The 115343-nt window shown below is 58.5% G+C and carries 97 protein-coding genes and 1 pseudogene (2 of these 98 cut by a window edge); 56 read left to right on the plus strand and 42 right to left on the minus strand.

Annotated elements, in window-relative coordinates; genetic code table 11:
- The 3 genes from O9Z63_RS08775 to O9Z63_RS08785 all read left to right on the plus strand — a co-directional run.
- Window positions 1-950 carry the 3' portion of a M28 family metallopeptidase gene (locus tag O9Z63_RS08775; protein ID WP_270128928.1) on the plus strand. Its footprint begins 745 nt before the window's first position, so the window shows 950 of its 1695 coding nt (coding positions 746-1695); its start codon lies beyond the left edge, outside the window; it ends in the stop codon at window positions 948-950.
- Between the two features lie 233 nt (window positions 951-1183).
- Window positions 1184-2014, plus strand: a complete 831-nt coding sequence (locus O9Z63_RS08780) for a helix-turn-helix transcriptional regulator (protein WP_270128929.1) — start codon at window positions 1184-1186, stop codon at window positions 2012-2014.
- A gap of 61 nt (window positions 2015-2075) precedes the next feature.
- Complete coding sequence (locus tag O9Z63_RS08785; RefSeq protein ID WP_270128931.1) at window positions 2076-3785, plus strand: serine hydrolase domain-containing protein; 1710 nt, start codon at window positions 2076-2078, stop codon at window positions 3783-3785.
- Window positions 3786-3913: 128 nt separating this feature from the next.
- On the opposite strand, the gene O9Z63_RS08790 is transcribed toward O9Z63_RS08785, so the two are convergent.
- Together O9Z63_RS08790 and O9Z63_RS08795 are read right to left on the minus strand one after the other, a co-directional pair.
- On the minus strand, window positions 3914-6703 hold the full coding sequence (locus tag O9Z63_RS08790; RefSeq protein ID WP_270128932.1) for a polynucleotide kinase-phosphatase: 2790 nt from the start codon (window positions 6701-6703) through the stop codon (window positions 3914-3916).
- A 53-nt stretch (window positions 6704-6756) separates the two neighbouring features.
- The gene (locus tag O9Z63_RS08795) at window positions 6757-8160 is read right to left on the minus strand and encodes a 3' terminal RNA ribose 2'-O-methyltransferase Hen1 (RefSeq protein ID WP_270128933.1); all 1404 of its coding nucleotides are present in this window, start codon (window positions 8158-8160) and stop codon (window positions 6757-6759) included.
- 231 nt (window positions 8161-8391) lie between these two features.
- On the opposite strand from O9Z63_RS08795, the gene O9Z63_RS08800 reads away from it, so the two are divergent.
- On the plus strand, window positions 8392-9873 hold the full coding sequence (locus O9Z63_RS08800) for a PhoX family protein (RefSeq protein ID WP_270128934.1): 1482 nt from the start codon (window positions 8392-8394) through the stop codon (window positions 9871-9873).
- 198 nt (window positions 9874-10071) lie between these two features.
- On the plus strand, window positions 10072-11991 hold the full coding sequence (locus tag O9Z63_RS08805; RefSeq protein WP_270128936.1) for a cytochrome-c peroxidase: 1920 nt from the start codon (window positions 10072-10074) through the stop codon (window positions 11989-11991).
- A gap of 370 nt (window positions 11992-12361) precedes the next feature.
- Here the strand turns inward: O9Z63_RS08805 and O9Z63_RS08810 are convergent, their stop codons facing one another.
- The 5 genes from O9Z63_RS08810 to O9Z63_RS08830 form a co-directional block, all read right to left on the minus strand.
- Entirely contained in the window at window positions 12362-14608 is a 2247-nt protein-coding gene (locus O9Z63_RS08810; protein ID WP_270128937.1) for a choice-of-anchor I family protein, read from the minus strand.
- Window positions 14609-14666: 58 nt separating this feature from the next.
- Window positions 14667-16130: a GH1 family beta-glucosidase gene (locus O9Z63_RS08815; protein WP_333490338.1), complete on the minus strand. Its 1464-nt coding sequence runs from the start codon at window positions 16128-16130 to the stop codon at window positions 14667-14669.
- 110 nt (window positions 16131-16240) lie between these two features.
- Window positions 16241-17263 carry a glycosyltransferase family protein gene (locus O9Z63_RS08820; RefSeq protein WP_270128938.1) on the minus strand — a complete coding sequence of 341 codons (1023 nt, stop codon included), beginning with the start codon at window positions 17261-17263 and terminating at the stop codon, window positions 16241-16243.
- Window positions 17264-17347: 84 nt separating this feature from the next.
- Complete coding sequence (locus O9Z63_RS08825) at window positions 17348-18241, minus strand: UDP-2,3-diacylglucosamine diphosphatase (RefSeq protein WP_270128939.1); 894 nt, start codon at window positions 18239-18241, stop codon at window positions 17348-17350.
- The gene (locus O9Z63_RS08830; RefSeq protein WP_156109353.1) at window positions 18238-18468 is read right to left on the minus strand and encodes a hypothetical protein; all 231 of its coding nucleotides are present in this window, start codon (window positions 18466-18468) and stop codon (window positions 18238-18240) included. The genes O9Z63_RS08825 and O9Z63_RS08830 overlap by 4 nt, the downstream gene beginning before the upstream one ends.
- A 274-nt stretch (window positions 18469-18742) precedes the next feature.
- On the opposite strand from O9Z63_RS08830, the gene O9Z63_RS08835 reads away from it, so the two are divergent.
- Entirely contained in the window at window positions 18743-19303 is a 561-nt protein-coding gene (locus tag O9Z63_RS08835) for a hypothetical protein (RefSeq protein WP_044017468.1), read from the plus strand.
- 112 nt (window positions 19304-19415) lie between these two features.
- Here O9Z63_RS08835 and O9Z63_RS08840 read toward each other — a convergent pair whose 3' ends face one another.
- Complete coding sequence (locus O9Z63_RS08840; protein WP_270128940.1) at window positions 19416-19928, minus strand: NUDIX domain-containing protein; 513 nt, start codon at window positions 19926-19928, stop codon at window positions 19416-19418.
- Window positions 19929-20313: 385 nt separating this feature from the next.
- Here O9Z63_RS08840 and O9Z63_RS08845 point away from each other — a divergent pair, with 385 nt between their 5' ends.
- Together O9Z63_RS08845 and O9Z63_RS08850 are read left to right on the plus strand one after the other, a co-directional pair.
- Window positions 20314-21765 carry a DEAD/DEAH box helicase gene (locus tag O9Z63_RS08845; RefSeq protein WP_270129250.1) on the plus strand — a complete coding sequence of 484 codons (1452 nt, stop codon included), beginning with the start codon at window positions 20314-20316 and terminating at the stop codon, window positions 21763-21765.
- A 185-nt stretch (window positions 21766-21950) separates the two neighbouring features.
- A complete protein-coding gene (locus tag O9Z63_RS08850; protein ID WP_270128941.1) occupies window positions 21951-22451 on the plus strand; it encodes a hypothetical protein in 501 nt (166 codons plus the stop codon).
- A gap of 162 nt (window positions 22452-22613) precedes the next feature.
- Here O9Z63_RS08850 and O9Z63_RS08855 read toward each other — a convergent pair whose 3' ends face one another.
- From O9Z63_RS08855 to O9Z63_RS08865, 3 genes are all read right to left on the minus strand, one after another.
- Window positions 22614-22784 carry a hypothetical protein gene (locus tag O9Z63_RS08855; RefSeq protein WP_156109352.1) on the minus strand — a complete coding sequence of 57 codons (171 nt, stop codon included), beginning with the start codon at window positions 22782-22784 and terminating at the stop codon, window positions 22614-22616.
- 766 nt (window positions 22785-23550) lie between these two features.
- Window positions 23551-24297, minus strand: a complete 747-nt coding sequence (locus tag O9Z63_RS08860) for a helix-turn-helix domain-containing protein (RefSeq protein ID WP_270128942.1) — start codon at window positions 24295-24297, stop codon at window positions 23551-23553.
- A gap of 333 nt (window positions 24298-24630) precedes the next feature.
- Window positions 24631-26418, minus strand: a complete 1788-nt coding sequence (locus tag O9Z63_RS08865) for a L,D-transpeptidase family protein (protein WP_270128943.1) — start codon at window positions 26416-26418, stop codon at window positions 24631-24633.
- Between the two features lie 335 nt (window positions 26419-26753).
- Between O9Z63_RS08865 and O9Z63_RS08870 the strand changes: the two genes are divergently transcribed.
- Window positions 26754-28547 carry a M1 family metallopeptidase gene (locus O9Z63_RS08870; protein WP_270128944.1) on the plus strand — a complete coding sequence of 598 codons (1794 nt, stop codon included), beginning with the start codon at window positions 26754-26756 and terminating at the stop codon, window positions 28545-28547.
- A 114-nt stretch (window positions 28548-28661) separates the two neighbouring features.
- Window positions 28662-29606, plus strand: coding sequence for a cyanophycinase (locus O9Z63_RS08875; protein ID WP_270128945.1), 945 nt, complete (start codon window positions 28662-28664; stop codon window positions 29604-29606).
- A gap of 118 nt (window positions 29607-29724) precedes the next feature.
- Here the strand turns inward: O9Z63_RS08875 and O9Z63_RS08880 are convergent, their stop codons facing one another.
- Entirely contained in the window at window positions 29725-30696 is a 972-nt protein-coding gene (locus O9Z63_RS08880; RefSeq protein ID WP_270128946.1) for an isoaspartyl peptidase/L-asparaginase family protein, read from the minus strand.
- Window positions 30697-30841: 145 nt separating this feature from the next.
- Here O9Z63_RS08880 and O9Z63_RS08885 point away from each other — a divergent pair, with 145 nt between their 5' ends.
- The 3 genes from O9Z63_RS08885 to O9Z63_RS08895 all read left to right on the plus strand — a co-directional run bounded on the left by O9Z63_RS08885 (window position 30842) and on the right by O9Z63_RS08895 (window position 33144).
- On the plus strand, window positions 30842-31261 hold the full coding sequence (locus O9Z63_RS08885; protein ID WP_270128947.1) for a DUF3127 domain-containing protein: 420 nt from the start codon (window positions 30842-30844) through the stop codon (window positions 31259-31261).
- A gap of 289 nt (window positions 31262-31550) precedes the next feature.
- A complete protein-coding gene (locus O9Z63_RS08890) occupies window positions 31551-32426 on the plus strand; it encodes an SDR family NAD(P)-dependent oxidoreductase (RefSeq protein WP_270128948.1) in 876 nt (291 codons plus the stop codon).
- A gap of 85 nt (window positions 32427-32511) precedes the next feature.
- Complete coding sequence (locus O9Z63_RS08895) at window positions 32512-33144, plus strand: AlbA family DNA-binding domain-containing protein (RefSeq protein ID WP_270128949.1); 633 nt, start codon at window positions 32512-32514, stop codon at window positions 33142-33144.
- An 85-nt stretch (window positions 33145-33229) separates the two neighbouring features.
- On the opposite strand, the gene O9Z63_RS08900 is transcribed toward O9Z63_RS08895, so the two are convergent.
- Together O9Z63_RS08900 and O9Z63_RS08905 are read right to left on the minus strand one after the other, a co-directional pair.
- Window positions 33230-33619 carry a VOC family protein gene (locus O9Z63_RS08900; protein ID WP_270128950.1) on the minus strand — a complete coding sequence of 130 codons (390 nt, stop codon included), beginning with the start codon at window positions 33617-33619 and terminating at the stop codon, window positions 33230-33232.
- Between the two features lie 254 nt (window positions 33620-33873).
- Complete coding sequence (locus O9Z63_RS08905) at window positions 33874-34407, minus strand: DinB family protein (RefSeq protein WP_270128951.1); 534 nt, start codon at window positions 34405-34407, stop codon at window positions 33874-33876.
- Between the two features lie 362 nt (window positions 34408-34769).
- Here O9Z63_RS08905 and O9Z63_RS21185 point away from each other — a divergent pair.
- The 5 genes and pseudogenes from O9Z63_RS21185 to O9Z63_RS08930 all read left to right on the plus strand — a co-directional run.
- Window positions 34770-34868: pseudogene (locus O9Z63_RS21185) on the plus strand (YkvA family protein); the annotation flags it as partial.
- A gap of 368 nt (window positions 34869-35236) precedes the next feature.
- Window positions 35237-37495, plus strand: coding sequence for a S46 family peptidase (locus tag O9Z63_RS08915; protein ID WP_270128953.1), 2259 nt, complete (start codon window positions 35237-35239; stop codon window positions 37493-37495).
- Window positions 37496-37558: 63 nt separating this feature from the next.
- Window positions 37559-38173 carry a hypothetical protein gene (locus O9Z63_RS08920; protein WP_270128954.1) on the plus strand — a complete coding sequence of 205 codons (615 nt, stop codon included), beginning with the start codon at window positions 37559-37561 and terminating at the stop codon, window positions 38171-38173.
- A 102-nt stretch (window positions 38174-38275) separates the two neighbouring features.
- Window positions 38276-39568, plus strand: a complete 1293-nt coding sequence (locus tag O9Z63_RS08925) for a metal-dependent hydrolase family protein (protein WP_270128955.1) — start codon at window positions 38276-38278, stop codon at window positions 39566-39568.
- Between the two features lie 11 nt (window positions 39569-39579).
- A complete protein-coding gene (locus O9Z63_RS08930; protein ID WP_270128956.1) occupies window positions 39580-40041 on the plus strand; it encodes a hypothetical protein in 462 nt (153 codons plus the stop codon).
- A 12-nt stretch (window positions 40042-40053) separates the two neighbouring features.
- On the opposite strand, the gene O9Z63_RS08935 is transcribed toward O9Z63_RS08930, so the two are convergent.
- On the minus strand, window positions 40054-40809 hold the full coding sequence (locus tag O9Z63_RS08935; protein WP_270128957.1) for a glycosyltransferase family 2 protein: 756 nt from the start codon (window positions 40807-40809) through the stop codon (window positions 40054-40056).
- 191 nt (window positions 40810-41000) lie between these two features.
- On the opposite strand from O9Z63_RS08935, the gene O9Z63_RS08940 reads away from it, so the two are divergent.
- Window positions 41001-41867: a LysM peptidoglycan-binding domain-containing protein gene (locus tag O9Z63_RS08940; RefSeq protein ID WP_270128959.1), complete on the plus strand. Its 867-nt coding sequence runs from the start codon at window positions 41001-41003 to the stop codon at window positions 41865-41867.
- 109 nt (window positions 41868-41976) lie between these two features.
- Here the strand turns inward: O9Z63_RS08940 and O9Z63_RS08945 are convergent, their stop codons facing one another.
- Complete coding sequence (locus tag O9Z63_RS08945) at window positions 41977-42855, minus strand: SDR family oxidoreductase (RefSeq protein ID WP_270128960.1); 879 nt, start codon at window positions 42853-42855, stop codon at window positions 41977-41979.
- 244 nt (window positions 42856-43099) lie between these two features.
- Between O9Z63_RS08945 and O9Z63_RS08950 the strand changes: the two genes are divergently transcribed.
- The 3 genes from O9Z63_RS08950 (at window position 43100) to O9Z63_RS08960 (ending at window position 45957) form a co-directional block, all read left to right on the plus strand.
- Window positions 43100-43963 (plus strand): Rossmann-fold NAD(P)-binding domain-containing protein, encoded by an 864-nt coding sequence (locus O9Z63_RS08950; RefSeq protein WP_270128961.1) that lies wholly within the window; start codon window positions 43100-43102, stop codon window positions 43961-43963.
- A 204-nt stretch (window positions 43964-44167) separates the two neighbouring features.
- Window positions 44168-45424 (plus strand): BaiN/RdsA family NAD(P)/FAD-dependent oxidoreductase, encoded by a 1257-nt coding sequence (locus O9Z63_RS08955; RefSeq protein ID WP_333490339.1) that lies wholly within the window; start codon window positions 44168-44170, stop codon window positions 45422-45424.
- 83 nt (window positions 45425-45507) lie between these two features.
- Window positions 45508-45957: a PA2169 family four-helix-bundle protein gene (locus tag O9Z63_RS08960; protein WP_270128962.1), complete on the plus strand. Its 450-nt coding sequence runs from the start codon at window positions 45508-45510 to the stop codon at window positions 45955-45957.
- Window positions 45958-46188: 231 nt separating this feature from the next.
- Here the strand turns inward: O9Z63_RS08960 and O9Z63_RS08965 are convergent, their stop codons facing one another.
- Complete coding sequence (locus O9Z63_RS08965; RefSeq protein WP_270128963.1) at window positions 46189-48105, minus strand: DEAD/DEAH box helicase; 1917 nt, start codon at window positions 48103-48105, stop codon at window positions 46189-46191.
- A 432-nt stretch (window positions 48106-48537) separates the two neighbouring features.
- Complete coding sequence (locus O9Z63_RS08970) at window positions 48538-48729, minus strand: cold-shock protein (RefSeq protein WP_044017446.1); 192 nt, start codon at window positions 48727-48729, stop codon at window positions 48538-48540.
- 238 nt (window positions 48730-48967) lie between these two features.
- Between O9Z63_RS08970 and O9Z63_RS08975 the strand changes: the two genes are divergently transcribed.
- The gene (locus tag O9Z63_RS08975) at window positions 48968-49378 is read left to right on the plus strand and encodes an acyl-CoA thioesterase (RefSeq protein WP_270128964.1); all 411 of its coding nucleotides are present in this window, start codon (window positions 48968-48970) and stop codon (window positions 49376-49378) included.
- A 1-nt stretch (window position 49379) separates the two neighbouring features.
- Here O9Z63_RS08975 and O9Z63_RS08980 read toward each other — a convergent pair whose 3' ends face one another.
- The gene (locus tag O9Z63_RS08980) at window positions 49380-50009 is read right to left on the minus strand and encodes a hypothetical protein (protein WP_270128965.1); all 630 of its coding nucleotides are present in this window, start codon (window positions 50007-50009) and stop codon (window positions 49380-49382) included.
- A gap of 73 nt (window positions 50010-50082) precedes the next feature.
- Between O9Z63_RS08980 and O9Z63_RS08985 the strand changes: the two genes are divergently transcribed.
- Window positions 50083-53619 (plus strand): UvrD-helicase domain-containing protein, encoded by a 3537-nt coding sequence (locus tag O9Z63_RS08985; RefSeq protein ID WP_270128966.1) that lies wholly within the window; start codon window positions 50083-50085, stop codon window positions 53617-53619.
- 162 nt (window positions 53620-53781) lie between these two features.
- The gene (locus tag O9Z63_RS08990) at window positions 53782-55041 is read left to right on the plus strand and encodes a TCR/Tet family MFS transporter (RefSeq protein ID WP_270128968.1); all 1260 of its coding nucleotides are present in this window, start codon (window positions 53782-53784) and stop codon (window positions 55039-55041) included.
- A gap of 96 nt (window positions 55042-55137) precedes the next feature.
- On the opposite strand, the gene O9Z63_RS08995 is transcribed toward O9Z63_RS08990, so the two are convergent.
- Both O9Z63_RS08995 and O9Z63_RS09000 read right to left on the minus strand, forming a co-directional pair.
- Window positions 55138-55638 (minus strand): vitamin K epoxide reductase family protein, encoded by a 501-nt coding sequence (locus tag O9Z63_RS08995; protein ID WP_270128969.1) that lies wholly within the window; start codon window positions 55636-55638, stop codon window positions 55138-55140.
- A gap of 74 nt (window positions 55639-55712) precedes the next feature.
- Window positions 55713-56480, minus strand: a complete 768-nt coding sequence (locus O9Z63_RS09000) for a YwqG family protein (protein ID WP_270128970.1) — start codon at window positions 56478-56480, stop codon at window positions 55713-55715.
- Window positions 56481-56583: 103 nt separating this feature from the next.
- Here O9Z63_RS09000 and O9Z63_RS09005 point away from each other — a divergent pair, with 103 nt between their 5' ends.
- The 6 genes from O9Z63_RS09005 (at window position 56584) to O9Z63_RS09030 (ending at window position 64506) form a co-directional block, all read left to right on the plus strand.
- Complete coding sequence (locus O9Z63_RS09005) at window positions 56584-60165, plus strand: DUF559 domain-containing protein (protein ID WP_270128971.1); 3582 nt, start codon at window positions 56584-56586, stop codon at window positions 60163-60165.
- A 131-nt stretch (window positions 60166-60296) separates the two neighbouring features.
- Window positions 60297-60731 carry a nucleoside deaminase gene (locus tag O9Z63_RS09010; protein ID WP_044018957.1) on the plus strand — a complete coding sequence of 145 codons (435 nt, stop codon included), beginning with the start codon at window positions 60297-60299 and terminating at the stop codon, window positions 60729-60731.
- 111 nt (window positions 60732-60842) lie between these two features.
- Window positions 60843-61148: a hypothetical protein gene (locus O9Z63_RS09015; RefSeq protein ID WP_270128972.1), complete on the plus strand. Its 306-nt coding sequence runs from the start codon at window positions 60843-60845 to the stop codon at window positions 61146-61148.
- The gene (locus O9Z63_RS09020; RefSeq protein WP_270128974.1) at window positions 61121-61525 is read left to right on the plus strand and encodes a hypothetical protein; all 405 of its coding nucleotides are present in this window, start codon (window positions 61121-61123) and stop codon (window positions 61523-61525) included. Before O9Z63_RS09015 ends, O9Z63_RS09020 begins: the two co-directional genes overlap by 28 nt.
- Before the next feature lie 197 nt (window positions 61526-61722).
- Complete coding sequence (locus tag O9Z63_RS09025) at window positions 61723-62550, plus strand: mechanosensitive ion channel family protein (RefSeq protein WP_270128975.1); 828 nt, start codon at window positions 61723-61725, stop codon at window positions 62548-62550.
- A 177-nt stretch (window positions 62551-62727) separates the two neighbouring features.
- Window positions 62728-64506 carry a chloride channel protein gene (locus O9Z63_RS09030; RefSeq protein ID WP_270128976.1) on the plus strand — a complete coding sequence of 593 codons (1779 nt, stop codon included), beginning with the start codon at window positions 62728-62730 and terminating at the stop codon, window positions 64504-64506.
- A gap of 192 nt (window positions 64507-64698) precedes the next feature.
- Here the strand turns inward: O9Z63_RS09030 and O9Z63_RS09035 are convergent, their stop codons facing one another.
- On the minus strand, window positions 64699-65889 hold the full coding sequence (locus tag O9Z63_RS09035; RefSeq protein ID WP_270128977.1) for a cation:proton antiporter: 1191 nt from the start codon (window positions 65887-65889) through the stop codon (window positions 64699-64701).
- Between the two features lie 369 nt (window positions 65890-66258).
- On the opposite strand from O9Z63_RS09035, the gene O9Z63_RS09040 reads away from it, so the two are divergent.
- Window positions 66259-67470: a BaiN/RdsA family NAD(P)/FAD-dependent oxidoreductase gene (locus tag O9Z63_RS09040; RefSeq protein WP_270128979.1), complete on the plus strand. Its 1212-nt coding sequence runs from the start codon at window positions 66259-66261 to the stop codon at window positions 67468-67470.
- Window positions 67471-67577: 107 nt separating this feature from the next.
- On the opposite strand, the gene O9Z63_RS09045 is transcribed toward O9Z63_RS09040, so the two are convergent.
- On the minus strand, window positions 67578-67838 hold the full coding sequence (locus O9Z63_RS09045) for a hypothetical protein (protein WP_044017436.1): 261 nt from the start codon (window positions 67836-67838) through the stop codon (window positions 67578-67580).
- Between the two features lie 225 nt (window positions 67839-68063).
- Between O9Z63_RS09045 and O9Z63_RS09050 the strand changes: the two genes are divergently transcribed.
- Window positions 68064-69515, plus strand: coding sequence for a diadenylate cyclase (locus O9Z63_RS09050; RefSeq protein WP_270128980.1), 1452 nt, complete (start codon window positions 68064-68066; stop codon window positions 69513-69515).
- Between the two features lie 172 nt (window positions 69516-69687).
- Here O9Z63_RS09050 and O9Z63_RS09055 read toward each other — a convergent pair whose 3' ends face one another.
- Window positions 69688-70677, minus strand: a complete 990-nt coding sequence (locus O9Z63_RS09055; protein WP_270128981.1) for an aldo/keto reductase — start codon at window positions 70675-70677, stop codon at window positions 69688-69690.
- A gap of 126 nt (window positions 70678-70803) precedes the next feature.
- Between O9Z63_RS09055 and O9Z63_RS09060 the strand changes: the two genes are divergently transcribed.
- The 3 genes from O9Z63_RS09060 to O9Z63_RS09070 all read left to right on the plus strand — a co-directional run bounded on the left by O9Z63_RS09060 (window position 70804) and on the right by O9Z63_RS09070 (window position 73232).
- Window positions 70804-71319, plus strand: a complete 516-nt coding sequence (locus O9Z63_RS09060; RefSeq protein WP_270128982.1) for a DUF4112 domain-containing protein — start codon at window positions 70804-70806, stop codon at window positions 71317-71319.
- A gap of 92 nt (window positions 71320-71411) precedes the next feature.
- Window positions 71412-72905, plus strand: coding sequence for a tyrosine-type recombinase/integrase (locus O9Z63_RS09065; protein WP_270128983.1), 1494 nt, complete (start codon window positions 71412-71414; stop codon window positions 72903-72905).
- Between the two features lie 102 nt (window positions 72906-73007).
- Window positions 73008-73232 (plus strand): hypothetical protein, encoded by a 225-nt coding sequence (locus O9Z63_RS09070; RefSeq protein ID WP_270128984.1) that lies wholly within the window; start codon window positions 73008-73010, stop codon window positions 73230-73232.
- 79 nt (window positions 73233-73311) lie between these two features.
- Here the strand turns inward: O9Z63_RS09070 and O9Z63_RS09075 are convergent, their stop codons facing one another.
- Complete coding sequence (locus O9Z63_RS09075) at window positions 73312-74094, minus strand: DUF805 domain-containing protein (protein WP_270128985.1); 783 nt, start codon at window positions 74092-74094, stop codon at window positions 73312-73314.
- 45 nt (window positions 74095-74139) lie between these two features.
- The gene (locus tag O9Z63_RS09080) at window positions 74140-74985 is read right to left on the minus strand and encodes a toxin-antitoxin system YwqK family antitoxin (RefSeq protein ID WP_270128987.1); all 846 of its coding nucleotides are present in this window, start codon (window positions 74983-74985) and stop codon (window positions 74140-74142) included.
- 163 nt (window positions 74986-75148) lie between these two features.
- Between O9Z63_RS09080 and O9Z63_RS21190 the strand changes: the two genes are divergently transcribed.
- Window positions 75149-75394 carry a helix-turn-helix domain-containing protein gene (locus O9Z63_RS21190; protein ID WP_408613820.1) on the plus strand — a complete coding sequence of 82 codons (246 nt, stop codon included), beginning with the start codon at window positions 75149-75151 and terminating at the stop codon, window positions 75392-75394.
- A 178-nt stretch (window positions 75395-75572) separates the two neighbouring features.
- Window positions 75573-76247, plus strand: coding sequence for a tetratricopeptide repeat protein (locus O9Z63_RS09085; protein ID WP_270128988.1), 675 nt, complete (start codon window positions 75573-75575; stop codon window positions 76245-76247).
- A 1257-nt stretch (window positions 76248-77504) separates the two neighbouring features.
- Here O9Z63_RS09085 and O9Z63_RS09090 read toward each other — a convergent pair.
- Window positions 77505-79043: a hypothetical protein gene (locus tag O9Z63_RS09090; protein WP_270128989.1), complete on the minus strand. Its 1539-nt coding sequence runs from the start codon at window positions 79041-79043 to the stop codon at window positions 77505-77507.
- Between the two features lie 420 nt (window positions 79044-79463).
- Here O9Z63_RS09090 and O9Z63_RS09095 point away from each other — a divergent pair, with 420 nt between their 5' ends.
- The gene (locus O9Z63_RS09095; protein ID WP_270128990.1) at window positions 79464-80000 is read left to right on the plus strand and encodes a hypothetical protein; all 537 of its coding nucleotides are present in this window, start codon (window positions 79464-79466) and stop codon (window positions 79998-80000) included.
- Between the two features lie 187 nt (window positions 80001-80187).
- On the opposite strand, the gene O9Z63_RS09100 is transcribed toward O9Z63_RS09095, so the two are convergent.
- Both O9Z63_RS09100 and O9Z63_RS09105 read right to left on the minus strand, forming a co-directional pair.
- Entirely contained in the window at window positions 80188-80661 is a 474-nt protein-coding gene (locus tag O9Z63_RS09100; RefSeq protein WP_270128992.1) for a hypothetical protein, read from the minus strand.
- 16 nt (window positions 80662-80677) lie between these two features.
- On the minus strand, window positions 80678-81643 hold the full coding sequence (locus O9Z63_RS09105; protein ID WP_270128993.1) for an ADP-ribosylglycohydrolase family protein: 966 nt from the start codon (window positions 81641-81643) through the stop codon (window positions 80678-80680).
- Between the two features lie 353 nt (window positions 81644-81996).
- Here O9Z63_RS09105 and O9Z63_RS09110 point away from each other — a divergent pair, with 353 nt between their 5' ends.
- Window positions 81997-82467 (plus strand): hypothetical protein, encoded by a 471-nt coding sequence (locus O9Z63_RS09110; protein ID WP_270128994.1) that lies wholly within the window; start codon window positions 81997-81999, stop codon window positions 82465-82467.
- 95 nt (window positions 82468-82562) lie between these two features.
- On the opposite strand, the gene O9Z63_RS09115 is transcribed toward O9Z63_RS09110, so the two are convergent.
- From O9Z63_RS09115 to O9Z63_RS09135, 5 genes are all read right to left on the minus strand, one after another.
- Entirely contained in the window at window positions 82563-83255 is a 693-nt protein-coding gene (locus tag O9Z63_RS09115) for a recombinase family protein (RefSeq protein WP_270128995.1), read from the minus strand.
- Between the two features lie 673 nt (window positions 83256-83928).
- A complete protein-coding gene (locus O9Z63_RS09120) occupies window positions 83929-85554 on the minus strand; it encodes a DUF2357 domain-containing protein (RefSeq protein ID WP_270128997.1) in 1626 nt (541 codons plus the stop codon).
- Window positions 85545-87524, minus strand: coding sequence for an McrB family protein (locus tag O9Z63_RS09125; protein ID WP_270128998.1), 1980 nt, complete (start codon window positions 87522-87524; stop codon window positions 85545-85547). Before O9Z63_RS09125 ends, O9Z63_RS09120 begins: the two co-directional genes overlap by 10 nt.
- A 25-nt stretch (window positions 87525-87549) precedes the next feature.
- Entirely contained in the window at window positions 87550-90240 is a 2691-nt protein-coding gene (locus O9Z63_RS09130) for a DNA methyltransferase (protein WP_270128999.1), read from the minus strand.
- 420 nt (window positions 90241-90660) lie between these two features.
- Entirely contained in the window at window positions 90661-92289 is a 1629-nt protein-coding gene (locus tag O9Z63_RS09135) for a competence protein CoiA family protein (RefSeq protein WP_270129000.1), read from the minus strand.
- A gap of 349 nt (window positions 92290-92638) precedes the next feature.
- Between O9Z63_RS09135 and O9Z63_RS09140 the strand changes: the two genes are divergently transcribed.
- The 5 genes from O9Z63_RS09140 (at window position 92639) to O9Z63_RS09160 (ending at window position 95824) form a co-directional block, all read left to right on the plus strand.
- Entirely contained in the window at window positions 92639-92809 is a 171-nt protein-coding gene (locus tag O9Z63_RS09140) for a hypothetical protein (protein ID WP_270129002.1), read from the plus strand.
- Between the two features lie 218 nt (window positions 92810-93027).
- Complete coding sequence (locus O9Z63_RS09145; RefSeq protein ID WP_270129003.1) at window positions 93028-93426, plus strand: hypothetical protein; 399 nt, start codon at window positions 93028-93030, stop codon at window positions 93424-93426.
- A gap of 136 nt (window positions 93427-93562) precedes the next feature.
- Window positions 93563-94261, plus strand: a complete 699-nt coding sequence (locus O9Z63_RS09150; RefSeq protein ID WP_270129004.1) for an SCO family protein — start codon at window positions 93563-93565, stop codon at window positions 94259-94261.
- Window positions 94258-94692, plus strand: a complete 435-nt coding sequence (locus O9Z63_RS09155) for a c-type cytochrome (protein WP_270129005.1) — start codon at window positions 94258-94260, stop codon at window positions 94690-94692. Before O9Z63_RS09150 ends, O9Z63_RS09155 begins: the two co-directional genes overlap by 4 nt.
- 142 nt (window positions 94693-94834) lie before the next feature.
- The gene (locus O9Z63_RS09160) at window positions 94835-95824 is read left to right on the plus strand and encodes an enhanced serine sensitivity protein SseB C-terminal domain-containing protein (RefSeq protein ID WP_270129007.1); all 990 of its coding nucleotides are present in this window, start codon (window positions 94835-94837) and stop codon (window positions 95822-95824) included.
- A 126-nt stretch (window positions 95825-95950) separates the two neighbouring features.
- Here O9Z63_RS09160 and O9Z63_RS09165 read toward each other — a convergent pair whose 3' ends face one another.
- Entirely contained in the window at window positions 95951-96493 is a 543-nt protein-coding gene (locus O9Z63_RS09165) for a DUF2062 domain-containing protein (protein WP_270129008.1), read from the minus strand.
- A gap of 95 nt (window positions 96494-96588) precedes the next feature.
- On the opposite strand from O9Z63_RS09165, the gene O9Z63_RS09170 reads away from it, so the two are divergent.
- Window positions 96589-97524, plus strand: a complete 936-nt coding sequence (locus tag O9Z63_RS09170; protein ID WP_270129009.1) for a YihY/virulence factor BrkB family protein — start codon at window positions 96589-96591, stop codon at window positions 97522-97524.
- Window positions 97525-97723: 199 nt separating this feature from the next.
- Here O9Z63_RS09170 and O9Z63_RS09175 read toward each other — a convergent pair whose 3' ends face one another.
- A complete protein-coding gene (locus tag O9Z63_RS09175) occupies window positions 97724-98068 on the minus strand; it encodes a four-helix bundle copper-binding protein (RefSeq protein ID WP_270129011.1) in 345 nt (114 codons plus the stop codon).
- A 163-nt stretch (window positions 98069-98231) separates the two neighbouring features.
- Between O9Z63_RS09175 and recQ the strand changes: the two genes are divergently transcribed.
- From recQ to O9Z63_RS09195, 4 genes are all read left to right on the plus strand, one after another.
- Entirely contained in the window at window positions 98232-100487 is a 2256-nt protein-coding gene (recQ, locus tag O9Z63_RS09180) for a DNA helicase RecQ (RefSeq protein WP_270129012.1), read from the plus strand.
- Window positions 100488-100758: 271 nt separating this feature from the next.
- Entirely contained in the window at window positions 100759-101565 is an 807-nt protein-coding gene (locus O9Z63_RS09185) for an XRE family transcriptional regulator (protein WP_044017428.1), read from the plus strand.
- A gap of 167 nt (window positions 101566-101732) precedes the next feature.
- Complete coding sequence (locus tag O9Z63_RS09190) at window positions 101733-102452, plus strand: pirin family protein (protein ID WP_270129013.1); 720 nt, start codon at window positions 101733-101735, stop codon at window positions 102450-102452.
- A gap of 9 nt (window positions 102453-102461) precedes the next feature.
- Window positions 102462-103181 (plus strand): hypothetical protein, encoded by a 720-nt coding sequence (locus tag O9Z63_RS09195; protein ID WP_270129015.1) that lies wholly within the window; start codon window positions 102462-102464, stop codon window positions 103179-103181.
- Between the two features lie 12 nt (window positions 103182-103193).
- On the opposite strand, the gene O9Z63_RS09200 is transcribed toward O9Z63_RS09195, so the two are convergent.
- The 6 genes from O9Z63_RS09200 to O9Z63_RS09225 all read right to left on the minus strand — a co-directional run bounded on the left by O9Z63_RS09200 (window position 103194) and on the right by O9Z63_RS09225 (window position 110423).
- Window positions 103194-104054: an alpha/beta hydrolase gene (locus O9Z63_RS09200; RefSeq protein ID WP_270129016.1), complete on the minus strand. Its 861-nt coding sequence runs from the start codon at window positions 104052-104054 to the stop codon at window positions 103194-103196.
- A 141-nt stretch (window positions 104055-104195) separates the two neighbouring features.
- A complete protein-coding gene (locus O9Z63_RS09205; protein ID WP_270129017.1) occupies window positions 104196-106052 on the minus strand; it encodes a M2 family metallopeptidase in 1857 nt (618 codons plus the stop codon).
- Window positions 106053-106150: 98 nt separating this feature from the next.
- On the minus strand, window positions 106151-107098 hold the full coding sequence (locus tag O9Z63_RS09210) for a zinc-dependent peptidase (RefSeq protein WP_270129018.1): 948 nt from the start codon (window positions 107096-107098) through the stop codon (window positions 106151-106153).
- A 159-nt stretch (window positions 107099-107257) separates the two neighbouring features.
- Window positions 107258-107590, minus strand: coding sequence for a low molecular weight protein tyrosine phosphatase family protein (locus O9Z63_RS09215; protein ID WP_044017424.1), 333 nt, complete (start codon window positions 107588-107590; stop codon window positions 107258-107260).
- 134 nt (window positions 107591-107724) lie between these two features.
- Window positions 107725-109107, minus strand: a complete 1383-nt coding sequence (locus O9Z63_RS09220) for a DEAD/DEAH box helicase (RefSeq protein WP_270129021.1) — start codon at window positions 109105-109107, stop codon at window positions 107725-107727.
- A gap of 131 nt (window positions 109108-109238) precedes the next feature.
- Window positions 109239-110423, minus strand: coding sequence for a THUMP domain-containing class I SAM-dependent RNA methyltransferase (locus O9Z63_RS09225; protein WP_270129022.1), 1185 nt, complete (start codon window positions 110421-110423; stop codon window positions 109239-109241).
- Between the two features lie 124 nt (window positions 110424-110547).
- Here O9Z63_RS09225 and O9Z63_RS09230 point away from each other — a divergent pair, with 124 nt between their 5' ends.
- From O9Z63_RS09230 to O9Z63_RS09255, 6 genes are all read left to right on the plus strand, one after another.
- Window positions 110548-111096 (plus strand): hypothetical protein, encoded by a 549-nt coding sequence (locus tag O9Z63_RS09230; RefSeq protein ID WP_270129023.1) that lies wholly within the window; start codon window positions 110548-110550, stop codon window positions 111094-111096.
- 60 nt (window positions 111097-111156) lie between these two features.
- The gene (locus O9Z63_RS09235) at window positions 111157-112206 is read left to right on the plus strand and encodes a hypothetical protein (protein ID WP_270129024.1); all 1050 of its coding nucleotides are present in this window, start codon (window positions 111157-111159) and stop codon (window positions 112204-112206) included.
- 88 nt (window positions 112207-112294) lie between these two features.
- Window positions 112295-112960 (plus strand): aquaporin, encoded by a 666-nt coding sequence (locus tag O9Z63_RS09240; protein ID WP_270129026.1) that lies wholly within the window; start codon window positions 112295-112297, stop codon window positions 112958-112960.
- Window positions 112961-112980: 20 nt separating this feature from the next.
- Window positions 112981-113298 carry a hypothetical protein gene (locus O9Z63_RS09245; protein WP_270129027.1) on the plus strand — a complete coding sequence of 106 codons (318 nt, stop codon included), beginning with the start codon at window positions 112981-112983 and terminating at the stop codon, window positions 113296-113298.
- Between the two features lie 167 nt (window positions 113299-113465).
- Window positions 113466-114869, plus strand: coding sequence for a sugar MFS transporter (locus tag O9Z63_RS09250; protein ID WP_270129028.1), 1404 nt, complete (start codon window positions 113466-113468; stop codon window positions 114867-114869).
- Window positions 114870-115107: 238 nt separating this feature from the next.
- Window positions 115108-115343: the beginning of a bacteriorhodopsin-like gene (locus O9Z63_RS09255; protein ID WP_270129030.1), read on the plus strand. 538 nt of this gene lie beyond the right edge of the window; 236 of the gene's 774 nt are visible here — the first part of the coding sequence; its start codon is at window positions 115108-115110; its stop codon lies off the right edge, out of view.

Genomic DNA, 115343 nt, shown 5'->3' on the forward strand with positions numbered 1-115343 from the left:
ACAAAGGCGCCGACAAGTGCGCCCTGGAAGGCTGGCTGACGCTGGACGCGGCCAAACGGCTGTTCCAGGCCGCCGGCCAGAACTACGACCAACTGTACGCTGCGGCCAATACCAAGGGCTTTAAGCCGCGCGCATTGAGCGGGCTTACGCTCTCGGGCAGCATTCAGAACAAGCTCCGCCGCCAGACCTCGCGCAACGTGCTGGCCGTGCTGCCCGGCACTACTCGCCCCAGCGAGTACATTCTTTACTCGGCCCACTGGGACCATTTCGGCATCGGCAAAGCCATTCAGGGCGACTCCATCTACAACGGGGCCGTGGACGACGGCACCGGCCTGGCTGCGCTGCTGAGCATTGCCGAGGCCTTCCAGAAAAGCCCGCAGAAGCCTCAGCGCAGCATCGTGTTTCTGGCCGTTACGGCCGAGGAGCAGGGTTTGCTGGGCTCGGCCTACTACGCCCAGCACCCGCCCTTCCCGCTCAACAAAACCGTGGCCGACCTGAACATGGACATGCTCTGGCCCTACGGCCCGATGAAGGACCTGACGGTTATCGGCTACGGCCAATCGGAGCTGGAGGACTACGCCCGCGCGGCGGCCCGGGAGCAGGACCGCTACGTGCTGCCCGACCAGACGCCCGAAACCGGCATGTTCTACCGCTCCGACCACTTCAACTTCGCCCACGTGGGCGTGCCCTCGCTCTACGCCAGCGGCGGCTTCGAAAGCCGCACCCAGGGCAAGCAGTGGATTGCCGACAAGCGCCGCGCCTACACCGCCAACATGTACCACAAGCCCGCCGACCAGTTCGACCCCACCTGGGACCTCTCGGGCATTGCCCAGGACGCCCAGCTCTACTTCCGCGTGGGCCAGCGCCTGGCCTCGGAAACCACCTTCCCGAAGTGGCGCGAAGGCTCGGAGTTCCGGGCGGCGCGGGAACGGAGCATGGGCGGGAAGTAGCCATACGGCTTAGGTTATGTCAGAAAAGGCGTCTGTACCTCGCTGAACGCAACGCCATGCTGAGCCCCGCGAAGTACAACTGCTCAGGACTTTTCAGATACAGCCTGGCTTACAGTTCACGGCTGCTCAGACCCGTCAAAAGTTCGCCCGCCAAATACGGTTCTTGGCTTATCCTCTCGATCAAAGCGGATAATCAGGACCGTTGACAACGGCTACGCATTACGCCAGCTACTATGCACCAATTAAGCACCGGCCAGTTTTACGGGCAAACCAATGGTTTGCTGCAGGTAGGACAACTGACGCTCACGGACACAGAATATACCCATGAGCACGTAGACTGGCACTACCACGAAAACGCGTATTTTACCTTTATTCTGGCGGGGCGGGTATTGGAGGGTGACCGGAAGCAGTTGCAGCCGTATGCCGCGGGCAGCCTGCTGTTCCACCACTGGCAGGAAGCACACTATAACCGCAAGCCGCCGGGCTACACCCGGGGATTCCACATTGAGGTGCCGCCGGCCTGGTTTGAATCGGTGGGGCTGGCATCCTGCGCCGTGCAGGGCAGCCTCCACGTTCAGGAGCCGGCCGTTAAGCATAGCATCTACCAGATTTTCCGGGAAACCCGACTGCACGACTCGACCAGTGCGCTGGCTATCGAATCCCTGTTGACCACGGGGCTGCAGCACCTGGCCCGCACGGTGGAGCACGCCTCGCGGGTGGCTCCGCCCTGGGTTGGCAGAATACGGGAGCTGCTGCACGACGCGCCCCTTACTCCCTGGACGTTAACCGAGCTGGCCGCCGAGGCAGGCATTCACCCGGCGCATCTGTCCAGGGGCTTTCCCCGGTATTTTTCCTGCACGCTGGGCCAGTACGTGCGCCGCCTGCGCGTGCAACGGGCTCTGGCGCTGTTTTCTGACCCTCAGCAGTCGTTGCTGGACATTGCCCTGGCATGCGGTTTTTACGACCAGAGCCATTTCATCCGCTGCTTCCGCGCCGTTATGCACGAGCGGCCCGCGCGCTATCGGCAGCTGCTGGGGCGGGAGCCACGCCCGGGGCTACGTTAAATCTGTGCTATTTCGGGCGGCCAGAGGCGGGTAATTTTGCGGCCTCTCTCTTCTGGTTTCCATGAAACATCTTGTATTGTTGCTGTGGGCACTGCTCACGGCCGCCCGGCTCGTTGCCCAGCCCGCCCCGTTTGTTCCCGACAACGGCATTACCTCGCCTTTTCACCGGGCTCACGTCGGAGAAATCCTTTTCAGTAGCCAGGCAGTGGCGCCCGACGCTTACACCGACGCGGCGTTTACCCAATCCAGCCTGTTTACCCCGAAGAGCAGCCTGTTCATTACCGTGTTTCTAGGTACTTCCCTGACCAATGCCCTGCACGAACTGGCCCCGAACGCAACGGCAGAAGACTTGGTGAAACAGGGTAACTACCAGTTTACTTTTTATGTGGACCAGCGGCAGGTGTTCGTGAGCAACCTGCACCCCGGCGCACCCTATGCCACCCTCAAAAACACGGAAACGGTGTGGCACAAACCGCTGGTGAACAACCAGACGACCACCAGCTGGTGGAGCCAGTCGCTGTGGAATCGGTTCTGGGCCGGCGGCGGCGAACAAGCCTTGACCGAGGGCCGGCACGTGCTCCGGGTAGAAATCCGGCCGTACCTGCAAACCACCACGCTGCAGGTAGGGCCCCTGCTGGCCAGCGGGCAAATAACGCTGCATATGAAAACGCCCATCATCGACGTCAGCACCGTTCGTTTAACCCCGCTCCTGCCGTATCCGGGACTGCCTGTTTCCACGCAGTCGTTTGACGTCAACAAAATCAAAGCCTTGAAAGGCAACATTGAGGCGGGCGTGTTCAAAGCCATTACCAGCGTAGTAGTCATCAAGGATGGGCAGCTGCTGGTAGAGGAGTACTTCAACGGGGCCACCCGGCATACCCTGCACGACCCTCGGTCGGTAGGAAAGTCCTTTGCCTCCGCCCTCACCGGAATGGCCATTGCCGACGGATTTCTGCCCAACGAATCCCAGACGTTGGGCCAATTGTACAACCTGAAGCAATACCCCCATTTTACCCCGGCCAAGGCGCGTATCACGCTGGGCGAGCTGCTCACCATGCGGTCCGCATTTGCGGGCAACGATGATGACTCCGATTCGCCCGGCAACGAGGAGAACATGTACCCCACGGCGGATTGGGCAAAATTCGCGCTCAGCCTGCCCCTGGATTCCATCAGGCCCCGCGGGCAGTGGGCTTATTTTACGGCCGGCACCATCCTGCTGGGCGACGTACTGCAGCACCACGTGGCCGGGGGGCTGGAAGCATACGCCGACCGCAGGCTCTTTCGCCCCTTGGGCATCACGGAGTATCAGTGGCAGTATACGCCTCAGCACGTGGCAAATACGGCTGGCGGCCTTCAACTCCGCGCGCTGGACTTCGCTAAATTCGGTCAGCTGTACCAGAACGGCGGAAAATGGCAAGGGCAGCAACTGCTGCCCGCCGCCTGGGTTACCAAAACCTTTACCAAACACGTAGCCATTCCCAACCGCAGTAACGAGTTCTATGGGTACCTGTTCTGGAACAAGACGTACCAGGTGCAAGGCAAGGCCTACGAAACCTTCTACTGCGCGGGCAACGGTGGCAATAAGATATTTGTATTCCAGAACCAGCCGTTGGTGGTGGTGGTGACGGCCACCGCCTACGGAACCGCCTACGCACACCCGCAGGTGGACAAGATGATGGCCGACTTTATTCTGCCGGCTGTGCTGGGCACCGGCACCGGTAAGGCCGTTATTCGTTCTACCTCATCGGACCCCGCGGGCAAGCGCCGCTAGCCGCGGCGGCGCTCCACTCAGACTGCATGTTTACCCACTGCCCGTACCGAGTTAGTCAGGCCCCGCACGCTACACGCTACTTGGTGCTCCTACTGAGTGCAGCCGAGCGGCTGAAAGCGAAAGCATTACTACAGCCGCGGGTCCACGGCTTCGCTTTCCAGGGCCAGCACGCCGAATACGCACTGGTGTACCTCGCGCAGCGGGGCGCCGGATACGAACCGTTCGAGGCCTTCCACGCCCAGGGCGAATTCGCGCAGGGCCAGGTTGCGCTTGCTTTTCACGTTTCGCTCGCGCAGGCGCTCCAGGTTGCCGGGCAGCAGGTAGTCGGGGCCGTAGATGATGCGCAGGTACTCGCGGCCGCGGCACTTGAGGGCCGGCTGCACCAGCTGTTTCTGGCCCGCGGGGATGAAGTCGTAGGGCTTCACCACCATGCCTTCGCCCCCAGCGGCCGTGAGGTCCAGCCACCATTGGGTGGCGGCTTCCACGTCGGCAATATCCTGCAGTTGCACCACGCGGTAGGGCGTGGCGCGGAGCAGGCCTTCATCGGCCAGGCACACAGCGCGCAGGGTTTCCATGTGCCAGGCGTGGTCTTTATCGAAGTAGGTGCGGCCTTCAGTGGCGAGCAGGTGGAACGGGGCCAGGCGCAGATCGGCCAAGCTGTCCACGGGCCAGCAGTAGCGGCGGTAGGCCTCGGCGTAGTGCTGGGCGGCCGACTGGCGGGCAGTGGTGCGGGCCAGCAGCGCCTCCGCCCCATCGAGGCCGCGGGCGGCGGCCTGGGTGAGAACGGCGGCGGCTTCGGGCAGGGCGGCGGTGGCAGCAGCGGCCACGGCGGCGTACTGGTTTTTGATCAGCTCCTGGGCCTTGGCCGACCACGGCAGCAGCTCGGCATCCAGGCAAACCCAGTCGGTGCTGAACCGCTCCCAGAAGCTGCTGGCCGTGAGAGCATCCTGCAGGCGCGTGAGGAAAGCGGCTTCCAGCGTGGCGTCGGTGAAGAAGTTGCGACCGGTGCGGGTGTACACCTTGCCCGGCCCTTCGCCCACTACCCCGAAGCGGCGGCGGGCGGCGTCCTCACTGCGGGCCAACACCACTACCACGCGGCTGCCCATGTGCTTTTCCTCACACACCACCCGCTCCAGGCCCTGGCGGCGGAAGTAGTCGAAGGCTTCGGCCGGGTGCTCCAGCAGATCCGGCAGCACCGAAGTTTCCGAGGGGCTCATGGTGGGCGGCAAGTACAGCAGCCACTTCGGATTCAGCGCAAACCGGCTCATCACCTCCAGCGCCGCCGCCGCGTTTTCCTCCCGAATGGTCACCGATGGCAGCAGCCGCGTCTTGATGATCTGCTTGCCCAGCACATCCTGCAAATCCAGCAGGTCGTCGTGCTGCTGTTGAGCGGAAAGCTCGTTTTTCGTTGTTTGTTGTTCGTTATTCGTTTCCCGTGTTGAGTTGTTCGGGTCTGGTTGACCATCCGCATCAAGCAACGAAAGACGAGAAACGGATAACGAAGAACCTGCCAACGGCCGAACCGGCTCGCAGTACACCTGAGCGGCGGGCACGGATACCAGCTCCCGCTCGGGGTAGCGCAGGGCGGTGAGGCGGCCACCGAATACGCAGCCCGTGTCGATGTCGATGGTGTTGTTGAGCCACTCGGGCGCGGGCACGGGCGTGTGGCCGTACACCACCATGGCCCGGCCCCGGTACTCGGCGGCCCAGTTGTAGCGCACCGGCAGGCCAAACTCGTCGATTTCGCCGGTGGTTTCGCCGAACAGCGCGAAGGCGCGCACGGCGCCCGAGCCGCGGCCCTGCATTTCCTCGCGCATGCCCGCGTGGGCCACCACCAGCTTGCCGCCGTCGAGCACGTAATGGCTCACCAACCCATCCAGAAACTGCCGCACCTGGCTCTTGAACATGTCGGACTCCAGGGCCAGCTGCTGCACCGTTTCGGCGAAACCGTGCTTTTCGTTGACCTGCTTGCCGTTGAGGTAGCGCAGCAGCTTGATGTCGTGGTTGCCGGGCACGCACAGCGCCAGGCCGTCGCGCACCATGCTCATCACCAGCCGTAGCACCTGCGGCGAGGCCGGCCCCCGGTCCACCAGGTCGCCGAGGAACAGCACGCGGCGCGGCGGCTGTAGAGACGCAATAGTTGAAGTCGCGTCGTTGCTGATGTCGGTTGAGGTGTCGGCCGGTTCCGCGTCGTTCAACGACGAGACGCAATATTTTGCGTCTCTACGGCGCGTTACGCGCACGCCTAGGTCGCGCGCATCTAGCACGGGCGTTTCCTCCACGGCGTAGCCCAGCTGCGCGAGCAGCTGCACCAGCTCCTGGTAGCAGCCGTGCACGTCGCCGATGATGTCGAAAGGACCAGTTTCCTGCTTGCGGTTGCTGTAGAGCGGGTCGCGCTGGATGGTTTGCACGGCGTCCACTTCCTCGGGGCCGCGCAGGTGGTAGATGTGGCGGAAGCCTTCCTGTTTGAGGAATTTAAGACTGCGGCGCAGCTGCTGGCGCTGGTTCGGGATAACGTGGCGACCCAGGTGCTGGCGCTCGGCCCGGGCCTGGTTGCGGTCCTCGGCCAGGCGGTCGGGCACGTCGAGGACGACGGCGGTGGGCAGCACGTGGTAGTCGCGGGCCAGCTGAATCAGGGTCTTGCGGGCTTCGGGCTGCACGTTGGTGGCGTCCACCACCGTCAGCAAACCGCGCTTCAGGCGCAGGCCCACCAAGTAGTGCAGCAGCGCAAAGGCCTCCGGCGTGGCCGACTGGTCATTCTCATCATCGGCCACCAGCGCCCGGCACTGGTCCGACGACACAATTTCGGTGGCCGAAAACAGCCGCCGCGCAAACGTGGATTTGCCGGCCCCGGAGGTGCCAATGAGCAGGACGAGAGAAAGTTCGGGAAGCTTAAGGGAGGTGGTAGATTGGGGCATAACTACTCAAAGCAAAGCAGGATACTAGACGGTAAACGGTGGTTCGGCGGCCTCTACCGCTCAAACACGGCCAGCTGTGAGGGCGCGCCCACTTCGGCGGCTTCCGGGCCCAGCGGCTCCAGGCGCACCCGGTAGCCGTGGCGCCCGGCCACGCCGGCGGCCCAGGCGGCAAACTCGGCCCGCGTCCACTCGAAGCGGTGGTCAGCGTGGCGGAAGTCGCCGGCCGAGAGGGTTTCGTAGCGCTGGTTGTAGTCGGCATTGGGGGTGGTGACGAGCACGCTGCCGGGGCGGGCCCGGGCGAATATCACCTGCTCGAAGGCGGCCAGCCGGTTTTCGTCGAGGTGCTCGATGACTTCCACCACGGCCGCCGCGTCGTAGTCGGCCAGGCGCTCATCGTGGTACAGCACCGAGCCCTGAGCCAGGGTGAGCCGCTCGCGCTGGCGCGGGGGCATTTCCGCGAGGTGCAGGCGCTGCCGGGCCCGCTCCAGCTCCCGCCAGCTCACATCCAGGGCCAGCACGTGCTCAATCTGGGGCTGCAGCAGCAGCCGGCGCACCAGCTTGCCTTCGCCGCAGCCCAGATCCAGTACCCGCTTCGCCCCCAGCTCCCGGATTATCTCGGCCACGCGGTCCAGGCGCTGGTCGTGGAGCTTCTGGCCGGGAGTTGCGGATTGCGGGCTGTCAGGGGTCAGCTCAGCGGCGGGCTCGTCATCCTCGGCATCTTTCTCCACGGCCAGCAGGCGCGCCAGCGTGGGGTTCACATACTCGGCGAAGCGCAGGTAGCGGCGCGTGATGAACTCCCGCTCGGGGTGGCGCGGCAGCCACTCGCCGCCGCGCAGCAGCAGCTTCTCGGCCTCGGCCGGCCCGATGTAGTAGTGCTTGTTGTTGTCGAGCACCGGCAGCAGCACGTAGAGGTGCGTGAGCAGGTCGCGCAGGCGCAGGGCGGGGTGGCGCAGCCGCAGCGTGTAGTAGCGGCTGTCGCCCCACTCCGGCCGGGTGGGGTCGAGCGGGTGCGCCTCGGTTTCGATTTCGTAGCCCAGCGGCGCAAACAGGCGGTGCAGCTGCGCGGGGCCGGCAGCCGGCACCACGGCCACGGAAACTTCCAGCGGCAGCAGCGCATCGGGCAGCTCGGGGCGGTCCTGGCAGGTGCCGTTCATGGCCGTGTTGAAGGCTTTGGCCAGGGCCGTGCTCAGAAACGACGACGCCACGTAGGGCCGGTCGTTGACGTACTGGGCCAGCGCGAAGCCCTCGGTGGCGGCGCCCTTCTGGCCGCGCACCAGCCCTACGGGGTCGATGTCGAGCAGCACGGCCACGGTGCAGCGCTCGGGCGTGGCTTCGGGGTAGAAGATATGGGCCTGCCCGGCGGTGAGCTCCAGCGTCTGGAGGCGGGCGGGGTTCTTGTGCAGCAGGTAGCCCAGGTCGGTGGCGGGCTGGTGGGTGGTGGTAATGGTGAGCAGCATACGGCAGGCAGATAACGATAGAACACGGCCCCGGGGCAGCTTTACCCGGTGGGGTGCAAGATACGCAACGCCCGGCCCCGGCCAGCGGCCCGGCCGGGGCCCGGCTTCACATCAGCTTAACTATTTGGAAACGACTATATAACACACCGTAAATCATGCCGTAACACGGCCCCGATACTTTTGGGCATCCTTCCAGGGCGCCCTGCCGCCGCTTATTTTCCTGCCTGCATTATGCACACTCCTACCCTTTCGGCCCGCCTGCTGGCGGCGCTGGCCCTCTCGGCTTCGCTGGCCGCCTGCTCCGACGACAACGACGAGGCCTCGACCAACAGCGTCAAGCTCGACAACTACTCCGTGACGCCGGTGCTGGCCAAAACCCTACCCGGTTTCGAGAGCGTGAAGCTGTACTCGCTGATCAGCTCCGACGACAAGCTGGCCGCCTCGCCCGACTTCATGTTCGGGGGCTCGGCCGACGGCGCGGGCCTGCTGCGCAACCCCGACGGCAAGGGCTTCACCCTGCTGGTCAACCACGAAGACAACTTGGCCATTTCCCGGGTGCGCTTCGATGAAACCCTGCGCCCCGTCGGGGGCGAATACCTGCTCAACTCCGACGGCGGCCGGTGGCGGCTGTGCTCGGGCACGATGGTGACGCCCGAGGAGCACGGCTTCGGCCCCTACTTCCTGAGCGCCGGCGAAAGCGCCGTGGACGCCCAGACCCACCTGATTCAGCCCTTCGCCGACAACAACACCCAGAGCACGCCCAAAGGGGTGCGGGGCCTGGGCTACTGGAGCGCCGAAAACGCCGTACCTCTGCCCAAAACGGCCTACCCCGGTAAAACCGTGGTGCTCACCGGCGAGGACGCCTCCGACGCCACCGGCGGCCAGCTGGCCCTGTACCTGAGCAACGCCCTCGGCGACCTGGACGGCGGCCAGCAGTACATGCTGCGCCGCCGCGACCTCAACCAGCGCGAAAAGGACATGGCTACGGGCCAGCGGTACGAGGTGGAATTTGTGGCCATCCCCGACTACAAGAACCTCACCGGCACGCAGATGCAGGCCCAGGTTGACCCGCTGAAGGCCATCAAGTTCGGCCGGGTGGAGGACATCGACTACCGCAAGGGCGGCGGGGCTAACGGCCGCGAGGTGTACTTCAACGTGACGGGCCAGGACTTCACGGGTGTGAATGCCGACCAGAGCCGCACCAAGTGGGGCCGCACCTACCGCCTCGTGCTCAACGAGCAGAACCCGCTGCTGGGCACCCTGGAGCTGGTTCTCGACGGCGACGACCGCGCCGGTAAGGCGAAGGACTTCCAGAACCCCGACAACCTCTGCGTGACCCAGAACTACGTGTATGTGCAGGAGGACTCGAACGGCTACGGCACCGAAACCCACGATGCCTACATCTACCAGTATACCATTGCCACCGGCGAGCTGAAGAAGGTGCTGGAGCTGGACCACCGCCGCACCGAAGCCGACAAAGACAAATACAACGTGACGGGCACCAGCTACACCCCGGGCGCTTCTTCCAAAGGCAGCTGGGAATACGGTGCGCTGGTAGATGTGTCGGACGTGGTGGGCCAGCCCAATACGTTTACCCTGTGCATCCAGCCCCACTCCTGGCGCGCCCAGAAATACAAAGATGGCGGCGCCCGGCCGAACAACGGCAACGACCAGGCCAGCCAGGTGGTCATCCTGAGCGGCCTGCCCCGCTAATCTCTGCCCTTGCTAGCTCCCGATTATTAGGGCCACTATCGTTAGCCGCTACACTTATCCGACTACGCTTACCACGCGCTGCTTCCGCCCCGGGAGCAGCGCGTTTTGCTGCCGGCAACGGGCCCGACACCCGCGCCTATCCAATTAAACCAAATGAGAAATCCGGCATTTGACCATTTGGTATTTCACTGATTTTCAATGAAAAGAGCTTTACTTCTACTCACCTCGGCCCTAGTGCTGATATGGGCGAGCTGCCAGCGGACCGGCCCGTCGGCCGCCACTTCGGAGCCGGCCCCGACGCCGGCCGGGCAGGTACTGGGCCAGTACCACCGCCACGTGGCGCAGTTTGATTCGGTGGTGGCAGTGCTGCAGCGGGCCGTGGCTACGGGTCAGCCGGCGGCCCGGCAGCGGCGGGCATTTCTGGTGGCGCGGCTGGCCTGGAAGCGGGTGGAGCTGCTGGCCGAGTACTACAGCCCCTCCACCGCCAAGGCCCTCAACGGCCCCGCGTTGGGCGAGGTGGAGGAATTCGACCAGCAGCAGCGGGTGCGGGCTCCCGAGGGTTTGCAGGTGCTGGAAACGTACTTCTACCCCGCCCTCTACGCCCCGGCCCGCCGACCCGAGGTGCTGGAGCAGCTGGCCCTGGTGCACAGCAGCCTGCTAAGCCTGCGCCACGCCGCCGACGGCCTCACCCTCACCGACCGCCACGTGTTCGACGCGGCCCGGCTGGAGGTGTTCCGGGTGATGACGCTGGGGCTGACGGGCTTCGATACGCCCGCCTCGCCGGGGGCCGTGGCCGAGGCCGCCGCCGCGCTGACCACCGTGCAGGCCACCGTGGCTCCTTACCAGCGCCGCCTGCCCGCCCCCGCCGCCCGCCGCCTCGCGGCCCGATTCGGAGCGGCGCTGGGCTACCTGCGCCGCCACCCCGACGCCGCCCGCTTCGACCGGCTCACGTTTCTGGCCCGCTACGCCGAGCCGCTCAGCCGGCAACTGTGGGCCACCCAGCAGGCCCTGGGCATTCCGGCCTTCCCCGAAACCCGCGCCCTACGCGCCGATGCGCCCTCGTTGTTTGCTCCCGAGGCGTTTGAGCCGGCGGCCTTCGCCCCCTCCACCACCGCGCGGCCGGTTCTGGCGCAGGTGGCGCTGGGCCGGCAGCTGTTCTTCGACCCCGTGCTGTCGGGCAACAGCAGCCGCAGCTGCGCCAGCTGCCACCAGCCAGCCCGCGCCTTCACCGATGGGCAGGCCCGGAGCGTGGCCTTCGGGGGCCGGGGGGCGGTGGCCCGCAACGCGCCCACCCTGCTCAACGCCGCCCTGCAGCGCACCCAGTTCCACGACGGCCGGGTGAGCTTCCTGGAAGACCAGGCCGCGGCCGTGCTGGCCAACCCCACCGAAATGCACGGCTCGATGGCCGCCGCGGCCCGGCTGCTCACGCGCAGCCCCGCCTACCGGGCCGCCTTTGCCCGGGCTTTCGCAGCCGCCCCCGCTGCGCCCGTGCAGGAGGCGCAGCTGAAGGCCGCCCTGGCGGCTTACCTCCGCTCCCTGGTGCGCCTGAATTCGCCCTTCGACCAGTACCTGCGCGGCGACACCACGGCGCTGGGCCCGGCGGCCCAACGCGGGGCCAACGTGTTTCTGGGCAAGGCCAAATGCGCCACCTGCCACTTTCTGCCGCTGTTCAACGGCACCGTGCCGCCCGGCTTCGAGCGCACCGAAAACGAGGTCCTGGGCACCCTGGCCGCTCCCAACCGCCTCCGCCTCGACGCCGACCCCGGCCGGGCCGGAGCCACCGGCATACAGTGGCAGGCCCACGCCTTCAAAACGCCCACCCTGCGCAACATCTCCCTCACCGCGCCCTACATGCACCAGGGCACTTACCGCACCCTGGCCGAGGTGGTGGAGTTCTACAACCAAGGCGGCGGCGCGGGCCGGGGCCTCACGGTGCCCAACCAAACCCTCCCGCCCGACCCGCTCCACCTCACCCCCCGCGAAAAGCAGGACCTGATAGTCTTCCTCCACTCCCTCACCGATACCACCGGCCTCCGCCGCGAAACCCCGCGCCAGCTCCCCACATTCCCAACTGAGCTGGCCCATCTCAACCAGCGCCCCGTAGGCGGCCGGTACTGAATTCTGGTCTCGGGGTTACTAGGATGACCGGTCAGCACGATGTAGAGACGCAATATTTTGCGTCTCGTCGTTGAACGGTACGGGCAAACTGTCTTTAACAACATCAGCAACGGCGAGACGCAAAATATTGCGTCTCTACGCCGTTAGGTAGTCAGTCAGAAGCCAACAAGTATAACCAGACCTTAATACTAAGCTTGTCGAAGCATCTCTACTGATTCGTAGGATAGTTCAGGAGAAGCGGTAGAGATGCTTCGACAAGTTCAGCATGACGTTCATGCGGTTGCCTATAAACCAACACGTGTGTCCTCTGCAACGCAAAACGCCCCGACCATAACCGGCCGGGGCGTTTCGTTTGGGGTGGAGGTGGCCGTTAGCGCACCACCAGCTTGGAGCTGGCCCCATCGTCGGCGCGCAGCACGTACACGCCCGGCGCGAGGTCGGCGGTTTCCAGCTGCAGGGCTTTGGTTAGGGTGCGGACGGGGCGGCCCAGCACGTCGTGAAGGAGGCCGCTCACCGGCCGGCTCAGCTGCACTTGTCCGCCCTGGCTCGGGTTGGGGTAGAGGTATAGCGGCGCGGCTGTGCGGGCAGTGGCCGTGCTCAGCGGGCCGCGCAGACCAATCTGGTACACGGCCACGGTGCTGCTGATTTCGTTGGCCAGAATCAGCAGTGGCGCGCGGGTCGGGCTGTTGGCGGCCGACACGAATACCAACCCCTCGGGGCCCTGGTCGCCGGTGCCGGCGGTCAGGCTGCGGTTGTTGATGTACTGCACCAGCCGCGGGTTGGCGGGGTCGTTTACGTTCATCACCAGCACACCGCCCTGGCGCTCCAGGCTGATGAAGGCGTAGGTGGTGTCGCGAATCACGCCGATGGCGGCGCCTTCGGGCTCGGGGCCTTTGTCGTCGGAGCGGTTTTTCCGGGTGGGCGCTTCGTTGGCGCCGTTGCTGGCGTTGAAGATGTTGCCGAACGTGGGGTCGGTGCTGGTGAGCCGCTCCAGCAGGTCGCCGCTGTCATGCAAGAGAGCCCCGGTGGTGGCGTTGAGGATGCTGAACGAGCGGCCCCCGAACGCATAAATCTGGTCGAAGTCGCCGTCGCCGTCGGTATCGCCCAGCTTGTTGGTCACATTTAGGCGGCCCAGCACGCTATTGTTCTTCAGCAGCGCGGCCTGCGGGAAGGCCGTGGGGTCGAGCGGGTAGGCGGCATTGCCGAGGCGCACGGCCTCCACGAGCCCGCCGGTGCCGGAGTATTCGCGGGCATCTCCCTCGTTGGCGGTCAGCAGGTAGCGGCCCCCACCCAAAGCGGCGGGCAGCTCGAAGGAAGCAATGGCGTCGGGCTGGCGCATGCCGCGTACCGGCCAGTTGGCCATAAGTACGTCGGCCGACTGGTCGGAAGCGTCAAAGCTGAAGCCGGGCTGGCTGTGGTCCTGGTAGCCGATGGGCCGCAGGGCCGTGAACTGCAGCGTAGCCAGATCCAGCGTAGCCACGGCGTTGTTTTCCTGCAGGCCAATGTAGGCCGTGCGCGAATCAGCCGATATGGTCACGTATTCCGGCTCCAGATCCTGCGCTACGGAGCTGGCCGGCCCACCCGCCGGGCCGCCGTAGATGCGGATACCGGCCGCCCGCAACGCGGCCGCCTGGCCGTTGAAGCTGCTGAAATCAACGGTCGTCACGTTGGCCTGCGTCAGGTTGGCAATGGGGTCGCTCACGTCCACCACCGTCACCGAGCCGAGCGGGTCGTTGGAGTAGGTCGCGTTAGGCTCGCCTTCGTTGGCCGTCAGCAGGTAGCGGCCATCCGGCGAGAAGGTTATCATATCGGGCAAGGCGCCCGCCGTCACCTGCTTCAGGAAGTTGCCGTTCTGGTCGAAGAACACGATTTTGCCGGCGTTCTGCAGCACGGCATCTTCCACCGCGCAGGCTACCAGGCCGTTGCGCACGGCCACGGAATTGATGCCGCCGTAGGGCGCCATGCTGATGGAGGCCAGCGGGGTAATGGTGCCCGGCGTGGCGAAATTGAGAATATCGAGCTTGCCGCCGATGGAGTTGGCCACGTACAGGCGCTGTGTGCTCGGGTCGTGGGCCACAATTTCAGCGGAGTTGATTTGCACCGGCGGGGTGGCCGTCGTGAAAGCCACTCCATTCTGGTAGCTACCCAGCAGATTCAGGCGCAGATTGCCGGCACGCGGGGGCGCCTGCGTGTCGTTGTCTTTGATATACACCAGCACCTCGGTGAAACCGGCCGTCAGGGTGGCGTTGGCGGGGTTCTGCAGGCGCAGCGTGAAATACTCGGCCCCTTCCGCCAGCACATCGTCGGTGAGCGGAATGGTCAGGGTCTGGTTGGCCGTGGCGCCGGCCGGGAAGGTCAGCGTCTGGGGGGCGGCGTAGGTGAAATCAGTACCGACCGTGGCCGTGCCCAGGCCGGGCACCAGCGCTACCTCCACGGTGCTGGCCGCCGTGCCGGGGTTGGTGACGGACACCGGCACGCTGACCGTTCCCGCGTTTTCATTGGCTACCGCCGTGACGGCGGTGAAGCGCAGCGCGGGGGTGGTTTGGGCGGCGGCCGTGCCGGCCAGCGCCAGGCAAAGCAGTCCGGCGGTGGCTCCCGAAAGTAAAGTTTGACGCATCCTTAAACAGGCTAAGTGAATGATGCGCCAAAGCTACCGGAGGGCCGTTATGGCAGCTTTACCAATTAGTTACGGAATCATCAATACCCGCCTGGCAGGCCGGCAGCGCCTGCGTTCCGGGCCCCGCCGGGCTGGCCTCGCCGGCCAGAAAACGGCGGTACCAATGCCCCGAGTCCTTGATGGTGCGGCGCTGGGTTTCGTAGGCCACGTGCACCAGCCCGAAGTGGGGCCCGTAGCCCTCGGCCCACTCAAAATTGTCGGTAAACGACCAGGCGAAGTACCCATCCACCGGCACGCCCTCCTGCCGGGCGCGCAGCACCTGCCCGATGCTGGCCTGCAGATACGCCTGCCGGGCCGGGTCGGCCACGCGGCCAGCCCGGAGCTGGTCGGGGAAGGCGGCGCCGTTTTCCGTCACCAGCAGGCGCGGCGCGTTGGGGTAGGCCGCAAACTGCTTCAGCATGTGGTAGAGGCTTTCCGGGTACACTTCCCAGCCCATATCGGTGTGGGGCACGCCGCGCCGGGCGGCCCCTACCAGCGCGGCCCACAGCAGCGGCACGTAGGGCGCGTGGCGCACCACCTCCCGGGTGTAGTTCTGCACGCCCAGAAAGTCGAAGGCGAAAGGCAGCAGGGCCTCGTCGCCGGGGCGCATGTAGCGGTCCAGCCAGCCGAGCAGCGGCACGTCGGCCACGGGATAGCCCAAACCCAGGGCGGGTTCCACGAAAAGACGGTTGAGCAGCGCATCGGCCCGGCGGGTGGCGCGGGCGTCGCGGGCGTGGCCGGGCCGCCAGGGCGTGAGGTAGGAGCAGGAAAACGTGGTGCCGATCTGGGCGGTGGCGGGCAGCACCGCCCGCAAAGCCCGGCCGCCCTCGGCCTGGGCCAGCGCGGCGTGGTGGGTGGCAGCCAGAAACGCGCCCAGGCTGCGGCGGCCCGGCGCGTGCACGCCCAGCAGGTGCCCGGCCCCGGTGAACACCATGGGCTCGTTGAGCACCATCCAGTGCTGCACCCGGTCGCCGAGGCGGGCCGCCACTCGCTGGGCGTAGTCGGTGAACCAGCCCACCACCGAGCGGTTGGTCCAGCCGCCGAGCTGCTGCAGCGCGGCCGGCAGATCCCAGTGGTAGAGCGTGGGCCAAGGCGTGATGCCTTGGGCCAGGCAGCCGTCTATCAGCCGGTCGTAGAAGTCTATTCCCTTTTGGTTAATACTACCTCTACCCTCCGGGAAAATGCGCGACCAGGCGATGGAAAAGCGGAAATCCTGTATCCCCATTTGTTTCATCAGCTCCAGATCCTGCGGCCAGCGGTGGTAGAAGTCGGTGGCTACCTCGGCGGTTTCGGCGCGCTTGATGCGGCCGCGGCGGCGCACGAAATCGTCCCAGATGCTGGGCCCTTTGCCGTCCAGGTTCCAGGCCCCTTCCGTCTGGTAGGCCGCCGCCGAAACGCCCCAGCGGAAGTCGGCCCCGAAGTCAGCGCGGGTAACCAGGGCCGGGGTGGTAGCCGGAAAGAAAGCGGCAGGCAGAGCAGACAAATCGGGCATAAACACGCGCAACAGATGAATATCAGAAAGACGGCCCGCCCAGCCGCCGCAGCCCGGCAGGTGGGCCGTAGGGGCCGGGTGGCTTGCCCTCGGCAGGGCGGCTACACCACCAGCGCCGGGGCCGGCCAGCCCGCCTGGGCATCGGCCAGCAGCTGGTCCAGTACGGCGCCCGTGGCGTCCGGGTAGTCGACGGGTATGGGCTGGCCGAAGCGCAGCCACTCGTCCAGCACGTCGAGGCTGCGGTCTTTGAGGTTTTTCACGACCGGCACGCCCATGGCCGCCAGCGCGGCGGCGTTGCAGGCCTGCTCATACTGGTGTTTCATGGGCACCACCAGCAGCTTCTTGCCCAGGTAGAGCGCCTCGGCGGGCGTCTCGAAGCCGGCCCCGCACAGCACCCCGGCACTGCGGGCGAGGCTATCGACGAAGGCGGCGCCGCTCACGGGCCGCACCCACACGTTGCCGTGCTCCGACTCCTGGCGGCTGTGCTTGCTGAACACCTCCCAGCGCACCGAGCGGCTCAGGTAGCGCAGCCGCTTCACCAGCGTGGCTTCCTCAAAAGCGGGCAGATACACCGTGTAGTGGCCTTCGTTGCGCGCCGGCAGCGCCCGCACCTGCTGCCGGATAACGGGCGTCTGGATGTGCGGCGCGTAGGCCTGAAAGTGAAAGCCGTAGTGGTGGGTGGCGGGCGCGTAGTGGCGCAGCACGGCGCGGCCCACCAGGTCGGCGTTGGCGGGTTGCGGGGCGTGGGGGCTCAGCACGGCGCTCTGGTGGCTCAGGGCCACGCAGGGCCGCCCCTGCCGCCGGCAGGCCCACGCCGATACCGGCTCAAAGTCGCTGATGACCACATCGTAGGCCTCCACGGGCAGCAGGCGAATCTCGCGCAGAAAAGCGGCCGAGTTCATCTGCCAGAAGGTCTTCACGAAGTTGACCCCGCCCTTTTTCCCAAATACAAAGCCCATGCCCTGGCAGCGGTAGCGCACGGCAAACGGCAGCTCAATGTCGGCGGGCGGGCCGCTCACCAGCACATCTACCCGGCTGGCCCGCTGCTGCAGCAGCGGCACAATGTCGAGGGCGCGGCTGAGGTGGCCGTTGCCGGTGCCCTGAATGGCGTAGAGGATATTCAACTGAAATCGAAACAGGTAAAAAAGATGCGTTGACGGATGCGCGGCGGCCCGGCCAGCCGGGCGGCGTTGCTCGGCCCGGCCCGGTCACTGGGGTTCGGGGGCAGGCTTGCCATTCATTTCAAGCAGCAGGTCGGCCAGCAGGGCGGCCACGGGCGTGTCGGCGGCGGTGTCGGCCTCGTCGGGGGCGGGCGTAGTTGGCTCGGGCTGCTGCATCCGCGGGTCGGTGGCGTAGCGGTAGAGGCTCCAGCCGGCTTCAGCGGTGTATTCCAGCGCGGTAAGGTTTTCCACCCAGTCGCCGGAGTTGAGGTACACCACCTCGCCCTGGGCCGTGGCCACGGGCCGGATTTCGGGGCAGTGGATGTGGCCGCAGGCCACGTAGCGGTAGCCCCGGTCGGCGGCAATGTCGGCGGCCGTCTGCTCGAAGTCACTGACCAGGTTCACGGCGCTTTTCACGCGGTCCTTCACGGCCTTCGACAGCGCCACGCGGGGGCGGCCCAGCTTCAGCAGGCCCCAGTTCACGAGGCGGTTGAGCAGAATCAGCAGGTCGTAGCCGTGGGCGCCCAGGCGGGCCAGCCAGCGCGAGTGGCGCATGGTCACGTCGAACACGTCGCCGTGAAACAGCCAGGTTTTGCCGTGGGGCAGGTCGAGCACCAGCTTGTTGTCGATGCGCAGGGCGCCCAGCCGGGTTCCGGCAAATTTGCGCAGCAGCTCGTCGTGGTTGCCGGTGAGGTAGTGGATGCGCACGCCCTTGGCGGCCAGGCCCGCCAGGTGGCGCACCACCCGCATGTGGGCCGCGGGCCAGTAGCTTTTGCTGAACTGCCAGATGTCGATGATGTCGCCGTTGAGCACCAGCACGCGCGGCCGGATGCTTTTCAGGTAGCGCAGCAGCTCCGTGGCGTGGCAGCCGTAGGTGCCCAGGTGCACGTCGGAAACGACGGCCACCTCTACCCGGCGACGCTTGAACGAGGGGCCGCTCATCGGAAGGCGGGGCGGGGCCGGAGCCGGGCGCTGGGCAGGGTACGGGCCCCGGGCCGCCCGGTTGGTTCTGGCTGCGACGCCTCATCGGCATTGCCAAAGCGAAACGGCAGCCGGAGCGCCCCCACGGAGCGCAGCACAAACGCCCCGCCAAGGGCCAGCTGGAAGAGCAGGTAGGCCAGCGCGCGCACTACGCGGCGCAGCATTGAAATCGTGAGGGGAGCGTGCATAGCGGAAAGCCGTTTTAACCCGTCTCAAAGGTCGGCCGCCACCATTACCCAGGAATTACGGTGGTATTATGCTTAGATCAAGTTTGCCTGGCCTCGCACGCAGGGCAGCCCGGCAACATCCCGCAACACTTCCGGATGGGGCGCTGAGCGGCTTGGTGGGGGCTTCGGGCGGGCCAGGCGGCTTTTTAGACGAAACCTGGTATAATAGGCTTTTCCCGTGCGTACCTTTGGGTGGTCGCAACCCCGACTACCAGCTTATCTCCTATTCCTGCTCATGAAGAAACATCTCCTCCTCGCCCTACTCCTGCTCGGCAGCCTGGCGGCTTCGGCCCAGTACATGCCCGGCAAGCCCCGCAAGAAATACACCTTCCCCAAGAAGGATGAAGAGTGCCAGTACGTGCTCAACGTCACGAAAAACACCGACGAAGACGCCGAGGTGGATGCCTGCGTAACCCGCGTGGCCTACCGCCCCTACCTGGAGCTGCTCACCGAAGTGGAGGCTCTGAAAAAGATGAACAGCTGGGCCGATACCACCTACCAGCGCCGCCTGAGCCAGCTCCCCGCCGGCGGCCTGCTCGTCGTGACGATGTACCGCCGCGGGGGCGCCAACGCCGACCCGGCATACCTGAGCGTGGTAGCCAAGGACAAGGACGGCAAGGAGGTTTTCAATGTTCCGGCGCTGCCGGAAGGCCAGGGCCGCTTCTGGAACCGCGACCTGTACGTAAGCAAGCGCGCCATTCCATTTGTTAAAACCGAGACGCCACAGGACCTGACCCTAGTCATCAACGACATCAAAACCAAGCAGACGTTCGAGTACGTGGTGAAAACACAATAATCTGTTTATCAGATTATTATCTGCACACTACAACGCATCACAAACAGAAAAGGGCCTTCCGTGGAAGGCCCTTTTCTGTCTCAAACCATTTGTACAAACCGGCCGGCAGCCGCTACCGGTGCAGGCGCACCCACTGCACGGCAATAATGGTTTTGGCGTCTTCAAACTGTTGCTGCTGCAGCTGCTCGGCGCTCAGAAACACCGCCTCTATCTTCTCGCTTTCCTCGGCCAGCCCGCCCCCCTGCCCCGACTGGTGGCTGACCTCGGCCAGGTACACCGTGATGGTTTCGGCGCTCGTCCCGGGCGAAGGGTAGATGTGGGCAATCTGCTCCAGCCGGTCTACGTCGTAGCCCAGCTCCTCGTGCAGCTCGCGCCGGATGGCGGTTTCCGGGGCTTCGTCGCCGTCGATCATGCCGGCGGCCAGCTCCAGCATCTCGGCCTCGGGCCCGATGCGGAACTGCCGGGTCAGCACGTACTGCTCCTTTTGGGTATCCCAGACCAGCGCGGCCACGGCCCGGCCCGGTTCGAAACGCTCCCGTTTAAGCTGCTCGTCGCCGTCCTGCACCGTGAGCAGGCGGAGTTTGAAGTGGCCATCGTAGGCAGTTTTGCGGTCGGTTACGTGCATGGCTGAACAGGAAATCAGGTTTATTTTCCGAAAAGTAAACGGATTTTACGGCGGCCGGGGTTATAGCTGCGCTCCTCGGGCATTCGCCACCAGCTTATCACTCAGCCAATATTTATTTTACCGCTTATCCCTCAGCGCTTTATTACATTGCTTTTGAGCTATTTTCCGGCTTCCAGCCATCCTGCTGCCCATAAACTTCCGGCGGGCAGGGCAAGCTGGCCGGCCTTTTGGGTGGGCTATTTGGCCGTTGGCCGGGCTTCGGCGGCAGCCACTACCATAAAGTCGCCGTAAAACCACCGACCTTTGCGGACTCGTGCCCACTCCGCGGCACATCCGATAGTTTGGCCGCCTGCGTTGGCGGCTCCGTTTTTCCTTTTTCCGTTTGATGATCTTCGACGACCTTAACCTTATTGAGCCTATCCTGCGTGCCCTGCACGAGGAAGGCTACACTACTCCCACGCCTATTCAGCAGCAAGCCATTCCGCAAGTGCTGGAAGGCCACGATCTGCTGGGTGTCGCCCAGACCGGCACCGGCAAAACCGCCGCTTTCACCGTTCCAATTCTGCAGATCCTGCACCAGACGGCTCAGGTAGAGCGCCACGCGCCCGGCCGCATCCGTTGCCTGGTGCTCACTCCTACCCGCGAGCTGGCTATCCAGATCGGGGAAAGCTTCAAGGCCTATGGCCGCCACCTGCCCAAGCTGCGCTCCACCGTCATCTTTGGCGGCGTAGGTCAGCACCCGCAGGTGCAGGTGCTCAAGCGCGGCGTTGAGGTGCTCATCGCCACCCCCGGCCGCCTGCTCGACCTGATGAACCAGGGTTTCATCGACCTGCGCAACATCGAAGTATTTGTGCTGGACGAAGCCGACCGCATGCTCGACATGGGCTTCATCCACGATATCAAGCGCATCCTGCCCAAGCTGCCGGCCTCGCGCCAGACGCTGTTCTTCTCGGCTACCATGCCCGGCCAGATTCAGGAGCTGGCCGCTACCATCCTGCGCCCCAACCCGGTGAAAGTGGCCGTAACGCCCGTTTCCAGCACCGCCGATACGGTTACGCAGGGCGTGTACCTGGTAGAAAAGAACGACAAGCCGGCCCTTCTAGAGCACGTGCTGCAAAACCAGGAAATCCGCCGCGTACTGGTGTTCACGCGCACCAAGCACGGCGCCGACAAGGTGGTGAAGACGCTGGAGAAGGCCAACATTCCGGCCGAAGCCATCCACGGCAACAAAAGCCAGAACCACCGCCAGCGGGCCCTCAGCAGCTTCAAGGCCGGCACCACCCGCGTGCTGGTAGCCACCGACATTGCCGCCCGCGGCATCGACGTGGATGAGCTGACCCACGTTATCAACTACGAGGTACCCAACGAGCCCGAAACCTACGTGCACCGTATCGGCCGGACGGGCCGCGCCGGGGCCTTCGGCACGGCTTTCACGTTTGTGGAAGACGAGGAGCGCGCCTACCTGCAGGATATCCAGAAGCTGATTCGTCGGCAGATCGACCTAATTGAAGACCACCCCTACACCACCCGCTCGGTGGCCCCGGTGCCGTTGCACGGCGGCGCGCCCATCAAGCGGCCGAAAGGCCCGGCTGGTCGCCCACCGCGGCCCGGCCGCGAAGGCGGCGGCGGTGGCCAGGGTGGCGGTCGGGCGCCGCGCCAGGGCCAGCAGAGCGGCGCCCCCCGCGGCGGCCAGGAACGCGGCGCCAGTGGCGGCCACCTCAGCAGCTCCGCGGCTTCGTCGCGGCCGGCTGGTGAGCGGACGCCTGGCAGCAGCCAGGGCTCCGGCTCGGGCCAGCGCCGTTTCCGCGGCGGCAACGGCGGCGGACGCCCGCAGTAGCCTGGTTTAGGAAGTATTAGAAAGGGAGGCCCTGACCGGTGGTTGGGGCCTCCCTTTTTTCGTTTGCGCAACGGCCAATGGGCTGGCGCGGCCGGCCTGATGGCCTCAAAACAAAATCCCGGCCTACCGGATTGTAGAATTGGTGGCAACGGTGCCACTGCCGTACTCCTCAGCCTTTCGTTCTTATGGCTCAACGCACTCTTGCCGTCATTCAGGCCCTGCGCGACACGGCGCACCGCCTGGCGACCCAGGCTCCCTACCAGTGGGGCCACATGGGCAGCTGCAACTGCGGCCACCTGGCCCAGACGGTTACCCAGCTTACCAAAGCCGAAATCCACGCCCGCGCGATGCAGCGCTACGGCGACTGGGAGCGGCAGCTTACCGACTACTGCCCCACCAGCGGCCTGCCCATCGACCAAACCATCGACGAAATGCTGGCCGTCGGCTTCACCCGCACCGACCTGGCGCACCTGGAGCGCCTCTCCGACCCCCTGGTTCGGCGGGCCATTCCGTTTGAGCGCCGCGACGCTCTGCGCCACAACCAGCGCGACGACGTGGTGCTGTACCTGCGTACCTGGGCCGCCCTGCTCGAAGACGAGCTGCTGGGCACCATTACGCTGCCGCACCTGCTTCCCAGCCAGCCAGTAACTGCACAGCCAGTGCCCGCGCAGCACGTTCTGGCATAAGCACCCTATATAGGGCTACCGTAGTCCCCAAAACCGCAAGGCCCCATCCGACATTGTCAGATGGGGCCTTGCCGTGTATGGCAGAAAGCGGACCGGCACAGGGCTGCTACAGCCAGCGCCGGGCGCTATGCCGGGCAGCCGGGCAGTACCGGGTAGGGCTATTTAGTAGTTGACGTTGCTACGCTGCGCTTCGCGGTAGCCTTCGGCGCGGTGGCTACGCTTGTACTCCGCATCGGCGTTGGGGTCTTTCTCGGCATCGGGGGCTTGCGTGCAGGAAGTCAGGAACAGCGGCGCGCTGGCGGCAAGCAGGAAGAGCAGACGGAATTTTTTCATAGCCCAAAGATAAGCACCAACCCGAAAATCCCCAACTCACCGAGGCTCCGTGTTTAGCAACCTTTGCAGCCGCACCCGGTAGCGCCGCGCTTGCGCCTGCCGCATACGCGCCGACAGTGAAGCACCTGCCCGCATTACATTACATAAGTAAACAATCTACAGCTATACTGCTCCTGCAGACGAGCCGGCAGAACAACCGCACCGAGCCGGCACGCCTGCCCCAGCACAAGAAAATCTGCCAGAAGGCGATTCACGGCTCTTCATTTGGGTTCCGCTGGAGCGGGCGTTGGGGGCGCTAAATGCTGTAAAATCCTGACACCTTCTTTAGCATCTCTAACTGAGTTAGCTGTTAGGACGAAAACAGGCATATAACTATCCCAGTATGGGGCCTGGTCAACAAATTTAGCATCTAATGCGCTTAAATCAGAACCGGCAAGCGAAATACTGTGGATTGCACTAATCCAACTTCATCAGCAGCCGAAACAAAAGCAACTAAAGCTTTAATAAACAAACACAACTCATTGATAATTATCTATTTATTTCAAAATAAATCACCCAATACAAACGCTATCAAACAAAGCATTTATTCATAACAAACAACGCAACAGCACATCCATGGAACGATGGATATATGGGACATTTACGGCAGCTCCAGGCCGTGTGCCAGCAGCCGACTAAGGACACTGACAAATTGCACTTGCTGTGCCTGAGCAGTCAGCTAAAGCCCAATAATACTCATTTTCGTTTAGCATCACCCACATTGGGTTTACGCCACGGAAGGCTCCGGCTGATAGTCGGTGAAGGTGCCATCCTGATAGAAGATAACGATCCGCCGGATTGACTTGCCCGGCTCCGCAAAGGCACGGGCCAGCGATACATCTGCGGACTGCGCTGGCAATGCTGCAGGGGCCACCGCTGCTGGCCCAGCAACCGCAGATACGGTAACCGCTGCCGGAGCGGATTGGATGGCAGCCGGAGCCTCTACGGGGACAGCCGGCGCCGACGCCACGGGAGTTGGCTGCGGATCAGGGGCGGCAACAAAGGCGGACGGCTCCTCTAGCGCGTGCGTTGACTGCCGAGCAGCCTCCGGTACCGCTGGCACTGTCTGCGGCCGGTAGCGGGGCGCTTTGGCGGCTTTGCGCACCAATGGCGGGCCGGCAGCATCTTCCGGCGCTGGGCTGGCAGTAGGAACTGCACCAGAAGCGGCTGCGGAAGGCGCCTTCTCCAGCATATCGCCGGTACCCTTCAGCAGCCAGCCGGGCGACAGAAGCGGGAAAGCCGTCAGAATCTTCTGCGCCACTTCTAGGCTGGGTTTGTTGCGCCCGCTCAGAATGTGGCTGATAATAGGGCGGGCCACCCCGATACTGTCGGCAAACTGCGTAGGAGTAAGCTGATTTACCTGCAGAAGTTCTCTGATGCGCTCTACCATACCAAAACTGAATTCAGTTACAAATGTACGGCGTTTGGTTGCAATGAGGCACGGTACATCTCGCCGACAACTCTTCTTAAACAATTGTAATCAAGCATAACCGCTTTGATTCAATGGTTACAATTGAAACGAGAGCATACTCTATCAATTTACATATGTAATACAATTGTAAATCACCTTCTCCTCCCTTTTATCTGTTTGCCACGGCAGCCTGCTGCTGATTATCTTTTTATTTTCCCGAGGGCTGCCGGCCAATAGCACGGAACAAGACCCGATGCCTGGCCTGCCAGTCGTGTGGGCGGCAGGTGTGGGCGGCGGGTAGCGCCGGGCGCTGGCACACGAAAAAGCCCTGCCCGCCAAGAGGGCGGACAGGGCTTTTTCTTAGAGCTGGCAGTAGGCGTAGGTACCGCCTGGGTGCTAGTTGAAGTATTCTTTGGCGAGGGATTTATCGTGGCCGTAGATGTCGTCGCGGAAGTTCACGTTGCCGGCTTCATCCACCCACGAGGTGAAGTAGACCAGGTACACGGGCACGTGCTTGGGCAGGTTTACGTAGAGCTCCTTGCGGCCGGCAATCGTTTCCTCGATCTTGGTCATGTCCCAGCCGGGCTTGTTGCGGAGCAGGTACTCGGCCAGCTTGAGGGGCTCGGCGACCCGCACGCAGCCGTGGCTGAAGCCGCGCTTGGCCTGGCTGAACAGCTCGTCGTGGGGGGTGTCGTGGAGGTACACGTCGTTGGAGTTCGGGAAGATAAACTTCACGTCGCCGAGGTCGTTTTTGGGGCCCGGCCGGCGGCGCAGCGTGTACTTCCAGGTGGCCGGCGTGAGGCTGGCCCAGTTGATGCTGTTGGGGTCAACAGGGGTAGCCTTGGCACCCGAGCCTTTCACCACTTCCATGTCGAGGCGGTCGAGGTAGGACTGGGCATTGGCGGCCAACTTGGGGCGCATCTCCTTATCGATAATGCTGTAGGGAACGTTCCAGTAAGGTGCCAGTACCACGTACTCCATCTTGTCGGAAAAGACCGGCGTAGCGTTGAGCGCCTTGCCCACGATGACGCGCATATCGAACACTTCCTTGTTGCCTTCGACGACGTGCAGCTTGTAGTCGGGGATGTTCACCAGCAGGTAATCGGGCTCAAACTTTTTCGGAATCCAGCGCCAGCGCTCCATGTTCAGGATGAGCTGATCGATGCGCTGAGCCACCGGTATGTTGAGCAGACGGAGCGTTTCGCCCCCCACTACCCCATCGGGGTTGAGACCGTTCTGGCTCTGAAAAGCCTTCACGGCCTGCACCAGCTCGGCGTCGTATTTCTCGGCCGGCGCGGCAGCAGTCGGAGTTGGCGCGGCGGGGCTGTTGGCTACGGTGCGGGCCGGCACAGTCTCCGCAGAAGCGGTGGCGGCAAGCGTGACGGCTGGTGCTGCTTTGGTACCCAGCAGACGCTGGCGCAGCGTGGCCACGGCCGGCGAGGCCTGCCCGGGCTTGAGCTTGGTGGTGGCGGGCAGCGTGGGCCAGCCGCCGTTGCGCTGCAGGGCGCGGTAGTCGGCCAACGCCTTTTTCAGCTGCTCGTACTCGGGGTGCAGCGGCTCAAACTCATAATAAGGATACGTGCTTTCCCGCTCCTGCAGGATCGTCATCAGGGCCTTGTGCAGCTTGATCTTGTTGCGCTTCACCTGCCAGTCGATGGTTTTGACGGCGCGCGGGTCTACGGTGCCCCGGTAGAAGTCGGAAGCCCAGTTGAAATAGGTGCCGGAAAGGGCTACGTCAATCTCCTTTTCCAGCGCATTGCGCTTGGTGGAATCGGCCTGTACGCCTTCCAGATCGGCAAATAACTTGTCGAAGTCCCTGGTTTTGTACTCTTTAGGATCCAGGCCTTCATCGGCGGCCTTGTTGATGACCCCGAGCATGGTTTTGGCCTGGGGCACCAGCTCGTGGTTGCGGAACCAGCCCAACCGGAACTGTCGCTCGCGGTAGAACTTCTTGGCCCACTCAACCTGGTCCTTGAATTTTGGTTCGGCATTCATGGCGCGAACCACATATACGCTGTCGAGAATAGGCTGCGGCCCACCGGCTTTGGCCGGAGTGCCGGGCAGGGCTTCCTTGATCTGGGCCTTTTGCTCCTGGCTGCACGAAGTAGCAGATGCCAGCATCGTGAGGCTCATGAGCCAGAACAACAAGGTGGAGAAGAAAGCCGGACGGAACGGTGAATTCATGCAGATGGAGAGAGGATAAAGGAACGGACAATTGCTGGCGGGCTGGGTAGCAACGTACCCGCCTCGGCCAACTGCGCTTTTAACTGCATTCCGGAACGATAAGTTGCCCCGGTGCCGCTTCCCTTACAAACGGCAAGTTACTCGTTTTGCTAATACATTAAGGTGTGAATGCCGGCCGGAGCTGCCGCTTTTTTTGCGCCGGCCGTATTACCTGAGGCCGGGGCCCGGCACCATTTCGGCTCCGGTCTGGGCCGACGGCTCCATACTGTTTTGGCTATCTTTGGCCCTTTCTCCCCTGCCGCTTGTCGCCGGCAGCTCATGCGTTGTTTATCTCTATGACTGCTTCTGCTTTGCACTCCCTCTCCGACCCGCACAGCTATGCCCGGCCAGCCGAGGCCAGCGTCCGGCACCTCAGCCTGAACCTAGCCGTTGACTTCGACGCCCGCCTGCTGCGCGGCACTGCTACCTGGCAACTCCACAACGCCGGCGCCACCGAGCTGCTGCTCGACGCCCGCGACCTGCACATTGAGGCCGTGTGGCTGGGCGCCCCGGACAGCGAGCCGACCACCTTCGAGCTGGGCGCGACCGACGCCGTGCTGGGCCAGCCCCTGCGCATCCGTATCCGGCCCGACACCACCGAAGTCAGCATCCGGTACCAGACCACGCCCGGCGCGGCGGCGCTGCAGTGGCTGAGCCCCGCGCAGACGGCCGGCCGCGAGTACCCGTTTCTGTTCACCCAGTCGCAGGCCATCCTGGCCCGCACCTGGATTCCGTGCCAGGACTCGCCGGGTATACGCTTCACCTACGAAGCGCGGGTGCAGGCGCCGGTGGAAATGCTGGCTCTGATGAGCGCCACCAACCCGCAGGAGCGCAACGCCACCGGCGAGTACTACTTCCGCATGGATCAGCCCATTCCGGCCTACCTGATGGCCCTGGCCGTCGGCGACCTGCAGTTCACGCCGCTGAGCGCCCGCACCGGCATCTACGCCGAGCCCGTGACGCTGCCCGTAGCCACCAGCGAGTTTGAGGACCTGGAGAAAATGGTGGCCACCGCCGAAGACCTGTACGGCCCTTACCGCTGGGAACGGTACGATTTGCTGGTGCTGCCGCCCTCCTTTCCATTTGGCGGCATGGAAAATCCCCGTTTAACATTTGTAACACCCACCATTCTGGCCGGCGACCGGAGCCTGACCAGCCTGGTGGCCCACGAGCTGGCTCATTCCTGGAGCGGCAACCTCGTGACCAACGCCACCTGGAACGATTTCTGGCTGAACGAAGGCTTCACGGTGTATTTCGAGCGCCGCATTATGGAGCAGCTCTACGGCCGCCCCTACGCCGATATGCTGCAGGTGCTGGGCCACTCGGCCCTGCTCCACACCGTGGCGGAGCTCGGCGCCACCAGCCCCGATACCCACCTGCACCTCGACCTGGCCGGGCGCGACCCCGACGAAGGCCTCAACGAAATTGCCTACGAGAAGGGCGACTACCTCCTGCTCACCCTCGAACACTTGGTAGGCCGGCTGGCCCTCGACACCTTTATTAAGGAGTACTTCGCGCGGCACAGTTTCCAGAGCATGGACACGGCCTCGTTCATAGCGTACCTGCGCCGCGAGCTACTCGACCAGCACCCCGGCCTGGAAGCCAAGCTGCAGTTGGATGCCTGGGTGAACCAGCCCGGCATTCCGGCCGTGGCGCCGCCGGTAGCGTCGGAGCGGTTTGAGGCCGTGGCCGCCGCCGTGGCCCGGTGGCAGCAGGGCGCGCCGGCCGCCGGCCTGCCTACCACCGCTTGGAGCAGCCACGAGTGGGTGTACTTCCTGCACCGTCTGCCAGCGCCGCTTTCGTTGGAGCAGCTGGCCGAGCTGGACGCGGCCTTCGGGTTCACGCAGTCCGGCAACGCCGAAATTCTGGCGGCCTGGTTTCCGCATACCATTGCGGCCGGCTACTCCCCTGCCGACGAAGCGCTGCACCAGTTCCTGACGCAGGTGGGCCGCCGCAAGTTTCTGGTGCCACTCTACAAGGCGCTGCTGGCTACGCCCGATGGCGCCGCGCGGGCCCGCCGGCTCTACGCCGAGGCCCGGCCCAATTATCATTCCGTCGCAACCAGCACGTTCGACGTACTGTTGAAATAGAAGTCGGCGCCGCTTTGCGCGGGGCCGACTTCGCCAATTCCTCTGGCCCGAAGCTTGCTTGCACCGGACCGGAGTGCTACATTCCGTTTTTCCATTTGCTGATTTTTTGCGTTGATGACCTCCAAACCCCTCGGTAAGCTCATTGCCATTGGCGGCAACGAAGACAAGGGTACCTACCCGAACCCTCGTACCAAGAAGAAATACTACCTCAACTTTTTCGAGTTGGGCATTCTGAAACGGGTCGTACTGGAATCCGGCAAAGAAGACCCGCGCATCGAGGTGATTACCACCGCCTCCATGATTCCGGAAGAGGTAGCCCGGATTTATATTTCCTCGTTCACGATGCTCAATTGCAACAACGTGAACATTATGGATATCCGCACGCCCGAGGATGCCCGCCAGCCGCAGTACCTGGAGCGCCTGCGCCAGGCCGACGTGGTGATGATGAGCGGCGGCAACCAGTCGCGCCTCACCCAGATGTTCGGCGGCTCGGAGTTTCTGCAGATTCTGAAGCAGCGCTACTACGAGCAGCCCAACTTCATCATTGCAGGCACCTCGGCCGGCGCCATGGCCATGTCCAAAACCATGATCAAGGGCGGCAGCGTACCGGATGCTCTGATGAAAGGCGCCGTGAAGATGGGCCCCGGCCTGGGTTTGATCGACAGCGTGGTTATTGACTCGCACTTTGTGAAGCGCGGCCGGTTCGGGCGCATCATCGAGGCCGTGGCGCTGCACCCCAAGCTGATTGGCATCGGACTGGGCGAGGACACCGGCGTGCTCATCACCGAAGGCAACCAGATGGAAGCCATCGGCTCGAACCTGGTTGTTATCATGGACGGGCACAAGCTAGAGCACAACAACGCCCCCGCCGCCAAAAAGGGCGAGGCCATTTCCATTGAGAGCATGCTGCTGCATGTGCTGGTGAAGGGCAACCTCTACGACGTCGCCCAGCGCGAGTTCTACCCCGACCTGAAGCTACGCCAGCAGGCCGCCGAATCGGTGCAGCTCACAGCGGGGCAGGACGCCAACGCACCGGTGGCCGCGCCCAACGGCATTTAACTACCTATAATACAAGCAAAAGCCCCCTCCAAACACTCGGTTTGGAGGGGGCTTTTGTGTTGGTTTCGACTGCTTGGTTTACTCCTTATATATATAGGCGCGTAAAGCTGTCGTCCGGCTAGTCTTTGTAGATGCCCAGGTAGAAGTCGGAGCCGGCGCTGACGCTGCCGCGATACATGCCGTCGGAGTTGAAGGGCAGAGCCATGTTGCCGGCGGCATCCACGGCCACTAGGCCACCTTCCCCCCCGATGGGCGCCAGCTTGTCGTGCACCACCACGCGGCAGGCTTCGGCCAGACTCAGGCCCCGGTACTCCATCAGGCAGCTGATGTCGTGGGCTACCACCGCGCGCAGGAAAAACTCGCCGTGCCCGGTGCAGCTGATGGCGCAGGTGCGGTTGTCGGCGAAGGTGCCGCTGCCGATGATGGGCGAGTCGCCGATGCGGGAGTAGCGCTTGTTGGTCATGCCGCCGGTGCTGGTGGCGGCGGCCAGGTTGCCGTACTGATCGAGAGCCACGGCCCCGACAGTGCCCATTTTCTTTTTCGGGTCTTCGTGGGTGGCAGGCGCGCCGGCGGCGGGCTGGGCCTGTGAGTGGTCGAGGCGCATGCGGCCTTCCTGCAAGGCTTCCTGCAGCTGGTCGTAGCGGTGCTGGGTGAAAAAGTACTCGGCCGGTTGCAGCGGCAGGCCATGTTCCCGGGCCAGCTCGTCGGCGCCGGGGTAGGCCAGCAGCACGTGGTCGGTGTGCTCCATCACGAGGCGGGCCGCCCGGATGGGGTTCTGCACGGCGCGAGCCCCGGCCACGGCGCCCGCGGCGCGGTTGCGACCGTCCATGATGGCGGCGTCCATTTCGTGGTGGCCATCGTGGGTGAACACGGCACCGCGGCCGGCGTTGAAGAGCGGGCAGTCTTCGAGGCTGCGCACGGCGGCTTCCACGGCATCGAGGGCGGAGCCGCCCTGGCGCAGCACCGCGTGGCCAGCCTCCAGGCTCTGGCGCAGGGCCGCCAGGTAGGCCTGTTCTTTTTCGGGCGTCATGAGCTGGCGCGAAATCGTGCCGGCTCCGCCGTGGATGGCCAGGGCAAAGGGAATGTTCATGGGCAGGCGAAAGAAAATAAATGTGGGGGCGTAAGGCAAAGGTACGTAGGCCGCTGCGCCCCGGCCGTGCTAAGGCGGGTAGCCGGAACCCATTTTTTTTCGTACGTTTGATCTACTGTTTTCACCCCTCCAAAATATTACCCTTATGGCTTACGATGCTACCGGCCGCCTGCACGAAATCTTTGATGAACAGCAGGTGAGCGAGAAATTCCGCAAGCGCGAATTCGTGCTGGAAGTTGTAGATGGCCAGTACCCTGAGCATATCAAGTTCCAATTGGTGCAAGACAAAACGGCCCTCATCGACCCTTACAAAGTGGGCGACGAGGTGAAGATTGCCTTCAACCTGCGCGGCCGCGGCTTCAACAAAAACGGCCAGATGCTGTATTTCACCAACCTGGAAGCCTGGCGCATTGAGCCGGCTGCCGGCGGCGCTTCGGCTCCGCAGGGTGGTGGCTATCAGCAGGCTGCCCCTCGGGCCGCTGCTCCCGCTCAAAACCAGAATCCGAACCTGCGCGCTTCTTCGGCGCCCATCGCCTCGGACGACGACAACGACCTGCCGTTCTAATTTCAGAACGCCTGCTACCAAGAAATGCCGCTTCCCACATGGAAGCGGCATTTTTTTGTGAGCTGCTGTCTGATGCGCGTCCAACAGTTCCGGATAAGCTCCTGGGAAAACGGCTTCACTTAGGCCGCCGTATTGAGGGGCAACACGGCTGGAGAATGTCTCCCGGTCCGGCGGATTCGTTTGGCTATCAGCTGGCAATCATGTCGGCAAAACTTCTGCAGGCGTTTTTGTCGTTAGTAGAGAATCCGCCGCCGAGTTATTGATTGTATACTTTCCCGTTTCCCTGCCCATGGTCGTTTCTTCCCTCCTTCCGCTCCGGCACAAAACGGCCCTGGTCACGGGAGCTACCTCGGGCATTGGGCTGGTAACGGCCCGCGAGCTGGCCCGGCAGGGTGCCCGCGTTATCCTGGTAGGCCGCAACCCCGACAAAGCCGAGCGGGCCCGCGCCGCCATCCTGGCCTCCGTGCCCGAGGCCACGCTCGATGTGCGCCTGTTCGATCTGGCGCTGCTGAGCAACGTGCGCACTTTGGCCGCCGAAATCCAGCACGACTACCCGCAGCTGGATATCCTCGTCAACAACGCGGGCATCATGCCCGGTCCGCTCACGGTTACGGCCGAGGGGCACGAGTTGAGCTGGGTTACCAACCACCTGTCGGTGTTCATGCTCACCAACCTGCTGTTGCCGCTGCTGGTGGAAGCCGAGGCCGGGCGCATCGTGACAGTGGCCTCGGAGGCGCACTGGCTGGGCGAGATTGAATACTCGCAGGAAGCCCGCAACGCCCCCGACAACTACAGCTGGCTCACGGCCTACGCCGACTCCAAGCTGGCCAACATCCTGTTCACCACCGAGCTGGCCCACCGCCTGGAACTGACCGGCGTCACGGCCAACTGCCTGCACCCGGGCATGGTAGACACCGGTCTGGTGCACGCGGGCAGCTCCTGGGGCATGAAGGCGCTGTGGTATCCGGCCAAGCCGTTTATGATTTCGCCGGAGCAGGGCGCGCGCACCAGCCTCTACCTGGCCACGGCCCCAGAGGTGGCCCGCGTGAGTGGGCGCTATTTCAAAAACACCCGGCCCGGCCGTTGCTCGGCCCGCTCGCAAAGCCGCCCCGATGCGTCGCGCCTGTGGCGGATTTCAGAAGAAGAAACGGGCGTTAGCGTGTAATAAGAGCTGCAGGAGTTTCTTACCCCCTCGTATTTGGTATGCTTGCGGCTGGCCGCTTGCAGCCACTTATCATATCCCGGGCATCATGACTGAACTCGAACAACTTATCCGGCAGGGCGAAGGCGAGCAGCTGGAATTCAAGAAGAAGACCACGCACCCTTCGCGCATTTCGCGCACGCTGGCCTCGCTGGCTAACACGCACGGCGGCCGGGTGCTGGTGGGCGTGGAAGACGACGGCCGCATTGTGGGCGTGCGCGACGCCGAAGAGGAAATCTATTTGCTGCGCCAGGCGGCCCGGCACTACGTGGAGCCGGCCCTGACCCTGCAGATCCGGGAAGTGGAGCACGACGACCTGACGGTGCTGGTGGTGACGGTGGCCGAAAGCCCGCACAAGCCGCACCGTGCCCAGGTGGCCGACGGCGACTGGCGCAGCTACGTGCGCGTGCGCGACGAAAGCGTGCAAACCAGCCAGCTCACCGAAAAAGTGCTGGAGCGCCACGACCCGCTGGACATGCCGCGCCTGGAAAAGCTGCCCCTCAACCGCGAAGAGCTGGCCGTGCTCGACTACCTGCAGAAAAACCCGCGCCTGACGCTCAACCAGTACATGAAGCTACTGAACCTGGGCCGCCGCCGTGCCTACCGCACCCTCATCAAGCTCACGCTCCACGGCTACATCAAGCACCACGATAAGGAAAAAGAGGTGTATTACACGCTGTAGCACCCTGTCATTCCGAGCGAAGCGAGGAATCTGAGGTTGTTCCAGCAGAAATACCCAGATTCCTCGCTCCGCTCGGAATGACAGATTATACTGGCTCTAGCAAGTCCCAGAGGTTGCCGTACAAATCACTGAACACCAGCACCCAGCCGTACGGCTGCTGCACCGGCGGGCGCACGATGCGCACCTGCGCGGCCAGCAGACGATGGTAGTCGCGCTGCAGGTCGTCGGTGTAGAGGAACATAGCCACGCGGCCGCCGGTCTGGCTGCCGATGCAGTACATCTGCTCCGGCGTGGCGGCCTGCGCCAGCAGCAGCTCGGCGCCGCCAGGGCCGGGCGGCGCCACGCGCACCCAGCGTTTCTCGTCGCTCAGGCGGGTATCTTCCAGGAGGTGGAAGCCCAGCTTCTGGGTGTAAAACGCAATGGCTTCGTCGTATTCGGCTACCACGAGCGTGACAAGGGCGAGGCGCTGAGCCATTGGGCAAAGAAATGGGGTAAAACAAAAGAGGTTCGTCTGTGGCAGACGAACCTCCTGGTGCATTAGTCCTGCTGGCGAGCCTTCAGGGCTTTCTTCTCTTCCTTGGCGGCCTTCTTTTCTTTGGTCGTCTTGGTAGGTTCTTTCTTCTTTTCCTTGCGGGGTTCCTGGGCTTTAGCCATGATGGATAGAGGAATTAGGGGTGAGGACTTGCTGAAATAACGCAGCCGGCGGCCGGCGTGTTGCCCGAAGGCCGGCTAGCCGGCCAGCTGCGGCAGGTAGCGTTCCTGCAATATATGCAGATGATGCGCTTCGTGCCCAGCTAAAATGTAGGCCATGGCCCGCACGCTCACGGGCTGGCCGCTGGCCGTGCCCTGCCGGGCCACCATTTCGGCCGTAAACGACTCCAGCAAACTCAGCGAAGCCGCCCGCACGGTGTCGTATTCGCGCAGAATGTCAGCCAGCGGGCGGGCGTCGGCGCCGGAAGCGGGCACGTAGTCGTCCTGGTCGAAGCTAGGCAGCGGGGTGGTGTCGGCGCGGGCGATGCGCAGGGCCCGGTAGGCGAAGATGCGCTCGGTATCCAGCATGTGCACCAGAGACTCCTTGATGCTCCACTTGCCGGGCGCGTAGCGCAGCAGCGCCTGCTTCTCGGTGAGGCCCGCCAGCAGGCAGCGCAGCTCCTGCGGCTGGGCGCGCAGCGCAGCCAGCGGGTCGCCCGGAATCAGCCGGACGTAGGTGTGGTAGAACGGGGCGTACTCGGTGGCAGCGGGCAGGGTGCTGAAGTGGCTCATGGGGCAAACGTAGGGATTTTCCGGCTTTTTCAGCTTTGTGCCAGCCGGGCCATAACTCACCCCGGCGTGGCTTCGTACAGGCACTACATTTCAATTTTCTCTGCCCTATGTCTTCTCTTCTCGAAAAAGGACTTTCGATTTCCAAAAACGCCGTTTTCAGCGTGTTTATGAACCGCGCCGGCAAGCTGCTGGGCCGCCCGTTTAAGGTGGTGCTGGTGCTGAATGAAGTAGCCAACAAGCTCGCCAGCAAGGAGTCCGGCGACAACAAGTTCAAGCAGCTCTTCGACGTGGCCCGCACCGTGGTGCGCCTCGTGCGCAACTACGTCAGCGGCGACTACCGCCAGATCGAAACCGGCACCATTGTGTCGGCGTTGGGCGTGCTGCTTTACACCCTCTCCCCGCTTGATCTGGTGCCCGACTTCATTCCGGTGGTTGGCTTCCTGGATGACCTGGCCCTGCTGAGCTGGTTTGTCGAGAAGTTCCAGGGCGAAATTACCCGCTTCCGCGAGTGGGAGAAAACCCACGCCGCCGAAGAAACCGACGACATTCCGGCTGCTTCGGCCAAGCCAACTTACGCCGCCTCCAACACCAACACCGAAAACGCCCCCGCCGTGGCGGAAATGGGTCACTCCTAAGAATCACGGATTCACCCGAATTTTCCGCGGATTTCACGGATTTTTTGGACGCCTTCCTTTGCAGCGCCCGGCCTTTGGCCGGGCGTTTTTTTGTCTGGTCATTGCGCCTTATCCGGCGAAATAACGTCTGCATCCAAACCGCCGGAGCCGTACTTTTGCCATCCACCTTATTCACCCACCCCTACCCCATAGCTATGCTTCCAACCCTCCGCCAGGCGCTGCTGGCTCTGCTACTGCTCACGCTCGCGGCGCCGGCCCGCGCCGATGAAGGCATGTGGCTGCCGCTGCTGCTCAAGCAGCTCAACGAGGCCGACATGCAGAAAAAAGGCCTCAAGCTCACGGCCGACCAGATTTACAGCATCAACCAGGGCAGCCTCAAAGACGCCGTGGTGCAGTTCGGCGGCGGCTGCACCGGCGAAATCATCAGCAACGAGGGCCTGCTGCTCACCAACCACCACTGCGGCTACGGCCAGATTCAGCAGCACTCGTCGGTGGAAAACGACTACCTGACCAAGGGCTACTGGGCCATGGACCGCAGCCAGGAGCTCACCAACCCCGGCCTCACGGCCACCTTCATCATCCGGATGGAAGACGTGACCGGGCAGGTGCTGGCCGGCGTGCCAACCCGCAACATTGCCGAGGCCGACCGCGAGAAGCTGGTGCAAACCAACATCCAGCGCATCAGCCAGGCCGCTGTGCAGGGCACGCACTACCAGGCGTTTATCCGGCCGTTCTACAACGGCAACGAATACTACATGTTCGTGACCGAGGTGTTCCAGGACATCCGGTTGGTAGGCGCTCCGCCGAGCAGCATCGGCAAATTCGGCGGCGACACCGACAACTGGGCCTGGCCCCGCCATACCGGCGACTTCAGCATCTTCCGCATCTACGCCGGGCCCGACAACAAGCCCGCACCGTATTCGGCGCAGAACGTGCCGTTCAAGCCGCGCCACCACCTGCCCATCTCGCTGGCCGGCGTGCAGCCCGGCGACTTCACGCTGGTGTTCGGCTTCCCCGGCCGCACCAACGAGTACCTCACCAGCTGGGGCGTCGATGAGGTGTATTCCGTTTCGAACCCGGCCAAAATCAAGGTGCGCGACGCCCGTTTGCGCGTGCTCGACGCCGACATGAAGGCCTCCGACAAGGTGCGCATTCAGTACGCTGCCAAGTACGCCGGCATTGCCAACTACTGGAAAAAGTGGATCGGCGAAAACCGCGGCCTCAAGAAGCTGGACGCCGTGCGCGTGAAGCAGGAGCAGGAAGCCCAGTTTCAGCAGTGGGCCAGCGCCGGCGACGAAGCCCGCCGCGCCGCCTATGCCCCCCTGCTGCCGGCGCTGCAGCAGCAGTACGCCACCGTGCGCGACTACACCCTGGCCCGCGACTACGTGACCGAAGCCGCCATGGGCGTGGAACTGCTGGCCTACGCCAACAGCCTGCTGCCACTGGCTGAAATGGTGGACAAGAAAGCCCCGGCCGCCGAGCTGGCCGCCGCCGTGGATAAAGCCCGCGGCGGCACCACCAACTTCTTCAAGAACAGCACCATGGCCACCGACCAGAAGGTGGCTGCCGCCCTGCTGCCGCTCTACGCCAACGGTACGCCGCCCGCACTGCTGCCTGCCTACGTGAAAACCCTACAGCAGCAATACGCCACCAAAGGCGGCTGGAACGCCTACGTAACCCAGCTCTACGGCAAGTCGCGCCTGACCTCGGAAGCCGGCGCCCAGGCGGTATTGGATGAAGTGGTGAAAGGCAACGCCCGCGCCCTGCTCGACGACCCGGCCGCGCAGCTGGCTGCGGCCATCATCGGCAACTACCGCACGGCCATTCTCCCCACCTACACCGCCGCCACCGACCAGATTGCGCTGCTGCAGCGCACCTACGTGGCCGGCCTGCGCCAGCAGCAAACCACCCGCAAGTTCTACCCCGACGCCAACTCCACCCTGCGCGTAGCCTACGGCCAGGTGCAGCCCTACGCCCCCGCCGACGGCACGAAGTACGACTTCTACACCACCCTCGACGGCATCATGGAAAAGGCTGACCCCACCAACCCCGATTTTGAGGTGCCAGCCCGCCTCGTGGAGCTGTACAAAAACAAGGATTTCGGCCCCTACGCCTACAAAGGCACCGTGCCCGTGGCCTTCATTGCCACCAACCACACGACAGGAGGCAACTCCGGCTCGCCCGTCATCAACGGCCGCGGCGAGCTGATCGGCACCAACTTTGACCGCAACTGGGAAGGCACCATGTCCGACATCATGTTCGACCCCGACCGGGTGCGCAACATCACCCTCGACGTGCGCTACATGCTGTTTGTGGTGGATAAATTCGCCGGCGCCGGCCACCTCGTCAAGGAAATGACGCTGGTCGGCAGCACCTCCGACGGGGCTGCGCCAACCGAAGGCAAGAAGATGAAAAAGGTGAAAGCGAAGAAAAAGGAAAAGGCAGACGCCTAACCTTCGCCTGCTTCGCTATCCGGATACCCGGCCGTACATTCGGCCGGGTATCTTTTTTTATACATGACTATCACCAACCTATTTCCGGCGCTGCAGGCCATCTACCGCGACTTGCAGCAGCCAAACAGCGCCGTAGAGCTACGTTACTCTGCCACCACTGTCACACTCCATTCGCCAGCCGACAGATTACTGTCAAAGCAAGTACAGGAGGTGATTCTTATCGTCGTTTTGGTGGTCATGGCTGGTGTTTCCTTTTATTCTGGTAGCTACTTCGTGCTGCTCTGGGCTGTGGCGCTTGGTGCCTGGCATTGGTACAAGGGCCACAAGGATCAGCACGACTTCAACGTACTACGCTTTCAAAATACCCTTATACTGGATGTAACCGAACGGCAGGTCCGCATCGAGTACCATAATCCGCACTATCAGGAGCACGTGCAGGCTCAGGAAACCCTGAAGTTTGAAGACATACTGCAGGTGGGGGTACGCATCAGGAAAAGAAGAATTGGTAGTGAAATGCCTGATTTCGGGCAATTGTTCTTCACGCTGGCCGATGACACCCTGCTATATGTTGCCGAGCTGCCAGACGAACGGATTGCCCATAATCTGGCGCACGTTTTTCAGCAAAGCATCGGGCTGCCCACACAGCCGTGGCGGGAGAAACCCTGGTTCCGGCCCTAACGGCGCTAATCCAGCGGCCCAGTTCCTGAGGATATGGCCAGCTGATTTGCGCGCAAGCCTGTAGCTTTAAGCACTGCCTCACGTCTCTTCCGCCTTCCTGTCGTGCTCCGATTCCTGCTTGCAGCCACGTTGCTGCTCCCTATCTCCTCACTGCCTGCCCAGCTCCCGCCGCCGCCGCCGCCTCCCGCCGCGGCGGCCACCACCTTGCTCCTGCTCCGCCCCGCTGCCGTTTTCGATGGCGAAACCCTGCACCCTGGCTGGGCGGTGCTGGTGGAAAATGACCGGATCCGGGCCGTGGGGCCGGCCGCGCAGCTAAACGCGCCGGCCGGTGCCCGCACGCTGGAGCTGCCGGGCCTCACGCTGCTGCCGGGCCTCATCGAAGGCCACAGCCACCTGCTGCTGCACCCCTACAACGAAGCGCCCTGGAACGACCAGGTGCTGCTGGAATCGGAGGCGCTGCGCGTGGCCCGCGCCACCGCCCACGCCCGCGCCACGCTGGCTGCCGGCTTCACCACCACCCGCGACCTAGGCTCGGAAGGCGCCGGCTACGCCGATGTGGGTGTCAAGCAGGCCATTGACCTGGGCCTGATTCCGGGGCCGCGCGTGCTGGTGGCCACCCGGGCGCTGGTAGCCACCGGCTCCTACGGCCCCAAGCTCTCGGCCAACGTGGACGTGCCCCAGGGCGCGCAGGAAGCCGACGGCCCCGAAGGCGTGGTGCGGGCCACCCGCGAGCAAATCGGTAAGGGCGCCGACTTTATCAAGGTGTACGCGGATTACCGCTGGGGCAAGGACGAGCCCAGCCGCCCTACCTTCTCGCAGGAAGAGCTGAACTTGATTGTGCAGACCGCCAACAGCGCCGGCCGCCCCGTGGTGGCCCACGCCAGCACGCCCGAAGGCATGCGCCGCGCCACCCTGGCCGGCGTCCAAACCATCGAGCACGGCGACGGCGGCACGCTGGAAGTTTTCCGGCTGATGAAGCAGCGTGGCGTGGCCCTCTGCCCCACCGTGGCCGCCGGCGACGCCACCGCGCAGTACAAAGGCTGGCGCAAAGGCCAAGACCCCGAGCCCGACCGGATTCAGCAGAAACGCTTGAGCATAAAAGCGGCCCGCCAAAGCGGCGTGCAACTGGCGTTCGGCGGCGACGTCGGCGTATTCGCCCACGGCGACAACGTGCGTGAAGCCGAGCTGCTGGTGCGCGAATACGGCTTCACGCCGCTGGAAGTGCTGCGCGGCTTCACCAGCAACAACGCCCGCATCTTCCAGCTCCCCGACCGTGGCCGCCTGCAGCCCGGCCTCCTCGCCGACCTCGTGGCCGTGCAGGGTGACCCTACCCAGAACGTGGCCGCGTTGCGCCAAGTGAAGCTGGTGCTGAAGGGCGGTGTGGAAGTGAAATAATCCAACACACTATGCAGTCATTGCCCCAACTGATTCAGAATTCACTGCCCTACTTCGTACCGGAAGACGCAACGGAAGACAGTGTACATACCAATTTACTTGCCGACAATATACCAGATGCTTTAGCCACTCAGCTTGTGCTGTTCATTCCCCTTGCTTTTGGCAGAGCTTTCCTTCGAAAATTTCCTTTGGAATTCCCTCCCACATTCACCTTGCAATACTCAAACGGGGAAGTTGTCAAGGACTTGCTGTTTGCCGATGAACCTGTATATCTCGCAGCAGCAAGAGTTGCGGAAGATATTATTGGAAAGGGCGCGTGGTCAGAAACCTTCCATTTCGAAGTTGCTGCGTGGAGTCCTGAAGTAGATGCTTGTAGTCAGGCTCTTGCGGAAGGTTTTAAACCCGAAACCATTTCTCTGAGTGCCCTATACATATTTGGAGACATTGGCCCGCGCCCTGCCCAGGCAGATTGAATAGCAGCGAACCTACGGCCGTTCTATCCCCAGTTCCTGCAGCTGCCCGGCGTACTGGTCGTAAATCACACGCAGGTCGTTGGCGTGCTTGTCGGCGTCTACCCCGATGCTGACGTTGCTGGTGTGGAAGCGGTGCAAATGGCTGATGTGAGGGGAAAGCACCGGCAGGTGCCCGGCCAGCAGGAACCGCACGTAAAGGTCTAGATCCTCTGCCATGGTGATTTCCTCGCTGTAGCCGCCCACTTCCTCGAACAGCGCCCGGCTGTAGCACACGTTGCCCTGGATGAAGTGCTCGGCCCGGAAGATGGCGCGCAGCATGTCGGCGGGCGTCTCGAACCTCCAGGCATAGTAATCCTCGCCGGGCATGTAGCGCTTTTCTTCATCCACGCGCAGGAAATCGGCCACAAACCAGGGCTGGCCGGGGTGGCGCTGCACGAGGTCGGCGTAGTTGTGCAGGCAGCGTTGCAGCAGCAGGTCGTCATCGTCGAGGGGCACCAGCCAGCCGTCGGCGGGCGTGTCCTGGATGAGCAGGTTGCGGGCCGGGCCGGGCAGCAGCTTGGTGGCCTGGCTGACGACGCGCACCGGGGCGCCGTCGGAGCCGACGGCCTCGCGCAGCCAGGCGGCGGTATCGTCGGTGGAGGCGTTTTCGCAGATCAGATGCTCGAATTCAAAGTCCAGGGGAGCCGAAACGGAAGCCCGGACGCTGGCCACCGCCTCGGGCAGAAACTGGCGGCGGTTGTGGGTAGGCGTGATAACAGTGAAGCGCATGGAATGGGTGTGCAGAAAGAAAAGGTGCGTTGGTTATTCCGGTTGCGCCCCGAAAAAGTTGCCGCCACGAGCATTCTTCCTCAACTCCCACCGGCCGCGCGGCGTTACGGGCCTATCCTTATCTTGCTGTTTGTTCCGGCCCGGTTTATGCGTAGCGGCCACCTGACCTTTCGATCTTGCCTAGTTTCTTCATGACGCGTTTTATTCGGCTTTCGGCCACTGCCCTGCTGCCAACCGTGGCGCTGGCCGCCGCTACTACTTCTCCGGCCCCGGCCGCTGACCGCATCACCACCGAGCAGCTCCTGAACCGCCTCACAGCTTCCATCGAAAACCTGAAGACCCTGCGCTGCACCGTGCGGGCCCAGGAACGCTTGGAAGGCGGCAAGTACCAGCAGGCCCGCACCGCCATGAAGATGACTTTCGGGCCGCTGCGGGTGTATCTCAAAAACGCTAAAGGCATTGAGGTACTGTGGGTGACGGGCCAGAACGACGGCGACGCCTGGGTGTATCCCAACAGCTTCCCCTACGTGACCCTGAGCCTGGACCCTGTCGGCGCGGTGATGCGCAAAAACCAGCACCACAGCGTGCTGGATGCCGGCTACGGCACCATCACCGACCTCATCAAGGGCTCCAGCCAGCGCCGCGACCACAGCTTCGAGCGCAGCTTCCGCTACGCCGGCGACACCACCGTGGCGGGCCGCCCCTGCTACATCCTGCGCGCCGATTTCCCGCAGTTCCGCTACGTGCCCTACAAAGCCGTGGTCGGCGACACGCCCGAGCGCATCGCCGATAAGTTCGGCTGCGGCGAGTACCGCATAATGGAGCGCAACAACCTCGACCCCGGCGAAAAAGTAGCCGCCGGCCGCATGCTGCAGGTACCCAACAGCTACGGCCGCCGCACCCTCGTCTGCGTCGACCAGAAGCTGATGCTGCCCCTGGTCGTGCAGGTCCACGACGACAAGGGCCTGTTCGAGAAGTTCGAGTTCAGCGACGTGGTAGCCAACCAGCCTATCCCGGCAGCCGAGTTCACGAAAGGCTTTCCGGGCTACAAGCTGTAACAGCCCGTCATGCAGAGGCCGGCGGCCGAAGCATCTCGCTAGTGTGGTAAATGAATCTACCACACTAGCGAGATGCTTCGGCCTCCGGCCTCTGCATGACGGTCAACGATTACCTTCTCATCGCCTTTTCAATCTCATCCCACATCGGGGCCGGAATGGCTTCGAGCTTATTGAACTCGCCGGCGCCGTTGAGCCACTCGCCGCCGTCCAGGGTAACCACTTCGCCGTTCATGTAGGCCGAGAAGTCCGATACCATGTAGGCGGCCAGATTGGCCAGTTCCTGGTGGTCGCCGACGCGCTTGAGGGGCACCGAGGCGGCGGGGTCGAGCTTTTTGGCCAGCGGCTCCGGGAACAGGCGGCTCCAGGCGCCTTCCGTCGGGAACGGGCCGGGGGCAATGGCATTGGAGCGGATGCCGTACTTGGCCCACTCCACGGCCAGCGAGCGGGTCATGGCCAGCACGCCAGCTTTGGCGGCGGCTGACGGCACCACGTAGGCCGAGCCCACCGAGGCATAGGTGGTCACGATGTTGAGGATGGTGCCGGGCTTCTTGTCGGCAATCCAGCGCTTGCCAAACGCCAGCGTGCAGTTGTAGGAGCCGCGCAGCACAATGTCCACAATCACGTCGAAGGCCTTGTGGCTCAGGCGCTCCGTGGGGCTGATGAAGTTGCCGGCCGCGTTGTTAAGCAGCACGTCCACGCCGCCAAAGGTGTCGATGGTTTTCTGCAGCAGGGCCTCCACTTCGTCGTACTTGCGCACGTCGCACTGCACGGCCAGCACGTTCTGGTTCTGAGTTTGCTCGCGCAGCTCGGCAACGGTTTTCTCCAGCACGTCCAGCTTGCGGCTGCTGATGACCACGTTGGCGCCCAGCTGCAGAAAGTAGGTGGTCATGGCCCGGCCCAGGCCAGTGCCGCCGCCCGTCACGACGATGGTTTTGCCTTGGAGCGCGTTGTCGCGGAGCATGGGTTGGGCGTAGGGATGAGCTGACATAAAGCGGAAAGGTGGAATGGGAAGAAAAGAAAGAATAGCCTAGCTGCAGCAGAGAAACCGCGACCTGCGTGGCCCAATATTAGAAATCATTGATTTTCAATACCGGCCCGGTCTGGTTTTTTCTGCCAACCAGCGGGCAAGTTCAAAAAAACTCCTAACATAGCCCCGGGTGCCCGGCTTCAGCAGGCTTCCTACGTGCCGCCCCAACGCGGTGCGCGGGAAATTTCCGCACCTTTACCCCCGAATGTCTGACTCTTCCAACTCTCCCCGTCCCACTCCCACAACCGTTGCTGTTCTCGGCTGCGGCTGGCTTGGGCTCCCACTGGCAAAGGCGCTGGTGGCCGAGGGCTACGCCGTCAACGGCTCTACCACCACTCCCACCCACATGCTCACGCTGCGCGACGCCGGCATCCGGCCGTACCTGCTACGCCTGGGTCCCGAATTCTCGCAGATTGACGCCGACTCGCTGCACGCACTGCTGGCTGGCGTGGATGTGCTAGTGCTGAATGTGCCGCCCCGGGCGGCCGCTGCCGGAGCCTATCCGGCGCTGCTGCGGCCGGTGGGCTCGGCGGTGGCGGCGGCTGGCGTGCGGCACGTGCTGTTCGTCAGCTCCACCGGCGTCTACCCCAACGAAAACCGCGTCATGCGCGAATCAGACGCCGTTTCGTCGCCGGATGCGCCCGTAGATCTGCTGCGGGCCGAAGGGCAGTTTACGCCCCGCTGGGGGCAGTGGCTGACCACGGTGGTGCGCCTGGGCGGCCTGTTCGGCCCCGACCGGCCGCCGGGCCGCTTCCTAGCCGGCCGCCACGACTTGCCCCAGGGCGAGGCTCCCGTCAACCTGATTCATCTCGACGACTGCATCGGGCTGCTGCAGCACATCATCCGGGAGAAAGCCTGGGGTTATACGTTCAACGCCTGCGCCAGCCAGCATCCGTCGCGCAGCACGTTCTACACCGCCGCCGCCGCCCACATGGGGTTGCCGGCCCCCACGTTTCAGCCCGAAGACGCCAGCCCAAGCGGCAAAACCATCGACAGCTCGCTGCTGCGCGAAACCACCGGCTACCAGTTCCGGCACGACGACCTGCTGGCCGCCCTGGCCTCCTGCTGATCACGGATTTAGCCAGATTTTTCAGATTAGTCGGATTTTGTAGCCGATTCCAGTTGTAGACGATTACAAAGGATGATAATAAAAAAAGAGGCTTGCCAACTGGCAAGCCTCTCTTGTGTGGCCGTAACGGCGAACCAGTCAGCGCCGTCTACAAAATCCGACCAATCCGAAAAATCCGGCTAAATCCGTGATTAGCTTTGCAGCGTGAACGACTTGAATTCGACGGTGGCGGTGCTGGGGGGTGGGGCCGCTGGCTTTTTTGGAGCCATTGCCTGCGCCGAGGCCAACCCGCGCCTGACGGTGGTGCTGCTGGAAAAAACTGGCAAGCTGCTGAGCAAAGTGCGGATTTCGGGCGGCGGGCGCTGCAACGTCACGCACGCCGCCGACACGCCTGCCCAGCTCGTGCAACACTACCCACGCGGGGCCAAGCAGCTCAAGGAGCCCTTCCGGCAGTTCGACGCGCAAGCCACCATTCAATGGTTTGCCAGGCGCGGCGTCCAGCTCAAAACCGAGCCCGACGGCCGCATGTTTCCCGTCACCGACTCGTCGGAAACCATTGCGCAGTGTCTGCTCGATGCCGCCCGGCAGGCCGGGGTGCGCATCCTCACCCAGACTTCACCCGAGCGGATTGAGGTGCTGCCGGCTGGTGGCTTCTGCCTGCACCTCACGGGCGCCCACGCCGGCGAAATGCGGGCAGGTCGGCTGCTGATAGCCACCGGCGGCGCCCCCAAAACCGAGCAGTACAACTGGCTGCGGGAACTGGGCCACGGCATTGCCGAGCCGGTGCCCAGCCTGTTCACCTTCAACGTGCCGGCCTCGCCGCTGCGCGAGCTGCCGGGCGTGAGCGTGCCGCTGGCGCGGGTGCGGGTAGCGGGCGAAAAGCTCGAATACGAAGGACCGGTGCTCGTGACGCACTGGGGCATCAGCGGCCCAGCGGTGCTCAAGCTCTCAGCCTGGGGCGCACGCCGCCTGCACGAGCTAAGCTACCAGAGCACGGCCCTCATCAACTGGATTCCGACCCACACCGAAACCACCCTCCGCGCCTTCCTGCACGAATACCGCGAGCAGCACGGCCGTAAGGTGGTGGCCTCCAACCCGCTGTTCGGGCTGCCCCAGCGGCTCTGGCGCACCCTCACCGACCAGGCCGGCGTGGAGCCCGAAGTACGCTGGAACGAACTGCCGGCCAAGCCGCAGAACCGCCTCATCGAAGCCCTGCTGAACACGGCCCTCACGGTGCGGGGCAAAACCACTTACAAAGATGAATTCGTGACCTGCGGCGGCGTGCTGCTCAGCGAAATCAACATGAAAACCATGGAAAGCCGCCGCGTACCAGGCCTGCACTTTTCCGGCGAAGTCCTTGATATAGACGGAATTACCGGCGGCTTCAACTTTCAGGCGGCCTGGACGACCGGCTACCTCGCCGGCCAGGCCATGAGCCGCCCGGTACTACCGGAAGCGTAGTCCGACGCAACCCCGCGCCGTAGTTGGGAGTACAAGACAGCATTCATCCCTGTTTTACCACCCCCAACCTAACTACCTTTCCCATGGACGCTAAAGTAATGCAAGCCGGCCTCAACGAACTGATCGAAACGCTGAAGGATGGCCAAAAAGGCTACGCCGAAGCCATGACCGACGTAGAGGACGCTGATCTGAAAGAGACGTTCAAGAAATACGCCGCCCAGCGCTCCTCCTATATCACCGAGCTGGAAGACCAGATGCACAAGCTCAACCTGCACCCCGAGGAAGAGTCGTCCATCACCGGCACCATTCACCGCGCTTTCATCAACCTCAAAGGCTTGGTAACCAGCAAAGACCGTCACAGCATTCTGGCCGAGTGCGAGCGGGGCGAAGACTACGCCAAGGGCGCTTACGAGAAGGCTCAGAAAATCCAGGACATTCCAGCCGACCTCAAAGCCATCATCACGAAGCAGGCGGCCGGCATCACGCAGGGCCACGACGAAATTCGTGACCTGCGCGACGCCGCCAAGAAATAATCACAGATGTTGCTGATAGGATTGATTTCACAGATTTCAACCCCTTCAACACAAAGAAAGCCGCTTCAGTAGGAGCGGCTTTCTTTTTTGAGAACTCACGAAACGACCTGCGAAAGCCGCCCCTATAATTCCAATCAACGCAAAAGAGCCACTTCAAATGAAGTGGCTCTTTTGCGTTAATCAGCTCAGATTGAAATCTGTGAAATCAACTTCATCTGCAACATCTGTGATTTAGCTGTCGTCGCGCTTGCCTTTGTAGCCGCCGCCGTAGCTGCTGCCACCTTCCCGACGGTTACCGCCACCGTAGGAGCCGCCGCCGTAGCTACCGCCACCGCGGTTGCCACCGTAGGAGCCGCCACCGCGGTTGCCGCCGTAGCTGCTGCCACCTTCCCGACGGTCGCCGTAGCTACCGCCGCGGTTGCCGCCGTAGCTGCCGCCGCCTTCGCGACGCTCGCCACCGCCGAACCCACCCGGGCCCCGACGAGGACGCTCGCCGCCGAAGCCGCCGCGGTTACCGCCTTCCTGCTGCGCGTCGCCTTCCTGGCGGGGCGTAGCAATGTTGAAGGCTACCGGACGACCCTGGATGGAGCTGCGGCCGAGCTGGCTCACCACTTCTTCCACGAACTCATTCGGTACTTCCACGAAGCTGAACTTGTCGTAAAGGGCAATATCGCCGACTTTGCTGGCCGTGAGGCTGGTGTTTTCGGCAATCAGGTCTACGATGTCGCGGGGGTGCAGGCGATCCTTCTTACCCATCGTCACGAACAGACGGGTGAAGCCGGCGCGGGCGGCACCTTGGGTACGGCTGGCGTCGAGGCTTTCCTGGGCGCGCTTGTCTTCCTTCATCGTCATCTTGAGCAGGGCGGCGGCTACGTCCAAGGACGTGATACCATCCTCCTGGTCCTGGTCGATGAGGCGCTGCACGCGGGCCACGTACTTGTCGAGGTTGCCTTTCTCAATTACCTCCTTGATGGAGTTGAGCATCAGCGTGGTTTTCACCTCCGACACATCTTCGAAGGACGGCACGCGCTCCTGCTTGATGGTAGCTTTGGTGAAGCGCATGATGTCGCGCAGCTTGTAGATGTCGCGGCCGCTCACGAAGGTGAAGGCTTTACCCTGCTTGCCGGCGCGGCCGGTGCGGCCGATGCGGTGCACGTAGTATTCCTCGTCGGCGGGCAGGTCGTAGTTTACTACCACTTCCACGTTGTCCACGTCGATGCCGCGGGCGGCTACGTCGGTAGCTACCAGGATTTCGAGGGTGCCTTTGCGGAATTTATCCAGCGTGTTCTGGCGCTGCTGCTGGCCCATGTCGCCGTGCAGGCCTTCGGCGAAGTAGCCTTTGGCCTGCAGGTCGCCCACAATCTCGTCCACCATACGCTTCGTGTTGGCGAAGACGATGCCCGACTTGATATTGTACATGTCGATGAGGCGGGTTAGCACGTCTTTTTTCTGCGGCCCACGCACCTCGAAGTAGCTCTGCTCGATGTTGGTAACCGTCATTTCCTGATGGTTTACCTTCACGATCTGCGGATCCTTCTGGTAGCGCTTGGTCATCTCCATGATCGGCTTGCTCATGGTAGCCGAGAAGAATACCGTCTGGCGGTCTTCGGGCATTTTCTTGAGCACCGTCTCGATATCGTCGCGGAAGCCCATGTCGAGCATTTCGTCGGCCTCATCGAGAATGATCATTTTGCAATGCTCCAGCTTGAGCGTACCACGCTCGATGTGGTCCATTACGCGGCCGGGGGTACCAATTACGATCTGCACGCCACGCTCCAGAGCGCGGAACTGCCGGTCGTAAGAAGAGCCACCGTAGATCGGCACGACGGCCAGACCACGCTTGTATTTGCCCAGTTTCTGGATTTCGCCCGAAACCTGCACCGCCAGCTCGCGGGTGGGGCAGAGCACGAGGCACTGTACTTCGCGCGAATCGGTGTCGATACGCTCAATGGCGGGGATGGAGAAGGCGGCGGTTTTGCCGGTGCCGGTCTGGGCTTGGCCGATTACGTCGCGGCCCTGGAGCAGGACCGGAATGCCGGCGGCCTGGATGGGGGATGCTTCTTCGTAGCCAACTTCGGTGATGGCACGCTGCATTTCTTCAGAGAGGGTCAGCTCGCTGAACTTGGTCTTAACGGTTTCGTTTTCCATGTCAGTGTTGATGGAGTGGAGTGAATAGCTCTGAAAACAGCGGATTCAGCGACGCTCTTCTCTCCCACTCAACACAACGACAAGTGACGGAAGCAACGGACGGAAGACAAAGCCGGCCCAACAAGTTTCTTTAAGGCAGCTCACAAGCTGCGCGGAACGTGGCCGTTCTCAAATGCGGCTGCAAAGGTACGGATTATTTGTTGGTAATCCAGATAACAGATAATCATTTCAATGTAGACACTTCAAGCACGTCATGCTGAGCTTGTCGAAGCATCTCTACGGCTTCGTTGCAGTGCTAATCCAGTGAAGCGGTAGAGATGCTTCGACAAGCTCAGCATGACGTAATTTCTTCTCTTATAGTCCCTCAACCGCATAAAAAAAGCAGGCTCCCTGAGGGAACCTGCTTTTCTAAGTATCCGAAAAGGAAACGGACTAAGCCAGCTTCACTTTTACAGCATTCAGACCTTTGCGGCCCTGAGCAATTTCGAATTGAACTTTGTCGTTGTCGCGAATCTCGTCGATGCACTCCGTAACGTGAACGAAGATGTCTTCGCCGGTGCCGTCAACTTTGATGAAGCCGAAACCTTTGGTTTCGTTGAAGAATTTTACAGTTCCTGTCTGCATGGTACTTGTGATGATGGATGGTTCTGTAAGAAAAGCAGTACTCAACTCTGCTTTCCCCTTCTCATCGAAAGTACTCAACAGGCCTGTGGTAGCCACAATTCTTAAACTGTCCCAAAGATAGCGGAAGTTTTGAGTTTCACTCCTTCCAAGCCAAGAACTTGTATATAGCTGCCGTTAGGTACAGTTTCAGAAGCGCCGGTTTTGGCGTTCCTTTACGGCCGCCAACCCGCTGCCTGCCATGCCTACGCCCGCTTTCCGCTTTTCGCACCTGCTCACCGTCCAGCCCGAAGACATCGACGAGCTGGACCACGCCAACAACGTGCAGTACGTGCGCTGGGTGCAGGACACGGCCGCCGCGCACTGGCACACCGCCTACCCACCCGCCGACGGCCACTCCTATATCTGGGTGGTGCGGGAGCACCGCATCCGCTACCACCACCCGGCCCTGCTGGGCGAGCAGCTGCGCTGCACCACCTGGATTGGCGAGGTGCGCGGCGCCCAGAGCCAACGCTTCGTGCGCATCGAGCGGGCCGAGGATGGCAAGCTGCTCTGCGAAGCCGAGACGCAGTGGGTGCTGCTGGACCCGCAAATCAAGCGCCCGGTGCGCGTGACGCCGGAGATGATTGAGCGGCTGTGGGGGGCGGTGTAGCTCAGCGCCTCCCATTGGCTTGTTTGCCAAAGAATACTTGGTAAGTAAGAGAGTAATAGGGAGACATACTGGTATCAGGTGGCATAAACTTGAATACCTCCGTGAACTGCGGTCCATTCGCAATGAACTGCCACTTGCGGGTTGAAGGCAGTGTTGTTGGCAGGCAGGGAAACAACCGTTTTACAACCAAACGCACCGCGGCTTGCGTCGCTTGTTGAGAAGAGTCAACATTCAGTAGCCAAGTACCCTGCACCTCGAATATCCTTCCTTTGCGGTCGGCGGAGAAGTTCACGGCGCCATTTGCGGCGCCATCTTCAAGCTGCACTGACAATTGGGGGTGCGTAGATATATAATCACTGATTTGAGGATACCAATAGTTGTAGCCGCTGTTCGGATCAAAATTGAACGTCAGAGATGTGTCAAGCGCACTTAACTGGCTGCCGATGGAAAGCAATGGCTTGCCGCGGAACTGTAGGCACAGCGGTTGCGTGTAGTGTCGGGCAGTATCAAAGCCAGTGGACGCTACCAGCGAGTCTGCTCGGTAAGCTTGTCTCACTTCCCTGGCGGCCGAGTCGTCGCTGCAAGCACCTGCTACTAAAGCAATAAGCAGCCCCAGGTAAAAACGTCCCATGTCTTGCATGCTTATATCCCTGCCAACCTACGGTATCTTGCTGAATTAGCAGTTATAGGCCTACCCTCTTCCAATGCCCGCCACCTTCCGCATCTACTCTTCTTCTGCCGGCTCCGGCAAAACGTACCAGCTCACCAAGGAGTACCTGAAGCTGGCGCTGGGCAGCGAGGACCCGGCGTATTTCAAGCAGGTGCTGGCCATTACGTTCACCAACGATGCGGCCGGCGAGATGAAGCAGCGCATCATTGGGGCGCTGCGCAAGTTTGCCTACCCCAAGGCGGGCGAAACGGACGCGCTGCTGGCCGAAGTGGCCGAAGAGCTGGCCGCCGAAGGGCTGCTGCCGCGCCGCACCGAAACCGCCGAGGAACGCCAGGAGGAAGTGCGCCGCCGGGCCCGCGAAACCTTCCGGCTGGTGCTCTACCACTACGCCGACTTTGCGGTGAGCACCATCGACTCGTTTGTGCAGCGCATCGTGACGGCCTTCACGCGGGAGCTGGAACTGCCGGCCACGTTTGAGGTAGAGCTGGACACCGACGCCGTGCTGCAAACTGCCGTGGCCGCCCTGCTCGACAAGGTGAATCGCGACCCGAACTCGCAGCTGCTGGCCCGCACCCTCACCGAATACGCCCTGAGCCGCGCCGACGAAGGCAAGAGCTGGAACAACCTGCCCGACGAGTTGGCCGGTTTCGGGCAGTTCCTGTTCAACGAAACCGTGCACGAGGCCGTGGCGCAGCTCCAGACGCTCACGCTTCAGGATTTCCGCCGCCTGCACGACACCATGCGCCAGCGCCGCGAAGCCATTGAGAACCTGTTCCGGGAAGTGGGCACGCTGGCCACCGAGGCGCTGGCCGAAGCCGGCGTGACCGACGCCGACCTGTACCAGGGCCGCAGCGGCATCTTCGGGTACGCCACCAAGTGGGAGGAGCGCCTGCTACCCGACAAGGAACCCAACTCCTACGTGCGCGCCACCATCGACCAGGACAAGTGGTACAGCGGCAAGGTGAAAACCGCCGCCGACCGCCAGCGCGTGGACGCCGCCAAACCCGTGCTGCAAACCGCCTACGACCAGTTTGAGAAGCTGCGCGAGGTGCTGCTGCCGCAATATCTGCTGCTCACGGCCATGCAGCCCTACCTATTCCATGCCTCGCTGCTGAGCGAGCTGAACAAGATAGTGGAGCAGGTGAGCCGCGAGCGGAACGTGGTGCTCATCAGCGAATTCAACCGCCGTATTGCGGCCATTGTGCTGAAGGAGCCGGTGCCGTTTCTGTACGAGCGGCTGGGCGAGCGGTACGCGCACCTACTGATCGATGAGTTTCAGGATACGTCGGTGCTGCAGTGGAACAACCTGCTGCCGCTGGTGGAAAACTCGGTGGGCAAGGACAACCTGAACCTAGCCGTGGGCGACGCCAAGCAGGCCATCTACCGGTGGCGCGGCGGCGAGATGGAGCAGATTCTACGCCTGCACCAGGGCGACACCGCAGCCCTGGCCGCCCGCGCCACCGAGCCCGAAACCCGGCGCCTGCTGCAGGAGCGCTACCAGGGCCTGCAGGGCCGTCTGGAGCCGAAGTCGCTGAACGTGAACTACCGCTCGGCGGCCGAAATCGTGGACTTCAACAACGAGTTCTTCAGCCACCTGCGCACCCAGCACCCCGATTTCGCGCTGGTGCAGGACCTGTTTGAGCCGGGCTTCCGGCAGACGGTGCCGGGTCGGACCTCACCCCCTAGCCCCCTCTCCAAAAGAGAGGGGAAACTAGCGTTAGAAGCTGATTCTGATAATCTAGATCTAGAAACTTGTCCCCCCTCTCTTTTGGAGAGGGGGCTAGGGGGTGAGGTCCCGGCCGGCCATGTGGAAATCCTGTTCACTGGCAACGAGGCGCCAGCGCGGCCTTACCACACGCCCGACGGCACTTATGGCGTGGAACCGCTGCCAGGCTACCTGCCGGAGGCTACCCTCGACTACGACGAAAGCACGCTCTACCTGACCTTGGCGCTGGTGCAGCAGGCTTTGCGCGACGGGTTCCGGCCGCGCGACGTGGCGGTGCTGAGCCGCACGCGGCGGGGCAGCCGGCTGGTGGCCAAGTTCCTGAAAGAGCGCGGCTACGATATTATTTCGGCCGATTCACTGTCGTTGGAGTTTGCGGAGGTGGTGAATCTGCTGGTGGCCATCTACCGGGTGCTCAACCAGCCGGCTGACACGCTGGCGCGGGCCGAGGCCTTGCTGCTGTTCGACAAGGTGGTGCGGCGCGTGCCCCCCACCCCGGCCCGCGTGCGCCACCTGGCGGCGCTGGCCAATGCGGAGTCGGCGGCCGAATTCTTCGAGGAGTTCCGGACGCTGGGCTACGACCTGCAGGAGCAGGAAACCGGCAACCTGGGCCTGTATGAGCTGACCGAGCGCCTGATTGGGCTGTTTGGGCTGCTGGGCCGCAACGGAGAAAGTGAGTATCTGTTTAGGTTTCTGGACCTCACGCTGGAATACAGTTTGCGCTACGGCAACAACCTCAACAATTTCCTGGCTTACTGGGAGCAGCGCAAAAGCAACCTCAGCATCAACGCCCCCGCCGGCCGCGACGCCATTACCATCACCACGGTGCACAAGGCCAAGGGCCTGGCCTACGGGGTGGTGATTGTGCCCTTTGCCGACTGGAGCCTGGAGCCGCACCGGGGCACGCTGCTCTGGGGCCGCCTCAGCGAGGACGACAAGCCGGTGGCCGACATGCCGGCCGTGGCCGTGGTGCCGCTCACCAAAAACCTGAGCCGCACGGCGCTGGCCGGGCAGTTTCTCCAGGAGCGCGAAAAGACCTTCCTCGAAGGCCTCAACATGCTCTACGTGGCTCTCACCCGGCCCCGGCACCGGCTCTACATCCTCAGCAAACAGCCCGAGCCACCCAAGAAAACCACCGACGACACCGCCCCGGAAGGCCCCGCCAAAAACGTAGCCGAGCTGCTGCACAGCTACCTGAAGCAGCAGCAGCTATGGGCTGAGGAGCAGGTGTCGTTCGTGGTTTCGCAGGGCTCTGCCGCCAAAGCTGACCTGAAAAACGACCAGCCGACCACCCGCAACTTCGCACTTACCAACCTGGAAACCGCGCCCTGGGAAGAGCGGCTGCGTTTGCGTCGCCACGCCACCACCGTGTTCGATTTCGACCGGCAGGAGCAGCTGGGCGAGTGGAACCGCAAGCTGCACTACGGCCTGCGCCGCCTGTTGCTGGCCGAGGACGTGGAGCGCGTGGGCCGGCAGCTGGCGGCTGAAGGCTTCATCAGTACCCGCGAGCGGCCGGCACTGGAGCAGCGACTGCAGCAGGTGGTGAAGCACCCCGAGCTGGCCCGCTACTTCAGCGCCGAGGTAAGCGTGGAAACGGAGCGCGAAATTCTGGTGGGCGGCGTGAAGCGTCGCTACTACAAGCCCGACCGGGTGGTGTTTGAAACCCTGCCCGGCGCCACCGGCCGCGGCGAGGTGCGCGTGACGCTGCTCGATTTCAAGGTGCCGCCACCCAGCCCCACTCACCGCCTGCCGCTGCAGCAGTACGCGCAGCTCTTCCGGCAACTGGGCTACCGCGAAGTAGTGTGCGTGCTGTACTATTTCGGGTCGGAGGAAGTGGTGGTGTTTTAGCGCGAGCCAGTAGCGCGAACTTTGTAGTTCGCGTCCCCGAGTCGGTTGGGTAGTTATTGTGGCGCGAGGGCGCGAACTACAAAGTTCGCGCTACCGCTGCCCGGCCTGGCTTGTGGCCGCGGCTGTATCCCGTACTTTCGCAGGGCTTAACCTGCTCTGCTTATGTCTGCTGCCCGCAAGCCTGCCCTGGCCTTTATCTTTCTTACGCTGCTGCTCGATGTCATCGGGTTTGGCATCATCATTCCGGTGCTGCCCAAGCTGATTACGCACCTCACGGGCGGCACCTTGTCGGAGGCGGCGCAGTACGGCGGGTGGCTGCTGTTTGCATTTGCCAGCATGCAGTTCCTGTTTTCGCCTATCCTCGGCAACCTCTCCGACCAATACGGGCGGCGGCCGGTGCTGCTGTTCGCGCTGTTCGGCTTCGGCCTCGACTACCTGTTTCTGGCCTTCGCGCCGTCGGTGGCGTGGCTGTTTGTGGGGCGCATTATTGCGGGCATCACGGGGGCCAGCTTCTCCACGGCCTCGGCCTACATTGCCGACATCAGCACGCCCGAAAACCGGGCCCAGAACTTCGGCATGATTGGGGCCGCGTTTGGGCTGGGCTTCATCATCGGGCCGGTGCTGGGCGGCAAGCTGGCGCAGTTCGGGCACCAGGCGCCGTTTCTGGCGGCGGCGGCGCTGTCGCTCATCAACTGGCTGTACGGCTTCTTCGTGCTGCCCGAGTCGCTGGCCAAGGAAAACCGCCGCCCTTTCGACTGGAAGCGGGCCAACCCCATCGGCTCGCTCCGGCAGCTGCGCAAGTACCCCGTGATTCTGGGGTTGGTGGTGGCCATGGTCCCCATCTACATTGCCGCGCACGCCACCCAAAGCACCTGGTCGTACTTCACCATGTATCAGTTTCACTGGAACGAAGACCAGGTGGGCAACTCGCTGGGCGCCGTCGGGCTGCTTACGGGTTTGGTGCAGGGCGTGCTGATTCGCTACATCAACCCCTGGCTGGGCAACAAACGCTCGGTGCTTATCGGGTTGGGGCTGTACACACTGGGCTTTGCGCTGTTTGCGTTTGCCGGGCAGCCCTGGATGATGTTCGCTTTCCTGGTGCCCTACTGCCTGGGCGGCATTGCCATGCCGGCGCTGCAAAGCATCATGGCCGGGCAGGTGCCGCCTTCCGAGCAAGGCGAGCTGCAGGGCGCCCTCACCAGCCTCGTCAGCCTCACCTCCATCGTCGGCCCGCCGCTGATGACCAACCTGTTCTCGTTCTTCACCGGCCCGAAGGCGCCCGTGCATTTCCCCGGCGCGGCCTTCCTGACGGGCTCGGTGCTCACGCTCATCAGCCTACTACTGGTAATCCGCTCTTTGCGCCACTACGTGGCCCCGGTTGTGCCCGCTGCACCGATAGAGGAAGCCGCCGTCGGCCACTAAAAATTGTCATTCCGAGCGGAGCGAGGAACCTGGGTGAACCAACTATCGGTTTACCCAGATTCCTCCTGCGTCGGGATGACAGTGCTGAAATAGCAACTACCGGCCCAGCAGCTTCCGCAGGCCCTTCAGTGCCTCGGGCACGGCCAGCGCCAGGGAGGCCACGGTAGCCACGGTGGCTACCTGGCAGTAGAAGCACAGTGCCTTGTTGTCCTGCCATTCTTCCTGGCCCAGCTTCACGGTGGTGAGGGTGTCGAATAGGATTTTGGCGCCCATGGCCACGGGCAGCAGCGGCTGCTCGGTGGCGCGGTGCAAGCCGCCGGCCCCGGCCAGGCAAGCCGTGAGGCCGTAGGTCACCATCATAGGCAGAGCGTCGGGCGTATCCAGGCGCTTGTAGGCGTAGTCGGAGGCGTCTACCTTGTCGGAGTCAAAAGGGCCAATGGGCGGGTCGGGCAGGTGGTGGATGATGCCGGTCTGGTAGAGGCTCACGATCTGGCCGGCGGCTACGCCCAGGATGGACAGGCCGATAATCCAGCGGCGGCGGGTGAGGTCGGGCGTGCGGCCGTGGCGCAGCTCCAAGCTGAGTTGGGTGGGGTTCATCGTATGGTGGATGGCAGGTGAATGTCTGCCCTGAGGTACGACGGGCCTTCCGGCGGGGTTCCGGTGGCGGTTAATCAGCAACAGTCCCAGTAAAAGTACGCTTTGTCGAACTCCCGGTTTTTCAGCGCCTCCTCGGTGATGAAGAAGTGCGCCACTCCAGAGTCACCGAACATAATCTGCTCGTCAATATCAATTTGCAGCAGCTGCACTTCGGCCGCGCCCTTGCTGTAGGCATGCGGGTCGCCCTGCGTGAAGTATGCGTAGCCGCCAATCTTATGACCAGCGCCTGACAGCAGTTTGCTGAACGCCTCTTTATCTTTTTCCGGCAGGGTTTCCTCGAAGTCGTAGCCGTTCAGGCCATTGAAATTCAGAGCGAACCGCTCATCATCCAGCCCTCCGTATTCCAACGTAGCCTCGAAGGTCAGGTCGTGCTCACAATTGATGGGGCTTTCCTCGTCATGGTTTGCCGGCAGGAAGCTGAAGTCCTGCTGATATTCCGCGCCTAGGTGCTCTGGGCCGATGTACCGGACCTGCGCCTCCTCCATATCGTACCAGTCCTGCGCCGGGATGTAGAACTGCAGCAGGCCGGCAGCCGGCAGCAGCGTGTTGGCGGGTAGCTCCGCCAGATTGATCTGCGCCAGCAGCAGCAGCGGCGTGCCGTTTTGCTGCCGCGGATAGGCCATCGAGAGAGGCAGCAGCGGCAGCCCCCGGAACTTGCTGGCCGCCGATGGTGGCCCCGGCGTCGGGCGGGGCCGCGCGGTTGCTTTGATGCTTTCCAGCGCGTGCCTTTCCAGCTCTGCCCTGAACGGTTGTAGAAAATCCGGGATTATGGGGTGCGTCATGCTATACTACCGGGCTAAGAATGAGTGTACAGCCGGCAAGATTGCGGATTTACTCTGTTAAAAAACACGTTACCCGGGACAAGGCGCAGTATCTTTACTATCGATGAATTCGCTCCTGCCGCCTATCGTTTCGCCTGCTTCCGTTTCCACCGAGTCGTTTCTGAGTCAGATGGCCCGCGACCTGACCGCGCGCTACTCGCCGGAAGAGCTGTCGGATCTGGTGGTGGTGGTGCCCACGCGGCGGGCCGTGGTGTACCTCAAAAACGAGCTGGCCATGGCCACCGACGCCGGCGAGGCCCTCTGGAGCCCGCGCGTGGCGGCCATGGAAGACTACATGGTGGAGCTGGCCGGCGTGCAGGTGGAAGAACCCATCACCCTGCAGCTGCTGCTCTACGACATCCTGCGCGACATCGACCCCAAGCTGGACTTCGACCGGTTTGTGAGCTGGGCCGGGCTGCTGCTCGAAGACTTCTCCAGCCTCGACCAGAACCTGGCCCCCGCCGACAAGGTGTTCGAGTACCTGTCGCAGGCCAAGGCACTGGAGCGCTGGGATTTGGGCGAGGCGCCCAAGCCGGAGTCGTTGACGGCCGGTTACTTCCGCTTCTGGGACGACCTGAGCAAGGTATACTACCGCCTGCGCCAGCGCATGCTGGCCCAGCACGTGGCCTACCCCGGCCTGGCGTATCGGCGCGCCGCTGAAAGGGTGGCCGAGCAGCTGGCGGCGGGCCAAGCGCTGCCGCGGCACGTATTTCTGGGGCTGGGCTTCCTCTCCAAGGCCGAGGAGCGCCTGATTCTGCAGCTGCTGAAAGCCGGTCTGGCCGAGGTGCGCTTCGACGGCGACGCCTTCTACATGGACGCCGACACGCCCAACCGCGCCGGCCAGCATCTGCGCCGCTACCTCAAAAACTGGGAGCTGCCGCTGGACGATTTCGGCGGGCCGGCCGAGCTGCTGCGCGGGCTGCCGCGCCACGTGCGCTTCGTGGGCGTGGCCAACGCCAGCATGCAGGGCAAGGTGGCCGGCCAGCTGCTGGCCGCCGCCCGCCTGGCTTACCCCAGCGGCACGGTGGCCGTGGTGCTGCCCGACGAAACCCTGCTGCTGCCCGTGCTGCACGGCCTCCCGCCCGACGCCGTGCCCGATTACAACGTGACCATGGGCCTCAGCTTCCAGAGCACGCCCCTGTTCAACCTCGTGGATCTGCTGTTTGAGGTGCATCTGACCGGCATCCGGGAGGGCTCCAGCGAAACCGGCTACGGCGTGCCGCGCTACCACCACCTGGCCGTGACCAAGCTGCTGGGCCACCCATTTCTGCGCCGCTACCAGCAGTGGCTGGACAAGCAGCCCGATGTCGCGCACCACGGCCTGCTCGACCACATCTGCCGCGCCATTGTGAAGCGCAATGCCGTGCTGCTGCCGGCCACCGAGCTGCTGGAGCTGGGCAAGGAGCACGCGCTGATTGCGGCCCTGTTCAAAACCTGGGACACCTGCGACGACATTATTGCGGCCTGCTACACCCTCATTGACCTGCTGAAACAGGTGTACCAGGAGCAGCATTCGGCCATCGAGGCGGAGTACCTGTACCTGTTCTACACGCTCGTCAAGCGCCTAGATTCGGTGTTCGACTGCCGGGAGCAGCGGCTGTCGGTGCGCTCGTTCCGACGGTTCCTCTACGAGCAGATGACGCGCACCCGCCTGCCGTTCTCGGGCGAGCCGATTGCCGATGTGCAGGTGATGGGTTTGCTGGAAACCCGCGCCCTCGACTTCGACCACATCATCCTGCTCAGCTGCAACGAAAACGTGCTGCCGGCCCCCAAGCGCCACACGTCGCTGTTCCCCTACGACGTGCTGACCGAGTTCCGCCTGCCCACCTACGCCGACCAGGAAGCCGCCACCGCCTACCACTTCTGGCGCCTGCTGCAGCGCGCCCGCCGCGTAGACCTGGTGCACGTGCTTCCCGGCGCCGAAGGCACCCGCACCGGCGAACGAAGCCGCTTCCTGCTCCAGCTCCAGAACGACCTGCTCCCCCAAAGCCCCCAGATGGTGCTGGAAGATGTGGTGGCGGTGGTGACCGGCGCCAACGAAGGGCCTCACCCCCCGGCCCCCTCTCCCGTGGAGAGGGGGAGCCAGACGACTGCAACGCAGCCTGCTTCGGGGGCTTTCTCGCCGATTTCAGCTCGCGAAGGAGCAATAGCAGACCACGTGTTGATTGCTGCTGCAGCTACTTGGGGAAAAACCGCCACATTTTCCAAGGAGATGCGCAAACACCCAACTCCAGCCGAGGAATCCCTGTGGCAGGCTGTTCGCAATCAGAAGCTAGGCGAGAAGTTTCGGCGACAGCACGTTATCAACTCCTTTATAGTTGACTTCATCTGCATTGCCAAAATGCTCATTATTGAGGTGGATGGTGATGTTCATGCTGAAGCAGAACAAGCTGAATATGACGCGGGCCGCACGCATGAGCTAAACGGGCTGGGATACCGGATTCTGCGTTTCTCGAATGAGGAAGTGCTTAACAACCTGACTACAGTACTTGAGCTGATCCAGGGAGTGCTACAAAGTCTGCCACCACGCGTGCAGCCTGAAAATATCCCCAGCCCTTCACACACAGTGGTTGATTCACAAACCAAATTCCCCGACCAAACCGCCTACGTCAGCGAGTCGCTTGGCTCCCCCCTCTCCACGGGAGAGGGGGGCCGGGGGGGTGAGGCACCACCCGCGCCGTCCCTCAGCGACCTGACCCTCGACAAAGACGCCGGCATGCTCCAGGCCCTGCGCCTGCTGCTCGACAAAGGCCTCTCCCCCACGGCCCTCAACGAATACCTAGCCTGCTCGCTGAAGTTCTACTTCAACCGCGTGGCCCGGTTCCGCGAGGCCGACGAAGTGGAGGAAGCCCTCGGCGCCGACGGCTTCGGCACGGTGGTGCACGAGGCGCTGGAAGACTTGCTCACGCCGTTCCAGAAAAGCGGCCAGCCCCTCACCGCCGCCGACATTCCGGGCCTGGTGCAGCTGGCCCCCATGATGGTGCAGAAGGCGCTGCGCAAAGAGGAAAAAGACCGCCACGCCCGCGCCGACGAAGGCCTCAACCACGTGCTAGGCCAGGTGGCCTCGCAGCTGGTGCGCCGCTACCTCGAAGGCCTGCTCACCGAAAAAGACGGCCTACCGCTGCAGATTCAGGGTTTGGAAGAAGAGCTGCACGCCACGGTGTTTGTGCCGCTGCCTGATGGCGAGAAGCTGCCCGTGCGCCTCGTCGGTTTCGCCGACCGGGTCGACCAGCTGCCCGACGGCCGCCTGCGGGTGGTGGACTACAAAACCGGCCTCGTGCTGGCCCACGAGCTGAAGCTGCAGAAGCGCAACGAAACCGCCGCCGAGGCCGCCGAGCGCCTCGTGCTCGACGCCACCTACTCGGCCGATAAGGTGCGCCAGCTGTGGCTCTACCGCTTCATGCTGGCCCAGAACGGCCGCCCCGCCGCCGATGCCGCCATCATCTCCTTGCGCAACCTGCCCGCCGGCCCCATGCCCGCCGACATGGGCTTTATCACCGCCGACGGCCAGGACTTCCTGCCCCGCAGCGAGGAGCTACTCGGCCGCATCATCCGCCGCATCCTCGACCCGCAGGAGCCCATCCGCAAAACCGACGACCTCGACAAATGCCAGTACTGCCCCTACAAAGGCATTTGCGCCAGGTAAATGGTTTAATGGCTGCATTGTTAAATGGTTGACTGTTCAACGACTCCTTGCCCAGCCAACTATCTAACCATTCAGTCATCAAGCCATTCCAATCAACCTTTTAACAATTCAACCATTCAACCATGCCAGAAATAGACGAATTCATGCAGGCCGCCATCGACGAGGCGCGCCAGGGCCGCAAGGAAGGCGGTATTCCGATTGGCTCGGTGCTGCGCCGCGGCAACGACATCGTGAGCCGCGGCCACAACAAGCGCGTGCAGGAGCTGGACCCCATTGCCCACGGCGAAATGGACGCCCTGCGCAACGCCGGCCGCCAGCGCACTTACCGCGACACGGTGCTCTACACCACGCTGATGCCCTGCTACATGTGCGCCGGCACCATCGTGCAGTTCAAAATCCCGAAGGTGGTGGTGGGCGAAGCCCGCACCTTCGGCGAGTCCAAGGCCTTCTTGGAAAGCCATGGTGTGGAAGTCGTGATTCTGGACTCCGAGGAGTGCGTGGAGATGATGCGCGAATTCATCGAGGCCGAGCCCACGCTCTGGAACGAGGACATCATGGAGCTGTAAGGCACCGGTTGCTTTGCAACTGAACGCGCCATTGGCGGTTGTATAGCGGCCGGGCTGGCTTTCGGAGGGTTTCCGACTGCCAGCCCGGCCGCTATTCTTACCTTTGCCGGCATGAACCAACCTCCGCTGATGGCCTCCAAGAAATGCCCGCATTGCGGGTTCTGGAGCCCGTGGCAGCAGCAGGCTACCGACCGTTGCGAGCGGTGCGGCCTCTACCTCGACGCGCCCCGCATGCGGAGCGAGCAGAAGCGGCAGGAGCTGGCCGACAAGCCGCTGCCGTCGTTTATGCGCCTGGAGCTCAAGCCCGACGACGGCACGGTGCTGCGCTTTTTCAAGCATATTGTCCGGGGCGGGCAGCTGGTGTTTGGCGCCATCGTTTCGTTTCTGCTATGGCTGGTGGCAATGCTCGCGGGCTAAGGTGGTGGCCGCCGGAGCTGCGCCACCCGCTGTTTCTAGCGCTGGCCGCCCTCTACCTGCTTGCGCGGCTCGCCCGCTACGGGCACACCTGGGCGCTGCCCGCCCCCCTCAACTCGCACTTCGCCGATGTGCTGGCGCTGCCGCTGCTGCTCACCGTGGCGCTCAGCTTCATGCGGCGCCTGTACTTCCGGCAGCCAACTTTCGTGCTGCCCGGCAGCTGGGTGGTGAGCACCTGGCTAAGTGTCGCTCTGGTTTTTGAGGTGCTGCTGCCGCGGTTTCGCCCGCGCACCTATACCGCCGACTGGCTCGACATAGTGGCCTACGGCCTGGGCGGGCTGATTTTCTGGCGCTGGCTCAACTGCCCGGCAAGCCGCTAGCCGAACCTGCCCCGCCCTCTTTTGCGTAGAACCACCCAAACGCCCCGCCGGCCCGTGCCGCGGGGCGCTTGATTTTAAGTACCGAGTCAGAAGTATCGAGTAGTTAGATTCAGTTCAGCCACCTGATCATCAGGTGTTGATTATGGTCTCATTACTCAGTACTTGTGTCTTGGTACTTAGTTACTGACCGATTGTATATGTTGAATGATCTGAACCGGGTGCTGTCCTCGTACTGGCAGCAGTTTTTGTATGTACTGCCCAAGCTGGCCCTGGCGCTGGTGCTGCTGGTGGTGGCCATTTTCATTGCCAACCGCCTGAGCGGTTTGCTGGGCAGCCGCCTGCGCCGCCGCTCCCACGACCCGCTGCTGGCTGACTTCCTCACCCGCATCAGCAAATGGGTGTTTATGCTGCTGGGGCTGCTGCTGGCCATGGAAGTGGTGGGTTTGTCGGGCATTGTGAGCGGGCTGCTGGCCGGTGCGGGGCTGTCGGCGTTCATCGTGGGCTTTGCCTTCAAGGACATTGCTGAGAACTTCTTGGCCGGCGTGATTCTGGCCTTCAACCGCCCCTTCCACATCAACGATACCGTGCAGATTAAAGACCAGGTAGGCCACGTGGAGGCCCTCAACCTGCGCACCACCCTCATCCGCTCCTTCGACGGCAAGCATGTATTTTTGCCCAACTCACTGGTGCTCAAGGAGCCGCTCATCAACTTCACCCGCGACGGTAACCTGCGCCAGGATTTCCTGGTGAGCGTCGACTACGGCGCCGCCAGCAGCCCCGCCCGGGTGCAGGAGCAGCTGTTGGCTTTCCTGCGCCAGCAGCCCGAGGTGCAGGCCCTGGAGGGCCGGAAGCCCTACATCATCCTGGAGAAAACCGCCGGCACCGCCGCCGATTTGCGGGTGTACTTCTGGACCTCGGCCGAGGAGTACCGCAGCGGCACGCTGCAGCAGAAAAGCCAGCTGATGCAGAAGGTGAAGGCAATGCTGCTGCAGGCGGGCTACCCGGCGCCCAACCTGGCGCAATAGGCGGCGGTCAGCCAAAGCCGTTCGGGCAGCAGTGCCAACCAGTGGCGGCGCAAAACGCTTGGCGGCGGAATTTTTCCCTTTTTATGGGGCACTGACGCCGCTTTTTTACTATCCTGCGTTGTGATATTATTCCTGCCGGCTCTGTCGCTGGCAGGCTTCGCTTTTTGCTGCATAGCAATGCCCAAGAATATTGTTCACCGGATTCTTAGCCCCTTGCTGCTGTGGCGGTTGCGCCATATCAACGACCGGGTGTACCTGATTCTGGTGAGCGTGCTAGTGGGCCTGATGGCCGGCCTGACGGCAGTGCTGCTCAAAAACTCGGTGCACCGCTCGCAGGAACTGCTGTACGCCTGGGTGCCGGAAGAAAAGCGGGTGTTTGCCCTGTTTCTCTATCCCATCATCGGCATTGCGCTGTCGGTGCTCTTCACGCGCTATTTTCTGGATGGCAACCTGAGCCGAGGGCTGGGGCCCATCATCTACAACATTGCCCGGCAGGGCAGCATTGTGCCGCGCAGCAAGCTGTATTCGCAGTTTATTACCTCCTTCATCACGGTTTCGTTTGGCGGCTCGGCAGGTCTGGAGGCCCCGATTTCGGTGACGGGCGCGGCCCAGGGCTCCAACCTGGGGCGGCTGCTGCGCGTGGGCCGGCGCGAGCGGCGCCTGCTGGTGGGCTGCGGCGCGGCGGCCGGCGTGGCGGCCATCTTCAACTCCCCGATTGCGGGCGTGCTGTTTGCCGTGGAAGTGGTACTCTCCGAGCTGGCCGCGCCCTACTTCATTCCACTTCTGATTTCCACGGCCACGGCCACGGTGGTGTCCAAGGCCCTGTTCGAAGGCCAGCCGTTCGTGCTCATCACCACCAGCTGGCCCGTGGACGCGGTGCCGTTTTACCTGATGCTGGGACTGTGCACAGCGCTGCTGTCGGTGTACATGATCCGGGTGTACTTCGCGGCCGACAAGTTTTTTGAGCGTTGGCCGGGCACGTTCCGCAAGGTGGCGCTGGGCGGCTTGGCGCTAGGGGTGCTGGTGTTTCTGTTTCCGCCGCTCTACGGCGAGGGCTACAACATTGTGCAGCTGCTGCTGGCCGGCAAAGGCCAGGACCTGGTTGGCGGCTCCATCTTTGCCGTCTACCGCGACGAAAACGTGTGGATTCTGCTGGGCGTGGCGGCGGCCAGTATGCTGCTGAAAGTGTTCGCCACCACCATTACGGTGGGCGCCGGCGGCAATGGCGGCATGTTTGGCTCGTCGCTGTTTGCAGGGGCGCTGCTGGGCTTCGTGTTTGCCCGGCTCATCAACCTGAGCGGCCTGACCAGCGTCACGGAGGTGCATTTCATCGTGCTGGGCATGGCCGGCGTGCTGGCCGGCGTGGTGCACGCCCCGCTCACGGCCATCTTTTTGATTGCGGAAATCACCGGCGGCTACGCCTTGTTTGTGCCGCTGATGGTGGTCACCAGCTCGTCGTACCTGATTACGCGCTACTTCGAGCCCTACTCCGTGTACACCCGCAAGCTGGTGCAGAAGGGCGTGTATGTGCACCAGGACCGCGACCGGAGCCTGCTTTCGCAGCTCGATCTGCACAACCTGGTGCAAACCGACTTCGTGCCCGTGCACCCCGACGACACGCTGGGCACGCTCGTGGACACGTTCCGCCACGCCACCCGCAACCTATTCCCGGTGGTGGATGAGGCCGGCCTGCTGGTCGGCGTCGTGACGCTCGATACCGTGCGCGACGCCCTCTTCGACGACGCCCACTACGCCACCACCCGCGTGCGCGACCTGATGACCGACCCGGCCGCCATCGTCAATTCCGACGACTCGCTGCTGGATGCCCTGCGCTGCATGGAGCAGCTCGGCGTGCCGGCACTGCCCGTGGTGGCGCAGGGCCGCTACGTGGGCTTCCTGCTGAAATCCAGCATCCTGGCCGGCTACCGCCGCCAGCTGCTCAAGGAAACAGAGTAGCCGAGGTGGTGGGTTGGTAGAACGTCATGCAGAGCGAAGCGAAGCATCTCGCATGCTGACGTTGCCACACAATTGAACGGCAACCGATCCGTAGCCCAGGGTTTAAACCCTGCAACGTCAGCACGTGAGATGCTTCGCTCCGCTCTGCATGACATTCTCATAACCCACCACTCCGCCAATCCACCACCCCACCTAATACTCTCCTATCTGCGGGTCTTTCTTGGTGAGCTGCAGGCCGATCATCATCAGCACGCCAGTCAGCAGAATCACCACAAACAGCAGGCTTTCGCCTACTTCGCCAAGGTGGTGGCGGGCCGGGATGCTGTAGAACAGCAGCACCGTGATGAGGCCTTTGGGCGCAATGAATAACTCCGGAATCAGGTCGGACTTGGCGACGTAGCGCAGGTAGAGGAAGCGGATAACCGTAAGCATGCCCACAATCAGCAACCCCTGCAGCAGCAGCGTGCCGCTGATGAGCGTGCTGAGCGTGATGCTGAAACCGAACAGCAGGAAAAAGAACGTCCGGATCAGGAACGCCGATTCGGCGGTGATGCTTTTGAGCGGGTGCAGCTCGGCGGCCAGCTGCTCGGGGTGTAGCCACCGCTGCAGGCGCGGGCCGCGCAGAATCAGGGAGGCATTGTTCACAGCCAGCCCAAACACCAGCACCAGCACCAACGACGACAAATGCAGCTTCTTGGCCACGCTGTAAAGCAGCACCAGAAACGCCAGAATCAGGAAAAACTTGACGTGCAGCCGGATGCGGCCCAGCAGAAACGCCAGCGCCGCCGTGCTCAGCACCGCCACCACTAGCACCGCCACCACGTCGCGCGAAAACGTGACCACCGAAATACCCTGCGCGAAGTTGTCCTGCAGCGCAAAGTTGAACAGCATGATGCCCAGGATGTCCGAAAACGTACTTTCGTACACGATGAATTCCTGCTTTTCGCCCATCAGGTTGGCCACGCTGGGAATGGCAATGGCCGAGCTGATGACGGCCAGCGGCACGGCATTCACGAGGCAGGTCTGAAACGAGGCCCCCAGATAGCCCTGCAGCAGCAATGCAATGGCCACCGACTGCACTACCAGCATCAGCACCGCCGCCAGAAACGAGCGGCGGATCAGCGGGGCTTTTTCGCGGGTCAGCTCCAGATCAAGGGCGCCTTCCAGCACAATCATAATTAGGCCGATGATGCCGAATATTTCCAGCACCACCTTCGGAATGGCCAGCGTGAAGTCGAAGTAGTCGGCGGCTTGGCGCAGGGCAATGCCCGTGAGCAGCAGCATCAGCACCGACGGCACCTTGGTAGCCCGCGCAATCAGGTCGAAGAGGTAAGACAGGATGACGGCCGCACTGAGGCCGATGAGGATAGAATAAGAGCCCATACACGTAAGCCAAGGCCCCGCAGAACACCCGTCCCCGGCCCGACAATGCCGCTCTATACGGCAAAACCGCCCCCAACGCCGAATCGGCCCTACCTTTGGGTTTTAGAGTGAGACATGCTGAGGTTATGGGGTGATGAGGTGAAATGTCAGGTCGTCATTCCGAGCATGTGGCGCATCAAGCCAGTGACGAGGAATCTCGCCCGAGGCTTAACGGTCATTCCGAGTGCAGCGAGGAATCTCGCGTGCTGACGTATGAATAGCATTTCAACAGCAGCACGCGAGATTCCTCGCTGCACTCGGAATGACGTTCTCTCCCCATCACCTCATCACCCCATTACTTCATCACTCCACCACCTCACCACCAAAAAAATGAGACACGTTGCCATCATTGGAGGCGGGCCGGCGGGGCTGCTGGCTGCCCAGCGGCTGGCGGAGGCCGGCTGGCAGGTGGCTGTGTATGAGGCGCAGGCCACGGTGGGGCGCAAGTTTCTGGTGGCCGGGCACGGCGGCTTCAACCTCACCAACTCCGAGGAAGCCGAGGGATTTGCCGCCCGCTACGGCCACAGCCACCCGGTTTTCCGGGAGCTGTTGGCGCACTTCTCTGCCGATGACCTGCGCCACTGGGCCGCCGACCTATGCATTGCTACGTTTGTAGGCAGCAGCGGGCGGGTGTTTCCGCAGGAGCAGCACAAGCCCGCCGACCTGCTGCGGGCCTGGGTGGCGCGGCTGCGCGAGCTGGGCGTGGTGCTGCACCTGCGCCACCGCTGGCTGGGCTTCGTGGGCGAAACCGGTCTGCAGCTGCGCAATGAAGCCACCAACGAAACCTTTACCGTCAGCCCCGACGCTACCGTGCTGGCCCTGGGCGGCGCCAGCTGGCAGAAAACCGGCTCCGACGGCCAGTGGGTGCCGGCGCTGCAGGCCGCCGGGGTGCAGTGCGTGCCGTTTGCGCCGGCCAACTGCGGGGCGGAGGTGGCGTGGTCGGAGTTCTTCCGGGCGAAAGTGGGCCGCACGCCCCTCAAGAACATTGCGCTGCGCTGCGGCAGCCACCTAGAGCGGGGCGAAATAATGCTGACCGACTACGGCGTGGAAGGCACACCCGTATACGCCCTAACGCCCACCCTCCGCGAGGCGCTAACCCTGGGCAGCCCGGCCCCGCTCCTGCTCGACCTCAAGCCCGACCTATCCGACGCCCAGTTGCTGCAGAAGCTCCAGAAGCCCCGCGCCGGCCGTTCCCTCCCCGATTTCCTGCGCCAGACCCTGCGCCTCAGCCACCCCATCCCAACGCTGCTGCGCGAAACTGCCCCGCCCGACGCCACTGCTACGCCCGAGGACCTGGCCCGCCTGCTGCGCGCCGTGCCGTTGCCTGTGCACGCGTTGCGTCCGCTTGACGAGGCCATCAGCACGGCCGGCGGCGTAGCCTGGGCAGAAGTAGATGAGCACCTGATGCTGCGCCGCCGCCCCAGCACCTACGTGGCCGGCGAAATGCTGGACTGGGAAGCCCCAACCGGCGGCTATCTGCTGCAGGGCTGCTTCAGCACCGGCGCCTGGGTGGCCCGCAGCATTGCCCGGCGTATTGGCTGACGGAAGTGACGCCTGCATCGTAACGCGAACTTTGTAGTTCGCGTCCCCGCGCCGGCAGCATCGTTTCAACGGCGCGGAGGTGCGAACCGCAAAGTTCGCGCTACTGCTTACTCGTTGACGGTTGCTTTGGCCGCGGCTTCCGCCAGAATGGTCTTGGCTTCGGCCAGCAGCCGCTCGCCGGGGTTGAGCTGGGTGCGGGCAATGAGGGCCACCAGAATAAAGAACGACACCACCGGCAGCGCCCATCCCAGCGCAAACCACCCCCAAAATGAGCGTCCGTAGCTGACGGCGCAATAGCCCGTAACCAGTGGCAGCACCGTGAAGGCGCACAGAAACCCAATTCCGGATAAGATAAAGTAGGCAATCATGGCGGTGGCATCTACTCTTCAAGATACGCGTTCCGGCGGCGCTTTGCAACGCAAAATGCGGGCTTCCTGCTGCCTCAACCGCCCGTAGGCCCGAAAGTTGCTCTCCTGGCGGCAAGTTGTGCCCCGTCGGCCTATCTTCGGAATCCCTTTTCCCGTATCTACTCGCTCCCGCGTCTTCTGTTCCCTGCCTCTTTGCCACCTTCGCCCAGCCCTCTTCTCCCCTCGATGTGGGACCACCAAAGCCTTTTCCGCGTGTCGGCCCAGCTGTTTGCGGAAGGCATCTTCAACCTGCTCGACCGCACGCTGAAACCGGAGGTGTTTCTGCTGGGGCTGGCCTCGGCCCGCGAAACCGATGAGCCGCAGGCCGTAGTGGTGGAGCCGGCAACTCTGCGCTACAAGCCCGCCGACTTTGCCGGCGTGAAAGCCCGCGCCTTTGCCCTGGAACCCGACGGCCCACGCGAAGTGGTGTACCATCTGCATCCCGCCGACCACGACCGGTACGAGAAGCTGCGCTGGTATGAGCTGCTGCGCCGCGCTACCGAGCAGATTCTGGAAGACCTGACTGCTAGCCGCGGCGAAGAGCGCCTGAGCTTTTGCTCGCCGCCCGTGAGCCTCTACGGCTACCAGGTAGTCGTGATTCTGCAGCTCTCCGCCGAGGCCTACCAGGCCTATTACACGCTGCCCGTGCCAGGCCCCGGCAACCGCCCCACCTCCCTGGTGCACGCCGCCGTGCAGGAGTTTCTGCTCGACTGCAGCCGCGCCCTGCGCGAGTCCGACACCGACGACGACCGGCCCGTGCTGGACCGCGACTACAACGAGGTGCTGCGCGCCGCCGGCCGCAGCTTTATGCTGCGTGCCGCTGCCGGCACCCACGGCCTCTACGACGCCTGCAACGGCGTAGCCGCCCTGCGCCACGAAGGCGACGAAGGCGTGGGCACCATGCTGGTGGCGCGCCGCCACCACCCGGCCATTGTGCCGGTGCTCACTCTGGAAAGCCCCATTCCGCTGCGCGACCACCGCCGCATCCGCAAGCTACTGGAGCTCAGCGAAGACCGCACCGCGCTGGTATCCGATGCCACCGACGTATTTGGGCTGGGCTACCTGGTGTCGCCGGAAGACCCGGCGTATGAGCCGCTGTTTACGGTGCACTTCACGCGCCACTACAGCTGGGAGCTAAGCCACAACGAGCAGGTGATGATGAAGGTGGTATCGAACACGCCGCGCCTGCCGCAGGGCCGCGTCGATGCCGAGAACTTTGCCCGCGCCGTGGAACGGATTTTCCCTCAGCTCGGCGCCGATGCCGTGTCGTATCTGTGGGAGCTGACGCAGCGCGCCACCGAGCAAACCAACGGCACCATTCTGGTGATTTCGGAAGGCGCGGCGCAGGAGGCGGTGCGCCTCACGCGCCAGTGCTTCCGGGTGGCCCCGCGCCTGATGACGCCCTCCGTGCTGCGCCTGGTCACCAACATCGACGGGGCCGTGTTCGTGGCGCCCGACGGCACCTGCCACGCCATCGGCGCCATCCTCGACGGCCTCGCCACCGAAAAAGGCGACTCCTCCCGCGGCTCGCGCTACAACTCGGCCCTGCGCTACGTGGAAAGCAGCCGCTACGCCTGCCTGGCCGTGGTAGTCAGCGAGGACGGCCTGATTGATTTGCTGCCACCGATGCGGCGGTAGTATTGTCATTGCGAGCAGAGCGAAGCAATCCTTTCTCTCGTGGCAGACACTTCCCTTATAGACAAGCCCTCCGGTAGTAGGTTATTGGCCTGCTGCCGGAGGGCTTTTCGCTTAGGGTTGCTCAGCTCTCAGAGAGGAAGGATTGCTTCGCTCTGCTCGCAATGACAACCCCTTACCCGTTCACCGATTTCATCATCTGCTCGGGGTAGCGCTGGCCGGCGGCAACACCGCGGGGCGCAATGGCATCGAGCTGCGCCAGCTCGTCGGGGCTGAGCTGCACGTCGAGGGCGCCCAGGTTTTCTTCGAGGTACGATACGCGCTTGGTGCCGGGGATGGGCACTACGTCGTCGCCCTGGGCCAGCACCCAGGCCAGGGCCAGCTGACCGGGCGTGCAGCTTTTCTGGGTGGCCAGCTCGTTGATGCGCGCCACGAGGTCCAGGTTTTTCTGGAAGTTTTCACCCTGGAAGCGTGGCGTGAAGCGGCGGTAGTCGTCGGGCGCCAGGTCTTCAAACTTCTGAATCTGGCCGGTGAGGAAGCCCCGGCCCAGGGGCGAGTACGGCACAAACCCGATGCCCAGCTCGCGGCAGGCTTGCAGCACGCCATCTTCTGGGTCGCGGCTCCAGAGTGAGTATTCGGTTTGCAGGGCCGCAATGGGGTGCACGGCGCAGGCCCGGCGCAACGTGTCGGGGGCGGCTTCGCTCATGCCCAAGTGGCGCACCTTGCCGGCCTTCACCAGTTCCGCCATAGCCCCAATGGTTTCCTCAATGGGCGTAGCCGGATCAACGCGGTGCTGATAGTACAGGTCGATGTAGTCGGTGCCGAGGCGGCGCAGCGAGTCGTCGCAGGCCTGGCGCACGTACTCGGGCCGTCCGCTGATGCCGCGCTTGCTGGGGTCACTAGGGTCGCGCAGGATGCCGAATTTAGTGGCAATGACCACCTGCTGGCGACGGTCCTTGAGGGCTTTGCCGACCAGTTCCTCATTTTTGTAGGGCCCGTACATATCGGCCGTATCGAAGAACGTGACGCCCAGCTCGGTGGCGCGGTGCAAAGTGCGGATGCTTTCGTCGTCGTTGAGCGGGCCGTAGAAATCCGACATACCCATGCAGCCGAGGCCCAGGGCAGAAACGGTGAGGCCGGAGCGGCCCAGTGTGCGGTGTTGCATAACGTAGGTAGTGTGGAGTGGAGAATCGGTACTACTTACCACAACGGCCGCCCGGCGGCAGGGTTGGCCCGCCGCCGCACAACCTGCGCGGGCGCAAGTTGCGTTTAACCCCCAAACTCTCTCCCCATGACTTCCTCCCGCTACTCTCCGGCCCGCACTGCGGCCGCTACTACGCCTTTCGACCAGGATGAGCGCCTGCGTTGGGTGGAGCGCGTTTCGCGCCTGCTCGACAGCCAGTTCAGCGTCCCCGGCACCGGCTGGCGCTTCGGCCTCGACCCGCTCATGAGCTTCATCCCGATTATAGGCGGCATTCCGTCGCTGGCCGTGTCGGGCGTGCTCATCCTCACCATGATGCGCCACGGCGCCAGCGGCAACGTGGTGGTGCGCATGGTGCTCAACGTGCTGCTCGACACGCTGGTAGGCGCCATCCCCGTCCTGGGCACCATTTTCGACTTCGCCTATAAAGCCAACGACCGGAACGTGCGCCTGCTACGCGCCCATTATCAGGAAGGCAAATACCAGGGCAGCGGCAAAGGGTTAATTGCGCTGATAATCATCATCTTAGTAGTGTTTGGAGGGCTGGTTTTATGGGGTAGTTTTGAGCTTTTCAGAGCTATCTACCACTATATCCAAAACAGCTAAATTATACATACTTTATACAGTATCATAAGCTTTATTATCTTTGTGTATCAACTGCGAATGAGATACTTACACAAGCTTAATAAAGTACTATTATGGGCAAGATTACCTTCAAACCCAGAAACAACGCTAATGGTACACTAGGTGTATCGGTAAACCACTCCCACAAAGCTCAGCTAGACCCTGTACCGTTCCAAAGGAAAGTATCAGGTGTAACTGTCCTGCCAACTGAGATCAATCTAGCTACAGGTCGCATCATAGAGCGTAAAGACGCTGCGTCCCTTAATGAAAAGGTACAGCGTGTTCTATCAGATGTAGAATACTGCATAGCCAAATGCAAAGAGAAGGGTGTAGAACCATTCAAGAAGCACTTAGATGCAGAATGGGAGACTCTACAGCATCTTAGAGCTATCAGAGAGACCACGGTACCACAGGCTAGGAATATTCTAGGTAGAATAGTTGATGTTCTCTATGTGGAGCTAGCAGAGTTGAGAGAGAAGGTTAGGCAGAAGGAAATAGAGATAGAAATAGAAGAGGAAAAGTTAGGGATCAATACTAATAAGCTATTCACCACACACATTGATCTATTCCTGAAGGAAAACAAGATTCTCAAGAAGAATAGTATCAAAAACTACACAGGGTTGAGGGATGCAGTAAAGGAGTGGAAACCTACCCTGAACATTACGGATATCAACAAAAAGACCCTGAATGATTTCAGGGATTGGTTAACCACTGAGAAGAAGATACTCAGTAGGAATGGCAACCCTCTTAAAGATGATGATGGTAACCCTATTCTTGGGTTGCGTAATTCCTCAGTACGGGAACTACTTCAGAAGATGAAGATAGTGTACTATGCCTTTGCTGATAAATTCGGGTATGATATCAGCACTGTTAAGAAGTGGAAATCTGGTTTAAAGAAGCTTGCTAATGATAAAGTGGTGTTCTTAAGCAAAGAAGAGTTACAAGCTGTAACTAATATGGAATATGAGACTGATCAGGAGCGTATACACAAAGACTTCTATGTATTTATGGCTAATACTGGTTTACGCTTTATTGATGCTGTGAGAGTGCGGAAACACCACCTAGAAATGATTGATGGTACTCTTAAAATCAAGATACTTCAGCAGAAGACAACCAAACCAGTAGAGATACCACTAACAGCAGATGCTTTACGTGCTTTAGAATCTCATAACTACAACTTTGAGTTCAGTGAAGAGGCGGGTAAGGGTATCAAGTATACTGCTCAGGTTGGGTACTATATGAATAGGATGATGGAGAGAGCCAACATCTGTAACTATAAGCTGGTGAGAACTAACTTCAAGAATAACATAGCTAAAGAAGATGGTAGCAAGATGAAACGAGAACTGATCTTGAGTCATACAGCGAGAAAGACCTTCATCAATGTTAGCCTGAAGAGTGGTATGGATATCACAGCTATCAGAAAGATTGTTGGTCACTCAGAACTAAATATGATTATGGAATACTATGGTGATGGTTCACTGAATACTGAAGAGATGGGTAAAGCAGGTTGGGAAATGCCTAATCATACCGTAGTTGGCACCGTGACAGGCACTATGAAAATAGCTTAAATTGTTACATGACTTTACCAAACACTCAACTCTTAACGAGTAATATTCAAAATATTATCACTTAATTTGTGCAAACAAAAATACCTCATAACCCACAATAATATGGCAACACCAGACTTAAATAAGCTTCAGCAAATCTTGCAAAATGCAGAAGCTAATGATCAGCGTCTCAATGCTATTAAAAAAGCGTATAGCAAGGTAGAAGCTGCTATGAATGAGTTCTCTGCACTTCTAAGCGATGATTATCAACCTATTAAGAAGGAGCGCAAACCACGAGACCCAAACGCAAAGAAACCGGGAAGACCTCGCAAGCCTACCGCAGAATAACTTGACAAAAGCCCCTCTTATTATGATAAGAGGGGCTTTTTAATTTTGGCATATACTGCTGCTTTGATTTGTAACAGTGTTACTTCGGGCTTGTACCATATCGGTTTGCTCCTTCGTCGCTGGGTGCCAATGCCATCCACAGAAAGTAAAACGGAATTAGTTGATACACTCCACTATTGCCACGGTCATGGCACCTTTTAGTTGCTTGAGCTAGGTTCATCCACCAAACTGGTGCCAGAACAGCAAAGGCGACCATTGTACATGTTGCTATATCATTCGGATCTTGTGAGATTCTATACATAATGAATGCCGTTAAGCAAATAGATATTAGCATCGTGAGTAACATAGTAAGCCAGTATTCGGTACGACGTATTCTGCCTTTCAATGAGAAAGGAGTTGCGAACAACCTCTTCTTACCAGTATTATTGTCGACATCGTCGTCATCTACGTTCTCTAATGATTCCCTGAAACCATCAGGTAAGTCTGACTTATCGAGTACATAGACTTCATCATTATCAGCGAACAAACACTTGGTGCTAAACAATGATATATTCAGGTTAATACATATTTCTATTGTTGCTATGTCACTTTTGTGTTCGGAAAGGTCCACCTCAACTTCATTACGCTCACCATCAGTCAACTCTATATCAATTTGGGTCTCATTCTGCGTGATCTGCCGAAGAATTATTTCAACGTTTACATCGTCATAAGAGAATAAATACTTACACTCATTAGAACTTACTTCTTTATTCAAAAGCTCAAAATCTTCTCCCAGTGCAGGTAAATTTTCTACAGATATACGCGCTACAATCAGTGCGTGTGAGGTATCTGTTTTGTGACGAAGGCTTTTTACTTTAAGCATCTTTATTCATTTTTGTTTTTTAAAATATTATAATCACTTCTAAGATTACAGGTCTTGATTTCCTATTATTTCATTCGAATCAGATATGTAAGTTATGTGGCTAATATTGTTTGCTCCAACTATAAGCTCCTTACCAATCATCACTTTACGGGCTACTGCATCTGTATACTTGAACCTAACAAAGCGTACTTTCGGCAAATCAGGATTGGTTTGATGAAACTCTTCTACTAAGTCATGCAACTTACTTACTGCTTCTCTTGATAATGACTTGACATTACTTATTCCATCAATTCCATCATGTTCCCTAGCACTATGATGATCGAGTATAGTGTACCGAACTTCACCTGATAACAATCCATTATCGCTACTACCTGTATATGGGTCATTGCCATTTGTAAAGTATTCTATTGTATTCTCATTCTCATCCATCTTTACAATCTCCTCCACCACACCATTCTTATAATTTGTTTCCGTACGTAACACATCTTGGTAGTATTCCTGTATTTGTGAGACATCACCATAAACATCATATCGTGTCCATTCCCCTACTCGTGCTCCATGTTCGTATTGACTTTTAAGCTCCGTTATTCCATCTCTATAGTAGTCATAGACAACTCCATGTAGTTTATTATTCACCAATGAGTAACGTCTTTTCACAGTTGGTCCATCACCGTAATACTCTTCTAGGTGACGAGTGGGCAGATCCTCTTCTTGCTGCTCTACTCCTCCCATATCAGCACTTTCCGAGTACGCTTCGAGATCAGCATCTCGCTCCCCACCATCTTCGCTGTTGTTCTGTTGAGTGGTTTCCGCTAGCTCCTTAATAGATGACTCAACATTGTCACATCCAAAGAGAACTATAACAGAAAATAGGGTACTTAATGTCTTCATTTTCATGAATCAATCTTTCAATGATTAATAGATGTTGGGGAAAAAATGATGTGAAGTATCGAAGCAGGCTGTTGCATAAGCCCCTGCTCATAATACAAATCTAACGAGCTTTGGGTGCATTTATGCGCCCAACATCCACTTTTGGGGTGGGGAGCTTGCTGGGGTGAAGAATCCAGCAGGCGTTAAACTTTTCGGGGCTCACCTACGCTCCTTGCGGGTGACTAAAGGATGGAGCCAGCAAATGTTAGCTGATGTCGCTAACGTGGAGAAATCCACCATCAAGCGCATCGAAACCGCAGCGTTCAGTCCTACGCTAGATGTACTGATTTCCTTGTGTCGGGCACTTGAGCTGGAAATGGGCGACTTTATGAGTTGCGCTGATATCACACAAGTGGATTCTAGCATATGATATAGTGATGTGCATGGTCACATTATTATTATAGCAAGCTTCGCAGCAAGTATAGAGCAATACTAACACAAATTCTACTTAGCAACATACTATTTTTACACCGATTACTGTTAGCATCAGTTGCCGTGAACCCCATAGCGGGCGATCAGCTGGTAGCACATCCCAATCATCCATCGTCTTGAATTACAACATCTATTGCGCTACGTTGTCAATATCATTGATCACTTCATCAATACTGTTGCTATCTGGTTGCTCACCCAAAGGTCCTCTCCCGAAACATGAAAGTGTTTTGCGGGCACTTACCGAAAAGCGCTACGAAGCAGCCATTAGCAAGCTGGACAGCCTGATTGCTCACCAGCCAGACAGTATGCAACACTACATGCTCAGGGGGTACGCTCAGGACGAGTTGCAGAACTATGCAGCGGGAATTGCCGATTTCACCACTGCCATCCAACTAGATTCATCATCAGCGACAGCCTACAACAACAGGGGGTATGCCTACTACCTGTCAGACCAGCCTCAGCTAGCTGAACAAGATTACACTCGTGCTATCCGTATAGACTCTACCTTCTCTCCTACCCTTGGTAGCCGAGCGCTGTTGTATGTAGCTCAAAGCAAATACTCACTAGCTATACAAGATCTAGACTGTGCGCTAACCCTTGGAGATACCCTAAACTCAACTTACTATAACCTAAAAGGATACAGCGAATTGCAGTTAGGAAACCTCAATGCTGCTGTCCAATCTTTAGACAAAGCATTGATGCTGGATCCTGCTTATACTGATGCTCGCATTCACCGACAAGTAGCTGTCTTTCAGATACAGGAAAATCTTCGGCATCAAAGGTCCCGATGAACGTATACACAGGAATAGTACAATGGTCGAGTGATGGTGATAGGATTCTACACACTGGGGTGTAACCTATCAATCTTCACAACTCGTGATATAGCCTTGCTCATGAATACTCAGCTGGCTACATCACTATTTTCATCCCTGCACTCGAACCCCACCAGATCGTATAGTTCATGGTAGACTACCTCGCTTAGATCAAAATTTTTCAATCCTCTGAATAAAAGCAGTCGTGATGAGTGAGCCTTGGTGCTCATTTATGGTAGCCGGTAAGTAGATAGCCAAAATGATGTAGAGAATATCAAATGCTACACTATGTCCCGGAATTTAACATCCATAGCAATCTATGGTGCTTTTCATCATCGTAGTAGTTGCAATAATCAACATCATAAATATAATTATTTCACGTTTGGAGGTACAGGTGGCTTACCTTGTACCTCCAAACGTACATTTTGTACCTCCAAACGGACATTCTGTACCTCCAAACGGACATTCTGTACCTCGACCACGTACATTCTGTACCTCCAAACGTACATTCTGTACCTCCAAACGTACATTTTGTACCTCGAAAACCGCATAACACATTTACAATCAATTAGTTATTGCAACCGTAATAACTATAAGAAGATAAGTAAGTATAACAGCTACAATCTCCGCAGTCGTTTTTTTGATTTTTGATTTTTATTAAAAGATAGTTAAGCCTTCATACGACAAGGCTTGCCTAATGCTTGTTTTTAGCATCTTTTAAGCCCTCTGTTGACAGATCTCGCCCTTGGGCTAGTCCTCGCCTAGGCAAATACTATTGGTGCCTACACAACGCAAATATTCAACTATTCGGAAAGACGGTTAATTATTCTTATCACACCTTATAGTATAGCATGGTGCCTTATCCTGACTGGTTCTGCTTTATCAAGCGTTGACATCAAAACTTCAGCGGGTTATCGCTAAATATTCTATATGATTATTCCAAGCAATAAGTGAGAATACATTTCTCAAATCAGTTGCTTGTTGTGTAACTTCAATCATTCTACAATCATTCATCGTCTTGAATTACAACCGCCATTTCACTTCGGTATCAACATTATTGATTACTCTGTAAATACTCCTACTATCTGGTTGCTCACCTAAGAGTCTTCTCCCGAAACATGAAAGTGTTTTGCGGGCACTTACCGAAAAGCGCTACGAAGCAGCCATTAACAAGCTGGATATCCTGATTGCTCACCAGCCAGACAGTGTATTCAATAGTATTATTGTCGTGTTTTTTTATTTAAATATTGGTTTTAAGCCCAAATCAGCAAAAGCTTTCAAGATTATCTTTTTAGCCTCTTGTTCTTCGCGTCTGAGGACCATAAAAGAATCATGGATCGTTACTACTTGAGTGATACCGTTGGCTTTAAGGGCTTTTATTACAACGCCGTAAACCACATTGGCTTCTAGACGCTGCGCTAGCAATGCATTGTTAGCGTAATATTTAATCTTTTTTGACTTATCTGCACCTCTTGGAAAGTCCCACTTCAACTGCTTGATGTTGCGGAACAGTTTATACAGATTAGGAAATTCTGTTTTAAACATCTCAAAGCACTGCTGTGTGAATAACCTTGTTTCAACACGCTTCAACTTTTGTTCAGCTACTGCAACTGCCTCCACTGCATTATTCGACTCACATTGCTGCCCATTAACTAGCAAAGTTTCGCATTTATTCTTTATCCGCGTCAATTCCTTTTGATGACGCACAACAGAACGCTCGCATTTCGCCAAGCTCAACTTTTCTTTCTTTTCGTAATCAGAAAAAAAGGCACGGTAGCAGATTCGTTTTGCTTGGTCTCTCGTGAAAGAAGCGTTATACCTCTTGTTATATGCATCTGCGAGGTACTCATAGATACCGTAACGATCAGCAGTGTTATGCTTTTCATCAGCACACAACTGGCGAAACTTGATTACATCATCCTCGTATTCTACCTGTTGGAAAAACGATATCGCTTCATGACACTCGGGTACAAACCGCTTGATTAGATATGCATTCACAATGCTCAGGAACCACGGCTGTGAACTGACTATATCTAACTCAGCTAATTCCTCCTCGGGCTCCCCATCGAAACGCACCCGTTTGCGTAAGTTTTTGATAATAGTGGTAATGAGTCCATGTAAACGTCCTGCAAACAAGCAGACGGTGGGTTCCAGTACAGGCGAGTAGTTAAACCGATCAATGATGGCGGAAGCAAGTGCCTCTGAATAGATATCACCCCTTCTCTCGCAGTCATTCTTGATGATTTCACGCGTAACAGCATCGTCTACCAACATCAGCTTATCCATGTTATCAATTACTAGCTGGCGGTATTCATCTATGACGCTATTCTTATAATTGATGCGATTCAATGCACCAATTTTGGTATAAACTACTTTACTAGTTTTCTTATCAACACTTTCTATATGTTTCTTAACAAATAGCTTATCATTAGATAGGAGTCTTTTGGGTATACGGTAAGATTTTGCTGTTTTAGCTGTTTTTGAGTAGAAACCATACTCTTTAAACACCCCTTCTGGCGATACCTGATTTACCTCTAACAATTCCGCATTTATCAATAAATCAATCACCAACTTATATCGGTTGCCGAAAATTGATTCTAATTTAAGAGAATGTATCTGTGTATAACCGTCAGGATTATTAGCCAACTTCAATCTAATCAAATCTTGACACAATACAGTATAAAGGATAGCAACGTAATGTGTTACCTTTGCTATTGGCTTGTTACAACCTACTAGTGAATAGTTTAGGTGATCAATACTCAGATTAGGAGGCATGAAATAGTACTTACGGTTCGTTATCATACATATTATATATGTTGATCATATAATAGTTTTAATTAATTCATCTTTTTCTTTATAATTAGCTCACACCCGACACCACTACGCTGGTACTGCGTAGTGTCGGTGATACATTTACATTGTATGTAAGTTATACAGTGACTAGTAGAACAGTATACATTCTTACACTATGTCCGATAAAATGATGCCTGTAAAAACGAAGCAATCTTACAAACCCAGATCATACTTTATGTGAGAATATTTTTTGTTTATAATATTATTTTATCCCACTATCAGTAGTTAAGCCAGATTAGGCTTCTCAATTCAACTCTAATGCAGATCAATCAAATTAATGAAAATATTTATTTGCATTGTAGATAACATTATAATACCTTTGTGAAAAATATCTACAAAATCATGAATATTGAACAAACAACAATCATTTCTCTAAACGAGTTATTTACCTTTCTAGTTACTGCTCAACTGTCAGTTGATGACGATCCTACTATCTATGTAACCAAAACGGATGATGTATATAATTTAGCAACTGAATACGCTACTGCACAGCTCGATATGTATGATGCAGAAGATGTGCTTTACAATTTATGTGCATTACCCCAATGCCTTGAAGACGAAGAGTTTGGCTACTGCCTCTGGGATATAATGTTTGCTTTTGAGGATGAGTATCCACAGATTCAACCAAATCTTCCTATTAAAATAGTAGAGACCCTGATTGATTGGATAAAAATGAGGAGTGAAGCGCCGTTTGTTTTTAAAAAAAACAAGAAAATCCATGCAGTTGTGCTTGGCAAGCAATCTTCCAGCTCTTTCTTCATACCAATAACCATGTCAACATGGTTAAATGACAACTTTCTAAAATTTAATAAATCGTATCCTTACGAAAGCGCATTTGGCTTGATGCGTTCTCATAAAATTTCATCGGTATTAGGTTAACATAAGATAATTCATCTTCGCTTTGATGCATATTAAAGACACAATTTTTGCATATATCATTGCAGCGATTTGACCAGTATTTTACAAACCCCAACACCAGAAATCCTACTGGTGTTGGGGTTTCTCTCTGTAGCGGGCTCTTTGCTAGTTATCCTAATCAAGTAAATACTGCACAGGACGATTGAGTCTAGTAGCCATACATCACCGGAATAGGCTGCATCCGTACCACAAAGTATTTCTGGCTACAACTTATTGCGACTCGGTATCTCTCACCATCCTCCTGAGCCTCACAATGCCCCTTTACCGAACTATTAAACATAGACCAGATATACATTGCAATCCGTTTAGGATCACGTTGAAGGTTGATGAGTTCAGTACTCATCCCTATTAGTTCAATACTTTGTGCTTGGTCGGAGTGATAGAGTTTATCCCTCTCATCCATTGCCTTATTATGCAAAGTGGCATCCAGCAACATTGCAACATCAAGCACTACTGGCTGAACCTTGGGATTGGTTACTCTCCGTTTTTCGTAGAGTAATTTTGCATATTCCTCATTCAACCGTTTCAAGTCACATGCTGGCTTGAATGCAGGTGAAGGTCTTTGGCTGTAAGCATCTACTGCGAACAATAGAATACCAATCAGTAATAAAGATTTAGGCATAAACCAACAACGTTGATCATGCCCATATTCTTGCGATGAACCGATCCGCCAAATCTTCAATATCATCACGTCTAGCTACTACTTGCAGCCATGCTGGAATGATGATATCAATTTCGTTTGCGGCAAGCACACTTAACGGCGCTACCACAGCTGCTGTGGTGTCGGTATCGTTCCCAAGATTCACGGCTGCCAGCGCTGTGTCGGTAAACCCTACATGCTTCAGCAAGCACCAGACTGACGCTTCTAAGGTGTGAATCACATAGCCTGATGATTGGATCTGGCTTACTGGCAATAGATGTAAGTTTCCATCCAGCACTTGGGTGAAGTGCTCTAACTCGTGTGTCAACTCATGCGAAAGCGTTGACGAAATGCTATCACAAACATGTGTGTACGCTTGCATCTTATCTACTCCCTGCAAGAGTTGGTCTGCGAGTTCAAGGTAGATGAAACAGGCTAGCGCAGAACGAGGGTGCCGGTGGGTCACACTGGCAACCTGACCGATGAGCTTTTGCCGTTCTGATGCGTTTCCTGCTTGATACAAGGGGTGCAGCAGCAGCGGCAGGATTCTCATCAGAGCCCCATTGCCATTGTCATACTCACCAGAGCCACCAGCTTCTTCAGCACGACACCCTTCCCGCATTCGCTCAATAGCAGCACGAGTGGCGATACCCACATCGAATACCCCATCAACGGTCCAGTAATCAAAGTCGAGCCAATTCTGGAAGCGCCTACCTAGATCATCTACATCAATATGATCAGGTCCAGCATGGATGAAGGATTCTATGGTCGCAGCGGTGAGCGAAAAATCATCACTCCATGTGCCAGCTGGTTGATCAAACGTCCCATGCCCCCTCATGCCAGTAACAGGATCCATCTCTCGCGCATACCGTGGCTCAAATTCTACTGGTACTCCTAATGCATCAGCAGTAGCAATGGCTAGTAGCAATCGCTTGGTTACCGTGGTGATCCTGTCTTTGTTCATATCAAAGTTTAAAGTTCTCCTTCTATACCCATCTCACCAGATTAAGGCATTATTCAATAGACAATGGACTGAAACAGACCTTATACATTATATATATAGGTAAACTGTATCAATCAATGTCTTATAAAGTTAAGCACTATTATAATAATGAAGAATATATTACGCGCAAGCAAATAGCCGAATTATACAATATCTCTTTAACCCGACTACAACGCTTACTGGCGAAAGCCAATCTTACTGTTATCGTTGAAGGCACCCGCTTTTACTTCCTTCTACGCGACGTACAGACTCTATTTTTAAAAAAATAATTCCTATCAATGAATCATACATCCATATCATCGCTCACATCTACTATGCAACACCTAAAAACGTATGAAGCTTATGAAGCGGAAGTTGCCCTCCAAAACATTTCACAGCAGGATCTTGCTGCGTTGGCTGTTGCCCCTGAAGATACTCCCGTAATAAATGCGGAAGCCTTCTTTTATTATCTGCATGATGTTTATGGTATCAGCTTAGCTAAACTACCAGCAGGGTTTGGCTTCACTCAGCAGGGAGCCAAAATCTCCTTGGTCTTCGGTGGCATCCCTGATCTTACGACTCTGCTTATCTTCTTCTCCGTGGTTCAAACAAAGCTCACAGCACTCAAGCTAGAAGGAATTAACCAAGTTACATTCAATGCTGGTACACCAGATGAAGTAGTATACTATAATGTATCATCAATACTGAAACCTCATGCGACCCTTATACCAACTATCCTTGATCATGTTCAGACCATCCATACCCACATGCTGAAAGATGAGCTCGATAATGGTAAGGTGAGCTGATCACCACTACAAGTTGTTAAGAAGCGAGTGGCACTAATGCAGGCTTGTTCCCAATACCTACAATGCCGACAATGGTATGTTGCCTATTCAACGTATTACATAGGCAACGTACTCACGCTTCTACCCGCAACTAAAAGCCTTTGTACAGCAGAGTGATAAAATGGTTTACCACGTCGAGTTCTAAACCCAGCTTCATTCAACTCGCTGACGATTTGCTGTAGAGAGCACCCTTGGGCTTGAAGCAATGAGCAAAGTTTTGCTGCCTGTTTGTTCTGAGGATTTTCGCGAGCATTCTTTTGGCGTACCTCTTTCCCCTTGTTACGGGCAGCGTCAGTTAGATTTTGAGAGGTACCAAGCTTGGCACCACGGGCTTTTTTTGCCGCAAGTGCATCCTTGGTTCGTTTGCTGATAGTTTCACGCTCGTGCTGAGCAATCACAGCAAACAGTCCAACTGTGAGTGTGTTCGCATCCGGCATGTCGCAGCACACGAAATCAACCCCAGCGTCGCGAAGTGCGAAGATGAAGCCAGCATTACGGGACAGACGATCTAGCTTGGCAATAAGAAGGGTAGCCTTTTGAGACTGCGCAGAAGCGATGGCAGCTTGCAGCTGTGGTCGAGAATCCTTCTTTCCGCTCTCAATCTCCACGTACTCTTCAATTACTTGAGATTGGTCATGCACAAAAGATCGCACCGCTGCTTGTTGGGCTTCTAATCCCAAACCTGAATTGCCCTGCTTTTGAGTGGACACTCGGTAGTAAGTAATATATCTTCTTGCGTGATTAATCATGTATCAGTTAATGCTCACACAAAGATACGTCGAATGCGCATTACTTAAACGTGCATCTATGTAATGCGCACAAATGTACTTTATCAATATATCGCTATAATCGCGTCTTTTTAGTAAACCTACTGTGGGCTTGATCTCAAAATTTAATTCATTCGCTGTCGAACACCCTGTTAACCTTCATTCTCCTGATCAAAGATGCCACAGAGATCTTTACCTCTCTCCCAAATGCAGCAGAAATTTCACTGTAACGCTCCTTGCTAATGGCAATTTCAATATCCCCATCAATAATAAGCCACCACCCAGAATCACTAGATCGTAGTGAACAGTCACGATCTGAATAACTCTTTATAGTATCTATAATGTTCATGTATTGTTTATGTTTTTTTGGACTAGTATTTTCATTCAGCAGTTAAAGTAGATAAATATACTTATTATATATTCTTTAAGCCCCTGCCCCTAATCAACTATCATTTTGATTTGCATCTGCCATTAGAATACAGCTAAATAACGCTTTCATAGTCGCTGACAATATTGATGGATGGATGAGTATGAAACTTTTGCTACATACTGACAAAGCTCATTTCTAACGTGTAAAAGTTCTAGCACGACATGTACTAACCAGTCAAATCCCAAAAGCTACAAGCTTCTATATTATTTTGAGTGTTGCCGACTCTCATTTAAGCATTTCTTCTACTACAGCAGAATAGTATCCATCATCTAACCCTGGCTTAAATGAGTAAATACCAAAATCAAAATTACTTTTATATGATGTCATTAATAATCTATCAGGCATTTTGTCGATATCTTTCCAATCATCGGATCTCAACCCACCTATCACATATGGACTCAGTATAAATGCTTTTTTATTAATTTCTACCTCAGTACTTATGATTGAATCTTTATACTTATGTAGATCCGCAATTGCTTCGTTCAAAGATGAGGCAACCCTATATTTGGCGTCTAGAATCACAAGCACCAGTGATTTATTGCCTTTGTTTTCCTCAAGCGTAATATCTGGTCTCATTTCAACAGAATAAGATATAATACTATCTGCCCTTGATACAGAGAATGGCTTAAATGTTCTTTGAAATGAAATAGATTTTCCTGAGGCAATATTTATTGTTATAGAAAGATTATCTTTTAATCTAGGAATTATTCCCTTATCGTCTCTTACAAATAATGAAGAGAGGTCAGGTATACTATAGCCAAAATTATTTGTCAAAACAGACAATATCTTAACAAAACACCATACCTCATATAAATCATATGTTCGAGCTACAGGTATACCTACATCAGCTTTTAGATGAAAGTCCACCCCGGCAAAAAATCTTTTTAACAAAGAATATGATTCTTTGTACCCATTAGCTTTTTGAAATATAGAAGTCAGTCCTCTATCTTCTTTAGAAGGCGTGACATTTTGAAACATATGCAATCTAGTTAGAGAAGACAATACAGATTTATATTGCTCAGCGCGAAGTATCCATAATTCGATATCCCCTTCCCCTTCAGCTACCTTTGAGCCAGCACGACGTTTACTTAGATTAAGTTCATTGAGCTTATTCTTGCAACGGTTAATAGCACTAATGATAACAATGATTTTACCTAACAAATAACGATGTTCGTAAATGTTATGAACATCCTGATAGGGTGATTCCCATACCTTGGAAGGAATATACCTACCATGCTTATCAATAGCTACACCTCTTCTAAAAGAAGAATTAAGGTCTCCAGGAGTTATTCTTCTCGCCTTTGAAACATCGATTTGGCGCTTTTCATTCAAATCTAAGTTAGTCTTAGCATTTTTTGAAATCAACATTATACTACTTTGCAATGCAGACAAATATTGTTTGCAATTAGCCAAAAATAAAAATGGAAAGCGCTCTGCATTAAATGAGTGCGACATTGATTTGTCAATATTTGACAAAGAATATATCGTTTTAATTGCACTAAATATATCCTTAAGCATGACATCATATTCTTTCCTGATCAGCTTACTAACCGATGTATTAATATATATTTTTGATAAAACAACTTGCTTATTGTTGACAGTTAGCTCAATTGCAACTTCACCTGAATAGAAACCAGTCGACCAAACCCACTTAATTATGGAATCAGACAAAATATCTCTTGACTGTCTGTAACCATTCACATAAAGCTCCATCGAGAGGAGCGAATGCTTTGATGAGTTTTCTAGAATAAATGTATATTCATCTGATTCCCTAAAGAAGTTGGAATCATAGTCGTATGAGCTAATCATTAATAATTGCCCATCACTTGTCCGTTTGACTGTTAATTCCAAAAGTGAAACCCCCCAATTTCTGATTGCTGTTTAAAATTATCTACCACATCATGACTTTCACTGTAGGGTTTGAGTAATTCACTCAATTGTTCCACCATATCACGGTGTTTTTCGTCACCTTTTATTTTCGGCAGCACTTTTTGCATGATGTTAATATCAATGCATTCATTTATTGAAAAGCCTAAACCTTCTTTGTTGTTATAAACAATGTACTCATATATTTCTTTGAATGTCCTGTATCCAAACTGCATATGATATCCCGCGAGTATATTGTATAAATTCTCGAGTATATTATATACCTCATCAAAATCTTCAGCAGTTAAATACTCACCTACGAAAACCTTTCCTAATCTTGATCGATGCTCGGACAAATTTATATTACTCATTGTTATAACATCAACTCTGTCAAGAACTTTATCTGAAAACATTTTTACTGTATCGTCTACATTTATTGTTCCGATTATAAATAAATTTGATGGAAATACAATGGCTTTAAGAACACCACTCTTCTCTAGTTCCGCATCATTATGAAGCATTATAGGTTGTTTAGATTCAATACTACTTAATACTTCCGCAAAATAGTATTCGACTCTTTGTAGATTCATTTCATCTAAACACATCACAAAAATAGCATCCGGCTCTTTTCTAGCTTTTAAAATAAATTCTAGAAGAGGTCCATTAACCCACTTTCTATCAATTATATTATAATAACCTAATAAATGAGAACTATCCATCCAATCAGGTTTGACAGCAACCATCATGTAATAAGGGTTCTCTTTCTCCAACTTGAATCCTCCTAAATGCTCCTTATAAAGAGCATCTGCATATACTTTAGAAAACATACTTTTGCCAGTCCCAGAAACACCAGCTAAAACCACAAAGTGTTTATAACCTCTAGAATTTAGAGATGCATGTATTTTCTTAATTTGAAGATCAGAACAAGTATACTCACTATCATTAAAATAATCCAGTATACTGTTTATATTTTTATTAGGAATCCATTTCACGCTTTCATCAAATTCTGCATCCAATGCTTCGCCATACTGCTCCCGCCACTCAGCAGCAGATAGATTTTCGTCAAAAGCTGGCTTTTGTGAAAGCAAGGCATCAACCATACCATTGTAGGCAGGATTTAACTTATATGTATTACTGCCACCAGCATCCTCAATAAGGGCAGGAAATATATTCAGCTTATCACTAAAATGAACACCCGCTCTTCCAATAAAATATTTAGCTGACGCTTGCACTTTTCTATCGTCTTCACCATATTCCTCAATTAACTTAGCAGGATCTTCTGACTTTTGTTTTTTCCTAAATGACAATATTTCACGCACGCAATCATCTATGTTGTCCATAGACTTAACACGGAAAACAAATCTTCTTATTTCCTCAGCAGTTATATAATTTCCAACCCCTCTAAATATTTTCAAAAATGACCAATAAGGAAACACTTTAAAATCACTACCCTCTCTAGCAAACAGAGCATTTTGAGGATTGTCAATATAATATTGCATCAAACTTTCCACTAAAAATTTAGGAAGAGTTTGAAGAAATCCTGGAGCACTATTTAGTAACGCATATACTTGTCGACCTTTCGGAGTCACTGTCAGTATAGTGTCTGCCCCTGTTTTTTCTCTAAATAACCAACCAGCTTCTTCATATACCTTTATAGCAGTCTGGAATTTACCTCCATTCCGCTCAGAAGTCTTCTTTGTGATATCAGCATATGCTTGATCAATGAGCACTTTACTTTTATCAAAATCTTTACCATCGTATTGACAAGCAATCATAAACATGTTAATAGCCAACTGGGTCAGTAAGCTATCCTGAGCAAATCGCCAATAATCATCAGAAGCACTCGTGGATTGGACTGTATCATTAGAGGCACTTTTTACTTCACTAGCCTGCTCTGTGGCTACGCCAGAAGCCGTAGCAAAAATCGTCTCCTTTTGCGTTTCTTGTGTGCTCATGACTGAACTTATGATTTATGACAAATTATTTCTTTACCACGATCACATAGTCATCGTGGATGATCCCACCATTGCCTTTACGAGGAAATCTCATATGCCTATTTCTTATCTCATACTTCCAATTGCATTCTGATTTGAATCCTATGCTCTTCATAATCTCGAGTAGAATTTCGGGTGTATCAACTACTATTCCTCTTACGGTCGAAGCACCTATGACGAGAACATAATGTCCACAATGCTTTAGTTTATCATAAGCTATGCGCAGATGACATTCCATCATAGAAAAATAATTATGTATAACCTTGGCTTCCTTTGAATCTTGATCAAAATTCGTCAATACAGAAGACCAAGCTTTATCTGACACATTGGCAACAACATTTTTCAATCCCTTCTCTGTGCCTATATACTTTTTCTTGTGTTCATTTTGCATTGACGGCAGTTCTAACCCAAATATCTCACCTAACCAAAAATATTCAACTAATTGATTATATAAATAGTCGATTGATTTTAAATATGGAGGACTAGTTACGATTAGATCAATATTATTTACCCATCCAATTTCTTTGGACGCATCAAACTCATCAATAATATGCACAGGCTCAGGCAACATAGCATTGTATTGCTTTAACCTTAGTGCATAATCCCCCAAATTATTTGCAAACAAATCTATTGCACTTTGAGGAATTTTCTCTTTTGTATGGCTTATGTATGTTTTCAAAGATTGATCATCCGCATTTGAGGCTTTTCTCAATATAGATGACATAACAACTTTTAAAAATAGATTGACTTCATATCCTCTAGATTTCTCAATGAAATATTTTATGGAAGACAGCTGATCAATTGCAGATTCTGTAAACCAAACATTTATGTTTTTTATTTTAGGAACAAATTCCTCTCTTCTAATTGTCCAATCATTTTCAGCAGCAAAAATTACCCATTCTTGCATTACAGCATTAACTACTGTATCTGATATTTTTAGACACTTTGATTTTGCTATCATGCATGAGAGGGGGTCGATATCACCACCAAAGCATTTTCGACCTAGCAAACTCCCTTCAACTAGTGTTGTTCCTGATCCAAGAAAAGGCTCGAATACCGTATCACCCTTTTTTGAATAGTTCTCTATCGCCCACTTCGGAATATGTGGAATGAATTTACCTGCATACTTATGAAACAAATGTGTACCTGATCTCAGTCCAGTATTTGAAATTAAGTATGTAGTCTCAGAGTCAATCTTTGATGCCTCAGGCAGAGAATCAACTTTTGTCAACTCCCTTTTAGTACCAGGTAGTGAGAAATGCCAGTTGGTATCTGGTTTAGTAAAAACAAGGATTGACTCTCTCACAAGCTCTCTATCTTGACCAAGTGTAGCAGCTTGCTGAGCAACAACAGGAAGTTTACGAGTTTCAATTATTCTATCAACTTTAAAGCCCAATTCTTCGCCTATTTTTGAAAGAATAACATCTGTTGGAATAACAACATTATCGTAACAGCTATTTCCAACTACGCATACGCTTTTACCATTAGGCTTAAGCGAATAGATAAGCCCCCTAAGCACTTCTCTCATGTCGATGAAATAGCCTTTGATGGCATCAATGATTCTTTTGTCCCAAAGATTATCTACGTTTATTTTAGCGAGATAAGGATCCAAGATAGAGACATCATCGTCATAGGCACGCTTTAACTTCGTCTCTACATGAGACCGCAAACTTTTGTCGTTATCATATTTTAGAACACCATAGTCTTCAATCCAACCTCCCATCCACAGCTCGACTTTATATATCTTGAAATAATTAAAACAATTAATATATGGCGGCGAGTATATAGCCAAATCTACGCTATTGCTACCTATTTTATCCTTTATAGACAACGAAGTGTCTTCAATTATAACAGCATCATATTTCCCACTATTATTGTGCTCAACATCATTTAACATGACGTTAAGTTTATCAACAAGCTTGTTTATGACAAAGGCATGCTGATCATCACCATAATATTTATTAGCCCATTCAGAAAAATCATTAGTTATATATTTCCCCTTACTTCTCTTAGCATTACGGTACTTTATTCCATTTCCCTCCTTGAATGTAGCTGAGCATACTTCTAGTATGCTTAACCAAGCCACAAACACAAAATCTCTATATTTATCCTCTTCAATAGAAGATATTTTCTTCTTTAATTGCAAAAGCAGTGTTAAAACATCGACCGGATATACTTTTCCGATAATCTTAAGCTTTGGAACCGGAGCAGCCTCATCAAATTCTGATATTGACGCTACTTTCTTCACCAAATCTTTAAGCTTCTTAATATCTTTTGCATTATATGCCCTTCCCTTAACTTGGCTAACCAAGACGCTTATTGGATTTACATCAAACCCTATGCTCTTGTGCCCAGCAAGCTTTGCCGTTGTAGTTGTAGTCCCACATCCCACAAAAGGATCTAAAACAACACTACCTGGGCTCAGAGAAGCCATAAATCTATTAACAAGCTCAGGACTAAATCCCTCACGGTACTTAAACCACTGGTGGAAGGGAAGCTCTTCTTTAGAGAAGTTTACCAGAGCAGCGAAAGAACTATCATGCTCTATGTTGAAGCCAAGATTATGATCCTCATTAGCCAAGGCGGTGGTATTCGAACTTGCTTCAATTACTGAGCTAAACAGGTCGAACGCTGAAGATGAGGCACTTAAGTTCACAGGGGCGATTTTTGAAGGCAAAACAAGCCTAAAAGTAACGACATTAATCTAGATAGAGGTACAAGATCAGTCGATTTCGCTAATATAGTTAGCAACAACCTGGGCTACTCTCGGAAAACTACTAGCTTCAAAACGCTCTTGCTATCAAAATGCATCAATATTATTATATTGACAATCAGTATAATAACAGTAAAAAGTTATTTCTATCCAAATTAATAACTGTGATGCCAAACTATATTTCTGACTAAAATTCATAGACATTCTAGTCATACAGAAGATAACGGCATCTATTGTTTTCCTTAATACGTGCCCGTATTACTCCCTAACAGTTGAGTTGATACATGCTAGTACCAAGAATGGTAAACCATGGGCGAATGATACTATCAAGTAAACTCCTTTAGCTATAGCTGTTGATCGACTCTCTTCAAAAAGTCTTCATATTCAAGCCCAATTTTTGAAAGCTCGCGAGTCAAAAACATCCTTAGCCTTTCGCATTCTGATAAGATTAGGGATTTCTTCTTCGATAGCGTTGACAAGTCCCCTGCTATCCAGAGTTTCTCTAATTCTGCGGTGAATACTGGATGATCCTTGAGAATCTCTGTTCTTAATAGAGTCAGTTGATTGTCTTCCAGCTCTTTCAAAGTCATTTCGCATTCCTGCTTCACTTGCTTCAAATTGTTGTTGAAGCCGCTCTGCATCTGACTTAAACGTGAGTTCAAGGTTGATCTCAATTTGTCGATACCGATTAGGTAGTTCTGCTCTTCCTTGTTCAAGTCGCTCTGCTTCTTCTTGTTCTCTTCTCGCAGCGCTTTCAAAAGCTGATTGTTCGTTGTGTAGATCTTCTCTAACTCGATCTTCTTCTCTTGCAATCTCTTCTTCTCGCTCTTCAAGTGTAGCGCTACCTGCTCCCAATTCTGCCAAGTCAGCTGTAACTCGGTCAATCTCTGCTTGGCACTCTGGTTGATAGTTTGCTTGTGCTGCAATAAGCTCTGCTCTTTTTCCAAGATATCGCTCTTCCAAGTGGCTACCTTGTTCTGCAAGCTCTCTGTCTTGCTCTTTAAGTTTTTCTGCTTCTCGTGCAATTCGCTCTGCTTCTGGTCTAAGCTCTTCTGCAATTGCTTTTTCGTATCCAGCCTGAACTGCTCGCACTTCTGCTCTAGCTCTTTCTGCATTGAGCGTAACTCGCTGGATTTCTCCAACAAGTGATTGGTAAGCGGTTCGGTACTGCTCCGAGTCCACGCACTTTCCAATTGCTCGTAAAAGGTTTCCAATTTGCGACGCTCGGCAGTGGTAAGATTCGACTGACTTAAGAAGCTGTCTTTGGAACTCATCAAGAGGTGGTATTCCCTCTCCACCTCCCTCGGGAAGTTGTAGGTAGTCAGCTTGCTCTTGCTCATCGTTATAAAGCCACTTGGTGCGAAGGGTTCTGTAAAAGGTGCTTTGGATTTCAGTTGGCGAATCCTTGGGTACTGATACCTGCACGGTATCAATTCCTAGACGCCTAATCTTGATTAGCTTTTCTCGATCAACTTTGTGAGTTGCGACAATCTCAATCAAGAGAATAGGCTTGCCAGAAGCATCAAAAAAGGCAACATCAGGTTGAATCAGTAGATGCCTGCCTTTACCTTCCCCTAGTTCAACATTTCGCCCCCACATTACAACACCGTCTTCATTCTCAAAGAAAGGAAGCTCGTTTTCAACTCGGTGAGCCGATACTACCCATGAATCCCTGATTTTCCTCGGCTTACCGTCTTGTTGTCTAACATACTTGTATAAAGCAGGTACTTTGATCTGCTTGATTATCTGTAGCACATCTTTCGCTAACCCATGACGATAAGTCTCATCAGAGAAGGTGCACTTACCCTTGAGAGCAATATCCTTGGGATCATGAGCAAAGTGTTGTGCGTATACCTCTCCCTTCTTAGCCTGCATCTCGCGCCCACAGCCCATACAATAGTAGCCTTTCCTACCACTTTGCACCTCAGATATGTGCTTGATTGTATTCTTCAGGTCACGAGCGTAAACATTGTTCTCATGACCACTATTTCCGGTAGCTACTTCACTATGCATCCGAGCCCTTAAGTATATGTGTTTATAATAGCTAGTGTCGAGCCTAGTATTTGCTTAACTGAGGAGTTAGCGTAAGTCACCGCTTCAACTTTATAGCGTCTACTCTCTTAATAGATGATTGACTACACTCAAAGCTACTTTAAAGGCTGTTTAATACAATAAGCATGTGATTTTACCTTGTATCAACCTATACATGAGATGTATACAATCAAGCGCTACTATGTATGATTTTTTAGGCATAAAGTTAATACATGACTCATTTACCCATAAGCAAAAACCCCATACAAGGCTTTAAACACATATTTATTAGCAAAATATATACTTCGCCTATAAAGCCAACGACCGAAACGTGCGCCTGCTGCGCGCCCACTACCGGGAAGGCAGGCACCAGGGCAGCGGCAAAGGCCTGCTTTTTGTGGCGCTACTGGGTCTGCTGGCCCTGTTTGGCCTCATAATCTGGGGCCTGTGGGCGGCCGGGGTCTGGCTCTGGCACTTTGGCGAAACCCAGCAATGGGTGTAGCCCAGCGGCCAGTACGAGCGGCGCGGTACAATCCTTCCGGTGTCTGAGCCAGACACTTCATTAGAGCAAAGCCCTCCGGCAGCAGGTTGCTAACCTAGTGCCGGAGGGCTTTCTGCTTAGGAAAGTTTAAAGCACGCAGAGGAAGGATTAGCTTCGCTGTCCTGCGGGTGCTTCGTTTCACTCGCAATGACAACGGCTTACACGCTACCTTTGCCGGCGTGAAAAACCTCCGCTTATTTCTGCTGCTACCCGTAGTAGCCTGCCTTTCCTCCTGCCTCTCGCTCAACAGCGACGAGCAGCAGGCCGAAGCCGCCGAAAAGGCAGTGCTGGCCAAACACGACGAGCTGATGGCCCAGATGGACCAGCTCACCACCCTGCGCCAGCAGCTCCAGAAAACGCCCGGCCCCGACACCGTAGCTGCCGGCCGTCACCGCCGCGCCCTGCTCGCCGCCGATGCCGCCATGATGGACTGGATGCACCGCTACCAGAAGCCCGCCGATACCGTGGCCGTGGCCCAACGGCTGGCTTATTTCGCCGCCCAGCAGCAGCGCATGGATTCCGTAGCCGGTTTGTTTCGAACCAGCCTCGACTCGGCCCGGTTAGTACTGGGTAAGTAGCCGGGAGTAGTTAAATAATGAGCAAGCAGGAGTTTTCTGCCAGGAAACGGCTGGCGCAGCCCGCGCCAGACAACCTGAACTCATTACTTACCACCCGCTACTGAATACTCCACAAGCACTCCTTTTCGCATTGATAATGCTGTTTTCGAACCTGCGCCTTTCTTTCGGCCGCGCCGCCGCTGCCAGCCTGCTGGCGGCCGGGGCCCTGCTGCCCCTCGCCTGCTCCTCCCCCGATACGGCCGCCACGCAGCCGGAGCGCCTGCCCATCCAGGGCCTCAAATACTCCGAGCCGACTTCGCCCTCCGATACGCTGCCCGACCCGGTGCCGGCGTTCCGGCTGACCAACCAGGAAGGTCAGATCATCACCAACCAGACGTTTGCCGGCAAGGTCTACGTCACGGATTTCTTCTTCGCCACCTGCCCCAGCATCTGCCCCAAAATGCAGAGCGAACTGCTGCGCGTGTATGAGCAGTTCAAGGGCAACCCCGACGTGCTGTTCCTGAGCCACACCATCGACCCGGCCCACGACTCCATTCCGGTGCTGCGCGACTACGCCGAGCGGCTGGGCATCAAGGACGCCTCGCGCTGGCACTTCGCCACGGCCCCCCACGACACCATTTTCGCGCTGGCCAAGGCCTACATGACCGGCGCCCAGAAAGACTCCACCGTGCAGGGCGGCTACGCGCACAGCGGCACCTTTGCCCTCATCGACTCCAAGCGCCGCATCCGGGGCGTGTACGACGGTATGGAGAAAAGCCAGGTGGATCAGCTGATCAAGGACCTGCCCATCCTGCTGAAAGAGGAAGCCGAAACCCGCCAGACGGCTGCCAAATGAGGCCGCTGCTGCCTTTGCTGCGCCTGAGTGCGGCGGTGGCCGTTGGTGCGGTGCTGGCGACGGCCACGGCCGGCTGCTTTTCCAACCGCCAGAACGAAGGCGCCACGCTCTACCAGAACCACTGCTCCAGCTGCCACGGCGAGCAGGGCGAAGGCCTGCGCCGCCTGATTCCGCCCGTGGCCGCCTCCGACTACGTGGCCCGCAACCGCGCCGCCCTGCCCTGCCTGATCCGGCGCGGCATGAAAGGCGACGTGGTGGTGAATGGCATCCACTACAACCAGGTGATGCCCGGCCACGAAGACCTCACCGACTCGCAGATCACCAACCTGCTCAACTTCGTGCAGCGCAGCTGGGGCAACCAGAACGAGCCCTACACGGTGCGGGAAGTATCGGAACTGCTGCAGCCCTGCCACGGCTCCGACGGCCAGTAGATGACCAGCGCTGAGGTGGTGATATAGTGCGCCTTACGCGCTGGCAACGGGATTTTCGTCGCTGAAAGCCAAAACTCCGGGCTTCACTATTTCCCCACCTCACCACTTCTGAGTAGATTGCACTTTCATCTTTCGTATTGATATGGGTCTGTTTGACTTTCTGAAAAAGAAGCCGGAAACACCGGAAACCTTCTCCGCTCCGTCGGCCTCGCCGGCTGCCCCCGCCGCCGATTCTGCTGCTGCTGCGCCAGCCCCGGCCGGCCCACGCTACAAAGGCTCCAACTACACACTACCCGTAGAGGAAGCCCCCGCGGCCCCCATGATGCTGATGATGCCCATGATGCCCGACGACGAAGCCGGCGACGAGCAGATGATGGAATTCCCGTATCAGCCTACCAATATTCTGGAAGAGCTGCTGATGCGCGCCGTGCATGAGCCCAACCTGCGGCCCGCCTTTTACCAGGCGCTGCTGCACGAGCAGCTCTACGCCGTAACGCTGCCCCAGGAAGGCCAGCCCGGCGGCGAAGTACAGATCGAGCCCGGCATGGAAATCCAGCTGCAGGTGCTGCACGACGGCAACATTCCGCTGTTTTCGTCGGCTGAGCGCATTTTTGAGGGCGGCGTGACGCCCGAGTCGGTGTCGTACATCCACGTGCGCGGCCTCGACCTGCTGCAGATGGTGCAGGCTACCAACTGCGTACTCAACCCCTTCTCGCCCGCCGGCAAGCTTCTCACCAGCCAGGAAATCCAGGATCTGCTGGTGTCTGACCTGGTGAACCTGCCCGCCGGCCCCGAAGGCGACCAGGTGCCAGTACAGCTGGGCCCGCCTACCACCGAGCCCACCGAGCTTCTGGCCGCCCTGCGCGAGTTCTGCGCCGGTAAGGAATTCCTGGAACAGGCCTACCTGGCCGAAATGCGTATCGAAAACAGCGAAGTACCGCCACGCCTGCTGCTGGCTTTCCAGGCCGACAGCCCCGAGCAGAACCCGGAGTTCCTGCAGGAGCTGGGCCCCGTGATTGAAGGCCGCCTCGAAGGCTACCAGTTCGTGGATATGATGCTGCTCAACCCCGCCAGCGACGAGCCGCTCAACCAGTACTTCATCCACCAGGAGCCGTTCTACAAACGCGGCTAGGTTATAAGAGAATTACCTGTCATCCTGAGTGCAGCGAAAGATCTTATCACGCTGGAACGATGCTTCTAACAACGGCTCGTTCCAGCGTGATAAGATCCTTCGCTGCACTCAGGATGACACGTTTTATTACATAGTCACCTCATTCCTCTTTTGCTTGGCCAGCAGGCGCCGGAACACTGGGCGCAGCGCGAAGTTCAGGATTAGCCCTACCGGCACTGAAGCCAGCGCCCAGAGTAACAGGGCGCCCAGCATGGCATGCCAGAGCAGGTGCAACGCCGCCAACCAGTCGTGCCCGAACAGGTACTGCAGCTGCGCCAGTGTCAGCTCGGGGCCGGTGTTGCCGCCCAGTAACTCGGCGCCTGCGTGCATGGCCGGAATGATGAGCAGCAGTTGCAACGGGCTTAGCAAATGGCTCACCAGCAGCAGCGCGGCCACGTTCAGGCGCAGGCGCACGGCGGCCACGCTGCACAGCAGCGTAGTGACGCCCAGCGTGGGCACCAACCCGAAAATCACGCCCAGCGCTACCGTCAGCGAGAGTTGGGCGGGCGTGAGGCCCTGCCGGAGCACGTTCAGCACGGGCCCCACGATGCGGCGGCGCCACCAGCTGGCGGGCGCTGACGGCGGGGCGGCTACGGGCTCTGGCAAATCGGACGGCTTGGAAACAGGCACGGGCAAACAAAAACAGACGTACACGAATCAGGACGGGGCGCTACCTTCGTACGTTGCCCATCGGCCTTCGGCCACAGAACCAGTACGCAGGCCAGATGACAAAAGTACACGCGCCGGGCCCAACGCGCCGCCGCCTCTTCCTCGATATCCTGATTCTGCTGCGGCGGGCGGCCCGCGAGCTGGCCGCCAACGACCCGCTGCGGCTGGGCGCCGCCACGGCGTTTTTCACCACGTTTGCCCTGCCGCCCATCTTCATTATCCTGATTCAGGGCCTCAGCTCCCTGTATCCAGCCTCAGCGGTGCGCGTGATGCTGCTGGGCAAGCTTTCCAACCTGCTGGGCGCAGCCGCCGCCGGCCTGGTCGAGCAAATCCTGCAGAACGTCACCAACGTGGAGCGCAGCCGCCTGGTCACGTGGTTGGGCTTTGGCTTTCTGCTGTTTATCTCCACCACTCTGTTCGTGGTGATTCAGAACTCGCTCAACCAGCTCTGGCAGATCCGGCCGCGGCGCAGCGCGGGGCGGCTGGGCAAGGTCCTGAAGGAGCGCAGCCGCTCACTGGGCGTGCTGGTGGCCACCGGCGTGCTGTCGTTGCTGGCGTTTCTGACCGACGCGGTGCTGGCCTTCCTCGGCGACTACGTGCGCGACTTCGACGTCGACTTCAGCTACTACCTGTTTCAGTTCTTCAACCAGTTCACGTCGCTGCTGATTCTGGCGGCCTGGTTTGCCGTTACGTTTCGCAACCTGAGCGCGGCCCGGGTACCCTGGCGGGCGGTGCTGCGCGGAGCGGCCCTCACCGCCATCCTCATCGACCTGGGCGAGTTTGTGCTGGGCTACCTGCTGGTGCCGCGCAACCTGGGCCCCATCTACGGCCCGGCCTCCAGCATTGTGCTGGTGCTGCTGTTCGTGTTCTATTCGGCCATGATTTTCTACTTCGGCGCCTGCTTCACCAAAGCATACGCCCACTACGCCGGCATGGACATCAAGCCCAAAAAGTCCGCCGTGCGCTACCGGCTGGTAGACGTGGAGGAGTGAGCCGCCTGTCATTGCGAGGACGCAGGGCATTCCGCGCATCAAGCTGCGTCAATCTTTCCTCTTGTAGCAGACACCTTGCTAAGCAGAAAGCCCTCCGGCAAAAGGTTACTAACCTAATGCCGGAGGGCTTCACTGTGAATTGACGCGCACATTTTTTAGAGGAAGGATTGCTTCGCTCTGCTCGCAATGACAATAAACGCTACCCCAGATACGCCCGGCAGGCGTCGGCGCAGGCTTTGCAGGCGGCGGCACACTGCTGGCAATGGTCGTCGTTGTGCTTGCCGCACTCGTTCTGGCAGAGCTGGCACACCTCAATGCATTCCTTCATGATGTGCCGGGCGTGCTCCGAGCCGCGGGCCACTAGGCGGGCCGTGAGGGCGCAAATGTCGGCGCAGTCCCGGTCGAGGCGGATGCAGCCCACCATGTGCTGCACGTGCTCTTCGGCGAGGCAAGAGGTGGCGCAATGCTCGCAGGCCGCCACGCAGCGGTTGAGGGCGTCGAGCAGCAGTTGTTTGTCGAGGGCGGAAATGGTGGACTGGCTCATAGTAAGTGGAGGTAGGAAGGAATGAACGGATACTGATACCGCAGTGTACGCGCGTCTGGCCCGGATGGCCATGCAGAAGTTGGCCGGAACCCGGCACCTTGCCGGCCGGGTTATGGTTACGTCTCTGCTTTCACCCCGCTTGGTTTCGCCCTATCTTTACCCCATGTTATTTGCCGCCGAACCCCTCGCCCCCACGCTCGAATCTGCCCGTAAAGTCCTCAAGCAGTACTACGGCTACGATACCTTCCGGCCCATGCAGGAAGACATCATCGAGAACATTCTGGGCGGCCGCGACACGGTAGTGCTCATGCCCACCGGCGGCGGCAAATCGGTGTGCTTCCAGGTGCCGGCCGTGGTCAGTGAGGGCGTGTGCGTGGTGGTGTCGCCGCTGATTGCGCTGATGAAAGACCAGGTGGAAGCCCTGAAGGCCAACGGCATTTCGGCGGCCTACATCAACAGCAGCGTGGGCCAGAGCGAGCAGAACGCCATCTGCGGCGACTGCCTCAACGGCTACATGAAGCTGCTCTACGTCAGCCCCGAGAAGCTGCTCTCCGAGGGCTTCCTGCAGTTTCTCAAGCGGCTTCGCATCAGCATGTTCGCCATTGATGAGGCCCACTGCATCAGCTCTTGGGGCCACGACTTCCGGCCCGAGTACACCCAGCTGCGGGTGCTGCGCGAGCAGTTTCCGCAGGTGCCCATCATTGCCCTCACCGCCACCGCCGACCGCCTCACCCAGCGCGACATCCAGCAGCAGCTGCGCATGCACGAGCCGCAGGTGTTCCTCTCCAGCTTCGATAGGCCTAACCTCAACCTCATCGTGCGGCCCGGCCAGGACCGCGTGGGCGGCATCCTCGACTTTCTGGGCCGCCACCCCGGCGAGGCGGGCATCATCTACTGCCTCTCGCGCAAGCAGTGCGAAACCCTCACCCAGAAAATTCAGGCAAAGGGCATCAAGGCCGGCTTCTACCACGCCGGCCTCACGCCCAACCAGCGCAGTGCGGTGCAGGAAGGCTTCCTGAAAGACGATCTGCAGGTGATTGTGGCCACCATTGCCTTCGGTATGGGCATCGACAAGAGCAACGTGCGCTGGGTGATTCATTACAACATCCCCAAGAACATCGAGGGCTACTACCAGGAAATCGGGCGCGGCGGGCGCGACGGCAGCCCGGCCACGGCCGTGCTGTTCTACAGCTTCGCCGACGTGATGCAACTGCGCGAGATGCTCTCCAAGGACAATCCGCAGCTCACCCAGCTCAACCTCACCAAGCTGGAGCGCATGCAGCAGTTTGCCGAGGCCGCCAGCTGCCGCCGCAAAATCCTGCTCAACTACTTTGGCGAAACCCTGGCCACCGACTGCGGCAACTGCGACATCTGCCGCAACCCGCCCACCACCTTCGATGGCAGCCTCATTGCCCAGAAGGCATTGTCGGCGGTGGTGCGCATGCGCGAGCGGGCCGGTATTGGCCTGCTGATTGACGTGCTGCGCGGCATGCGCAACCAGGCCGTGCTGTCGGGTGGCTACGACCAAATCAAGACCTACGGCGCCGGCTCCGACTTGCCCTATCTCGACTGGTACAGCTACATCCACCAGATGCTGAACGACGGGCTGCTCTACATTGCCTACGAGGAAGGCTATGCCCTGAAAATCACAGACCTGGGCCGCGAGGTGCTGCAGGGCCAGCGGCCGCTGGCGCTCAAGAAGTTTCAGCCCTCCGAGAAAGCCGAGAAGCCCGCCCGGGGTCGCAAAGCTGCTGCCGCAGCCGCCGCACCGGCCAGCCGCGAGGCGCAGCTGTTCGAGGCCCTGCGCGGCCTGCGCAAGCGCATCGCCGACGAGCAGGGTGTGCCGCCGTACGTCATCTTCACGGATGCCACGCTGCAGGAAATGGCCCAGGAGCGCCCCATCAACCGGGTGGCCATGCTGGGCATTTCGGGGGTGGGCATGAAGAAGTTCGACACTTACGGCGAGGCCTTTATCCGCGAAATCATGGCTAACGGTGGCAACCCCGCCGCCCTGGCCGAGCTGGACGAGGACGCGCTGCCACTGGCCGGCCTCGACCCCGACGACCCGGGCGCCCCCCGCCCGGCCCGCAAGCGCGAAGCCAACACCGAAGCCGGCAGCACCGCCGAAACCTCGTTTCAGCTGCACCGCATGGGCCTGAGCGTGGAAGCCATTGCCGAGCGCCGCGGCCTGGCCGTGTCGACGGTACAAACCCACCTGACCACCTGCTACGCCAGCGGCCAGGATTTGCGCATCAGCGACTTTCTCACGCCCGAGGCGCTAGCCGAAATCCAGACGGCGCAGGCCCAGCTCGGCGGCGGCCCCATGCTCCGCGACCTGTTCGACCACCTGCGCGAGAAGTACGACTACTTCCGCCTGCGCCTGGCTCTGATGTACTTCAAGAAGTTGAAAGGCGAGTAGCAGGTGTGAGTACTGCGAAAGTCCGTTTTGCAACGAACACGGTGATTTTCCACGCGTCCGTGCACAGCTACGCGGCACTGGATACTCGCTGTACTTGTCGCGAAACGGACTTTCGCGGTACTGGGGTGGCGTGAAACGGACTTCCGCGGTACGCTAAAAAATTACTAAAAAATTTCAGCTAATTGAATTAGTATTCGCGTAGATGGGTTCGTATCTTCGTGAGCCGGTAATTCTTTACCGTTGAAGCCTTTTACCTGGCTCCCCCTGCGACATGATTAACACGAACCTCAAATTCTGGCGGCGCGAACTGGCCCTGACGCAGGCCCAGATGGCCGAAAAACTAGGTATCAAACGCTCCCTGGTGGGTGCCTACGAGGAAGGCCGCGCCGAGCCCAAGCTGGCTACGCTCGTGAACATGGCCCGCCTGTTTGGCATCTCCCTTGACCAGCTGGTCACTACCGACTTTAGCAAGAAGAAGAACGCCAAAGCCGCTGTCCGTCAGCTGGAAGCGGCGGGCACGCCCGGCACCACGCCTACGCGTCCCGGCGGCAGCCTGCGCATTCTGGCCCTTACCGTTGATAAAGACCAGAACGAGAACATCGAGCTGGTGCCGCAGAAAGCCGCGGCCGGCTACCTCAACGGTTACGCCGACCCTGAGTACCTAGAAGAGCTGCCCAAGTTCCGCCTGCCCATGCTGGGCAGCACCGGCACCTACCGCGCCTTCGAAATTGCCGGCGACTCCATGCTGCCCATTGCCAGCGGCACCGTCATCGTGGGCCGCTACATTGATGACTGGATGAGCCTCAAGGACGGCACACCATGCATCGTGGTGAGCAGCAAGGAAGGCATCGTGTTCAAGCGCGTCTTCAACCGCCTCAAGGAAGGCGCCATGCTGGCCCTGCACTCCGACAACCCGGTGTACTCACCCTACGAAATCGACGTGGAGGACGTGGTGGAAATCTGGGAGGCCAAGGCCTATATCAGCAGCACCTTCCCCATTGCCGATCTGTCGCTGAGTCGCTTGGCCAGCATTGTGCTGGATCTGCAGCAGCAGGTGAGCACCATGAAGAAAGTGTAAGGCGCTGCCTGCGGATAAGCGTGTTACTGCAAAGCCCATCCGGCCCGGCGCCGGATGGGCTTTTTGTTGTTCGGTCCTGAGCTTGGCGACATGCTTCAGTACACCGGAAATCTAACTTCGCCGCCGGTTAGCGCGTAAAGCCCCTACATCTCCAACTACGCCCTGCCATGCTCCAGGTTATTCCCGCCACCGACCGCCACCACGCTGCCCCGGTACAGTGGCTCAACAGCTACTTCCTCTTCAGCTTCGCCGACTACTACGATCCGCAGAACGTACATTTCGGGCCGCTCCGGGTCTTCAACGACGACACCATCCAGGGTAATTCCGGCTTTCCGCAACACCCGCACTCCGAAATGGAAATCGTGACGCTGGTGCTGGAAGGCGAGCTGCAGCACGAGGACACGATGGGCAACAAGGCCACCATCAAGACCGGCGAAGTGCAGCGCATGACGGCAGGCACCGGCCTGGCACACTCCGAGAAAAACGATGGTGCCACCCAGGCCCACATCTACCAACTCTGGTTTCTGCCCAACCAAAAGGGCCTGGCGCCCAGCTACGAGCAGAAGGACGTAGACTTTCTGGACTCGAAAAACGAGCTCGTGCCGCTGGTGTCGGGGCAGAAAGTGCTGGAAGACGTGGTGTACATGAATTCCAACACTACGATCTACTGGTGCAATCTGCGCGAGGATAAAACGGTTACGTTCAAAACCTTTCCCATCCGCAACACTTTCCTTTACGTAAAAGAAGGTATGCTGTACATCAACGGTGTTGATGTCGGCCCCAACGACCAGGTACGTTCTACCGGCGAGCATGTCCTAGAAATCCGCGCTTCCAAAGACGCGCAGTTTATCCTGATTGATTTGCCTGCCAGTGAAGCCAACTACTAACGCTTCGGCATGTCTTTAGAATTTCCCAAGTCCCTGATTCCTGAGAATGAGGCGACGCGCCTGCGTACGCTACACCATTACCAGATTGTCAATACCACCGCTGAGCCAATTTTCGACGATTACGTGGCGTGGTCGGCACAGCTGTTCAACACGCCTATTTCGCTGATTTCGCTGGTCGATGATGACTACGTGCACTTCAAGGCCCTGACCGGGGCCGAGGGTGTGCCCGGCCTTGTGCGCGGCGACAGTATGTGCTCGGCGGCTATTCTGCTGGATGAGCCCGTTGTGACAGGCGACTACTCGGCCCAGAGCTGCAGCCTCATCAGTACTGATGTGGCCCAGACGCTGGGGTTGAATTTCTATGCCGGCTCGGCCCTGCGCATGCCCGATGGCTCCCGCATCGGGATGCTGGCCGTCATTGGGCGCGAAGCCCGCGGCTTATCGCCGGTGGAAACCGGGGTGCTCAGCCAGTTGGCCGGCCTGGTGAGCCGCACCATTGAGCTGCGGCTGGCCTACCTCAACTCGCAGCAGCCCGACACTTGGGATGCCGCCCAGCAGGAGCTGGCCGAAAACCTCGACGAAAACGCCGCCCTGGCCCGCTACCTCACCACCCGCAACGGCAGCATCAACCTCGACGACGACGACGTGCTGGCGCTGGTGGAGCGCCGCCTGAAAAGCGTAGCCAAGGTGCTGGACCGCCGGATGGCCGAGCTGCCGGCCGCCGCTTAGGCACTTTTCGGCCTACTTGGCCGGCACCGCTGGCCGGGGCTTGAACACGGCCCTGAACGCCTGGAGGGCCGCCGGATGATAGATCGTCTGGTGCGTTTCCTGGGGCATGGGTGTGTACTGCCAGCTGATGACACGGTTGGCAGGCGCCTGCAGGGCACGCGCTAGGCGGACGGTGGCGGCGGCAATTTCGGGCTCATTGCTGGTAGCCAGAAACAGCGTTTTCGGGGTACCCTTATAGGCCGCCAGCTTCTCCAGCGCCTGCTGCACCAGCAGCTCATTGTTCCACCACAGGCTGGGGTCGAAGGCTAGGTAGGTATCGAACAGGTCGGGTTCCAGAAACAGGGTTTCCACTACAAACAGCCCCGCCAACGACTCGCCTACCAGGGCCTTTTCCTCGGTGGTGCGGTAGCGGCGCCTGATTTCGGGCATCAGCTCGGTGCGCATGAACTGGCGGAAGGCCGCCGAGCCGCCTACGCGGGGGGCTATCTGCCTGTCTTTGGGGTTAGTGGTGGGGCCGGTCAGGTCGCGGCGGCGCTCGGTGTTTTCCACGCCGACCAGCAGAAACGGCCGCATCGTTCCGTTGCCCACCAGTACCTGCAGCAGCCCGGCCACGTGCAGGAAATCCTCCCCTATTCCCCCGTCGGGCATATACAGCACCGGCAGCTTCTCCGTGTCCTGCTCCGTATAGCCGGCCGGCAGATACACGTTGATACGGCGCGTTTCGCCCAGCACGCGCGAACTCAGCGTAAACGTATGGCCGATAGTGAGGGCGCTGCTGGCCGTGGCGGCGTTTTGGGCGGAGGCGGCCGGTACGGCGCACGCGACCAAGGCTACCGCCAGCATCAGTCGGGTGGCGCTTGCGAGAAAAGTCATAGAAGTTGATAATTACACACTGCAGCCAAGGAAAGGCCGCACAAAAAGGAATAACGCAGCGCGTTGTGCTGCCAAAAAATGGCGTTGGACTAAGTCCAACGCCATTTTTCTTACCGAGTATCGAATGATGCCGGCCACTGGCTACATCGTGTACTTACGGCCTTTGTTCTGCTCTTTCAGGTAGGCCATCAGGGGCTGGAAGTACTCCACCATGGCGCGGGCCGAAAGGTCTTCGCCAGTTTTCTCCTTCAGCACGGTGCGCCAGTCTTTGCTGGCGCCGGGCCGCATGATGTCGGCTAGGAAGGCGCCCACTTCCTTGCTGCCGTAGTAGTTGGTGGCGTGCGGGTCCTGCTTGAGGATGTTTTTGCTGATGTGGTCGTGGAGCTGGAACAGGATGACGTAGCTCAGGGCGTAGTCGTAGTACTGCGCGGGGTCATCGTTGATGTGGGTTTTGGTGGCCGGATCGAGGTACTGCTCGCCGCGCGTGGTGGGCGGCACGATGCCCTGGTACTTTTTGGCCAGCTCCCACCACTTGGCGTTGAGCTGGTCGGCGGGCAGTTTGTCGGCATAGAAGCTGTTTTCCCACTCGCTCATCACGCCCGAGGCAAACGGAATGAAGGTGGCGTAGTTGAGGGCTTCCTTGAGCAGCGTCTGGGTCTGATCGGTTTTCGACTTGGCATCTACCAAGCCCAAACCGGCCAGGAAGGGCTTCTGGGTGGCGGCAAGGCCCATCAGGCTGCCCATGGCTTCGTGGTAGGCGCGGTTGGCGCCGCCGCGTAGCAGCACCGGCACGTCGGGGTTGGTGTAGGTGAGGTAGTAGTAGATGTGGCCCAGCTCGTGGTGGGTGGTTTCGTACCACTCGGTGTTGCCCTCCACGCTCATCAGGCTGCGCACGTCCTGGTTGAGGTCCATGTGCCAAGCCGAGGCGTGGTTATTCTTCTTATAGGCCACCCCCTTAGGCAACGGATAGAGGCTGGATTTCTCGTAGAACACCGGCGGCAAAGCCGGGAAGCCCAAGCTCTGGTAGAACCGCTCGGCCTGCTTCACCTGCCACTCCGCTCCTTTTTTGGCCAATACCGGGTTGAGGTCGAGGCCTTTCACGTCGACCATGGCGCTCCAGTCCTGGCCCCAGCGGTTGGGCAGCCAGGAGGCCGGCAAGTAGTCGGGCACCTGCTTCTGGCCGTACTTTTTGGCCAGCTCGTAGCGGGCATAGGTGTGCAGCTCGCGGTAGAGCGGCCGCAGCTCGTCGTTGAGCTTGCGCACCAGCGTCAGCATTTCCTCGCGGCTCAGGCCGTAGTCGGAGGCCTGGTAGGTGAAGTAGTCGGGGTAGCCGAGGGCCTGCACGGTCTGGTTGCGCAGGTCGCGCAGGTTGAGCAGACCATCTTTAAGCGTGGGGCCGATGGCCTTGCTGGCTTCCCAAATCTGCTGGCGCTTCAGCGGGTTCTTCTCCTTGCGCAGCAGCTCATCCAGGTCGTTGGTCGTCACCGACTTGCCGGCGTACTTGTAGTCGAAGCCGTAGAGCTTCTCGGTCTGAGCGGCCTCGGCCTTGATGCGGCGCTTCACCACGTCGGCAATGGTCTGGGGCGAGTTGGCGGCGTTGTAGAGGGCCGTTTGCAGCTGCTTCACCTGCAGCTCCGTGAGCTGGTCTTTGTGGTCGAGCAACTCGCGTAACTCCTTGATGTTGGCCGCTGAGCCCGTGAAGGCTGCCATCCGCTCATTGGCGCGGGCCGTGGCGCCGGCGTTGCTGGTGTCGCCGGGCACGATGCGGGTGTTGGAGCGCCATTCGGCTTCCGTGGCCTGGGTGTAGAGGCGCTGGTACTCGGCAGAATAGGCCTTGAGGAAGGTTTCGGCGCGCTCGTCCCAGCGGGGGGCGGCGGGCTGGGTGGCCGGCTCGGGCGCGGCGGTGGGGGCTGTAGTGGCCGTGGGCGTTTTGGCGGTGGGCGCGCAGGCCGTCAGCAAGGCCGCCGCCGTGAGGGTGGGCAGGAAGTAGCGTTTCATCGGAGCTGGAAAGGCAGGAAAACGAACGAAGATAGAACAACGCTCCCGTTCAGGCTGGCCGCGGCCTCAGCAGGCCGGCTCCGCCACTGCCGGCGCCGTTACGCAGCCTGCGCTTCGTGCTGCTCCAGGTGGCATTCCTTGTACTTTTTGCCGCTGCCGCATGGGCACGGGTCGTTGCGGCCGAACTTGCGGCGGCTACGCAGGCGCTTGAGCCACTCGCGCGGATCGACGGCCCAGCGCTGGAAGCGGCTCTTGGGGTTCTGGCGGAAAGCCAGTAGCAGCAGGCCGTACAGCTCCGGATGGTGCTGCTGCAGCTTCTCCGGTTTCTCAAAGAAATACTCCGTCACGACGGCAAAGAACTCGGCCTCGTTAGTGCCCGCGTAGTCGTTGATTTCCGAGTTTCCGGCCCGGATAGCCGCGATTTCGCGAGCCATGACGGCCTCCCACTCGGGGCGCAGCGCCGCCGGGAATACCGTGGCGGGCACGCCGTCAATCACGCCATCGGCCTCATCCAGCAGGTGCGCAAACTCGTGGATGCCCACGTTCTGCTTGTCCAGCGAATCCTGAAAGCCGCGCTCCAGCGATGCCTTCGAGAGGTGCATGTAGTGGGAAGTCTGGAAGTTGCGCACCGAACCCAGCAGCGTGCCGGCCAGCGGCGCGGTTTCCTTGTTGGGATCCTGCTGCTCCTTCCAGGCGTCGGGCACCACCAGCACCTCACTCAGATTGGCATACTCCCAGTCGGGAAAGCCAAACACCGGTATGACCGCCGAAGCTGCTACCAGCACCCGCGTGGTATCGTCGATGTCGGTCTGGATGCCGGTGATGAGCGTCTGGGCCAGAAACACCTGCACCCGCTTCTCGAACCGGCCTTTCTCCACGGGCGTGAGCGAGCCGTAAAAGGCCACCCGGTCGGTGAGAATCTGCCGCCATTCCGCCAGAAAATCCTCGGCCAGGGCAGCCTTTGTGCGGCGCGAATCGGCGGTGAGGTAGCGGTAGAACAGAAACAGCACCACGGCCACGATGGCCGCAAAAATCAGGTAAGGCATGCCTGAGTAAACGACCAGAAGGTCGTTTGGTTGTGCGATGTAGTGACGCGTATTCACGTCGCGTCGTTGGTTAGCTGGCGCGGTTACGGTCGTTCACTGACGAGACGCGAATATGCGTCTCTACACTGTTCAGCGCCTACATACTGCTTGTGGATGCTGCTACAGCTCCGGCAGGTGCTCCCGTAGCCGCTCGCGCAGCAGGTCCTGCAGAATGTGGTCCATGAACTGAAATTTGTCGGGGATGCGCAGCACCACCAGCGGCTTACCGGCCAGCTCCGGCCCAAACTTCTGGCGCAGGATATCGGCGTGTTTGCGCTCCATCACAAATACCGCATCGGCCCAGCCCAGGTGCCCCGCCGTGACCCGCACCCGCGCCCCCGGCTCGGTACCGGCCGAGCGGGCGTCGTAGGTTGGGTGCCCGTCGAACAGCCGCTCCGCCGTGAGGCTGCGCCACCGGTTCTGGCTGCAAATGAAGAGGAGCTGGCGGGGCATAGCTGGTATATAACTAGAACGTCATTCCGAGCGGAGCGAGGAATCTCGCGTGCTAACGTTGAAATACTATTCATACGTCAGCACGCGAGATTCCTCGCTCCGCTCGGAATGACGTTCAAATAGACCTTTCGCGGCTACCGAACCTCGGTTACGCGCACTTTCTTGCCTTTCACCTTGGCGCCCAGCAGGCGTTGCACCACGTCCTGCACCTGGCCGCGCGGCACGGCCACGTAGCTGTAGTAGTCGAACACCTCGATGTGGCCGACCTGCTCGCGGGCCACGCCGCCCACGTTCACGAAGGCGCCTACCAGATCGTGGGCACTGACTTTGTCTTTCTTACCGGCCGTGACGTGCAAAGTCACGTTTTCGGGCTTGGGAGCTTTGGGGGCGGCGGGCGGCAGCTTGGGCGCCTTCATATCGCTCCATTTGATAGTTTCCGCCACGGGCCACTTCTTCACGTGGGCCTGCTCTTTGAGCGTGGCCAGGATGTGGGCCGTACCGGCCGCGCCGGCGCGGGCCGTACGGCCCGCACGGTGCTGGAAGCCGTCGGCCTTGTCGGGGGCGTCGTACTGCACCACGGTGTCGAGCAAGGTTACGTCGAGGCCACGGGCGGCTACGTCGGTGGCTACCAGCACCTGGCTGGAGCCGTTGCGCAGCTTCAGCAAGGCCTTATCGCGCTCGGGCTGGGGCATTTTGCCGTGCAGCACCTCGGCCGCCACTTCGCGGCCCTGCAGGAAGCGGGCCAGCTCCATGCACCGGTCGCGGGTGTTGCAGAAGATGAGGGCGCGGCCGGTTTCAGGCTGGCGCAGGATGTGCAGCAGAGCCGCCGGCTTCAGCTCAATCGGGCCGACGTGGCCGATCAGGGTGAGATTTTCGGGCAGTTGGTCGTCGTCCTGGCCCAGATTGATGACGCGGGGCCGGGTGAGGTTTTTGCGGATCAGCTCCAGCACCTTGTCCGACATAGTAGCCGAGAACAGCAGCGTCTGGCGGCGGCGCGGCAGGCGCTTCACAATCTCCACCAGCTCGTCCTGGAAACCCAGCTCCAGCAGCTTATCGGCTTCATCGAGCACGAGGCTTTTGAGCTGGTTCGGGATGATGGTGCGGCGTTCTAGGTGGTCGAGGAAACGGCCGGGCGTGGCTACCACAATGTGCGGAGCCTGCGTGAGGGAGGCTTTTTCCTCGCCGAAGGCGTGGCCGCCGTAGAAGGCCGCTACGCGCAGGTTGGGCAGAAACTTGCCCATTTTCTTGAGGGCGTCGCGCACCTGCAGGGCCAGCTCGCGGGCGGGCACCAGCACCAGCATCTGCACGGCGTCGTTTTTCACGTCTACCTGTTGCAGCAGGCCGAGGCCATAGGCCGCGGTTTTGCCGGAGCCGGTGGGCGCCTGCCCGGCCACATCTTGGCCGTCGAGGGTGAGGGGCAGCACCTGCTCCTGCACGGGCGTAGGCTGGGTGAACTGCAGCTCTTCGAGGGCTTGCAACAGAAAGGGCGCGAGGCCGAGGTCGGCGAAGGAGGTCATAAACTTGGAATTAGCCTGCAAAGGTACGGCGGGAATGTAGCATAAGCTTCAGCTTGTGCCGGATAGCGCCTGGTAGCATGGCGCACAACCTATCAGAAGCCAGCCTGGCGCTGTACGGCTCAGGCTGAAGCCTATGCTACATTGGGGGTCCGGCGCGAGCCCTGGTACAGCTCGTACTTCAGCAGGCGGCAGTCAATGGGGCCGTTGTAGAGCGGGATGCGGCGCGAGGTTTTCAGGCCCACGCGCTTGGCGGCCTCCAGGTTGCCGGTGAATATGTAGGCGTCGTAGCCCTGGAAACCGGTTTTGAGTGTGTCGCCGATGGTTTTGTAGAGGGCGTCCATCTCGGCTTCCTCCCCGATTCGCTCGCCGTAGGGCGGGTTCATCACCACGAGGCCGGGCTCGCCCTTGGGGGCGGTGGCGTCCTTCACGTCGCGCACGGCGAAGCGGATGAAGTCTTCGAGGCCGGCAGCTTCCACGTTTTCGCGGGCCAGCTCGATGAACTCGGGCGAGAGGTCGGAGCCGTAGAGCATAGCCTGGGGCTTGTCGAGGCGGGCCTGCTCGGCGTCGAGGCGCACCGATTCCCAGAGCGCCTTGTCGAAGTCCTGCCAGTTCTCGAACCCGAACTTGCCCTGGTGGTAGAGGCCGGGCGCGATGCGCTGGGCGATGAGGGCGGCCTCGGTGAGCAGCGTACCGGAGCCGCACATGGGGTCCACGAGGGTCTTTTTGCCATCCCAGTCGGCCAGCAGCAGGATGCCGGCGGCTAGGGCTTCGTTGAGTGGGGCCACGTTGGTTTGCTGGCGGTAGCCGCGCTTGTGCAACGACTCGCCCGACGAATCGAGGCTGAGCACCACCTCGTTGTCGAGCATGTGCAGGTGCAGGCGCACGTCGGGGTTTTTCACGTCCACGCTCGGGCGCTGGCCGGTCCGGTCGCGGAACTGGTCGACGATGGCGTCCTTGGTGAGCTGGGCCACGAACAGCGAGTGCTCGAACGTGGACTTGTTGACGACGGCCGTGATGGCAAACGTCTGGTCGGGCAGGATGTAGTCGGCCCAGTCGATGCGGCCTACCTCGCGGTAGAGGCCCTTTTCGTGGGGGGCGTAGAAGCCGGCGAAGGGCCGCAGGATGCGCACGGCGGTGCGGCACCACAGGTTGGCCTCGTAGCACAGCTGCATGTCGCCGACGAACTCCACGGCCCGCTGGCCCACCTTCTCAATCTTGGCCCCGAGCTGGTAGAGCTCTTCGGCCAGAATCTCTTCCAGCCCGAACTGGGTGGTGGCGGTCATGTAGAACGGGGCGGAGCGGCGGGCCTGGGCCATAAGGGGGGTGTTGGTAAGGGGTGAAGGTGCAAAGGTCGGGAAAGTAATGGGCTTCGGCCGCACCCACTCTATCTTTACCCGCCGCCCGCCGCGGCCGGCGTGCTGGCCGATTCCATTTATCTCAATGAAAGAACTATTACGCCGGATCCGGCTGATTACGCCATTTGCGCTGGAATTCCCAATTGAGGCGGCCCAGTTTGTCGAGCGGCTGCAACCGCACGTAGCGCCACCCCACCTGAATCCGTTTGGCCGGCTGGGCCGCATCTTTTCTCCCACGGTAGCACCCTACAGCGGCGTGGTGCGGGCCGACTATGTTCTCCTCAAGCCGCGCCCCGATGGCAACCAGCTGTTCTTTCCTGCTTTCAACGGCACCGTATTGCCCACACCTGCTGGCACACGTCTGGAAGGTGAGTTGAACGGAGCTTCCGGTATGTTCTTGTTTCCTGCTCTCTTCTATCTGGTTTTCGTACTCGTTGCGCTTACTTCTCTTCTGATGCGCGATGACACAACTTTGGTAGACGCACTGATTATGATGGCTATGATCTTGTTACAGGGACTTTTAATCGTGGGGATTCCGTACGTAATAGCCCGCCGACGCATGCAGAAAGTAGCGTTTGAGCTGGAGCGAAACCTGTTTTATTTTATGCAGAAGCCCGTTACCGAGTTACGCTAAGCCATTCGGCAAGCTTGTCGGTTACCCGCGCCATCAACCTCCCCTACCCGCCCCGCTCCCATGGCCCGCCATTCTTTCCTCTTCGACCCCAACAAAAACTCTCTGTTCTATCTGGCCCTGTTTGTGGCGCTGGCGCTGCTCGGGCACACCTCCTACCAGGCCCTCAACGGCGACTACTCCATTATCGGCAGCGTGGCCTCGTTTCTGGGGCTGTTCGTGGCGTTTCAAAGCTGGAAGGCGGCTGATGAGGCCTCCCGCAACTCCGACCAGGCCATGCAGCAGATGCACGCGCTGGCCCGCGAAACCCAGCAGCTGGCCGCCGAAACCCGGCAGCTGGTGGAAAGCTCCAACGCCGTGGAGCAGCAAATCAAAAGCGCCGTCGTGACTATCAGCGACGCCACGCGGGAGCTGTACAAGGGCTTTCAGCCGATTATGGTGCGCATGGCCGAGTTTCTGGAAGAGTCGGCCGGCAGCGAGTACCTGGCCCTGATGACCGACTCGGCCGCCATTGGCACCTTCTATGCCCGCCACCACCGCCCCGAGCTCAACCAGCGCGAGATGCGCGCCCTCACCGACCGCATCCACGACCTGCTGCTGGACCGCGCCCGCGACGCCCGCGAGTTCTACCTGGCCACGCTGGCCGCCGACGAAACGCCCGAGGCCCTGCCGCCCACCGCCGACCAGCACGGCCGCCTACACCACTTCGTGCAGGGCGTGTGGCAGCAGTTTCATCCCGAGGCCGACACTATTTCGACAGAGCACTGGCAGGAGCACCGCAACCAGCACCAAGCCACTTTGCGCCAGCTCGAAGACGCTTTCCAGACCTTATCCGAACACCCCGAGCAACGGACCGCCGGCCTGGGCATCCATCAGCTGGTGCCGGTGCTGCCTTTGCAGCTGCTACTGCGCTTCGATGCTGAGGCCAAGGAGCCGTTTCGGGCGCTGGTGGTGTTTCTGGGCCAGTATAACCTGGATCGGGTGGCCGAGGCCCGGGCCCTGCAAACCACCGACCCCGAGCTGGTGCGCACCTTCATCAGTATGTTTGAGAGCCTCACCAGCCTCGACGACCACCCTGGCTACCAGCAGCTGCGCCGGCAGTTTCCGCTGTAAGCCGGAAAATCCGTTTGTTTGCGTTGGCCGCCCCAATCCGGCGCGCACCGGCAGGCCGTATGCCTGGCTATCCTACTTATTCCGATATATGCAGCGGTACGTTTCTGAGGTTCTGGGCACCTTCGCCATTGTGTTTTGTGGCACCGGCGCCATCATCATCAACCAGGAAACGCACGGCGCCATCACGCATGTGGGCGTGGCCATGACGTTCGGGCTCATCGTGAGTGCCATGATTTACGCGCTGGGCAACGTGTCGGGCGCCCACTTCAACCCGGCCGTGACGGTGGCTTTCACCATTGCGGGGCGGTTTGCGGGGCGGCAGGTGCTGCCCTACATCGTTAGCCAGCTAACCGGGGCCGTGCTGGCCAGTGCGGTGCTGCGCTACCTGTTTCCGGCCAACGCGCTGCTGGGGGCCACGCTGCCGACCGGTGCCGAGGGGCAGTCGTTTGTGTTAGAATTCATCCTCACCTATTTCCTGATGCTCGTGATTCTGAACGTGGCCTGTGGCTCCAAGGAGCAGGGCTTGTTTGCGGGGCTGGCCATTGGGGCGGTGGTGCTGCTGGAAGCTATGTTTGCGGGGCCCATCTGCGGGGCGTCCATGAACCCGGCCCGCTCGGTGGCGCCGGCGCTGGTGTCAGGGCACCTGGAGCATCTGTGGCTGTATCTGGTGGCGCCTACCGTGGGCGCCATTGCGGCCGTCTTTACCTGGCAGTTCCTGACGCGGCCGGCGGTGCCGGTGGAAGAGTGCGAGTAGGCCTTAAAAGCTCGTGCTCCATGAAAGACACAATCAAGTTCCTCAATAGCTCCTTTGGCGTTGCAGTAGCAGCATTGCTACTGTATTTCTCCTGGTGGCTTTTCGTTGTGCATTTTCTCTACTGGAAGGAATACTCTGAGGATAGTGGCAACGCAGCTGGTACCGCGGCTCTATTCATGGATTATGTTACAATTGCGTTGCTGGTTATGTATGAAATCGGCTTCCTCATAGCGGCTATTCAGGCCACGTCTAAACGACCTTTTTATCTGGTTATATCCTTCGTTTTACTACTGCCAATGGTTGGCATTTGGCTATTCGAAACCTATGGCCGGAAGTAGCAGGAAGTGAAAAACATGTAGAATACGCTATAATTCGTTGCAGGCAGAGGTCTGTTGCGGGCTATTCATTCAGCTATGCTTGCCTCCCGCTGCACTTCTGCCAAAAACTCCGTAGCATTGCTTAGCCGGCCCCGGGCCGGCTTTTTTTCTTTCTACCCCGCCCCTGCATGGCTGCTCCCGTTACGTCCTCCACCCCGCTTGCCCCTGTCGGCACCACCCGCTCCTACGCGGGCCCGATGGTGCTGATGACCACCCTGTTCTTTCTATTCGGGGCCGTCACCAACTTCAACGACGTGCTCATGCCCTACCTCAAGGACGTGTGCCAGCTCACCGATTTCCAGTCCACGGCGGTGCAGTCGGCCTTCTTCGGGGCATATTTCCTGATGTCGTTGCCGGCGGGCAAGCTGCTGGAGCGGATGGGGTTCAAGCGCGGCATTGTGCTGGGGCTGCTGATTATGGCCTGCGGGGCGCTGCTGTTCGTGCCGGCCGCCAACTCGCGCACGTTCGGGCTGTTTCTGCTGGCGCTGAGCTTTTTGGGCGCCGGCATCACGCTGCTGCAGGTGGCGGCCAACCCCTACGTATCGGTGCTGGGGCCAGCGCGCACGGCGGCCAGCCGGGTGAGCATCGTGGGCGTGGCCAACGGGCTGGGCGGCACCATTTCGCCGCTTATCGGGGGCCTGATTCTGTTCGGAGGCTCGGCGGTGCTGAAGGCCCAGCTGGCGCAGCTGCCGCTGGAGCAGCGCCTCACCCAGGAAGCCACGCTGGTAAAGCCGCTGTATCTGGGGCTGGCCGTGTTTCTGGCGGTGCTGGCGGCGCTGTTTTTCCTGGTGCGCCTGCCCGAGGTGGAAAGCCTGCCCGCCGATGAGGAAGCTGCCGCCGCGCAGGCCGCCGCCGAAACCGGCCGCCGCTCCGCCCTCGACTTCCGCCACCTGGCCCTGGGCGTGGTGGCCATCTTCACCTACGTGGGCGTGGAAGTGGGCATCGGCTCGTTTATCATCCGCTACGGCGAAAGCCAGAACATCAGCCAGCTCAGCGGCTTCACGCAGGAGCTGGTGCGCGGCCTGAGCGTGGCCACCAGCTGGGCCGCCGCTTTGTTCGGCAACACCCCCGACCCGATTGATACTAGCGGCGGCTTCACTAAGGCCGTGGGCGCGGTGCTGGTGTCGTCGTACTGGTTTGGGGTGATGGTGGGCCGCATTGTCGGTATTCCGCTACTCACCCGCTTCGATGCCCGCAAGCTGCTGGCCGGGGTTTGCGCCGCCGGCACGCTGTTCGTGCTGCTCTCCATCCTGAGCTCCGGCGAAACCGCGCTGTGGCTGGTGGTGCTGTGCGGCCTCTGCAACGCCATCATCTGGCCGGTGGTGTTTCCGCTGGCCATTACGGGCCTGGGCAAATTCACCAAGCAGGGCTCGTCGTACCTGATTATGGCCATCGTGGGCGGGGCCATTATTCCGCCGCTGATGGGGCTGCTGGCCACGCACGGCGGCGGCATCCGGGTGGCGTTTGTGCTGCCGGCCCTCTGCTATGCCTACCTGCTGTTCTACGCCCTGAACGGCTACCGGGTGCGGTAACCTGAGTATCTCGCTGGAATCTCGCTTCAGGCGGGTCAGAAAACGGCAGCCGGCCGGTTTCTGACCCGCTTTTTTTTTGGCCCGATATGCCACCCCCAGCACCTGAGGGCACATTGCCGGGTAGGCCGGAAGCCGGCGGCTGTTTTTGTTGAACTTTTCCTTATCAAAAGCTAAACATTGAAACATATTAATTCTTTAATCAAGTGTAATTTCATTCTCACCCCCAACTCCTTACCTCATGAAAACGGTATTACTCGACATCATGCGTATTCCGGTTGACGACCCAGTGGCGTTTACCTTTTTCACGGGGTATATGGCCATGGCCGCTGCCTCCGTCTTCTTTCTGTTTGAGCGCAGCACCGTGGCCGACAAATGGAAAACTTCCCTGTTGGTTTCGGGCCTGATTACGGGCATTGCGGCCGTGCATTACTACTACATGCGCGACTACTACGTCAGCACCAACGAAACCCCCAT

It is taken from the genome of Hymenobacter yonginensis (assembly GCF_027625995.1).
Classification (GTDB): domain Bacteria; phylum Bacteroidota; class Bacteroidia; order Cytophagales; family Hymenobacteraceae; genus Hymenobacter; species Hymenobacter yonginensis.

Coding starts and splice junctions, on each gene's coding strand:
- O9Z63_RS08780 (WP_270128929.1), top strand. CDS start 1,184: ATGCACCAATTAAGCACCGGCCAGTTTTACGGGCAAACCAATGGTTTG.
- O9Z63_RS08785 (WP_270128931.1), top strand. CDS start 2,076: ATGAAACATCTTGTATTGTTGCTGTGGGCACTGCTCACGGCCGCCCGG.
- O9Z63_RS08790 (WP_270128932.1), bottom strand. CDS start 6,703: ATGCCCCAATCTACCACCTCCCTTAAGCTTCCCGAACTTTCTCTCGTC.
- O9Z63_RS08795 (WP_270128933.1), bottom strand. CDS start 8,160: ATGCTGCTCACCATTACCACCACCCACCAGCCCGCCACCGACCTGGGC.
- O9Z63_RS08800 (WP_270128934.1), top strand. CDS start 8,392: ATGCACACTCCTACCCTTTCGGCCCGCCTGCTGGCGGCGCTGGCCCTC.
- O9Z63_RS08805 (WP_270128936.1), top strand. CDS start 10,072: ATGAAAAGAGCTTTACTTCTACTCACCTCGGCCCTAGTGCTGATATGG.
- O9Z63_RS08810 (WP_270128937.1), bottom strand. CDS start 14,608: ATGCGTCAAACTTTACTTTCGGGAGCCACCGCCGGACTGCTTTGCCTG.
- O9Z63_RS08825 (WP_270128939.1), bottom strand. CDS start 18,241: ATGAGCGGCCCCTCGTTCAAGCGTCGCCGGGTAGAGGTGGCCGTCGTT.
- O9Z63_RS08830 (WP_156109353.1), bottom strand. CDS start 18,468: ATGCACGCTCCCCTCACGATTTCAATGCTGCGCCGCGTAGTGCGCGCG.
- O9Z63_RS08835 (WP_044017468.1), top strand. CDS start 18,743: ATGAAGAAACATCTCCTCCTCGCCCTACTCCTGCTCGGCAGCCTGGCG.
- O9Z63_RS08840 (WP_270128940.1), bottom strand. CDS start 19,928: ATGCACGTAACCGACCGCAAAACTGCCTACGATGGCCACTTCAAACTC.
- O9Z63_RS08845 (WP_270129250.1), top strand. CDS start 20,314: ATGATCTTCGACGACCTTAACCTTATTGAGCCTATCCTGCGTGCCCTG.
- O9Z63_RS08850 (WP_270128941.1), top strand. CDS start 21,951: ATGGCTCAACGCACTCTTGCCGTCATTCAGGCCCTGCGCGACACGGCG.
- O9Z63_RS08855 (WP_156109352.1), bottom strand. CDS start 22,784: ATGAAAAAATTCCGTCTGCTCTTCCTGCTTGCCGCCAGCGCGCCGCTG.
- O9Z63_RS08865 (WP_270128943.1), bottom strand. CDS start 26,418: ATGAATTCACCGTTCCGTCCGGCTTTCTTCTCCACCTTGTTGTTCTGG.
- O9Z63_RS08870 (WP_270128944.1), top strand. CDS start 26,754: ATGACTGCTTCTGCTTTGCACTCCCTCTCCGACCCGCACAGCTATGCC.
- O9Z63_RS08875 (WP_270128945.1), top strand. CDS start 28,662: ATGACCTCCAAACCCCTCGGTAAGCTCATTGCCATTGGCGGCAACGAA.
- O9Z63_RS08880 (WP_270128946.1), bottom strand. CDS start 30,696: ATGAACATTCCCTTTGCCCTGGCCATCCACGGCGGAGCCGGCACGATT.
- O9Z63_RS08885 (WP_270128947.1), top strand. CDS start 30,842: ATGGCTTACGATGCTACCGGCCGCCTGCACGAAATCTTTGATGAACAG.
- O9Z63_RS08890 (WP_270128948.1), top strand. CDS start 31,551: ATGGTCGTTTCTTCCCTCCTTCCGCTCCGGCACAAAACGGCCCTGGTC.
- O9Z63_RS08895 (WP_270128949.1), top strand. CDS start 32,512: ATGACTGAACTCGAACAACTTATCCGGCAGGGCGAAGGCGAGCAGCTG.
- O9Z63_RS08900 (WP_270128950.1), bottom strand. CDS start 33,619: ATGGCTCAGCGCCTCGCCCTTGTCACGCTCGTGGTAGCCGAATACGAC.
- O9Z63_RS08905 (WP_270128951.1), bottom strand. CDS start 34,407: ATGAGCCACTTCAGCACCCTGCCCGCTGCCACCGAGTACGCCCCGTTC.
- O9Z63_RS08915 (WP_270128953.1), top strand. CDS start 35,237: ATGCTTCCAACCCTCCGCCAGGCGCTGCTGGCTCTGCTACTGCTCACG.
- O9Z63_RS08920 (WP_270128954.1), top strand. CDS start 37,559: ATGACTATCACCAACCTATTTCCGGCGCTGCAGGCCATCTACCGCGAC.
- O9Z63_RS08930 (WP_270128956.1), top strand. CDS start 39,580: ATGCAGTCATTGCCCCAACTGATTCAGAATTCACTGCCCTACTTCGTA.
- O9Z63_RS08935 (WP_270128957.1), bottom strand. CDS start 40,809: ATGCGCTTCACTGTTATCACGCCTACCCACAACCGCCGCCAGTTTCTG.
- O9Z63_RS08940 (WP_270128959.1), top strand. CDS start 41,001: ATGACGCGTTTTATTCGGCTTTCGGCCACTGCCCTGCTGCCAACCGTG.
- O9Z63_RS08945 (WP_270128960.1), bottom strand. CDS start 42,855: ATGTCAGCTCATCCCTACGCCCAACCCATGCTCCGCGACAACGCGCTC.
- O9Z63_RS08950 (WP_270128961.1), top strand. CDS start 43,100: ATGTCTGACTCTTCCAACTCTCCCCGTCCCACTCCCACAACCGTTGCT.
- O9Z63_RS08960 (WP_270128962.1), top strand. CDS start 45,508: ATGGACGCTAAAGTAATGCAAGCCGGCCTCAACGAACTGATCGAAACG.
- O9Z63_RS08965 (WP_270128963.1), bottom strand. CDS start 48,105: ATGGAAAACGAAACCGTTAAGACCAAGTTCAGCGAGCTGACCCTCTCT.
- O9Z63_RS08970 (WP_044017446.1), bottom strand. CDS start 48,729: ATGCAGACAGGAACTGTAAAATTCTTCAACGAAACCAAAGGTTTCGGC.
- O9Z63_RS08975 (WP_270128964.1), top strand. CDS start 48,968: ATGCCTACGCCCGCTTTCCGCTTTTCGCACCTGCTCACCGTCCAGCCC.
- O9Z63_RS08980 (WP_270128965.1), bottom strand. CDS start 50,009: ATGGGACGTTTTTACCTGGGGCTGCTTATTGCTTTAGTAGCAGGTGCT.
- O9Z63_RS08985 (WP_270128966.1), top strand. CDS start 50,083: ATGCCCGCCACCTTCCGCATCTACTCTTCTTCTGCCGGCTCCGGCAAA.
- O9Z63_RS08990 (WP_270128968.1), top strand. CDS start 53,782: ATGTCTGCTGCCCGCAAGCCTGCCCTGGCCTTTATCTTTCTTACGCTG.
- O9Z63_RS08995 (WP_270128969.1), bottom strand. CDS start 55,638: ATGAACCCCACCCAACTCAGCTTGGAGCTGCGCCACGGCCGCACGCCC.
- O9Z63_RS09000 (WP_270128970.1), bottom strand. CDS start 56,480: ATGACGCACCCCATAATCCCGGATTTTCTACAACCGTTCAGGGCAGAG.
- O9Z63_RS09005 (WP_270128971.1), top strand. CDS start 56,584: ATGAATTCGCTCCTGCCGCCTATCGTTTCGCCTGCTTCCGTTTCCACC.
- O9Z63_RS09015 (WP_270128972.1), top strand. CDS start 60,843: ATGAACCAACCTCCGCTGATGGCCTCCAAGAAATGCCCGCATTGCGGG.
- O9Z63_RS09020 (WP_270128974.1), top strand. CDS start 61,121: ATGGCTGGTGGCAATGCTCGCGGGCTAAGGTGGTGGCCGCCGGAGCTG.
- O9Z63_RS09025 (WP_270128975.1), top strand. CDS start 61,723: ATGTTGAATGATCTGAACCGGGTGCTGTCCTCGTACTGGCAGCAGTTT.
- O9Z63_RS09030 (WP_270128976.1), top strand. CDS start 62,728: ATGCCCAAGAATATTGTTCACCGGATTCTTAGCCCCTTGCTGCTGTGG.
- O9Z63_RS09035 (WP_270128977.1), bottom strand. CDS start 65,889: ATGGGCTCTTATTCTATCCTCATCGGCCTCAGTGCGGCCGTCATCCTG.
- O9Z63_RS09040 (WP_270128979.1), top strand. CDS start 66,259: ATGAGACACGTTGCCATCATTGGAGGCGGGCCGGCGGGGCTGCTGGCT.
- O9Z63_RS09045 (WP_044017436.1), bottom strand. CDS start 67,838: ATGATTGCCTACTTTATCTTATCCGGAATTGGGTTTCTGTGCGCCTTC.
- O9Z63_RS09050 (WP_270128980.1), top strand. CDS start 68,064: ATGTGGGACCACCAAAGCCTTTTCCGCGTGTCGGCCCAGCTGTTTGCG.
- O9Z63_RS09055 (WP_270128981.1), bottom strand. CDS start 70,677: ATGCAACACCGCACACTGGGCCGCTCCGGCCTCACCGTTTCTGCCCTG.
- O9Z63_RS09060 (WP_270128982.1), top strand. CDS start 70,804: ATGACTTCCTCCCGCTACTCTCCGGCCCGCACTGCGGCCGCTACTACG.
- O9Z63_RS09065 (WP_270128983.1), top strand. CDS start 71,412: ATGGGCAAGATTACCTTCAAACCCAGAAACAACGCTAATGGTACACTA.
- O9Z63_RS09070 (WP_270128984.1), top strand. CDS start 73,008: ATGGCAACACCAGACTTAAATAAGCTTCAGCAAATCTTGCAAAATGCA.
- O9Z63_RS09075 (WP_270128985.1), bottom strand. CDS start 74,094: ATGCTTAAAGTAAAAAGCCTTCGTCACAAAACAGATACCTCACACGCA.
- O9Z63_RS09080 (WP_270128987.1), bottom strand. CDS start 74,985: ATGAAGACATTAAGTACCCTATTTTCTGTTATAGTTCTCTTTGGATGT.
- O9Z63_RS09090 (WP_270128989.1), bottom strand. CDS start 79,043: ATGCCTCCTAATCTGAGTATTGATCACCTAAACTATTCACTAGTAGGT.
- O9Z63_RS09095 (WP_270128990.1), top strand. CDS start 79,464: ATGAATATTGAACAAACAACAATCATTTCTCTAAACGAGTTATTTACC.
- O9Z63_RS09100 (WP_270128992.1), bottom strand. CDS start 80,661: ATGCCTAAATCTTTATTACTGATTGGTATTCTATTGTTCGCAGTAGAT.
- O9Z63_RS09105 (WP_270128993.1), bottom strand. CDS start 81,643: ATGAACAAAGACAGGATCACCACGGTAACCAAGCGATTGCTACTAGCC.
- O9Z63_RS09110 (WP_270128994.1), top strand. CDS start 81,997: ATGCAACACCTAAAAACGTATGAAGCTTATGAAGCGGAAGTTGCCCTC.
- O9Z63_RS09115 (WP_270128995.1), bottom strand. CDS start 83,255: ATGATTAATCACGCAAGAAGATATATTACTTACTACCGAGTGTCCACT.
- O9Z63_RS09125 (WP_270128998.1), bottom strand. CDS start 87,524: ATGAGCACACAAGAAACGCAAAAGGAGACGATTTTTGCTACGGCTTCT.
- O9Z63_RS09135 (WP_270129000.1), bottom strand. CDS start 92,289: ATGCATAGTGAAGTAGCTACCGGAAATAGTGGTCATGAGAACAATGTT.
- O9Z63_RS09150 (WP_270129004.1), top strand. CDS start 93,563: ATGCTGTTTTCGAACCTGCGCCTTTCTTTCGGCCGCGCCGCCGCTGCC.
- O9Z63_RS09155 (WP_270129005.1), top strand. CDS start 94,258: ATGAGGCCGCTGCTGCCTTTGCTGCGCCTGAGTGCGGCGGTGGCCGTT.
- O9Z63_RS09160 (WP_270129007.1), top strand. CDS start 94,835: ATGGGTCTGTTTGACTTTCTGAAAAAGAAGCCGGAAACACCGGAAACC.
- O9Z63_RS09170 (WP_270129009.1), top strand. CDS start 96,589: ATGACAAAAGTACACGCGCCGGGCCCAACGCGCCGCCGCCTCTTCCTC.
- O9Z63_RS09175 (WP_270129011.1), bottom strand. CDS start 98,068: ATGAGCCAGTCCACCATTTCCGCCCTCGACAAACAACTGCTGCTCGAC.
- recQ (WP_270129012.1), top strand. CDS start 98,232: ATGTTATTTGCCGCCGAACCCCTCGCCCCCACGCTCGAATCTGCCCGT.
- O9Z63_RS09185 (WP_044017428.1), top strand. CDS start 100,759: ATGATTAACACGAACCTCAAATTCTGGCGGCGCGAACTGGCCCTGACG.
- O9Z63_RS09190 (WP_270129013.1), top strand. CDS start 101,733: ATGCTCCAGGTTATTCCCGCCACCGACCGCCACCACGCTGCCCCGGTA.
- O9Z63_RS09195 (WP_270129015.1), top strand. CDS start 102,462: ATGTCTTTAGAATTTCCCAAGTCCCTGATTCCTGAGAATGAGGCGACG.
- O9Z63_RS09200 (WP_270129016.1), bottom strand. CDS start 104,054: ATGACTTTTCTCGCAAGCGCCACCCGACTGATGCTGGCGGTAGCCTTG.
- O9Z63_RS09205 (WP_270129017.1), bottom strand. CDS start 106,052: ATGAAACGCTACTTCCTGCCCACCCTCACGGCGGCGGCCTTGCTGACG.
- O9Z63_RS09210 (WP_270129018.1), bottom strand. CDS start 107,098: ATGCCTTACCTGATTTTTGCGGCCATCGTGGCCGTGGTGCTGTTTCTG.
- O9Z63_RS09215 (WP_044017424.1), bottom strand. CDS start 107,590: ATGCCCCGCCAGCTCCTCTTCATTTGCAGCCAGAACCGGTGGCGCAGC.
- O9Z63_RS09220 (WP_270129021.1), bottom strand. CDS start 109,107: ATGACCTCCTTCGCCGACCTCGGCCTCGCGCCCTTTCTGTTGCAAGCC.
- O9Z63_RS09225 (WP_270129022.1), bottom strand. CDS start 110,423: ATGGCCCAGGCCCGCCGCTCCGCCCCGTTCTACATGACCGCCACCACC.
- O9Z63_RS09230 (WP_270129023.1), top strand. CDS start 110,548: ATGAAAGAACTATTACGCCGGATCCGGCTGATTACGCCATTTGCGCTG.
- O9Z63_RS09235 (WP_270129024.1), top strand. CDS start 111,157: ATGGCCCGCCATTCTTTCCTCTTCGACCCCAACAAAAACTCTCTGTTC.
- O9Z63_RS09240 (WP_270129026.1), top strand. CDS start 112,295: ATGCAGCGGTACGTTTCTGAGGTTCTGGGCACCTTCGCCATTGTGTTT.
- O9Z63_RS09245 (WP_270129027.1), top strand. CDS start 112,981: ATGAAAGACACAATCAAGTTCCTCAATAGCTCCTTTGGCGTTGCAGTA.
- O9Z63_RS09250 (WP_270129028.1), top strand. CDS start 113,466: ATGGCTGCTCCCGTTACGTCCTCCACCCCGCTTGCCCCTGTCGGCACC.